Source organism: Massilia brevitalea, assembly GCF_030711405.1.
GTDB classification, from domain to species: Bacteria; Pseudomonadota; Gammaproteobacteria; order Burkholderiales; family Burkholderiaceae_D; genus Telluria; species Telluria brevitalea.
This window is the reverse complement of the sequence record NZ_JAULSI010000009.1, coordinates 1-114,535: the sequence shown is the minus strand read 5'-3', so window position 1 is coordinate 114,535 and position 114,535 is coordinate 1. Positions and strand designations below refer to the sequence as shown.

The window sequence follows — 114,535 nt, the reverse complement described above, 5'->3', positions numbered from 1 at the left end:
TCCGGTGCCCGCCAACGTGCGCCTGGTCGCCGGCCAGACCGCCACCGTGCAGGTGTTGCCGGGCGAAGCCAGGCCTGCTCCCCGTGCACAAGCAATGGCGGCGCCAGGTTCGCTGAAAAACTGATGGCTTGATCATGATGGACTATCGAACTTTTCCCTTGAAAGCGGCGGCGGTCGCGGCATTGTTGGCCGTGAGCGCCTGCACTACCACCGTCGGCCCCAACTACCATGTGCCGGACGAGGCTGCCGTGAAGCGTCCCGATGCGGCGGCGCCGTTTGTCGGCGCTGCCGAACCGGCCTTCCAGTCCGCAGCGCTGCCGGAGCAATGGTGGCGCCTGTACCATGACAGCACGCTGGACGGACTGGTCGATAAGGCGTTTGCCGCCAACACCGATCTGCGCGTGGCCGCCGCCAACCTGGCGCGCGCCCGCGCCGTGCTGTCGGAAGCGGAAGAACTGCGCCGGCCGGAAGCCAGCGTGTCGGCCGCTCCGGCGTACGGCCGCGCATCCGGCGCCGCGAATGGCGTGCCTGGCTCGATGGCGGACCGCGCTACCTACGACACCGGCCTGCACGTGTCTTACCAGCTCGATTTGTTCGGCAAGATCCGCCGCGCTGTGGAAGCGGCCGGCGCCGATACCGAAGTGGCCCAGGCAGCACTCGATCTGACCCGGGTAACGGTAGCCGCCGACACGGCGCGCGCCTACGCCGAGGCTTGCTCGGCCGGGCAGCAGATCGCGATTGCCCAGCAATCGGTCGACCTGCAGCGCAAGTTTGCCGATTCCACTGCGCAGCGCGTGAAACTGGGACGCGGCATGGCGCTCGACAACAGCCGTGCGCTGGGTCAGCTGGAACAATTGCGCGCGGCCCTGCCGCCGCTGGCGGCGCAGCGCCGCACGGCCCTGTACCGGCTGGCGGTGCTCACCGGCGAAACACCGGGCAACTTCCCGAAGTCGGTGGCGCAATGCGTGACAGTGCCGCAACTGGCGGCGACGATTCCTGTGGGCGATGGCGGGGCCCTGCTGCGCCGGCGCCCGGATATCCGCCAGGCCGAGCGCACGCTGGCGGGCGCCACGGCGCGCATCGGCGTAGCGACGGCGGACCTGTATCCGCAGATCAGTCTCGGACTGACGGCGGGCAGCAGCGGCGGTTTGTCGGGACTTGGCGAAGGCAATACCTTCCGCTACAGCCTGGGACCGCTGATTTCCTGGACCATTCCCTCGACCGGCACAGCGCGCGTGCGCATCGAGCAGGCCGAGGCGAGCACGGCGGCATCGCTGGCGCGTTTCGACGGCGTGGTGCTGAACGCCTTGCGCGAGACCGAGACGGCCCTGACGTCGTATGCGCGTGAGCTGGACCGGAATGCGGCCCTGAAGGCGGCGCGCGACCAGAGTGCGCTGGCGTCGAACCAGGCGGCCAGGCTGTACCGGTTTGGGCGCACGGATTTCCTGACCACGCTGGATGCGGAGCGCACGCTGGCGTCGGCACAGGCGTCGGTAGCGGCATCGGATGCGAAGCTGACGAGCGACCAGGTAGCGCTGTTCCTGGCGCTGGGTGGCGGCTGGGAAAAGGCCGGAGAATAAACAAGCGCCAGCGACGCATGCCCGACATGCGCAAAGCGCGGCCTTCGAGAGGATTCGCCTGCGCAGTTGCGGCGTGCGGAGCGGCCGTTCTATACTGGCTGAGGCGCTATGTCGCGCCGGACCATGGAACCTTGCATGCGAAAACTTCTCCTACTGACTCCCCTGCTGCTGGCCGGCTGCGTCGACGACTCGGCCACGTATTACATCGAGGGCAACACGCATGCGCTGACCGTGCGCGCGGTGCAGGAGCAGTTCTGGAAGAAGGAAGTGACGCTGGACCTGATCGCGGCGCGCATGCCCGATTGCCAGCGCCGCTTCGCGCTGGGCAAGATGCCGGTGTCGGATGTGGAACTCGAATTGTTCGGCTCTGGCGACAATGTCTATACGATCCGTTCCGGCGATACGGCCTGGCGCTTCGAAACCGGAGGCTGCAGCCAGATGGAAGAACCGGAACAGGTGACCGGGCAGCCGCTCGGCCTGTTCCACTTCGACGACAACAATAACCTGGTGTTCGAAGAGGCGGAAGCGCCGAAGGAGTAAGCTGGTCTTTCAGAGATCGCTAGGGACGCAGCCAGCCGCGCTTGATTGGCGTGCGCAATACGCGCCGATACACTACCTGCATCTGCGGTACCACCAGCGCCGCCAGCGCCTGCCCGGTGCGGGTATTCACCAGCACGGCCGCCACGCCCGACGTGACCAGGGCCCCGGCCATGTCCAGCGGCCAATGCACACCCAGGAACACGCGCGCCCAGGCCACGACCACGCCCAGCGCCAGCAAGGCAATGCCGAAGCGCCGTGCCGCGATCAGGGGACCGAAGGCCAGCGCCAGCGCCACCGAGAACATGCTGGTGCCGTGGTCGCTCGGGAAGGACGAGTCCGGTGCGTGGAACATGAAGGTCTGCCCGACCTCGGCCATGAAGGGACGCGGATGGAACCAGGCCAGGCCGATCATCTTGTTGAGCGTCAGGGCGATCACGGCGGCCATGAACGCGCGCACGGCCGCTTCGCGCCCGGCGGTATCGCCGTTCATCCACATCAGCACCAGGCCGAGCGGCAGGATCATGATCACCCATTCAGCGGCAAATACGGCCCCATGCAGGCGCCAGCCTTCCAGGCCGGGAGCGGAATTGATCAGTGAAAACAGGTACAGGTTGAGTTGGTCGAACATCGGGGCGCCGGCTTGAATGGAAAACAATCGCTCCAGCGTAGCTCAGCCGTTTGGCGCGCACGGTTTGAAATCGCAACAGAATGTGACAAGGCAGAAATTGACTGCGCAGCACAGGTTGGTGCGACCGCTGTTGTTATCAGTTTATACAATGTCGGCGCAAACACGCCACACCGCTGAGCTGGCCTAACGGGGCCGCATCAGCCGCTGCAACTGGGCCAGCTCGACGTCGCGCCCGAGCGTGTCGAGCGTCTGCTCGAGCAGGGAGCGCTCGCCGTTGCGCAGCATGGTCCATTGCGTGAAGTATTCGTGCACGGTGCGCCAGGGCGGAAAATCGCGCGGCAGGCTGCGCCAGGCGGCGCCCGTGTGCAGGAACCAGAGCACGGCGCAGTACACGTCGTACAGATCGTGCTTGCGCGGACGCGTCTTGCGGCGCGCCGCTTCAAGTGTGTCGCGCACGAGCTCGAACTGCTCGCGCCCAATGTCGCTGGGGAATTCGGGCCGGGCCATCACGTTCGCCCCCTAAATCTGCTAGCGAGAACGTACACAAAAGTGTGCAGCGTTCTCTTCCTGCCCCGAACCGTCCTACCGACCGTGTTCGTACCTGACAGGCGTTACTTTCCCACCTCCCGCCGGTGACTGGCCGGCGGCAGTGTCCAGCGTCGCCGCTGGACTCGCCACGGGTAGCGCCTGTCCTGCCTGGAGGGCAGCGGTGGCGAGCCGCTCAAAATTGACTGCCGCGTTGACGCCGCGGTTGTGGTTCGCACCGCCGGGATCAGCCCCCTCGCGCTCGCAGCGCTGCAGCATCTTGTCCGTAATCCCGAGCAATGTCGCTGCGTGTCCAATTCAAATGGTGCTTTTCATGTTCTTCATTCGACACTTATGAGAACATGAAGTTCGACCAGGGTCTGAGGGCGAAGTTAATGAACAGGTTCCTGGCGAGCCGGGACGGCCCGTGATTTAGTCGCGTGCCAGCGCCAGGAACTCGGTGCGCAGCGCCAGGTTCGGCTGCAGTTCGCCCAGCATGGCCGAGGTAATGGTTTCCTCGCCCTGGGTACGGATGCCGCGGCTTTCCATGCACATGTGACGGCACTTGACGACCACGCCCACGGCTTTCGGTTCCAGCACTTCCATCAGCGCGTTGGCGATTTGCATGGTCATGCGTTCCTGCACCTGCAGGCGCTTCGAGAAGATGTCGACCAGGCGGGTCAGCTTCGACAGCCCGACGATCTTGCCATTTGGTACATAGCCGACCGTGGCCTTGCCGAAGAACGGCGCCAGGTGGTGCTCGCAATGGCTGTAGACCGGGATGCCGCGCACCACGATCAGTTCGTTGTACTGCTCCGCGCCATCCTCGAAGGCCTTCAGGACTTCGACTGGATCCTGGCCGTAGCCGGAGGTCCAGTGTTTCCAGGCCTTGGCAACGCGCGCAGGCGTTTCGTGCAGGCCGGGACGGTCGGGATCTTCACCGAGGCTGGTCAGCAGACGGCGCCAATCCTGTTCGGTAAATGCTTCTTTGTCAGACATGAAATACCCTAAAAATACGATTGCCGCCAGTATATAGAAAATGCGCGGATGCTTCCGGCGCCTGCCGATTTCTTGAGCAAAACGGACTCCTCTGTTGCGCGGATGCGCTAGCGTGAATGGGTTTTCATGCTAAAGGGAGGCGCTATGTTTGGCAGCTCGGTACTCGAATTGGCAATTGGATTGACGTTCTGTTACGGCACCGTGGCGCTGATCGTCGCCACCTTGCAGGAAGCGCTGGCGGCGGCATTCCGGCTGCGCGCCGACACCCTGCTGGCCGGCATCAAGAGCATGCTCAACGACCCGCGTTTCGACGCCCTGGCGCAAATGGTCTACGCGCATCCGCTGGTCAATCCGCACAGCAACGGCACGCCGGTCGACGAGCGCCACCTCGCGGCCCGTCCATCCTACATCGAACCGGCGCAGTTCGCGATTGCGCTGATCGACAGCATCCAGCGCGTCCCCGGCGATTTCGCGCGCCTGGGCGCCGACATCGACGCCATTGCCGACCCGCAGGTGCGGCGCGCCCTGCATGCGCTGTACGCGCGCGCCGGCGGCGACCTGGAGCGCTTCCAGGCGCTGGTGGCGGGCTGGTTCGACAACGCCATGGAACGCGTGTCCGGCGCCTATAAACGGCGCCAGCTGCTGATCTCGCTGCTGCTGTCGCTGCTGCTGGCGATCATGTTCAACATCGACAGCATCTCCCTGTTCCGCACCCTCTGGCAGCAGCCCCAGCTGGCGGCCCACATCGACGCCGTGCCCGGCGCCCTCGACGCCGCCACCCTGGGCAAACTGTGGGCGCTGCCGATCGGCTGGACGAGTTTCCCGCCGGTGTGGGATTCCGCCTTTGCCCTGCAGGCGGCCGGGTGGCTGATCACGACGGCCACCACCCTGTTCGGTGCGCCGTTCTGGTTCGATTTGTTGCAGCGGGCAGTACAATTGCGCGGGACTGGCGCGCGGCCGGAAGAAGCGCCGCGCACGCTGCCTGCTTCCATTCCAGTGAACGCGGCCGTTCCGTTGGTCCAGGTGCGTACGGCGCCGGCTTTACCGGCGGCGACCGAGACCTAGCGACCAACAGGCCGGTGCGCGTCCACCAGCACACTCGACACCGAGATGTGCGGCACGCGCTCCGGCCATTCGTCGCTTGGTCCGAACCAGCGCGCCTCGGCAAGCTCGCTGGCATCCACGCGGATCTCGCCGCCGGCGTAATCGGCGGTAAAGGCGATCATCAGCGAATGCGGGAAAGGCCAGGACTGGCTGGCGAAATACTGCAGATTCGTCACCCGCAAGCCCACCTCTTCCATCACTTCGCGGTGGATCGCTTCCTCGATCGACTCGCCCGCCTCCAGGAAACCGGCCAGCGGCGTGAAGCGCTTCGCCGCCGAGGCGTGGTGCAGCGCCAGCAGCACCTTGTCGTCCTTCTTGATCAGGACCATCATCGCCGGCGAAATGCGCGGGTAGGCCAGGTGGCCGCAATGGGTGCACTTGAAGCTGCGCTCGTGCTTCAGGCGTTCCATGGGATGCGCACAGGCGCCGCAGTAGCGGTGGGTGCGCGCCCATTCGGCGATCTGGGCCGCGCGCCCGGCCACGCCGAGCCATTCCTCATCCATCTCGCCGAACAGCGAACGCAGGCCGCGCCAGGCATGGCCCGGCGGCACGGCATCTCCTTCGCTCCATCCGGCCTGGCAATAGCGCTCACCCAACAAGCCGACCGGCTGCATGTGCGCCGGATCGAGGGCCAGCGTGGCCAGCGCCGCGGCGTCGGGCAGCGCCAGGTCGTGCTCGCGCACCAGCAGGCGGCCCCCATGGAACAGGAAGGTAAGCGGATCGGGATGGGCTTGCGGCGCCATCAGCGCCGTGAAAGTGGAAGGCGTATGCAGCATGGAAGGACTCGGATGAGAAGGTGTTTTCATGATACCGCGAGCCGTGCGCGTCCGCCCGCGCCTGTTTGAAAACCGTGCCGAACTAATCGCAGCGCAGCGTGCTCCAAGTAGACGGGACTGCTCATCCAATCGAGGAGGCACCGTGCAACGCCGTCCGCTTTTCCACCGGCTCGACATCGGTTCCGTGGCCGTGTTCCGCGCCCTGCACCTGGGCGGCATGCTGTGCGCGGTACCCGCCCTGCGCGCGCTGCGCACGGCGCTGCCGCGTGCGCGCATCACCCTGGTCGGCCTGCCCTGGGCGGGCCAGTTCGCCGCGCGCTTTCGCCACTACATCGACGATTTCCTGCCCTTCCCCGGCCACCCGCTGCTGCCCGAGCAGCCGGTGCGGCACGAGGAACTGACGCCCTTCTATGCCGGCATGGGCGCGCGCGGCTTCACGCTGGCGCTGCAACTGCACGGCAATGGCGGCATCAGCAACGAGATCGTGGCCGGCTTCGGCGCCCACGCCATGGCCGGCCACTGCCAGGGTAAACCGGTTCTCACCGAGCGCACTCTCCTGTTTCCCTACCCCGAGGTCGGGGCGGAATCCGACCGGCTGCTGCAACTGGTCGGGCGGCTGGGCGCCAGCGCGGTGGGCGACTACCTGGAATTTCCGCTGGCTCCGGAAGACCGGCAGGAACTGGAAGCGAGCGGCATCGCCGCTGGCCTGAAACCCGGCGGCTATATCTGCGTGCATCCCGGCGCGCGCAAGCGCGACAAGTGCTGGCCAGCGCGCCGCTTCGCCGAAGTGGCAGACCGCCTGGCCGCCGAATTCGGGGTCGACGTGGTGCTGACCGGTTCCGCCGACGAAGCCGACCTGGCCGGCGAAGTGGCGAGCCACATGCAGGCGCGCGCCGTGCATGCGGCCGCGCCGATCTCGATCGGGGCGATGGCGGCGCTGATGAAGCAGGCCCGGCTGCTGGTATGCAACGATACCGGCGTGTCGCACATCGCCGCCGGCCTGCGCCTGAAAAGCGTGGTCATCTTCAGCAAGGCCGACATCGCGCGCCGCGCGCCGCTGGACCGCGACAACCACCGCTGCATCTGGGACCCGGATGCGCAGCGCTCGGCCGCCGTGCTCCAGCATGCACGCGCGCTCCTGGCCGGGACCGACCCCAGCCGGCAGCGCAGGGCGGGAATGTGGCCGTACTGGTAGCGCGGCACTTGTCTTCTTCTCGCCACAGCAGCAGATTAAATTCGTGGTTCGCGGCGATGGCCGGTCAGGCGCCGCGGCCCGTGATCGGCACCGGCCCGTCGCTGGCGGACAACCGCAATACCGCATCGTGATACTGGGTAATCGAGCGTACATCGGGTTCGTGCAGCATCGCGCCTCCTGGTTGCGAGCAGGGTTGCTCGGCTCATCATTGGAGGCAGGTAGGGGCTTGAAAGTTCTGCGCCATTGGAGTGTACTTTACGAGAGCGCAAACACGCAGTGAATACGAATGCGGCTCCTCCCCCCACCCTGTTTTCACGACCATCATGCAAACGCTTGTAGACCCCCGCGCGCACCATCCGCGTCCCCAGATGGTGCGCCAGCAATGGGCCAGCCTCGACGGCTGCTGGGAATTCGCTTTCGACGACCTCGACGCCGGCCTGCACGAGCGCTGGTTCGACGGACGCGCGCTCCCGCAGCACATCCTGGTGCCCTTTCCCTATCAATCCCAGGCATCAGGCATCGGCACCCGCGAGGTCCACGAGATCATGTGGTACAGCCGCAGCTTCGAGGTGCCCGAAGGCTGGGACTACGGCGCCCTGCTGCTGCATTTCGGCGCTGTCGACTACCGCGCCGACGTCTGGATCAACGGCCGCGTTGCCGGTCGCAACCGCGGCGGCCACGTTCCGTTTTCCTTCGACATCGCGCCCTGGCTGAAGCCGGGCACGAACCGCGTCACCCTGCGCGTGGAAGACCGGCAAGACCCGTATCAACCGCGCGGCAAGCAGTCGTCTTCGGGCACGCCGGTGCGCATCTATTACTACTGCACCAGCGGCATCTGGCAAAACGTCTGGCTGGAACCGGTGCCGGCGCTGCGCATCGACCACCTGCGCATCATCGATGCGCACCCGGACGGCACGCTGGCCGTGACCGTCCACCTGCACGGCCCGGGGGGCGACTGGGAAGCCGAGCTCGACGTACTGGAGAGCCTGGACTCGGAACAGGTCTGCGCCACGGCGCGCGCCACCAGCCGCGGCGCCAGCCTGGGCCTGCACACCCAGGTACCCGATCCGCGCCCCTGGTCGCCTGCCGCACCGCACCTGTACAAGCTGCGCGTGCGCCTGCTCCATCGCGGCCAGCCGGTCGACAGCGTCGAGGCCTATGCCGGGCTGCGTTCGATCGAACTGAAGGACGGTTTCTTCCACCTGAACGGCAAGCGCACCTTTTTACTGATGGCGCTCGACCAGGGCTACTGGCCAGACACCCTGCTGGCCGCGCCGTCCGACGACGCCTTGCGCGCGGATGTGGAATGGGCGCGCCGCTTCGGTTTCAACGGCGTGCGCAAGCACCAGAAGATCGAGCACGAACGCTGGCTCTACTGGTGCGACGTGCTGGGCCTGATGGTGTGGGAAGAAATGCCGAACGCGCGCTCCTGGTCCGAGGAGTCGGAAGAGCGGCTCGAGCTGGAATGGCTGCGCGCGGTGCTGCGCGACGCGAATCACCCGTCCATCGTCGGCTGGGTACCGGTGGTGGAAAGCTTCGGCTTCCCGGAACTCACGCGCCACCCGCACCAGCACGACTTTTTGGAACGCATGGTGGCGCGCACGCGCATGGTCGATCCCTCCCGCCCGGTAATCGACAACGACGGCTGGCAGCATACCGACGTGACCGACATCTGCACCATCCACGACTATTCGCATCCGGTGGAAAAGCTGCTGGAGCGTTACGCCGGCACCCTGCTCACCGGCCTGCCGCCGGAAACCGGCTGGCACAAGGCGCGCGAACTCTTCCTGTCCGGCGCCCAGTACCGCGGCCAGCCGATCGTGTTTTCCGAAGTCGGCGGCTACCTGCTCACACCCGACGGCCCCGAGCGCCGCCGCGACCGCCTGTACGACCACTACGGCAACGTCGGCGACGTCGACGAGCTGGCCCAGCGCTACCGCACCCTGATGCAGGGCCTGGCCTCGCTCTCCTTCCTGGCCGGGCTCTGCTATACCCAACTGGTCGACGTCGAGCACGAACAGAACGGCTTGCTGACGGCGCAACGCGAACCGCGCCTGCCGCCGGAACAGGTGGCCGACCTGCATCGCCAGCTTTGGCCAGACGCCTGGTGAATTGTCGAATTTGCGGATAAGAAACAACGCATTGTCAGAATTTTCGTCCTGAACGCACGGAAATCTGCCAATTCGCTTCCCAATACTTAGCCATTCGTCCAGAATGGATATTGAATTCGTCAAATTCTTATTCTTATGGACAAGATCTCGTCGCTGGTGGGCCGTTACTCGTTTCGCGCACGTGTATTTTTCAATGGCGTCTTTTGCGACGCTAACTCTTTCCCGGAAGATCCAGCCGCGGGCCAGTTGCACCTGATCCGCTCCGGCCCGGTCGTCTTCCGCCAGGAGGGCGCCGAGCCCTTGCGCGTGGACGAGCCGGCGATGGTGTTTTATCCGCGCGGCAGTGCGCACACGCTGGAAATCCCGGACGGCGCCAGCGCCACCTTGCTGTGCGCCCACATCAGCTTCGAGGATGGCGGCGCCAATCCGCTGGCGCGCGCCCTGCCCGACCGCCTGTACCAGCCGCTGGGCGAAATGGGCGCCCTGCGCCAGACCCTGGAACTGCTGTTCACCGAGGCGGCCAGCCCCAGCCAGGGCCGCGAGGTGATCCTCGACCGCCTGTGCGACGTGCTGATGGTGCAGGTCTTGCGCAACGAGTTCGACAAGGGAGAAATGTCGATCGGCCTGCTGGCCGGGCTGGCCGACCGCCAGCTGTCGCTCGCGCTGGCGGCGATCCACGAGCGCGCCCACGAACCCTGGCAGCTGACTTCGCTGGCGCGCCTGGCCTGCATGTCGCGCGCGCGTTTTACCGAGCACTTCCGCAACGTGGTGGGCATGCCGCCCGGCGAATACCTGACGCGCTGGCGCATCGGCATGGCGCAGAACCTGCTGCGCAAGGGCTTGCCGGTGAAGGTAGTCAGCGCCCAGGCCGGCTATACGAGCGCGCCCGCATTCACGCGGGCGTTCACGACGATGGTGGGGAGTTCGCCACGGCAGTGGCTGAAAGACACGGCGCCGGCCTGAGATTGCTCTCAGCCGGCGCCGGCGGTACTGCTTCGGTTTAAAGCGGGATTACTTCAGCAATTTCGTACGGCTGGCGACGAGAGCGATCACGATCGACAGCACGCCGACATAGCCGATGGCCATCTGCATGCCGACGTGGCTGGCGATGGCGCCGATTACCGGTGGGCCCATCAGGGTGCCGCTGTAGGCCATGCTGGCCACGCCTGCCAGGGCGATCGGACCCTGGGCGCCGGCGGCGCTGAACACGAACGGGAACAGCAGCGACAGGCCGAGGCCGGCGATAGCGAAGCCACCGAGTGCAGCGTGGGCGCTTGGCGCCAGCACCGCGAAGAACAGGCCCATGGCCGAGACACAAGCGCCGACGGTCACCAGGCGCTGGGCGCCGAAGCGGGTCTTCAACTTGTCGCCCACCAGGCGCGAGACCAGCATCATGACCGAGAAGCACGACAGGGCCAGCGGCGCCAGGCCGTCGGTGGCGTTGAAGTGTTCTTTCAGGAACACGCCGCTCCAGTCGGCGATCGAACCTTCCGACATCGAACCCAGGAAGCCCAGCAGGCCCAGCAGTGCCATCGGACCGCGCGGCAGGGCGAATTTCTTCTTCTCGACCTGCTCGGTTTCGTCCGGGATGTTCAGCACTTGCGAAGCAGCCCACAGGATGGCGGCCATCGGACCAGCAACCATCATGAAGTGAATCGCCGGCGCGATCTTCATGCCGGCCATCACGCTGCCCAGGGTGGCGCCCGCCAGGCCGCCGGCGCAGGCCAGGCCGTGCAGCATCGACATTTCCGATTTACCCGTGGCTTTTTCGCGCTTGCTGGCGGCGGCGTTCATGGCCACGTCATAGGTGCTGGCGGTGACGCCCAGCATCAGGACGGCGCACATCACGCTGGCCACGGTCGGGGCGATGCCGATCGACACCAGCACGGCCAGCAGGGCCAGGCCCGAGTACAGCATGGTCTTGCGGGCGCCGCAGCGGCGCATCAGGAAGGACGAGACCGGGAACGACAGCAAGGCGCCAATACCGCCGCACAGCAGCACCATCGACAGGGCCGAGTGCGAGATGTTCAGGCGTGCAGCCATGGCCGGGATACGGCCGGCCCACGAACCCATGATCACGCCGAAGACGGTGAACATCACCGGCAGCGACAGGTTCTGGATCTGGGCGACGACTTTGCTGCGGCGCGATGCGGCAACGCTGCCAACGGCGCTTGCGGTGTTCAGGGTGTCGATGGCTGGAACAGTAGTTTGCATTTGGTATGAATCTATTTGTAAGAGCCTGTCTGAGCAGGAGTGTTCTAAGAGTCCGATCCAATCGGAAAAGTTTCCGCCTGGAAGAAATTTTGTGCTCGCTCTGCCGTTCGTAGCGCCTTGCTAACTGGAGCAGAAAAACAAACGCCAACCGAAAAAGTTGGCGTCAGGAAGCTGATGGAGAGCAATTTTACGCATCTCACCGCGCTTTTGCATTTTCCACGAAGAAAATTTTTATGCACGTTGCGTCAGGTTCACAGTCGGAATTTCAACTGTTAACAGAGGCATACGAGGTGTGATTTCTCTTGCATGTCGGCAAGCTACTTTTGCTCACCCGAGTGTAAGAGAGTGTGACGAAGGCTTGCAAAAGCCGCGACACATTGTTCTTTTTCGCTGGCATAAAAAAAGCCGGACACCTGTCCGGCCGACGGGATTTTGCTGCAGAGCAGCAGATGAGCTACTCGGGCTGTTTGTTCGCCGTGGCCGCGCGCATCTGTTCTTTGAATTGCGTCATGTAGTCGCGGTAGGCGGCGCCGATCGGCGCGAACAGGGGATCGTCGCGATGCTTGAGCATGACTTCGCTGAACAGCTTCATGCCCAGCGCCAGCGCGGCGGCCTCGTCGTGTTCGAAGCGCCCCGCGCTCCGTACCCGGGCGATGATCTCGAAGATGTCGTCGTGGTTGCCGGCCTCGAACGACAGCGGCGCCGGTGGATCGGCTTCCTTCTTGCCGCCTGTGTATTCGAGAGTGATGCGGAAATTGTGTGTACTCATCACTATTCCTTCCTGGTCCATGTTCAAAGGGGCATGATGCCGCAGCCACGCCGCACGCCGCGCCCGGGTTGGCCGTCTTGCGCCATATCACGACTTCTCTTCTAGCCTCACGGTAGCGTTGAAGCTTCCCACTGGAAATATTGAGGAGAACGCGATGACGACAGTAGCTTTTCCAATGCTGCTGGCATTGGTCCTGGCCACGGGCAGCGCCGCCGCCGCGCCCTACCCGAACGTGTACGGCGCGCCGCCCGAAGTCCTGCGCGGCAGCGACTGGTACCGCCAGTGCCTGCGCGTACGTGCCGACAAGCCGCGCCAGCCGCCACCGGGCAGCACCGAATCCGGCCGCTGCGATGCTTCCGCCCTCTATTACGACACCCTCAACACGCCCGATGCGCGCGAGGCCGCCTGGCGCCGCGTGCACGCCTGCGCGGCGCGTACGAATGCCCACGGCGTGCTGATGATGCTGTACGCGAACGGCCACGGCGTCATGCCGCAACTGGGCCTGGCCACGCGCCATGCCTGCAGCATCCAGAGTCCGGTGGGTGAAATGAAGAGCCGGGTCCAGCACTTGCAGCGCGTGGCCGCGAACCGCGAGCCGGGGCCGGTCGACGTCTGCGACGACGTGGCCGGCGCCGAGATGCGCGGCCAGTGCGGCGCGGTGCGCGAGCGCCAGCGTAAGGATTGGAACAACCGGCAACGCGCCGCCCAGCTGGCCACCCTGGCGCGCAGCTGGAGCGAGAAGGAGCAACTGGGCCTGGAAATGGCGACCAAGGCGGCGCACCATTTCGCCCAGCACCGGGTGGATTACGAAACCGACAAAGCAGGCGGCGCGGCACGTTCGCTCCAGCTGGACACCCAGGCGGCCGAACTCGATACCTTCGCCGCCGACGTGCTGGATTTCGAAGCCGGCCGCGGGCCGCGCTTCTCGGAAGCGGAATTCGCCAGCCTGGAAAAGAAGATGGATGCGCTCTACCGCCAGTTCATGCTGAACCGCTTGGCGAGCGGCGCCTACCTCGGCTCGATCCGCAAGACCGGCGTCGAAAAGACCCAGCGCGCCTGGCTCGCCTACCGCGATGCGATGGAGCTGTTCGGCGCGATCCGCTATCCGGCGCTGCCCGGCTCCGGCCTGCGCGCCCTGCTTACCGCACGCCGCATCAAACAGCTGACGGAGCTCGACAACGCCGCCTCAGGAAAGTGAGCTTCACTCGCCGAGGCGGAACAAGGCTTCGGCGTCTTGCGGCAACGCTCCGCTACTCAGCATCACCAGGCGGTGACTGGCACGCGTCATCGCCATGTACAGCTTGCGCGCATCGGCTTCGCGTCCAGCCGCGCCATCGAACAGCAAGTCTTCCATCCCCAGCAGGAACACCACCGCGCCTTCCAGCCCTGTCGCCGTTTCCAGGTTCGCCAGGCGCAGGTAGTCGGGGCCGTAGCCGGCGGGCGGCTGCTTCTTGTCCTTGTTCAGCCACCATATCTGCTGCGATCCCAGCGCGCGGCACAGGCGTTCGTAGAGCAGCTTCTTGGGCGTACCGGCGCCATAGATCACCAGGAAGCTGGACAGGGGCAGCTTGTGGGCATCGGCCAGCGCCACGATCTCGTTGACGGCGCGGTCGACCGCATCCTGGGGCGAGGCCACGCGCAACAGGATCGGCGGCGCGCCCTGCTCCATGCCGGCGTAGTCGGGCGCCAGGTAGTGCTCGGGGTCGTCCTGCACGGTGCGGTTCAACAGCGTGCCGGCCGTATGCAGGATCGCCTGCGTGGTGCGGTAGGAGCGCAGCAGCTTCTTGGTGCGGCCGGCCACGTCCAGGCCCGCGTTGCGCCAGCTGAGGCGGCTCTTCATGAAGCCCTGGTTCGGGTCGGCGCACAAGAACAGGCGGCCTTGCGGGCGCAGCGCCAGCTTCACGGTATGGAACCAGGACGGCGCAAAGAACTGGGCTTCGTCCACCAGGATGTGTTCGTAGCGTTCGAGGGCGGCATGATCGGTCGCGCGGCACACGTCGGTGGCGACCGCGCTCCACATGCGCAGGCCCTGCTCTTCCAGCGCGGCCGTAGTGGCCGCGAACAGCTGCCAGACTTCGCTGCGCTCTTTCGCCCGCAGCGCGAAGCCGCGGCCGGCGCGGCTGGTGTCCATGTATTCGGCTTCGCTGGCCACCAGCATCTCGTTCAGGAAGTCGAACTCCTCGATCAGCTGGGCTTCATTGAGTTTCAGTTCCGGCCAGCTTGGGCGCAGGCGGCGCAGCAGTTGCGGCAGGTGCGCGGGGTCGGACGGCATCGCCAGCGGCGCGCGGTACAGGCGGCGCCACTGGCGGTGGGCCCAGGCCGAATAGGTCGTGATCTCCAGGTTGCGCGGCAGGCTGCCGTTGGCGCGGTGCAGGCGCTCGCGGATGTCGGCCACGATCGGTGTGTTGTGGATGAGGATGAGCACGCGCTCGCGCGGATGCAGGCGCGCCAGCAACAGCGCGCGGCTCAGCGCAATCAGGGTCTTGCCGCTGCCGGCCACGCCGTTCACCAGGCGCACCGCGAAGTCGGTGGCGGCGGCGGCCTGCTCGTCGGGTAGCACCAGGTCCAGGTCCAGTTTGGAGGCCCATTCCTGCTGGGCGTCGAGGAAGAGGTGTGCCTGGTTGTTGCGCAGGAAGCGCCGCCGCGCCACCGAGGCCAGTGGAATCGCCGACTCGGGGAAGAAACGGGTGCGCAGGGCTTCGTCTTCTTCGGGCGAGATGGGCTGCAGCAGCGCCGCCAACCCTCCCGCGCCGTGTTCCATGAAGCGTTCGCGCGAGAGCAGGTGCAGGACCGGCTGCTCGCCCAGCTGGCGTGCCAGGGTCTGCGCTTCGGCTTCGCTGCAGGCCCAGAGCAGGATCAACAGCGGCAACCCCGGCGGCAGCTGCGCGCGCCAGGCTGCCAGTTGTTCCTCGAAGTCGGCGCGGGTGTCGTTGGCAAACAGTTGGGCGCCGTCGAGGGCGTCGAAAGGCGTGTCGACCACGGCCAGCGCCAGCCAGCCGCGCTCGGGATGCTCGATGAAGAGCTCGGGCGCAGCGGCCTCTTCGCGCAGGGGCTTACGCACCACGCTCAGCTCGTCGAGCGCATTCAGCACGCGCTTGAGCTGCAACTGGCGGCCGCTGGCGCGCGTCCATTCGGGGATGAAGAGGGCCATGCTTAGAGCTCGATGCGCCGTGCCTGCGCCAGCAGGCTGCGGTACAGCGCCAGCCAGCGCGCCATCTCGTCGTCGACGGCCTGGAATTCGGGCGGCAGCTCGGGGCCGATGATGACCAATTTGGTCATCGCGCGCGTGACTGACACGTTCAGGCGCTCGGGCTGGAAGAAGAAGCCGGCCACCGCGGCGAGAAAGCGCAGATTGCCGGCGGCGAGCGACAGGATCACCAGTTCGCGCTCCTGCCCCTGCATGCGCTCGACGGTGTCGGCCACGATCTGTTGCGCCGTGTGCCAGCCGAGGCGCTCGGCCAGCACGCGGCGCACCGTGCGGCCCTGGGCACGGAAGGGCGTGACGATGCCGATGTCGTGCGGCGCCAGGCCGCCGGCAAGCGCCGCTGCGCACAGCCCGGCCACCCGTTCGGCGTCCTGCACATTGCGGCTGCGCGCCGTGGCGTCCGTGGTCGGGATGAAGACGGCGCTGGCCGGGTCACGCAGCACGGCGTCGAACACATCCGGGTCCGCGCGTTCGGCCAGCACCAGCTTGCGTGCGCGGTTCGGCCCTGCCGCGCGCAGGCGGCCGTGGTAGAAGGAGGCACTCGGCCAGGCGGTCAGTTCCGCGTTCAGGCGGTAGGTATCGGTCAGCATCACGCTGTCGACGTTGTGCGCGGTGAGCTTGGCGAAGATCGAGCCGGGGATGTCTTCCAGCACCGAGCGCGCCAGCAGCACCGGCGGCAGCTGCTTCTGGTCGCCGATAAAGACGAAACGGCTGCCGCGCCGCATCGCCATCAAGGCCAGCGGCAACGTCACCTGGCTGGCCTCGTCGAAGATCACGGTGTCGAACTCGCAGTTCTCCAGGCGATAGGTGCAGGTGGCGAACGGCGTGGCGCCAACCACGTAACCGCCTTCGGGCCGGCCATGCCATTCGGCGAAGCTGTCGGCGCCGCTCACGCCCTCCAGGCCGAGCGCTTGCGTGCCGCGCCCGATCTTGGCCACCTTCACGCCCTGTGCCGCGATCTTGTTCAGTGCATTGTTGACCGCCATGTGGGTGTGCGACGTGACCAGCACGCGCTCGCCGCGCTCGACCAGCAGGCGCGCCGCCAGCGCCAGCACGCGCGTCTTGCCGGTGCCGGGCGGGCCCTGGATGCAGGCCACCTGCTCGGCCGCCAGGATCTTGCCGACCGCCTCGGCCTGGGCGGCGTTCAGGCCCGCGGCCAGGGCGGCGGCTTCGGCTTCCTCGAAGTCGCGCGGGTCGAACGCATCGCTGATGCGGCCATCGAGCAGCGGCATCAGCATGTAATGGGCGCGCGAGGGCGGGATCGCCTGGCCGATGTCCTCCAGCACCTGGTCGTAATACTTGGACAGGTCGAAATCGTCGGGGTCGACGTAGCAGGGCGTGTCGCCGAATTCCTTCACGATGGCGGCGGCCTGGCGCACGCGCAGCAGCCAGCGGTCCTCGTCCTCGGCCTCGAAGGCGGCTTCGCGCGCGATCATGGCCGTCAGCGGCGAGCCGCCGTGCAGGCAGACCAGGTCGCCCTCGCGAAAGCGCGAGTCGGTGCCGTCGGTGTAGGCCCAGACGGTGCCGGTTTCAGGGCCGTTTTCGAGTTTCAGGAAGCGCTGGCTCATGCCCTTGGCCAGGCGGTCCGCCAGCGGCTGGCGCCAGATCTCGAACAGCTGCTCCTGGGCCGCCTCGCGCTCGGCCTGCACGAACGTGCGCAGGCCGTCGAGCAGGCGCGCGTACCGGTGCGACTGCTGGCGTGCGCGCTCGGCTCTGGCGCTCTGTTTGTCGGCTGGCTCGGTCATGGAAGGCTTTTTCGTGAAGCATGGCTTATAAGGCGGCGCACGGCTGGCGTCAAGCACAGGCGGCCGCTACGCATGTGCAGCAGCCGTCAGCGTAGTTTTCCGGGGCGAGGTAGGATGATGTTTTTGCCACTACCGGATACACAACCATGAGCGCCAACCTGTACGACATTCCCCTGCACCGCCTCGAAGGCCAAGCCGCCTCGCTCGACGCTTACCGCGGCAAGGTCATGCTGATCGTGAACGTTGCCTCGCAGTGCGGCCTGACCCCGCAGTACTCGGGTTTGGAAAAATTGTTTGAACAATACGAAGAGCGCGGCCTGGTCGTGCTCGGCTTCCCGTGCAACGACTTCGGCGCCCAGGAACCGGGCAGCGAAACCGAGATCGCGGACTTTTGCCAGCGCAACTACGGCGTGCGCTTCCCGATGTTCGAGAAGATCGAAGTCAACCGCGAAGGCCGCCACCCGCTCTACCGCGAACTCATCGCGGAGCAGCCGCAGGCGCAGCAGGCCGAGGGCAGCCAGTTCGGCGACAAGCTGGCCCAGCACGGCCTGAGCCCGAAAAACCCATCAGATGTGATGTGGAATTTCGAGAAGTTTTTGGTCGGCCGCGATGGTAAAGTGATAGGCCGCTTCGCACCGGACATGAAACCGGACGATCCGGCGCTGGTGTCCACAATCGAGGCCGCGCTCGGCTAAATCGCATCGGTTCGACATGCAGGTTTAGACGTACGTCATGCCCCGCGCGGGCCCCAGGATTTTTTGCTTGTCGATGAGGTCTCAATCACCTTTACAGCGAGGAGAACATCATGGCGTATGTCGATGGTTTCGTGATTCCCGTTCCAAAAAACAAGCTCGATGCTTACCTGGAGATGGCGCGCAGTGCGTCCGCCATCTGGCGCGACCACGGCGCCATCGAGTTCCGCGAGTGCGTGGCGGACGACGTCAAGCCCGGCCAGCTGACCTCCTTCCCCCAGAGCGTCAATCTGCAGGACGACGAAGTCGTCATCTTTTCCTGGATCGTCTACCCCTCGCGCGAAGTGCGCGACGCCGCCAACGACAAGGTCATGAACGACCCGCGCATGGCCGAATACATGAAGCCGGAAAACATGCCCTTCGACGGCAAGCGCATGATCTACGGCGGTTTCGAGATGCGGGTCGATTCCTAGCGCCCGCCTGCCCGCATCGGATTTCTATGGATTCGCTCAAACAATTGTTTTCACATAAAAACAATTGTTGAGCTTAACCATGGAAATTCGCTGCGCTCGTTGCCGCCAGCTGTCCTTGCCAAGTCAACAATGGTTTCACAAGGCTAACGCGTTGCCGCAATCCATGTAAAAACAGTACAGTGAGGCTGGTCTTTATCCAGTCCTGTGCGGAGGTTTGCGTGAACGAAGGGTACGATGCGTTACAGCCACGGAAATTGTTGCTCGCCACCGATCTGAGTGCGCGTTGCGACCGTCCGCTCGAGCGCGCCAAGGCGCTGGCGGCGCAATGGCATGCGCAGCTGACGCTGCTCACAGTGCGCGAAGGTCCGCAAGTGCCGGCGGAAGTCGTGCAATGGCTGGCCGGCAGTGAAGCGAGCACCGAAGCGGACTTCGCCGCGCGGCGCGACATCGCCCGCGAATTCGAGGGCGCCGGCTTCCCCGTCAAGCTGCAGTTTGCCGACGGCGACGTGGCCGATGCCATCCTGGCGGCGGCTGCACAGAGTGACAGCGAGCTCGTCATCGTTGGCGATGCGCGCATCAATACCCTGGGCGAAATCTTCCTCGGCTCGACCGTGGAGCAGGTAGCCCGCGAGCTGGCGCAGCCTGTATTGGTGGTGCGCCAGCGCACCCGTGCTCCCTACGCGCGCATCCTGGTGCCGACCGATTTTTCCCCAGTCTCACAGCTGGCACTGGAAACCGCCGCCCGCCTCTTCCCAGATGCGCAATTGATCGTCTTCCACGTGCACGAAGCGGGGTCCGAGGGCCTGGCCGACCATGCACGCAGCGGCGACGCCGCGAGCGGCAGTGCAGGCAGCAGCGCAACTGGCCATGTCAACGGCGGCGCAAACGCCAGCGCCATCAAGCTGCGCTGCGAACAATTTATCGACGGCTGCACGCTGGCGCCCGAGGTGCGCGCCCGCATCGCCATCGACAGCGCCGCCGGCACGCCGGAACTGCTGACCGCCCGCTACGCCCTCGAACACGGGGTCGACCTCGCCGTGCTTGGCCTGCGCAGCCAGTTCGGCATGCTGCGCCTGTTCATGGACAGCAAGGGCGAGCAGGTGCTGCGCGGCCTCGACTGCGACACCCTGCTGGTCAACATGGGAGCACGCGATGGGGGCCGCTGACATGCACACGCCCCGGCGAACGCGTCCGCCGCGCCAGGCAGGATAGTCCATGCTCGAACTCCTGGTCCTCCTCCCCTTCCTCGGCGCTTTTGTTGCCGGCTGCATGCCGGACGGATCGCGCAACCGGCCCTTCGGCGCCGCCGCCCTGGCCACCGGCCTGGCATTGGCGCTGGCCATCTCCCGCTTCGACGACGTCGCCTCGCGCGACATCCTGAAGGCCCACTACGAATGGCTGCCCGCCTTCGGCCTCGACCTGGTGCTGCGCATGGACGGCCTGGCCTGGGTATTCACCGTCATGGTGCTCGGCATCGGCCTGCTGGTGCTGCTGTACGCGCGCTACTACATGTCGCCGCGCGACCCGGTGGCGCGCTTCTTCGCCTACATGATGGCCTTCATGGGCGCGATGCTGGGCGTGGTCCTGTCCGGCAACCTGATTCAACTCGTGGTGTTCTGGGAACTCACCAGCCTCACCTCGTTCCTGCTGATTGGTTATTGGCAAAGCCGCAACGACGCCCGCCGCGGCGCGCGCATGGCGTTCACGGTGACCACCACCGGCGGCCTGTGCCTGCTGGCGGGCGTGCTGGTCATTGGCCACATCGTCGGCAGCTACGACCTCGATGTGGTGCTGGCCGCCGGCGACCGTATCCGCGCCCACGACCTGTATTTGCCGGCCCTGATCCTCGTTGTCCTGGGCGCGCTGACCAAGAGCGCACAATTCCCCTTCCACTTCTGGCTGCCGCACGCAATGGCCGCGCCGACGCCGGTCTCGAGCTACCTGCACTCGGCCACCATGGTGAAGGCCGGGGTGTTCCTGCTGATCCGCTTCTGGCCGGCGCTGTCCGGTACCGAGGCCTGGACCTGGATCCTCGGCAGCGCCGGCGTCTGCACCCTGCTGATCGGCTCCTTCTTCGCCATCTACCAGAACGACATGAAGGGCTTGCTGGCCTATTCCACCATCAGCCACCTGGGCCTGATCGTCGTGCTGCTCAGCATAGGCACGCCGCTGTCCGTGGTGGCGGCCGTGTTCCACGTGATGAACCACGCCGTGTTCAAGGCATCGCTGTTCATGGCGGTAGGCATCGTCGACCACGAGACCGGCACGCGCGACATGCGTGTGCTGCGCGGTCTGCGCCAAGCCATGCCCTACACGGCGGCCCTGGCGATCGTCGCCAGCGCCGCAATGGCCGGCGTGCCGCTGCTGAACGGCTTCCTGTCGAAGGAGATGTTCTTTGCCGAGACCATGATCGTCGGCGGCACCGAGGACTGGTCGATGTCGGTGGCCGCAGTGCTGATGGGCGTGTTCAGCGTGGCCTATTCGCTGCGCTTCATCAGCGTCTTCTTCGGGCCGCTGGCGGAGGACCTGCCGCACCACCCGCACGAGCCGCCGCACTGGATGCGCTTCCCGGTCGAATGCCTGGTGGTGCTGTGCATCGCGGTCGGCGTGATGCCCGAGCGCGTGGTCGGGCGCGTGCTGGAAGTGGCGGCCCACTCCGTGGTCGGCCCCGACATGCCGGAGTACGACCTCGGCATCTGGCACGGTTTCAATCTGCCGCTGGCGATGAGCATCGTCGCCCTGCTCGGCGGCCTGGCCTTCTACATCGTGCTGCGGCGCCGCTTCAACCTGGCCGAGCGCGACCGCGTGCCGGTGCTGCACCGCTTCAAGGGCGCGCAAGCCTACGAGAGCGCCATGCTCGGCCTGTCCACCGCGTCAAACTGGCTGCTGCGCCGCGCCGGCACGCGCAAGCTGCAGCCGCAACTGCTGCTGCTGATGCTGGCGATGGTCGCCGTGCCCCTGCTGCTGGTGCGTCCGCTGCCGCAACTGGCCATGCCGGGCCTGGCCGACATCGACATCCTGTTCGCCCTGTTGTGGCTGATCGGCGCGGCCTGCGCGCTGGGCGCGGCCTGGCAAGCGAAATACCACCGGCTGGTGGCGCTGATCCTGGCCGGCGGTGTCGGCGTCGTGGTCAGCCTGACTTTCCTGTGGCTGTCGGCGCCCGACCTGGCGCTGACCCAATTGATGGTGGAAACCGTGACCACGGTGCTGATCCTGCTCGGCCTGCGCTGGCTGCCGCCACGCCTGCCGCCGCCCGGCCTGGCCCGGCGCGTGCCGCGTTCCACCTGGCTGCGCCGCGCGCGCGACGGCTCGATCGCCGTGGCCGGCGGCCTGGGCCTGGCGGCCGCCACCTGGGCCCTGCTCACCAGCGAACCGACCAAGACCATCAGCGACTTCTACCTGCTGCGCGCCTTGAACGAAGGCGGCGGCGCGAACGTGGTGAATGTGCTGCTGGTCGACTTCCGCGGCTTCGACACCATGGGAGAAATTACCGTGCTGTCGGCGGTGGCGCTGACCGTGTACGCGCTGCTGCGCCGCTTCCGCCCGGCGCCGGAAAGCGTGGCGATTCCGGTGCAGCAGGCCAGCGACGTCGATCCGGCCGTGTCCCAGCCGCCGGCGGTGCAGGCGCGCAGCGGCTACCTGGCCGTGCCGGCCGTCTACCTGCGCTTCCTGCTGCCCTTCATGGGCATGATCGCGGTGTACTTCTTCATGCGCGGCCATAACCTGCCCGGCGGCGGTTTCGTCGCCGGCCTGATCTTCGCCACCGCCCTCATCGTGCAGTACATGGTGGCCGGCACCGACTGGGTCGAATCGCACCTGCGCCTGCGCCCGCACCGCTGGATCGGCTTCGGCCTGCTCACCGCTTGCCTTACCGGCATCGGCGCCTGGGCCTTCGGCTATCCCTTCCTCACCAGCCACACCGCGCACGTGACGCTGCCGCTGCTGGGCGAAATCCACATCCCGAGTGCCTTCGTCTTCGACCTGGGCGTGTTCCTGGTGGTGGTCGGCACCACCATGCTGATCCTGGTCGCGCTGGCGCACCAGTCGCTGCGCAGCCACCGCATGCCGCCCGGCGCCAATCGCCACGCCATGCCACCGACCAAGGAGATCGCCTGATGGAACTCGTCATCGCCCTGGCCATCGGCATCGTCTTCGGCTCCGGCATCTGGCTGCTGCTGCGTCCGCGCAGCTTCCAGGTACTCACTGGCCTGATGCTGATGTCCTACGCCGTCAACCTCTTCATCTTCATCATGGGCCGGGTCTGGCTCGATAAAGCCCCGTTCACCCCGGCCGGCACCAAAGTCGACCCCAGCCAGCTGGCCGACCCGCTGCCGCAGGCGCTGGTGCTGACCGCCATCGTGATCGGCTTCGCCACCACGGCCCTGTACCTGGTGGTGATGATCGGCGCGCGCGGCCTCACCGGCACCGACCACGTGGACGGGGAGGAACCCGAAGTATGAGTTTGACGCAGAGTTTTTCCCAGCACCTGGTGATCCTGCCGATTTTGCTGCCGCTGATCTGCGCCGCAGTGCTGGCGCCGTTCACGCAAGGCGCGCACCGCCTGAAGTTCGGCCTGGCCTATGCCTCGGTGCTGGGCCAGCTGGCGCTTGCCGTGATGCTGATGCTGCAGACCGACCGCGAGATCTGGCAGGGCGGCATCGGCGTCTACCTTGCCGCCAACTGGTCCGCGCCCTTCGGCATCGCCCTGATGGCCGACCGCCTGTCGGCGCTGATGCTGCTGCTCACCAGCGTGCTCGCCCTGGCCGCCCTGCACTACGCCATGCAGCGCTGGAGCCGCATCGGCGTGCACTTCCACCCGCTGTTCCAGATCCTGCTGATGGGGATCAACGGCGCCTTCCTGACGCACGATTTGTTCAATTTGTTCGTGTTCTTCGAGGTGATGCTGGCCGCGTCGTACGGCCTGGTCCTGCACGGCTACAACGCCGAGCGCCTGCGCGCCAGCATGCAGTACATCGCCGTCAACCTGGCCGCCGCCCTGCTGTTCCTGCTCGGGACCGCGCTGATCTACGCCACCACCGGCACCCTGAACATGGCGGATCTCGCCGCGCGCATCGCCGCCATGCCGGCCGAGAGCACGGGCCTGCTCAAACTCGGCGTCACCGTGCTGGTGCTCGCCTTTTTGGTGAAAGCCGCCATGTGGCCGCTGGGCTTCTGGCTGCCCACCACCTATGCCGCCGCGTCGCCGCCGGTGGCCGCCATGCTGGTGTTGATGACCAAGGTCGGCGCCTACGTGATCCTGCGCCTGTGGCTGCTGCTGTTCTCGGAAGGATCGAGCGCCGGCTTCGGCTTCGACGCCCTGCTGTGGGGCGGCATGGCCACCATCGTGTTCGGCGCGGCCGGCATGCTGTCGACCGACACGGCCGGGCGCATGGCCGGCTACAGCGCCGTCATTTCGTCCGGCACGCTGCTGGCGGTGATCGGCTACGGCCAGCCCTCGCTGGTGACGGCGGGCCTGTACTACCTGATCGGCTCGACGCTGGCGGTGGCCGCCTTCCTGCTCCTCATCGAACTGATCGACCGCATCCGCTCCCCTGCCGCGGCCGTGCTGGCGCTGACCATGGAAGCCTGGGCCGTCGACGACGAGGAACCCGACGACAGCCCGAACGAGCCGCGCGGCAAAGGCGTGCCGGCGGCGATGGCCTTCCTGTCGGTGGGCTTCGCCGCCTGCGCCCTTATGATTGCCGGCCTGCCGCCGCTGTCGGGCTTCGTGGCCAAGTTCGGCATGTTCCACGCGCTGCTCAATCCCGAGGGCGACGCCGTGCGCAGCGCCGGCTGGACCCTGATGGCGCTGATCTTCGTGTCGGGCCTGATCTCCATCATCTCGATGCTGCGCTTCGGCGTGCGCACCTTCTGGGCCACGCCCGTGGTCACGCCGCCGCGCCTGCACCTGTCCGAGGTGGCGCCGATCACGGCCCTGCTGCTGCTGTCGGTGGCGATGACGGTGCAGGCACGGCCCCTGTTCGACTACCTCGGCCGCGCCAGCGCCGACATCCACCGCCCGGCCAACTACATCGAGCGGGTACTGCAGGAGCCGGCCGTTCCCGGCCCGGCCGCCAGGGGAGACGCGCCATGACGCGCTGGCTTCCCTACCCGCTGGTGACGCTGGCCCTGTGCATCCTGTGGCTGCTGCTGAACCAGGCCTTCGACCCCGCCAGCATCCTGCTCGGCGCCTTCCTCGGCATCGTCGTGCCGCTGCTGGTGCGTAACCTGCAGCCGCTCGGCTACCCGCGCCTGCGCGCGCCGCTGGTCTTCATTCGCCTGATCGGCATGGCCGGCGTCGAGATCGTGCGCTCCTGCTTCAACGTCAGCCGCATCATCCTGATCGCCGATTACGCCAATGTGAATGCGCAGTTCATCCGTATTCCGCTGACCATCACCGATCCCTACGGCCTGGCCATGCTGTCCTGCCTGATCAACATGACGCCGGGCACGGTCTGGGTCGAGATCCTGGAGGACGGCTACCAGCTCTCGCTGCACGTGTTCGATTTGCACGACGAGCAGTGGTGGATCGACACGATTAAAACCCGGTACGAACAACCCTTGATCGAGATTTTTGAAACGGAGGCAGCCCGTGGCGACCCTGCTTGAGTTATCCGTCGGCTACGCCCTGGTGTGCGTGCTGGTGGCGATGGTGTTCTGCGCCGTGCGGCTCTTGCGCGGCCCCTCGGCCCACGACCGCGTGCTCGCGCTCGACACCCTGTGGATGACCGGCATGCTGTTTGCGCTGGTGCTCGGCATCCGCTTCGGCACGCAAGTGTATTTCGAGGTGGCGGTGCTGATTGCGCTGATCGGCTTCGTGTCGACCATCGCCATGGCCAAGTTCCTGATGCGCGGGGAGATCATCGAATGAGCGGCGTCGAGGATTTGCCAGGCTGGGCGGCGGCGATCGTGTCGCTGCTGTTGATCATGGGCGCGAGCATCGTGCTGATCGGCGCCCTCGGGCTGCTGCGCCTGCGCACCTTTTACCAGCGCATGCACGGGCCGGCGATCACCATCACGCTGGGGGCGGGCTGCCTGCTGATTGCGTCGATGGTGTTCTTCACGGTGGGGCAGTCGCGCCTCGTCGTGCACGAGGTGATCATTTCCGCCTTCCTGCTGATGACGGCGCCGGTGGTGTCGATGATGATCATTCGCGCCGCCGTGTACCGCGATTTGCGGGCGCGTAAAGGGGAATCCGGGGCGACGGCGGGAGGCGTGTACACCATCGTCGAGAACGAAGTGCCGGGCAGCCCGGCGCCGGGGGAGCGCTAGGCGTGTTCGCAGCGCCGGGGCGCCCGGTCTTGCGGTAGAGGGCGGCGAGCCGCTCAGATGTCGGTGTTGCAGTGGATTTCCCACCATTGGCAGGCAATGTCGATGCCCAGCGCGCACTTGCGTGCATAGGTGTCGCACATGGTGCTGTTTGCCGCCGCGCTGACGGACATGGAAACGCCGAGGCCCAGGCTCAGGCTCAGGCTCAGCACGAACGCCATTTTCTTGAGAGTTAATTTCATCGTTCTTCTTTCATCTTGTCATTGAAAAGAATATCTGCCACCGCGAGGTGTGGAACGATTTTAGCAGTGGCAAATTGCCCAGCTACTAGCAGGATGAATAGCCCTGTACATTTGACAAATGGCATCTTTATGAAGGATTCCTTACTGCGACGTTCACTTTTCTGTCGCGTTCACGTTACGTGAAAACATAAATTCATTGAACAATCCAGATAGTTAGTTCATAATTTTTGCGTGTTCACGTTACGTTAAAAACGAAAAATTATGAACAACCTTGCTTCGTTCCCCCCAGCAGCAATGGAACGCGATCTCATTGATCGTGCGTTGTCCGAGCTGGAGCAATCGATCGATGCCCGTGGAAAAATTCTGGCTTCGAAAAATGCACCATGGGATGGGCGTGTCCTCCTCGAAGTGGGTGGACAGAAATTGACATACCACTACGAAGTGAAGGGGCGCATCGATCGTCGTTCGGTTCTGCTGGACATCAAGGCACGCGGCCTGGCCGTGCCTGACGGTCTTCTTGTTACTACGCTGTTAAGCCAGGAGCTGGCAGCAACATGCCGCGAACTCGGGGTGCAATTCATTGACGCTGCCGGCAACGCCTATCTCAACAATGGGGCTGGCTTGTATGTTTTCGTCAGCGGACGCCGGGCCAGCGACCTGAGTCTCAATCCAGCACAGGGCGTAACCATTACTCCCACTGCCCTGCGCGTCATGTTCGCCTTCCTGGCTGACCCATCCATGCTGAATGCGCCCTACCGCGAAATTGCGCCTGCGGTGCGCGTTTCCACCGGTGCGATTGGCAAGGTATTCGACACATTGCAGGCACGCGGATTCATTGCCATTGCACCTACCGGCGACCGGGTCATCGCGGCGCCTGATTTGCTGCTGGGAGAGTGGGCCACAGGCTACTTGAGCCGCCTGAAACCGAAGCTCAAAACCTATCGCTTCAGCGGCCCGAGCGTGCAGGAATTCAGCGAGCGATGGATGCCTGAATACCGTGAGTCGGCCTGGGGCGGTGAAAAGGGTGCAGCGATTCATACCAGGCATCTGAAACCTGGCGCCTGCACCATCTATATTCAGATGGATGCGCCGCAGGCCTTGCGTGACCTGGTCAAGGATTTCAAGCTGAAAGCCGATCCAGCCGGCCCTATCGAAGTGGTCGAGGCATTCTGGAACATGGATTGGTTCGCCGACAAGTTTCCGACTGTACCGCTGCCTCTCATCTATGCCGACCTGCTTGGCACCCACGATTCAAGGAACCTGGGCGTCGCAAAGCAGATTGCATCGGAGGTGATCAACCATGTACGCCATTAGAGCAGACCGTCCGCTCAACCCAGACATCCTTGCCATCCTCGGCGCCTTGTCCACTGTTGCGGCAAAACTCGGTTTCAGCTATTTTTTGGTAGGCGCGACAGCCCGGGATGTCCTGATGACCCACGTGTTCGGACTCGACGTCCAACGTGCGACCCGTGACGTCGACTTTGCAGTCGCACTAGAAGACTGGTCTTCCTTCGACACATTGAAGAGCGAGCTCCTCAGAACCGGCGATTTCGCTGCTGCCGACGGGCGTGAACATCTACTGCGCTACAAACCCCAAGAATTCCTGAACGCCTATCCCCTCGACCTTATCCCTTTTGGAGGCATTGAGCACCGATCGCACGAAATTTCCTGGCCACCAGACATGAATGTGGTCATGAACGTGACGGGCTATAGGGAAGCCCTGCATTCTGCGTTACAAGTCGACGTTGGGAGCGGGATGGTTGTTCCCGTGATTTCGGTACCCGCGCTGGCAGCGATCAAGCTGCTCGCCTGGAATGAACGCGGATTGGAGGACAAAAAAGACGCCCAGGATCTGTTTTTCTTGTTGAGTCGTTATGCGGATGCCGGGAACACTGATCGCCTGTATGGCGATGCATTTCCTGTTCTGGAAGCATGCGGCTTCGATCCGGCCCTGGCCGGGGCAAGGCTGCTCGGCCACGATGCCTGGAAAATAATGGAAGATGTTTCACGCCAAGCCATTATCGACATCCTGGGCGATGCGACAAAGCGCGACCGATTGATCATCCATATGCTTCCGGATCGTCTTACCAGCTCAGGGATGACAGCGGAATTACTCGGTCAATTCGAAGGAGGATTTGCTAGCGCAGCCCTGTAAAAGAACCCAGCAACTGCTTGCCGGGACTTCTCGCCCCCTTACTCGGCCTGCATGTCCCCCGCCTGATGAAACACCAGTTCCTCCACCTTGCGCCCATGGCACAGGTGCTCGTCGATGATGCGGTCCATGTTCTCGGGCGTGACGTTGTAGTACCAGGTACCGTCCGGCTGCACGGCGACGATCGGTCCGCCCTTGCAGGCGGCGAAGCAGCTGACGCGGCTGCGCTTCACGCGCAGCGGGCCGTTGTTCAGGCCCGTGGCCTTGAACTTGTCGCCCAGGCTGTCGAACAGGGCCTGCGAGGCGCCGTCCTCGCTGCAGCGCGGGCCGGTGCAGACCAGCAGGTGGCGGTGGTAGCTGCCGATCTTCGGCTTCACCGGCTGCGGCGTGTCATTGGTATCGATGGTGCTCATGCTTCGCTCTCCTCGGTGGGTGCAGCGACTGCCGCTTCCCAGGGTTCGTCCAGGGTGGCCTGAATGTAGTCGGCCGGCAGGCGGTGACGCGCGGCCAGGGTCTCGATGCTGTCGCCGGCCGCATGTTCGGCGGCCAGGGTCTCGAGCCAGCCGAGCAGGCCGGTCGACAGCGAGCGGCCCGCGCGTTCGCCTTCGCGGGTGCTGCCGCCATCCTGCATGTCGTACTTGTTGGCGTAGCCGCGCGGCGTCACCATCAGGCCGTTACGCACGAAGGTATTGCTGTTGCCGATCAGGACAGTGCTGAGCATGCCGATGTCGGCTTCGGCCATGCTGTCGAGCGTGGTGAAGACGATGTTCTCGCGCCGGCGATAAGCGCTCTTCACGATGGCGACCGGGGTATCCGGACGGCGGTGGCGCAGGAACAGGCGCTGGGCCTCGACGATCTGGCGCGTGCGGCGTCCGCTCTTCGGGTTGTACAGGGCGACGACGAAGTCGGCCATCGCCACCGCATCCAGGCGCCGCGCGATGGTCGGCCAGGGCGTGAGCAGGTCGGACAGCGAGATTGCGCAGAAGTCGTGGGTCAGCGGTGCGCCGACCAGGGCGGCGCAGCTGTTCAGGGCCGAGGCGCCCGGAATGATCTCCACCTGCACCGGGTCGTCCGGCGTCCAGCCCGACTGGAACAGCACCTCGTAGGTGGGCCCGGCCATGCCGTACACGCCGGCGTCACCCGACGAGATCAGCGCCACCTTCTTGCCGGCGCGCGCGGCCTCCAGGGCGCTGACGGCGCGGTCGAGTTCCTCGGTCATCGACTTGCGGATGATCTCCTTGCCCTCGACCAGGTCGGCCACCAGCTTGATGTAGGTGACGTAGCCGATCACCACGTCGGCTTCGGCGATGGCGGCGCGCGCACGCGCGGTCATGTGGTCCACGCTGCCGGGGCCGATCCCCACCAGCATGATCTTGCCGGCGGTTTGTACTGCGGGCGTTTCAGGTTCCATGTTCATCCGTTTTCCTTGCAATCGAGACGGTGGCATTCTTGCCATCCGCGCCCCGGTGTTTGTGTTTTTCGACGACCAGCGCGGTCATCGGCGTATGCGGTCCGGCGGCCAGCAGTGCGGCGGCCTCGCTGACCGAGGGCGTGCCGGTGTACTTGCGCACGGTCTCGGACGGATTCGGTACCGCGACCTGCGCCAGCTGCTCGGGTGGGTAAAAGCGCAGCGGCCAGCCGTGTTCCTGCGCCAGCGCCAGCAGCGCGGCTTCATCCTGCTTGATGGTGATCGAGGCGGCCGCCACCACCTGCTCGCGCCGCGCGCCGGCCAGCGCCAGCGCGGCCTGCACCGCCGCGCGCACGGTGTCGAGCGCCACGCCGCGGTCGCAGCCCAGGCCGACGGTATAAGCGGTCACGCCGCGTCGTCCTGCGGCGGGCGATACACCACCAGGCGCTCGTGCAATCCGTCCCAGCGCTCCTGCGGCACCTCGGCATGCGTTACCCACAGCACGGCGGCGTAACGCGCCAGGTCCACTTGGTCGAAGCGGGTAAAGCGATGAATAGTGTCGGGCAGCGGCGTCGGGCGCGTCCACCAGTCCGGGCTGCCGGCTTCCTGCACGAATGCGATCGGCTCGCCATTCACCACGTGCGCCGACACGCGCGTGATGTTGATCTTCGGCGCTTCCACGCGCCAGCCGAGGTGGCGGCCGAGGATGTCGACCGGGATGGTGCGGCCGACGTCCGACGCCGTGGTCAGCACCGGCGCCGCGCCGATCAAATCGGCGATGCGCTCGCTCCATTCGTTGGCGCCGCCCACGTGACCCGACAGGACAGGGATTACATACTGGCCGGCGTCGTCGACCACGATCACGCCCGGGTCCTCGTCCTTGCTGCGCATGTGCGGCGCGATCAGGCGCACCACGGCGCCGAGCGAGACGAAGAACACGACCTGGTCATAGCCTTCGAACAGCGGGCCGATCTCGTCGCGCAGGGCGCCGTCGTAGGCGCGCACCGGGTTGCCCACATCGGCAAACACGGCGGCGAACTTGCTTGAAGTGCAGATGGCGGCGTCGGGCAAATCGGCGGCCAGGCGCGCGGCCTGGGCGGCGCCGTGCTTGGTGATGGCGACCAGACACACGCGTGGCGTGGCGATGGAAGGATTGCTCATGCAGTCTCCGTAAGAATGGGTAGGGGGCCGCTTTTTTTGAGGCAGCCCTTGATGCGTTCGCCGCGGATGCGGTGGTTGTGCTTGACGATCAGCAGCGACAGGTAGCTGACCTTGGTGCCGCGCAGCGCCAGGATCTCCATGCCGCTGTAACGCCGCTCGTCCGGCGCGCCGACGCGTTCGATGAAGTGGGCGCCCGCCAGCAACTGCCGCTTTTCCATCCAGGCTATCAGTTCATCGAGGATCGGCTTCACCTTCATCAGCACCAGGGTGTCGAAGTCGGGCAGCAGGCGGTCGACCGCGCTCACGCCATACGCGGCCGGCACGATGGCGACCGTGTCGTCCTGTTCGGCGAAGGGCACGTCGGCCATGGCGCAGGCGGCGGTAAACGCGTTCACGCCGGCGACGATGCGGGTCGGGATGGTGTCGTCGAGCGCGCGCACGGTGCGCGCCAGGTGGCCGAAGGTGGCGTAGGTGCTGGCGTCGCCCTCGACCAGGAACAGCACGTCGCGGCCGGCGCGCAGCCAGGGCAGCACGGCCTCGGCGGCGCGCAGCCAGGCGCGGCCCAGCTTTTCGCCGTCGTGGGTCATCGGGAACAGCAGCTGGGTGTGCTCGGCGGGCGGCGTCACGCCGGCGCGCACCACGATGTCGAAGGCGTAGCTCGGCGTCTTGCCGCTGCGCGCGGGGTAGACCCAGACCGTATCGCGGCGCTGCAAGGCCTCCCAGGCGGTGCGCGTGATCAGGCCGGGGTCGCCGGGGCCAAGCGAGATGCCCCACAGGGTGCCGGTCATTGCAAAACTCCAGTCTTGCGAGCGCAGACGATCCACACCGGGTTCTCGGCCGCCATGCGGTGCATGTGCAGGATCGGCTTGCTGCGCGCGGCCTGCAGCTGCAGCACGTCCCAGCTCACACCGTCCGTGGCCTGCAGGGTCGCGGTGGCGGTGGCCAGGTTCTCCAGCGTGACGAAGTTCATCACCAGCGATCCATTCGGACGCAGGCGCGCCAAAATGGTGGCGATCAGGCCGGCCAGTTCGCCGCCCGAACCGCCGATGAAGACGGCGTCCGGATCGGGCCAGGCGTCGAGGCCTTCCGGCGCCTTGCCATGCTGAAGGCTGTAGTTGCTGATGCCGAAGGCGGCGTGGTTCTGGCCGGCGATGGCGTGATCCAGCTCGTTCTTCTCGATTGCCCACACATGGCCGTCCGGGCACAGGCGCGCCGCTTCCAGGCCCACCGAACCGGAACCGGCGCCGATGTCCCACACCAGGCTGTCCTGGCGCAGCTGCAGGCGCGCCAGGCTCACCGCCCGCACTTCCTGCTTGGTGATCAAGCCCTTCTCGGGCTGGCGCTGCGCGAATTCGCTGTCCATCAGGCCGAAGCGCACGGGCTGTGTGCTGGCCGTCACGCGCCACAGCAGCACCACGTTCAGGTCGGCGAAGGACATCTGCGCCGCCTCGATCGGGTTCAGGTCGGCCAGCACGCGCTCTTCCGGCTGCAGCAGGTTTTCCGCCACCGCCATGTGGAAGTCGTTGGCCAGGCCTTCGGCCAGCAGCAGGCGTGCGATGCGGTCGGGAGAATTATCGGGACTGGTCAGCACCAGCAGGCGCGACTCGCGGCGCAGCGCTTGCGCCAGGCCGTACAAGCCATGCGCAGGCGTGCTGCCGCGCACCCACTCGCCGGCGTCGCGCGCATGCACCGAGACGATGCGCGCATCCTGCCAGGCCAGGCCCACGCGCGCGCAGGCCAGCTGCAGCGTCGACAGATTCGGCAGGATGTCGAGCGCATCCACGCACAGGTGCTGGGCCAGATAGGGCGCGATGCCATGGCAGAGCGGGTCGCCGGTGGCCAGCACCACGCAGGCCAGATGATCGTTGCGCGCGGCGCGTACCCATTCCGGCACCTCCTTCAGGCGCTTGGTGAGGTCGTAGCGGACAGCATTCGGCTTGCACTCGCGCTCGAACAGCGCCAGCGTGCGCGCGCCGCCGATGATCACGTCGGCATGGCGGATATAGGCCAGCGCGGTCGGGCTCAGACTGGCGGCGCCGTCATCGAGCACGCCGATCACGCGGCAGGGGTTGGGATCTTTCAGCATGGTGTCCATGAACTCATTGGTGGAAGGTGTCGGCTTCGGGCAGGTGATCGATGCCGATGCGGCCCGCGCTCGGTGGCGGTGCCTGCGCCAGCGCCGGGGCCGACCACACGTCGGCCACCTGCACGCCGCTGAAGTCGCACACCAGCACGCGCAGCTGGAAAGCGTGGCCGTAGCGGTCGGGCGCGGTGAGGGTGTCGATGGCGGCCTGGGCCAGCGCGTGGTGGAAGGCGTCGCCCAGCCCGCGCTCGACCATCAGTTCGGCGCCGAAGCGCGCGGTCTCGGCGGCAGCCATCGCCGCGCAGTCCTCGGGCGCGGCGCCAATCCGGCGCGCGATCTCCGCCACCAGGTCGGTATCGACTTCGCTGCGGTTGGCGTGGGTGATGGTTTCGCCCTGCGCGATCTTGGTCAGCTTGCCGACCATGACCGCCAGCACGACCAGCTTGATGCCCTGGGCAACCGCTTCGTCCAGCGCATAGCGCAGGAAGTCGCCCATCTGCACGAAGCAGGCCGAGGGCAGTTCCGGGCGCTCGGCGCGCAAGGCGGCGATGGCGAAGCTCTCGGTACGCCCGCCCGTGGTCAGCGCCACGACGTCGTGGCCGGTGGTGGCCGCCACCTGCACGCCCTGCACCACGCTGGCGCGCCAGGCCGCCGTCGAATACGGTTTGACGATGCCGGTGGTACCGAGGATGCTGATGCCGCCTAAAATCCCCAGGCGCGCATTGGTCGTCTTCTTCGCCATGGTCTGGCCGTCCGGCACGCTGATCGTGACCTCGATGCCGTGCTCCTGCAGCAGCGTGGGCGCTGCTTCGCGCAGGTTGTCGGCGATGTTCCGGCGCGGGACCGGGTTGATGGCGGGGCCGCCCACTTCCAGGCCCAGGCCGCGCATGGTGACCGTGCCGACGCCGTCGCCGGCCACGTAGCTGACCTCACCGGCCTGGCCCGGCAGCAGGCGCAAGTCGACCGTGATGTGGGCGCCGTCGGTGCAGTCCGGGTCGTCTCCGGCGAACTTCACTACCATCGCGTGTGCGGCCTGTGCGTCGGCACGGCCGTCCTGCACGGCAAAGCGCACCCGGCTGCCATTGGGCAGCAGGCTTTCGATTTCTTCCGGTACCGCGCCACCGGCCATGCCCAGCACCGCGGCACGTGCTGCGGCAGCGGCGCAGGCGCCGGTGGTAAAACCGGTGCGGGTGCCGCGTTCGGCCGCCTTGTCCTTCATGCCCATGTGCTCAGGCGGCTTTCTGGCGCGCCTCGGCCAGCGCCAGCAGCGCATGCAGCGCCGCCACCACCAGCGTCGATCCGCCCTTGCGGCCACGGATCACGATCCAGGGCACCTCGTTCAATTCGGCCATCAGGTCTTTCGACTCGGCCGCCGACACGAAGCCGACCGGCATGCCCACCACCAGCGCCGGGCGCACGCCCTCCTCGCGGATCAGGCGCACCAGCTCGATCAGGGCGGTCGGCGCATTGCCGATGCCGACGATGGCGCCGTCCAGCAACCCCTTCCTGTGCGCCTTGCGCATGGCCTGCACGGCGCGCGTGGTGTCTTCCAGTTTGGCCGTTTCGATCACGTCGGCGTCGCTGATGAACTGGTGGGTGTGCATGCCGAAGTGCGCCAGGCGCGGCTTCGACAGGCCCGAGCAGATCATCTCGACGTCGGCCACCACCGGTGCGGCGCCGCCCAGCATGGCGCGCACGCCCGCGTCCACCGCGTCCGGGTGGAAGGCGGTGAGGCCGTTGAAGTCGAAGTCGGCATTCGCGTGGATCATGCGGCGCACGATCGGCCATTGCTCTTCGGTGTAGTCGTGCATGCCGGTTTCGGCGTCGATGATGGCGAAGCTGTCGTGCTCGATCGCCTGGCCGGCGCGGGTCAGCTGTTCGGTGACGGTGTTAATCGTGCTCATGCCGGCTGCTCCGTGGCGGGATGGGCGTGGCCGTGCTCATGAGCGTGATCGTGGCCGTGGTCGTGATGATGCTCGTGCCCGTGGTCGTGACCGTGCGCATGGGCGTGGTCGTGCTCATGCGCGTGCTCATGCGGATGCGGATGCGGATGCTCGTGTGCATGCGCCGAACCGTGGTCGTGCGTGTGCGCATGCGAGTGCCCATGCCCCATCTCGTGCGCGAGCTCGCGGTAGCTGCAGCCGTCGCAAGGCAGGCGGCTGTCGGCCACGCCGGCGCGCAGGTTATCCACGCGCTCGTCCATCAGCGCAAAGACTTCTTTCTCGAAGCCGAAATGGGTGCCGCAGAAGAAGCGCACCTGCGGATACTGGCTGCGCAGGTGTTCCACCTGGCGACCGATGCGCTGCATCAGCGTGCCGGTGTACAGGTAATAAGGCAGCACCACGACCTGGCGCATCCCGAGCAGTACCTGGCGCTGCACTACTTTTTCCAGGCGCGGCCAGGTAATGCCGGTAAAGGCGAGATCGACCAGTTCGTGGTCGCCCTCTTCCTGCAGCCAGCGCGTCATCTTCGCCATCTCGCCGTTCGCACCGCGATCCGATGAGCCGCGGCCCAGCACCACCACGCCGGTAGTGGTCGGATCGGGCATGTCGAGCGCATTCATCGCCTTGCGCAGGCGGCGCTTCAGGATCGCGAGGATCGGGTCGCAGGCGGTCAGGTGCGGCGCCAGCAGGATCTCGGTGTTCGGGCAGGCGGCGCGTGCGCCCTCCACCGCTTCCGGAATCTCCATCTTCACGTGGCCGGCCGCATTCAGGATCAGCGGCACCACCAGCACCCGGCGCGACGAGCGTGCGGCGGCAAGCAAGGCGGCGTTCATCTCGGGCGGCGCGAACTCGATGAAGCACAGCTCGATGCGCCAGTCCGGGCGCTGGGCGCGCCACTGCTCGGTGAAGTCGCGGATTTCCTGGTTGCCGGAGTCCTCGCGCGAACCGTGGCCGACGATGAGGATGGTGTCGCCGATGGCAGGCATCGGAGTCAGGGGGGAATGCATCATGGTCGCCGCGTTCATGCGCTGGCCTTTCTGAATCGGTGAGTAAAAGTAGGGTCGTACAGCTTGGAGCGCACCAGGGTTTCCCAGTGCAGGGCGCCGAGCGTGGGGCTGGCGACGATCATCGCCTGGCTGGCCACGCCGGCTTCGCGGCAGCGCGCCTTGATGTCGGCCAGCGTGCCGCGCAGGATCTTCTGTTCGCCGGGCCAGCTGGCCTTGTGCACCACCAGCATCGGCGCATCCTCGGGCCAGCCGGCCGCACGCAGGGCCGTCTCGACCTTGTGCAGCAGCGTGATCGACAGGAAGATGCAGATCGTGGTGCGGTGCGCCGCCAGGCTGGCCAGGTCCTCGCCCTCGGGCATCGGCGTCCGGCCCTCGACGCGGGTGAGGATCACGGTCTGCGTCACCTCGGGCAGGGTCATCGACTCGCCGGCGGCGGCCATCGAGGCCATGGCCGAGGACACGCCAGGAACGACCGCCCATTCGATGCCGGCGTCCACAAGCGGACGCGCCATCTCGATCAGTGCGCCGTACAGGCCGGGGTCGCCGGTCTGCAGGCGCACCACGACGGCGTGCTTTGCGGCCTGCTCGATCAGCCAGGCGGTCATCTCTTCCAGCGTCATGTCCTTTGAATCGCGGATCGTGCAGCCGTCCGGCGCCCACATGGTGGCGGCGCGGTCGACCAGCGAACCGGCGAACAGCACCGCGCCGGCCTGCGCCAGCAGCTTCTGCCCCTTGACCGTGATGAGTTCCGGGTCGCCTGGGCCGGCGCCCACGAACCAGACCTTGCCTGTTGTGCCCATCGATGCTGCCGTCATGAATTGACTACTCCTGAATGAGGGATGGGCAGCGTGCGCAGTGCATCGAGCACTGCCTCCACGCTGCGCGGATGATGGTCGCCTGGGAGCACGCCGCGCTCGGCCAGCAGCGTGTGCAGGGCCAGCGCATGTGGCGTGCGCTGGCCGGCGGCGCGCAACATGCCTTCCTGGCGCGCCACCTGCCAGGCCGGGCCTGAGGCGATGCAGCTGCCCGCCGCCATCAGGTGGATGCGGTCGGCCCAGCGATAGGCGAAATCGACGTCGTGGGTGGACAGCAGGACCGTGACGCCGCGCGCGGCCAGGCGGTCGAGCAGCGCTTCCAGCTCCACCTGCATGACGGCGTCGAGGCCGGCCATCGGTTCGTCGAGCAGCAGCACCTCGGGTTCCATCGCCAGCACGCCGGCGATGCAGACGCGCTTCTTCTGGCCAAAGCTCAGGTGGTGCACGGCGCGATTGCCTTGCCCCTGCAAGCCGACCGCTTCCAGTGCGGCCGCCACCCGCGCACGCACGGTGGCGGCATCCAGGCCCAGGTTCAGCGGGCCGAACGACACGTCTTCCTCGACCTGGGCCGAGAACAGCTGGCGGTCGGGATTCTGGAACACCAGGCCGACGCGGCGGCGCAGTTCGGCCATGCCGGCGCGGCTGTAATCGAAAGGTTCACTATTCCAGCGCAGGGTGCCGGCGCTCGGGCGCAGCAGGCCGTTCAGGTGCTGCAGCAGCGTGGTCTTGCCGGCGCCATTCGCGCCCAGCAGCGCGTGGCGCTGGCCGCGTTCCAGCGCCAGGCTGCAGGCGCGCAGGCCGAAGCTGCCGCCGGCGCTGCCGTTTTCAAAAACGTGGTCGACTGCGTCAAGCGCTAGCACAGGCTTCACCACAGGCGGTCTCCCGCGGCCAAGGCCAGCAGCAGCGCACCGGCCAGGGCAGCTTGCAGGTTCTGGCGGCGCGCATCTGGAAAGACGGCCGGCAGGAAGCGCAGCGTGCCCGCGTAGCCGCGCGCGTCGGCCGCCATCTGCAAGGCCGCACTGCGCTGCCACACCTGCACCGCCAGCTGCCCGGCCAGCAGACCCATCGAACGCCAGGCATGGCGCCAGCCCCCGTAGCCGAGGCGCGCGCGCTGGGCGCTGACGCCATCGTCCCAGGCCTGGCGCAGCACGAACAGCATGCGGTAGCACAGCACCATCAGATCGAGCAGGAGTTCCGGCGTACGCAGGCGGCGCAGCAGGCCAATCAAGTCGGGCAGCGGCGTGGTGAGCACAAGACCGAGCAGCGCCGCCAGCACCGCCAGCGAGCGCAAGGCGGTGCGCGCCACCAGCGCAAGCGGCGCACCGTGCCAGCCCCAGTTGCCATGCGCGTCAAGCCCGGCCAGCATCGCCAGGCAAGACAGCAGCAGGAAGCCGAGCGGCGCCGCCACCAGGCCGAGGAAGCTGCGCAGTGCGATGCGCGCGCCGAACAGCGCAGCCAGCGCCAGCATCACCGCCAGCGAAGCGAGGACGGCCGGGCTGTGCGCAAGCCAGGCCGCGCCGACGCCGGCCAGCGCAAACAGCGCCTTGGCCGACGGCGCTACCCCGCGCCAGCGGCTGGCGTAGGCCGCCGTTTCAATCAGCATGCGGTTCCGATGGATTCGACGATGTCGCAGATTCGCGGCGCGCCCGTTCGCGCGCCACCGAGGTGCCGAGCCAGTAGCCGATCACGCCGGCGCCGATGGCCGCCTGCAGCGCAAACAGCAGCGAGGCGATCTCGCCGCTGGCCGGTTCGAACAGGGGCTCGAACCACGGCGCGTAGCCCGGCGCCACCGTGCCGATGGCCTGCTGCGCGCGCTCGTCGGCGCCGCCGAACATGGCAGGTGCCTCGGCGCCGGGTTCGGCCGGCGGCGCGCTGGCAAACCACAGCGGCAGCACGGTGAGCAGCACGATGGCGGCCCAGGTCATCCAGGTACGCATCTTCATGCGCTCTTCCTCCCTGCCATCATCACCGGCAGCGCGCGCAGCTCGTGCGCATTGAAGCGCGCCATCGCGTTCACCACCAGCACCGTCAACAAGCCTTCGCTGATGGCGATCGGCACCTGGGTCAGGCCGAAGATGCCGACGAATTTCACGAACGAGGCGCCAAAGCCACCCACCACGTCAGGGAAGGCCCAGGCCAGCTGGATGGAAGTAACTACGTACGTGGCCAGGTCGCCCAGGCAGGCGGCCAGGAACACGGCCACCGAGCGCGAGGCGCCAACGCCGGCTGCGGCGCGGAACACGCCGTAGGCGACGAAGGGGCCGACGATCGCCATCGAGAACACGTTGGCGCCGAGCGTGGTCAGGCCGCCATGGGCCAGCAACAGCGCCTGGAACAGCAGCACCACGAAGCCGACCGGCACCATCGCGGCAGGACCGAACAGCAAGGCGCCGAAGCCGACACCGGTGGGGTGCGAGCAGCTGCCCGTCACCGACGGCAGTTTTAATGCGGACAAGAGAAAGGCAAAGGCGGCGGCCACACCCAGCAGCATGCGCCGCTCGGGGTGCGCCTGCAGGCTGCGCTTGACGCTGTGCAGGCCAAAGGCCAGGAAAGGCAGGGAAGCGGCTGCCCAGCCGAGCGCATGCGCCGGCGGCAAAAAGCCTTCCATGATATGCATTCGAAACCTCCCGTCGAATGGTCGATAAATGCACCATGCGGAGAGGCAGAAGCGGACGGACGACGGGGATTCGGGAATGGATACGCGAAGCCGGTCGACATCGGCTTCCCGTCACCCCGGGGAATGATGCTGGCGATTCGGGCCGGTATTCTGGCTCGCCTTCATCCTTCCCCGTGCCTTCCCGCGCAAAGCGCAGTGGCGTGTGACGGAGTCGTCAGGCTTACAGCAGCGGGGGCTGCGCCGGAATGGCTGCGTATGTACGACGTCGCAGATTCACCGGCTTCCCGTTTAACGCTCTTTCGGAGAGAAAGAAGCGCACCCAAGCCGGCATGGTACACGGGTGGGAGGTATTGTGCCACCTCAGGCCGTTGGCTCAGCTGTTGTGTTTTTGCTCGCCCGACAAGAAAAAAGCCTGCAGTCGGGTGACTGCAGGCTTTGTTTTCTTCATAAGCGATTCGGCTTAGAACGGAATATCGTCGTCCATATCCGAGAAGTTCGGTGCCGGACGCTGTGGCTGCGGACGCGCTGCCGGTGCCGGAGGCGCCTGGCGTGGCGCCGGACGCTGTTGCTGCTGTGGCGCGTCATAGCCGCCGCCATCATCCATGCCCATGTCGTTGCCGCCCATGCCCTGGCGACCGCCCAGCATCTGCATGTTTTCGGCAACGATATCGGTAGCGTAGCGCTCGATGCCGTCCTTGTCGGTGTACTTGCGGGTTTGCAGGCGGCCTTCGACGTAGACCGACGAACCTTTTTTCAGGTACTGGCCGACGATTTCAGCCAGGCGGCCGAAGAACGAGATGCGGTGCCATTCGGTCAGCTCTTTTTGCTCGCCGGTGTTGCGGTCCTTCGACTTGAACGAGGTGGCGACCGCGATGTTCGCGATGGCGTCGCCGCTCGGCATGTAGCGGATTTCCGGATCGCGGCCGAGGTTGCCGACGATGATGACCTTGTTGACTGATGCCATGGTGTGACTCCTTCAGATTGTGTGAGCCCTGGCTCTGCTTGATGACTAGGCGCCAGGGAACTGGGGTGATGCAGCTCGCTATTATGGGGCTGTTGCCGCCTGAGTTAAAGAGGATTTTTTGCGGTCCGACAAACGCTTGGAGGCGTGCGATCAGGCCCCGGTTTCACCCATGTGGTGGGCCCCAAAACCGGCGTTATCAAAATTTTTTTTCGGATTCTGAAGGGTTTGCCATTGAAGCGGCCTTGAAACGGCACATATGCATCCGAAGCGGTCGCGTGCGTTAAGGAACACTTGCCAGTGCGATATGCCAGCTTGCCATCGCTGGTACACCACCACTGGATAAACGTACAGCCGAAGCAAAAAAGCGCTAAACTAGCAGATTCCCCTCGATTGGCCCGCAAGCGCGACAGTATCGTGCGCGGCCCGCACAAACTTACAGAAAGCCTGCCAAAAAACCAATGGAAGAAATTCGTATTCGTGGTGCCCGCACGCACAATCTGAAGAACATCAATCTCGACCTGCCGCGTAACAAGCTAATCGTCATCACCGGCCTGTCGGGCTCGGGCAAGTCTTCGCTCGCCTTCGACACCTTGTACGCCGAAGGCCAGCGCCGCTACGTCGAGTCGCTGTCGGCCTACGCGCGCCAGTTCCTGCAGTTGATGGAAAAGCCCGACGTCGACCTGATCGAAGGCCTGTCGCCGGCGATTTCCATCGAGCAGAAGGCAACGTCGCACAATCCGCGTTCGACGGTGGGCACCGTGACCGAAATCCATGACTACCTGCGTCTGCTGTACGCACGTGTCGGCACGCCGTATTGCCCGCAGCACCCGCACGAGCCGCTCGCTGCCCAGACCGTGTCGCAGATGGTCGATGCCGTGCTGGCCATGCCGGAAGGCACCAAGCTGATGATCCTGGCGCCGGTCGTGGCCGGCCGCAAGGGCGAGCATGGCGATTTGTTCGCGTCGATGCAGGCGCAAGGTTTCGTGCGCTTCCGCATCCAGAGCGGCGTGAACCCGGCAAAGATCTACGAGATCGACGAGCTGCCGAAGCTGAAAAAAACCGAAAAGCACTCGATCGACGTCGTCATCGACCGCGTGAAGGTGAATGCCGAGATCAAGCAGCGCGTGGCCGAGAGCTTCGAGACGGCATTGCGCTTGGCAGATGGCCGCGCTGTTGCCTACGAAATGGACACCGAGAAGGAAACCGTCTTCTCGAACAAGTTCGCCTGTAACGTCTGCGGCTACTCGCTGCAGGAACTCGAGCCGCGCCTGTTCTCGTTCAACAACCCGATGGGCGCCTGCTCGGAGTGCGACGGCCTGGGCCATATCGAGTTCTTCGATCCAAAGCGCATCGTTGCCTTCCCTAACCTGTCGCTGGCGTCTGGCGCCGTGAAGGGCTGGGACCGCCGCAACCAGTTCTATTTCCAGATGCTGTCGAACCTGGCGGCCTACTACGACTTCGACCTCGACACGCCGTTCGAAAAGCTGCCGAAGAATGCCCAGGAAGCCGTGATGTTCGGTTCCGGCAAGACCTCGATTCCGTTCACCTATGTGAACGAGCGCGGCCGCACGGTAATCCGCGAGCACACCTTCGAAGGCGTGGTGAACAATTTGCAGCGCCGCTACCGCGAGACCGATTCGATGGCGGTCAAGGAAGAGCTGGCCAAGTTCATCAACGAAAAGCGCTGCCCGGCCTGCGAGGGTGCACGCCTGCGTACCGAAGCGCGTTTCGTCAAGATTGGCCAGGGCGTCCAGCAGCGCGCGATCTATGAAGTGTCGGACCGTCCGCTGCGCGAGACGCTCGATTACTTCGAGTCGCTCGAACTGACCGGCGCCAAGCGCGATATCGCCGAGCGCGTCATCAAGGAAATCATTGCGCGCCTGAAGTTCCTGAACAACGTCGGCCTCGATTACCTGTCGCTCGACCGCAGCGCCGATACCTTGTCGGGTGGCGAAGCCCAGCGTATCCGCCTGGCGTCGCAGATCGGTTCCGGCCTGACCGGCGTCATGTACGTGCTCGATGAACCGTCGATCGGCCTGCACCAGCGCGACAACGACCGCCTGATCGCCACGCTGAAGCATCTGCGCGACATCGGCAACAGCGTGCTGGTGGTCGAGCACGACGAAGACGCGATCCGTACCGCCGACTACATCGTCGACATGGGTCCGGGCGCCGGCGTGCATGGCGGCGTGGTCATTGCCGAAGGTACGTTGGAAGAAATCATGGCCAACGAGCATTCGGTGACGGCGCAATACCTGGACGGCCGCCGCAAGATCCACGTGCCGAAGAAGCGTACCCCGGCCAACGAAGAGCGCCAGCTGGTGATCACGAATGCCACCGGCAACAACCTCAAGAAGCAGACCCTGACGCTGCCGGTCGGCTTGATGACCTGCGTGACGGGTGTCTCGGGTTCCGGTAAATCGACGCTGATCAACGACACGCTGTACCCGGCCCTCTCGCGCCACCTGTACGGCTCGCAGACCGAACCGGCGCCGCACGATGCGATCTTCGGCCTGGAGCATTTCGATAAAGTCATTTCCGTCGACCAGGCGCCGATCGGCCGCACCCCGCGTTCGAACCCGGCCACTTACACCGGCGTGTTCACCCCGATCCGCGATCTGTTCGCGACGGTGCCGACGGCCAAGGAACGTGGCTACTCGGCGGGCCGCTTCTCGTTCAACGTGAAGGGCGGCCGCTGCGAAGCCTGCCAGGGCGATGGCGTGATCAAGGTCGAGATGCACTTCCTGCCGGACGTGTATGTGCCGTGCGATGTTTGCCATGGCAAGCGCTACAACCGCGAAACGCTGGAAGTGCAGTACAAGGGCAAGAACATCACCGAAGTGCTCGAGATGACGGTCGAGGACGCGCACGAGTTCTTCAAGCCGGTGCCGGTGATTGCCCGCAAGCTGCAGACCCTGCTGGATGTGGGCCTCGGCTACATCAAGCTGGGCCAGAGCGCGACAACCCTGTCGGGTGGCGAAGCGCAGCGCGTGAAACTGTCGCTGGAATTGTCGAAGCGCGATACCGGGCGGACGCTGTACATCCTGGACGAGCCGACCACTGGTTTGCACTTTGCCGACATCGACTTGCTGCTGAAGGTGATCCACCGTTTGCGCGACCAGGGCAACACGCTCGCGATCATCGAGCACAACCTGGATGTGATCAAGACGGCGGACTGGATTGTCGACCTGGGGCCGGAAGGTGGCGCTGGCGGCGGCACGATTGTCGCGACCGGGACGCCGGAAGACGTGGCCGAGAATCCGGCCAGTGTGACGGGCAAGTACCTGAAGCCGTTGCTGGTGCAGTAATCACCGGCGTCGTTGATGCGTGAAAAGGCAGAGCTGCGGCTCTGCCTTTTTTATTGGCGCCATGGCTGCTGGGCTGATGGTGGGTTCGAGAACCCACCCTACCGTTCGATGCAGTTCGTAGGGTGGGCTCTTGAGCCCACGCGGTACACCGGTTGAGTGGTCCCCAACGCCTCCACAGGGTCACCAAGGTTGAGTCCGCGTGGGCACAAGTGCCCACCCTACAGCTCACCGGTTTGCCTTGACACGCTAACAATACAAGCAGACATTGAACACACTTTCACTGTCGCGCTCCCGCCATGACCGACCTCCTGCTGGCCATCGTCCACCACCTGATCGTCTTCGGTCTCGCCGCCGTGCTGGCCGCCGAGCTGGCGCTGATGCGATCCTCGACCATGTCGCCGCAAACGGTCAAACTGCTCGGCCGCTTCGACTTCTTCTACGGCATGCTGGCGATGGCGATCCTGGTCGTCGGTTTCGTACGCGTCTGGTACGGCGCCAAGGGTCCCGACTTCTACCTGCACAACCATGCCTTCTGGGCCAAGATCGCCGCCTTTGCCGTGGTCGGCCTCATTTCAATCAAGCCAACCATGCGCATCCTGGCCTGGCAAAAATCGCTGAAGGCGAACGCCGCTTTCGTGCCAACGCTGCCGGAAATCGCCAAGCTGCGCCGCTGGCTGCTGATCGAACTCCACGTCTTCGCGCTCATTCCGGTCTTTGCCGCGATGATGGCGCGTGGCGTTGGCTACGGCGCCGGCTGAGCCCGTATGCGCGTACTCATCATGGGCAATTCGGGATCGGGCAAATCGCACCGTGCAGAGGCGCTGGCAGCGCAGCATGGGCTGGTGCATCTCGACCTCGACACCATCGTCTGGGAACCGGGCCAGATTGCCGTGCCGCGTGCCCCGGAACAAGTGCGCGCCGAGCTGCTGGCTTTTGTCGAAGGCAACGAGAGCTGGGTGGCGGAAGGCTGTTATGGCGACCTGGTGGAAGCTGCCCTGCCCTATTGCTCGGAACTGGTGTTCATGAATCCGGGGCTGGAAACCTGCCTGGAGAACAACCGCCGGCGGCCGTGGGAACCGCACAAGTATGCGTCGATGGAGGCGCAGCAGAGCAAGCTGGGCTTCCTGCTGGAGTGGGTGGCAGGCTATTACTCACGGGACGATGCGATGTCGTATGCGCGGCACCGGCAGATCTTCGATGGGTTCGGCGGCAACAAGACCGAAGTCACCACACTGTAGGGTGGGTTCTCGAACCCACCGATTCCGATTGTTTGACTGCTCAACCGACGTACCGCGTGGGTTCAAGAACCCACCCTACAACATCGCGTGCATGCATTCGCCGCCAAAAGAAAAAAAGGGGACAGGCAAGTGCCCGTCCCCTCCTTCGTTTTGTGCGGCCGGCTTACGTGAGCCGGCCGTCTCTCCCCCACTGCTTTTACTTTCTTAACCCAGCTGCTGTTCCAGCTTCTGCTTGGCCGCCACCAGCTCTTGCGGCAGGTGATAGGACAGCTTCTCGAACAGCTCGGTGTGCAGTTTCAGCTCTTCGCGCCAGGCGTCCTGGTCGATCGAGGTGATCTGCGTGAACTGGGCCTCGGTGAAGTCCAGGCCATCCCAGTTCAGGTCGCCGTAGTTCGGCGAGGTGCCGAACAGGTGTTCGCTGCCGCCGGCCTGGCCTTCGGTGCGCTCCAAAATCCACTTCAGCACGCGCATGTTGTCGCCGTAGCCCGGCCACACGAAGTTGCCCGACTCGTCGGTACGGAACCAGTTGACGCAGAAGATCTTCGGCAGCGCGGCGCCGTTCTTCTCGGCCACTTTGCGGCCCAGGTCCAGCCAGTGCTGGAAATAATCGCTCATGTTGTAGCCGATGAAAGGCAGCATCGCCAGCGGATCGCGGCGCACCACGCCCATCTGGCCGGCAGCGGCGGCGGTGGTTTCCGAACCCATGGTCGCGGCCATGTACACGCCTTCGATCCAGTCGCGCGCTTCGGTGACGAGCGGCACGGTGGTCGAGCGGCGGCCGCCGAAGATGAAGGCCGAGATCGGCACGCCTGCCGGATCGTCCCAGGCCGGGTCGATCACCGGGTTCTGGGTGGCGGCGACGGTAAAGCGTGCGTTCGGGTGGGCGGCCTTGGTGCCGGACGCCGGGGTCCAGTCCTTGCCCTGCCAGTCGATCAGGTGCGCAGGCGCTTCTTTCGTCATGCCTTCCCACCATACGTCGCCGTCGTCGGTCAGTGCGACGTTGGTGAAGATCACGTTCTCGCGCAGCGAAGACATGCAGTTCGAGTTGGTCTTGTCGTTGGTGCCCGGGGCCACGCCGAAGTAGCCGGCTTCCGGGTTGATGGCGTACAGCTTGCCGTCCGCGCCCGGCTTGATCCAGGCGATGTCGTCGCCGATGGTGGTGACTTTCCAGCCATTGAACGAGGTAGGCGGAATCAGCATGGCGAAGTTGGTCTTGCCGCAGGCCGAAGGGAACGCGGCGGCGACGTATTTCTTGTCGCCTTGCGGGGATTCGACGCCGAGGATCAGCATGTGTTCGGCCAGCCAGCCGGTGCCGCCTTGCTGCGCTTCCTGGTAGCCCATGTTCGAGGCGATACGCAGCGCGAAGCATTTCTTGCCGAGCAGCGCATTGCCGCCGTAGCCCGAGCCGAAGGACCAGATTTCGCGGGTTTCCGGGTAGTGCACGATGTACTTGGTGCTGTTGCACGGCCAGCGCACGTCTTGCTGGCCCTGGGTCAGCGGCATGCCGACGCTGTGCACGCAAGGCACGAACTCGCCATCGTTGCCCAGTACGTCGTACACGGCGCGGCCCATGCGCGTCATGATGCGCATGTTGACGGCAACATAAGGCGAATCGGACAGCTCGATGCCGATGTGGGCGATCGGCGAACCCAGCGGGCCCATCGAGAACGGCACCACGTACATGGTGCGGCCGGCCATGCAGCCGTCGAACAGGCCGTTCAGCGTGGTGCGCATCTCGGCCGGGTCGGTCCAGTTGTTGGTCGGGCCGGCTTCTTCCTTCGTTTTCGAGCAGATGAAGGTGCGGTCTTCCACGCGCGCCACATCCGACGGGTCGGACTGGGCCAGGTAGGAATTCGGGCGCAGTGCAGGGTTCAGGCGCTTCATCGTGCCGGCTTCGACCATCTGTGCGCACAGGCGGTCGTACTCTTCTTCGGAACCGTCGCACCAGTAGATGGCGTCGGGCTTCGTCAGGGCGGCAATGTCTGCCACCCAGTTGATGAGCTTTTGATGGTTGATGTAAGCTGGAACGTTCAGGGCGGCGACGCCGCTCATCACGGGCTGGTTCATGAGTACCTCCAATAAAGAATTCTGGTCATGTCCCGGCAGATCGCGTCGTGGGCCAGGGACTGCGCTTCGGAATCCCTTTGCTCGCATGGGAGCACGGCGTACGGCGGTCGTGTCGACAGCCTCGTTCGCGAGGCTGGGTGGAACGGTGCTGCTGGGCCTGTGTGATATACACAATCGTGCTGTCAAACCCTCAATATTCGGGCGATTGTACACCCCTGAAAATCATGCACAAGCTCTTCGGAGCCAAAAATGTAGCAAATATAGTTGACTAAAGTAGTGGGCTACTTTCGATTCTCCGGATCGTGTACTTCCTTTACGTGCTCATCAATAACTTCTTCTAACTTCGATGAAAATTGCCATTCTTGACGATTACCAGAACGCCGTGCCTGGTCTCGACTGTTACAAAATTTTGGAGGGGCACGAGGTCAAAGTGTTCAATACCTCGGCACGCGGGGTGGGACAGCTGGCGATCCGGCTGGCGCCCTTCGACGCGCTGGTGCTGATCCGCGAGCGCACGGCATTGCCGGCGGCGCTGCTGAACCGGCTGCCGAATTTGAAGCTGATTTCACAGACGGGCAAGGTCAGCGGACATGTGGATGTGGCGGCGGCCACTGCGCGCGGCATTGCGATTGCCGAGGGTGTCGGCTCGCCAGTGGCGCCGGCCGAGCTGACCTGGGCGCTGATCATGGCGGCCAGCCGCAAGATCGTTCCGTATGCGAATCACCTGAAGGAAGGCGCGTGGCAGACGGCGTCGGTCAATCCGCAGCTGAACGGGCTGGGACGGGTGCTGCATGGCCGCACGCTGGGGATCTGGAGTTACGGCAAGATCGGCAAGCTGGTGGCGGGGTATGGCAAGGTCTTCGGCATGCGAGTGCTGGTGTGGGGGAGCGAAGCGAGCCGGGCCGCAGCAGTGGCCGATGGGTGTACGGCGGCGGCGTCGCGCGAGGCTTTGTTTGCCGAGGCGGATGTGCTGAGCTTGCACTTGCGGCTGGTGGAGGCAACGCGCGGCATCGTGACTGCCGAGGATCTGGCGCGCATGAAGCCGGATGCCTTGTTCGTGAACACGAGCCGGGCGGAACTGGTGGTGGAAGGTGCGCTTGAAGAAGCATTGCGGCGTGGGTATCCCGGGGCTGCAGCGCTGGATGTGTTCACGAGCGAGCCGCTGGCGCCGGATGCGCAGTTGTTGAAGATACCGACCGTGCTGGCAACACCGCACCTGGGGTATGTTGAGCAGGACAGTTACGAGATGTATTTCAGGGCCGCGTTCGAAAACATCGTGAATTTTGCAGCGGGAAAACCAACGAATATCCTGAATCCGGAAGCGCTGACAACGTACGGTGGGCACTCCGTGCCCACGCGGAACGATGCGCAAGCTTAGCGGCATTTCATCCGCACCAATCGGATAATCGAAACGTCTCGAATGATCACTTGGACGCTTTAGCGAATGGCGGGTATTGGCTGCCTAAGCAGCGTTAACACTGCGCATACTTCCGCGTGGGCACAGGGTGCCCACCGTACGGGTTACGCGATCCGGGCCAATGGCCAGCTCAGCCTAATTCCGGCTCACCGGTCAGCTTGATACGCCGCGCCGGCATCACATGCCTGCCGGTCCATAGCCCCGCCCAGCCTGGCGGCCAGCCAATGTCCGGCCCGGCATACGGCTTGATGCCCGCACGCACCGGCACGACCGGCACCGGCGGCGCCTCGACCAGCCCGCCACCGGCGGGACGCTCCATGTTCAGACTGTACATGTACCCTGGCAATAGCAAGTCGCACACGTCGGCAAACCACGCCGTGTGATCCTCGTCGCGCCCCAGTGCCTGGGCCAGGCCCTGCGGGTCGAATTTGGCCAGTGCATGGATCAGCTCCTCGGTCGTGGCCCCGGGCGTATCGCCCCAGCCCATCACCGGATTGTTGTTGTACTCGGCGCCCGAGCCATACCAGCCTTCGCGCCAGGAGCGCTGCATCCAGTTGCGCTGGCCGGTGAACAGATGCCAGCGCCAGTGCAGGCCCGACGGCTTCGGCCACGAGTACAGATACAGCTTCTGGTAGCCGGCCTGGTGCAGGTCGCGCACCACGGCCATCAGGCGCGCGTGCGGCATGCGGTCGGGCGGAGTGCGGCGGAACAGGATCGGTTCGCCATCGGCGTGCTGCACTTCGTCGCTCGACAGGTTCAGGTCGAGGGTGCGCGCTTCGTTGCCGAAACGCGCGGAAATCCACCCGGTCAGCAAATTGACGTGGGTGATCACGCCATACCCGCGATGACGGTGGAAAATAACGGTTCCTGGTGCTACGGCTTTCATTTTTATCTTAGGCAAATGCCTGGCAAAGACAGCAGTCTACTCATCCGATCCGGCTGATTCTAGCGCAGTCACATATGGATACACTACGATTTGCGGCTATCATGAGCCACCTTTTTTCACTGCCTTTACAAACCGATATGACTTTGCGCCTCATCGCCACCGGCGGCACCTTCGACAAACATTACAACGAACTGAAAGGTGTGCTCGGCTTTGCCGACAGCCACCTGCCGGCAGTCATCGCCCGTGCCCGCATGACCATTCCGGTCGAGCTCGAAGTGCTGCCCCTGCTCGATTCGCTCGACATGGGGGACGAAGACCGCGCCCGCGTATTGGCGTCCTGCCAGGCCGCTGCCGAGAAAGCCATCGTCATCGTCCACGGCACCGACACCATGCGCGAGACCGCCGGCGTGCTCGGCGCCACCGACCTCGGCAAGACCATCGTGCTGACCGGCGCCATGATTCCCTACGAAATCGCCAACTCCGACGCCCTCTTCAACCTCGGCTTTGCCTGCGCCGCCGCGCAAACCCTGCCGGCCGGCGTCTACGTGGCGATGAATGGCCAGGTATTTGCCTGGGACAACGTGACGAAAAATCGCGCCGCCGGCGTCTTCCAGCCGCTGTAAGCAGCTGGGTTTCCCAAGGGCAGCCGGGCGCTGCCCTCAAGCGTAAGTTCCTATACTTTTCTCTCCCGTGAACAGAGAGGAGAGTTTCCCATGTCCGACCGTCCTATCCTGACTACGCGCCAGGGCCACCCCGTGCGCGACAACCAGTCGCTGCGTTCCGTCGGCGAACGCGGTCCGGCCACGCTCGAGAACTACCAGTTCATCGAAAAGATCACCCACTTCGACCGCGAACGCATTCCCGAACGCGTGGTGCATGCGCGCGGCACCGGCGCCCATGGCTATTTCGAGGCCTACGGCAAGATCGGCGACGAACCGGCATCCAAGTACACCCGCGCCAAGGTCCTCACCGAGGTCGGCGTGCAAACGCCGACTTTCGTGCGCTTCTCGACCGTGATCGGTGGCAAGGAGTCGCCAGAAACGGCACGCGACCCGCGCGGCTTTGCCGTGAAACTGAAAACCGTCGAAGGCAACTGGGACCTGGTCGGCAACAACCTGAAAGTTTTCTTCATCCGCGATGCGATCAAGTTCCCGGACATGATCCACGCCTTCAAGCCGGATCCGGTGACCAACCAGCAGGAGCCATGGCGCTTCTACGACTTCATTGCGAACCACCCGGAATCGCTGCACATGGTTACCTGGGTCAAGAGCCCATGGGGCATCCCTGCCAACTACCGCGAAATGGAAGGTTCCGGCGTCAACACGTACAAGTTGATCAACGACGAAGGCGTGGCGCATCTGGTGCGCTTCCACTGGCAGCCGCGGCAAGGCGTGCGCAACCTCACGGCGCAGCAGGCGTCCGAGATCCAGGCCACCGACACCAGCCACGCCACGCGCGACCTCTACCAGGCGATCGAGCGCGGCGATTATCCGGAATGGGAATTCTGTATCCAGATCATGGCCGACGGCGAGCACCCCGAGCTCGACTTCGACCCGCTGGACGACACCAAGCGCTGGCCGGAAGACCAGTTCCCGCTGCTGCCGGCGGGCCGCATGGTGCTCGATAAAAACCCGGACAACGTCTTCGCGGAAACCGAGCAATCCGCCTTCGGCACCGGCGTGCTGGTCGACGGCATCGATTTTTCTGACGACAAGATGCTGCAGGGCCGCACCCTGTCCTACTCGGACACCCAGCGCTACCGCATCGGTCCCAACTACCTGCAATTGCCGATCAATGCACCGCAGGAACGCGCGCGTGCCAAGACCAACCAGCGCGACGGCCAGATGGCGTATTACGTGGACGATGGCGGCGAGAGCAAGCACATCAACTACGAGCCGAGCCTGATGGGCGGTTTGCAGGAAGCGCCGCAGCCGCAGCGCGACTACCACCAGTACGTGGAAGGCCACCTCGGCCGCTACCAGACCACCTCGACCGCGGCCGACTACAAGCAGGCCGGCGACCGCTACCGCACTTTCGAGGACTGGGAGCGCGACGACCTGGTCAACAACGTCGGCGGCGACCTGAAGCAGTGCCCGGAAGTGATCCAGCTGCGCATGGTCTGGCACCTGTGGCATTGCGACGAGGATTACGGGCGCCGCGTGGCGGAGATTGCCGGCATCGACCTGGAAAAGGCCAAGGCCCTGCCGCCGCTGCCAGGCAAGCCGGCGCCGCATGCGGATCGCCAGGGGGCAACCTATACCGACAATAAGAGCGAGGAGCCGGCGACCAGCGAGGAAGTGGCGGCAAAGTAAGTCGTAATCGCCGCGCTGAAAAGCAAAACGGACCCTTTTGGGTCCGTTTTTGTAGGGTGGGTACTCGTACCCACCACATCGGCGCATGATCGATCGCCATGGTGACCGTGGCGGTATGCCGCGGCACATTTGGTGGGTACGAGTACCCACCCTACGACCCTTTACGCCTTGGCTTCGCCGCCCAGCGCTTCCACCACGTCCGTCAGCATCTTCGACAACTCACCCGTCATCAGCACGATGTCGTTATCGAAACGCTCGTCGTCGCTGTAGGTGACGGTTTCGCCTTCCTTGATCACGTCCAGCGGCTTGACGCCCTTGATCGCCAGCGATTCGGTCAGCACGAACGACACGCGGCTGTTCCAGGTCATGGCAAGGCGGGTGCACTGCTTGCCCGAGGCGATGTGGCGGCGGATGTCTTCCGGATCGAGCGAGTGCTTCACGTAACGCACGGCGGCGCGGCTTTCGCCGGTGGCGCGCAGTTCGGTGTCCTGGTCGATCGTGAAGTTGTACGGCGCTTCGTCGGATTCAAGCCAGCCGGTCATCACGGCCACCGGCGAGCGCTGCACGCGCAGCGATTCCAGCGGCAGGCGGTCCACGGCTTTCAGCAGCAGCTTGATGACTTCGTCGGCCTTGGCCGGGCTGGCGGCGTCGATCACGAGCCAGCCGTTGACCGGGTCGATCCAGGTCCAGGTGTTGCTGCGGATGGTGAATGCGCGCGGCAGCAGTTCCTCTGCCACGCGCTCCTTCAGTTCCTTCATCGCCTTTTTACCTGGCGGGAAGCCTTGCTGCTCTTCCATCTCGACGGCCTTGGCCTTGGCGACCTGGTTGATCACCGAGCTTGGCAGCAGTTTCTTTTCCGTACCCAGCATCATCAGCATCTGCTTGTTGACCACGTGGACCAGCTTGCCGTTCGGACGTGGCGCATCCCAGCCCTGGCGCAGCAATTCGTTGCTGCTGGCCGGCGTAAAGGCCTGCGACTGCAGCGCCTCTTCCATTTTTTCAGGGGCGAAGTCCCAATTGGCGGGCAGACGGTAGATCTGAAGATTCTTGAACCACATAGTTGCTTTCTGTTGTTTCAGGATTTCACGGGAACGACATTTTACACGCTGAAGCCACCCTATTTTCGGGTAGCAACACACGCTTTTTCAATGCCTTGTGTGTTCGTCAAACAGGCTCAGCTGTTCAACATGTTCGGTGTCGCCCAGGCGCACGCCCACGCCCAGCAGGCGTACCGGGCGGCTGGCGCGCTGCCAGCCGATTTCCATCAGCCGGGCAAAGGTCGGCAGGTGTGGCGTATAGCCGACACACTCCACCGTGGTCTGCTGGAAGTCTGAAAATTTGATCTTCACAAACAGCTTGTTGATGAATTTTTCGGCACCGGCGCGCTTGATACGGCCCAGCAGGTGTTCGTGCAGATCGGGCAGCAGCGCCAGGCAGCCCGGCAAGTCCGGAATGTCCGGGGTGTAGGTTTCCTCGGTGCTGACCGACTTGCGCTCGCGCTCCGGACTCACCTCGCGAAAATCGATGCCGCGCGACAGATCGTGCAGACGCGCGCCGAAGCTGCCGAAGTGTTCCTGCAGCTTTTGCATGCTCCACTCGCGCAAATCGGCGCAGGTCTGCAGGCCCAGGTTGTTCATCTTGGCGGCGGTCACCTTGCCGACGCCGTGCAATTTCTTCACCGGCAGCGCGGCGACAAAGGCCTCCACCTCGTCCGGGCGCACCAGGAACAGGCCGTCGGGCTTGTTCCAGTCGCTGGCGATCTTCGCCACGAACTTGTTCGGCGCCACGCCGGCCGAGGCCGTGATGCCCACGGTCTCGAAGATGCGGCGCCGGATTTCCTGGGCGATCAGGGTCGCGCTGTTCTTGCAGTGCGGCGAGTTGGTCACGTCCAGGTAGGCTTCGTCCAGCGACAGCGGTTCGACGAGGTCCGTGTAGTCGCGGTAGATGTCCATGATCTGCCCCGAGGCGATGCGGTACTTTTCCATTGCCGGCGGAATGATCACCAGCTCCGGGCACAGCTTGACGGCCTGGGCGGTGGCCATGGCCGAGTGGATGCCGTAGCGGCGCGCCTCGTAGTTGCAGGTCGCCACCACGCCGCGCTGGTCCTGGCGGCCGCCCACGGCCAGCGGCCGGCCGCGCAAGGACGGATCGTCGCGCATCTCGACCGACGCGTAGAAGCAGTCGCAGTCGCAATGGATGATTTTACGTGCGGGGGCGTTCACTCGGGCGGCGGCGGGGCCGACTACTGTCATTCCATACAGTATCTCGTCAATTATCGTTTGATGCAAGCGTTAGCGGCGGCCATCGTACGGTGGGCACCCCGTGCCCACGCGGAACGTGGCGCTGTGTTGGCTCTGGTGCTAAACGCGCACGATGGCGATTGTTGACGTCTCCAAAAGAGCAAACGCTAACTCTTTTCTTTTGGATACTCATCAACATGCGACGACTACCACTACACACCAGCCGCCGATGACGCATCGTTCCGCGTGGGCACGGAGTGCCCACCGTACGGGTCAGCGCTAACCGTTCACCAATAAAAAAGACGCGCGGCAAGCCGCGCGTCAATCACCCTTGGTACTCGACTGTTATCGGAACAATTACCAGCCCAACTGCAGCGTGTACTTGCCGTTGGTCGAACCGGTGCCGCCGCTGTAGTACTTGACGCGCACATAACGGGCAGCAGTAGCAGTGGTGGTGTTCGCCACCGAGGCAGTGTCGGCCGCACCGGCGCCGTTTTCGCTCAGCGCCAGCTGGGTGCCGGAGCTGTTGTAGATGTACACGTCGTAGTCGGCAGTCGAGGTGCCCGGCGTCATGGTCGCGGTCAGGGTTTTGCCGGCTGGCAGCTGGACCACGAAGTAGTCGCTGTCGGTGCTGGAACCCATGTTGCCGGTCACGGTCGTGTTGGCGGTGCTGACGACGTCGGCGGTGGCGATCGTGTTGTTCGATTCGCTTTCGGCGATCGTCGGCCCGGTCGGCGTGGTGCCGCCGCCGCCAGTGGCCGAGGCCACGGCCGCTGCCGCGTCGACGATACCCGTGCCGCAACCCGAGCAGGTGGCCGGGAAGGCGCGCGCGGTGCTCTTCAGCTTCGACTCGATCTGGTCCGGCGTCAGCGCGCCGTTTTTCGCCAGCATCAGTGCGGCCACGCCGGCCACGTGCGGGGTGGCCATCGAGGTGCCCTGGTAGGACGCGTAGGTGTCCGAGCCTGGTGCGTTGGTGCCGCTGTTCAGGGTCGACAGCACGCCGCCGCCGGTACCGCCGCCCGGCGCCGCCACGTCGACCACGGTGCCGTAGTTCGAGTAGGAAGCGCGGCCGCCGGCCTTGGTGGTCGCCGCCACGGTCACCACGCCCGAGCAATTCGCCGGGCTGGCGTTCGAGGCGTTCTGGTTCTCGTTGCCGGCTGCGACGATGACAACGGTGCCGCGCGAGCGGGCGCTGTTGATCGCGTTCTGGGTGGTGGTGTCGCAGGCGCCGCCGCCGCCGAGCGACATGTTGATGACGTGGGCGCGGGCCGCGATGGCCGGCACGCCGCTGACGCTGCCGCCCGAGGACCAGACGATGGCGTCGGCAATGTCCGAGGTGTAGCCGCCGCACTTGCCGAGCACGCGCACCGGCACGACTTTCGCGCCAAAGGCGACGCCGGCCACGCCGACGCCGTTGTTGGTGGCGGCGGCAATGGTGCCGGCCACGTGGGTGCCGTGCCAGCTCGAGCTCGATGCCGGCGAACCGGCGTAGCAGGCGCCGGCGGTGACGGCGTCGCCCGGGTCGGAGGCGTCGCTGTCGCGGCCGTTGCCGTCGTTCGAAACGGCGGTGTCGGAGATGAAGTCGTAGCCTGCCAGGAACTGGCCGGAGAGGTCGACGTGCGGACGGAAGCCGGTGTCGATGACGGCCACGCGGATGCCGGCGCCGGTCGAGTTATCCCAGGCGGCCGGCAGGCGCAGGCCGCCGGTCGCGTCGAAGTAGTGCCACTGCTCGCTGTAGCGCGGGTCGTTCGGCGTCATCATCTTGGTCATGATGCGGTCCGGCTCGGCGTACTCGATCTGCGGATCGCGCGCCATCATCTCCTTGGCCAGCGCGCGCGCTTCGGTCAGCGACATCTTGCGGCTCAGCTTCATGACGTTGGCGCCGGTGGCGATGCCGTGCAGGGCCTGCAGCTTGACGCCGTAGTCCTGGCCGGCGCGGTCGGCAACCGACTGGCGCGCCGCCGTCACGGCCGGCACCATGGCGCGGCCGTTCACGACTTTCGCATCCTTGTACTTCACGATCATGCGGTCGGTGTGGAGGATGTATTGCTGCTCCGTGGCGGCGCCGGGAACGGCGTCGGGAACAGCGGCCGTACCGGACGCCGAGGCGTGGAGCGGGCCCACGACAACGGCCAGTGCAGCGGTGACTTTCAACAGGCTCGGATAAAGCGATTGCATCGACTTCATGGTTCGTCCTTTTGTGTAGTTTTCCGTCAAGGCGAGATGCCTTGTTTTATGTGTCTCCAGTTATCTCCTACCGGAGTTGCCCTCTGCTGGCGGCTTGGAAAGACTACTCCCGAGTAAATATGCATGAAGGGAATTTCGAATCGTGTGCAGCACTTTCGCAACGGTTTCTGTGCTTGACTTAACAAAAACATGGAATATTTGCCACATTTGTATGTACGCCAAATAACATATGGTACGTATTCATTATCATCGTCACAACACTCATTACCTTAGGAATAAGACAAGATATAAGCCCCTCCCAACATGCATAAAAAAGGCCGCGATCGCTCGCGGCCTTGTGCTGTGTCAGGTTCCTGTAATCAGAAATTACCCTTGAATTGCACACCCCAGGTACGCGGTTCGTTGGTAAAACCGGTCAGGTTGTTGAAGTCGATGGCGCCGGTAATGCGGCGCTCGTCGAGGATGTTGCGGCCGAACAGGGCGGCCTCGTACTTGCCGTTGGCCCAGGTATAGCCCATGCGCAGGCCGCCTTCGGTCAGCGGCTTGCCGGTGAACTCGGCTGCTTCGTACAGGAAGAAGTTGATCTTGCTGCGGTACGACCAGTCGGTGAAGACGAAGAACTCGCCGTCGGCTACCGGCACGCTGTAGCGCGCGGTCGCGTTCACGATCCAGCGCGGCGCCTGCGGCAGGATGTTGCCGTTCACGTACACGCGGCCGGTGGACGCCAGCGGATCGCGCACCGTGCATGCGGCGCTGCAGTGGGCCACCACCAGGTTGGCGTCACGGATTTCCGTGAAGTTGTAGCTGGTGCTGGCCGTCAGGCGCAGCGACGGGCTGATTGCCGCTTCGACGTCGAGCTCGACGCCGCGGCCCTTGGTTTTATCTGCATTCAGCAACTGGTTGGCGTTCGTCAGGCCACCGACGGCGGTCAGCTGCTGGTCCTTGATGGTGTAGTCGTAGACCGAGAAGGCAACGCGGCCGCGGCGGTCGAACAAATCGGCCTTCACGCCGGCTTCGACCGAGGTGATGGTTTCGGCATCGGCCACGGTAATCGGCACCGACGCCGACGCGGCGGCGATACTCGGCGCGCGGAAGCCGGTGGCCACGCGGCCGTACACGTTGACTTCCTGCGTCAGTTTATAGGTACCGCTCAGGTCCCAGCTGACCTTGTTCTTGTTGGTACTCACCGAGGTGTCGCCGATCTGCACCACGTTCACGGCGCGCACCGTGTTGAAGTCCTTCTCGTCCTTGGTGTAGCGCAGGCCGGCGCGCAGGTCGAAGCTTGGCGAGACCTTGTAGGTGGCCGAGCCGAACACGGCCCAGGCGGTGTTGTCCTGGTGGCTGGCCAGCACCGAGGTGCGCGCGCCGGTGGTGCTGTTGAAGTTGTCGCTGCCGCCGGTGGCGTTTTCCTCGAACCAGTAGACGCCGGCCTGCCAGTTCAGCGGACCGGTGTAGGCCGATTCGACGCGGAATTCCTGGCTGTACTGCTCCAGGCGGTCGATGTAGCCGGCGGTTTCGACCTGGAACGGCACGCGGCCCGGGCCGCCGACGATGCCGCCGTCGATGTCGCCGCGGCTGATGTAGTCGCCCACGGTTTCATAGCCGGTGACCGAATGCAGGCGGTAGTCGCCCAGGTCCCAGCTCATGCGCAGGTTGGCGCCGCGGGTGCCGAGGCGCTGGTAGTTCTGGGCGTTGGTGACGATGCGGTCCAGATCCAGGCCCGGCACGATGTCGTTGCTGCCCGAGCGGATCAGGTTGGCGCGGAACAGGCGGGCGCTGCCGGTGGTGCTGCGCTGGTGCAGGTTGAACAGGGCATTGAAGGCATTGTCCGGCTTGTACAGGAACTGCACGCGCTCGGCGTGTTCGTTGTAGCCGTCCAGGTCGCCGTTGCGCTGGGTCATGGCCAGGTCGGCGTAGTTCTTGACGTAGTCGTCGCGGTGCTGGCGCAGGGTCGAGACGCGCATGGCCACGGTGTCCGACAGCGGCACGTTGACGGCGCCTTCGACGTTCACGGTCTTGTGGGTGGCAACCGAGGCGCTGTAGTAGCCCTCGGTCTTGCCCAGCTGCGGCTTCTCGGATTCGAACTTCACCACGCCGGCCGGGGTGTTGCGGCCGAACAGCGTGCCCTGCGGACCGCGCAGCACTTCGACGTTGGCCACGTCGAAGATCGGGAAGCCTTTCAGGATCGGGTTTTCCTGCACCACGTCGTCATAGATCAGCGAGACCGGCTGCGAGGCGAAGGTGTTGAAGTCGGTGTTGCCGTAGCCGCGGATGTAGAAGCGCGGGAAGGTACGGCCGTTCGACGATTCCACGTTCAGGCTCGGCAGCTTGCCGGCGAGCAGGCGGATGTCCTGGCCGCTCGAGGTCAGGACGTCGAGCTTTTCGCCGCGCAGGGCGCTCACGGCCAGCGGCACGTCGCGAATGTTCTCGCTGCGGCGCTGGGCCGTCACGGTGACGGTCTGCAGTTCGGCAGTCGGCGCAGCCTGCGCTGCCGGGGCCGGGGCCGGCGCGTCGGTCTGGGCCATGGCCACGGCCGGCAGGGCGGCAAGCGCCAGCACGACGCGGCGATGCATCTTGGACATCTTGATCATGATTGTTCTTTCGTGAGTAGTGAAACCGCGATGTCCACTCTTTCCTCCATGTGCCGCTCCTCTTGAAGCAGCAAGGCGGTTTGCCCGCCGCGGCACCTGCATCTTGTTGATGTCTCAAGGTTGCCGTCCAACAAAGGCGTGATTGTTCGCTATACGATTTCGAATATCAAGTGAATATTCAAATGCAGATGTCAAATAACAACAAGTGTGCTAGGACGCCGTAATGACAATGGCGCGGAAGTCGTTGACGTTGGTGCGGGTCGGCCCCGTGACGACCAGGTCGTCCAGCGCGGCGAACAGGCTGTAGCCGTCGTTATCGCGCAGCATGGCGGCGGCATCGAGTCCGCCAGCCGCCGCACGCGCCAGGGAATCCGGACCCAGCAGCGCGCCGGCATTGTCTTCGGTGCCGTCGATGCCGTCGGTATCGCAGGCGATCGCGTGCACGTGCTCCAGGCCGCGCAGGGCGATGGCCAGCGCCAAGAGGAATTCGGCGTTGCGCCCGCCCCTGCCCTGGCCGCGCACCGTGACCGAGGTTTCGCCGCCGGACAGGATCACGCAGGGCGCCGGCAGGGGCTGGCCGTGTTCGATCACCTGGCGGGCAATGGCCGCGTGGACAATCGCCACCTCGCGCGCCTCGCCCTCGATGCTGTTCGACAGCACCAGCGGCGTGAACCCTGCCGCGCGCGCCGCGTCGGCTGCCGCATCCAGTGCAGCCTGGGCGGTGGCGATGACCACCGTCTCGTTGCGCGCCAGGCGCGGGTCATCAGGACGTGGCGCCGTCAGGGCCGGGTTGGCCAGCACGGCGCGCGCCGCCTCCGACACCGCGATGCCGTATTGCTGGAGGATGGCGAGCGCATCGGCGCCGCTGCTGCCGTCGGGCACGGTGGGGCCGGAGGCGACCACGGCCGGATCGTCGCCCGGCACGTCGGACACCACCAGCGTCAGCACCCGCGCCGGGTAGCAGGCCAGCGCCAGGCGCCCGCCCTTCACTGCCGACAGGTGGCGGCGCACGCAGTTCATCTCGCCGATCGGCGCGCCGCTGCGCAATAGCTGGCGGTTGATGTCGCGCTTCTCCTCCGCCGTGATGCCGGGCGCCGGCAAAGACAGCAGAGCCGAGCCGCCACCGGACATCAGGCACAGCACCAGGTCGTCTTCGGTCAGGCCCTGCACCAGTTCCAGCATGCGGGTGGCGGCGCGCACGCCGGCCTCGTCGGGGACGGGGTGGCCGGCCTCGACTACTTCGATGCGGCTGGTCGGCGCGCCGTGGGCGTAGCGCGTGACCACCAGGCCGCTCAGCTCGCCCTGCCAGTGCTGCTCGACCGCTTCCGCCATGCGCGCGGCCGCCTTGCCGGCGCCGATCACGACCGTACGTCCGCGCGGCGGCGGCGGCAGGTGCTGCGCGATGAGCTTGCCGGGATCGACGGCGGCGAGGGCCGAGTGGAACAGATGGGTCAGGAACTGGCGGGGGTCGAACGCGCTCAATCGGCTCTCCTTGGAGTGAATCCAATGATCTTGGCATAAAAACATCGCGCCGGCTCAACTGTTCGGAAAAAACGCATTTTGCATATTTTTCAGAAAAACCCTTGCGCAATCGCTAGGGCTTAGCTATGATTCGGGCCTCTTCAGACGCAATGACAAGCGTTAGACGAAACGAATAAAGTGAGCGGGGCGCTTAGCTCAGTTGGTAGAGCGGATCCCTTACAAGGATTAGGTCGGGAGTTCGAGCCTCTCAGCGCCCACCAAGTTCAGTTTCAGAAAACGAAGCACCGATCAGTTAAAACGGAGCGGTAGTTCAGTTGGTTAGAATACCGGCCTGTCACGCCGGGGGTCGCGGGTTCGAGCCCCGTCCGCTCCGCCAGCATCAAGAAAAAAGGGTCCGATTCGTCGGACCCTTTTTTCGTTTACCTGCGTGTTTCGCTCGCGTATCAATGGCCTGCGGCCGGAACCGTACGGTGGGCACTCCGTGCCCACGCGGAAACATGCACCGCGGCTGCTCTCTTGGATGCGGATCATATGATCATCGGCCAACGTCAACCCAAGCGTTTCGTTAGCGCGTCGTTCCGCGTGGGCACGGAGTGCCCACCGTACGTTCCTGCTTGCGATCGATCCATTTGCACGATTGATTCTGGCGGCACGACCATACGGTCGACATCCCCGCCACATCACGCCACGCAGCGCACCGCTTCCCCCACCTCCACCCGGTTCCGCCCATTGCGCTTGGCCTGGTACAAGGCGCGGTCCGCCCGCGCCAGCGCGGCCGGCAAATCCTCGTTGGCCTCGATCACGACCACGCCGATACTCACCGTCATCTCGTAGCCGTTGCCGCAGCTGGGCAGGCAGATTGCCATGGTGGCCTGGCGCAGGCGTTCGGCAGCCTGCCGCGCGCCGTCGAGGTCGGCGCCGGGCATGGCCAGCGCAAATTCCTCGCCGCCCATGCGGCCCAGGACGTCGTGCTCGCGCAGCGCGCCGCCGGCGGCGCGTGCAAACAGCACCAGCGCCTCGTCGCCGCTGGCGTGGCCAAAGCGGTCGTTGAGGCGCTTGAAGTGGTCGATGTCGATCATCAAGAGCGCGATAGGCTTGCGCAGCCGTATCGCCAGCATGCGCGTCTCATTGGCACGGGTAAAGAAAGCACGCCGGTTCAGCAGGCCGGTCAGGTCGTCGAGGGTTGCCAGGCGCTTCATGACGGCATCGTTGCGCTGCTTCGACATCAACAGGAAGCCGAAGCCGTTCATGATCATCAGCATGTAGCCGGAAATATAGCCTGCCATCTGGGCGCCGTCGGTCTCGGTCATGTTCAGCTCGCCACGCAGGAAGGCGCCGACTGCCCAGCTGGCGATCGCCGTGCCGAACACGCCGTTGTTCACGCCAATGATTCGTTGCAGCAGCGTTGGATCCTTCAGTCGCGGGCTCAGCAGCACGCAAGCGGTCGAAATGGTCGACAGGGCGAATACGCAGGCGACCAGGCCGATGAGCTCACCATAACTGGCCAGTTCCAGCGGCACGACGCAGGCGGCGACCAGCAGCGCCAGGCCGGCGACCGGGAGAGCGTAGCGTTTCCAGTTGCGCACTTCAAAGAAGGTGCAGAACGCGGCCACTTCCAGCGACCAGCCAATGAACCAGCCCATCGGTTCGACCAGGGCCAGTACCGGCAGCCCCAGCTGGGGACGGGCAAAGGCCAGCAACTGGGTGGTACCGAACACCAGGCGCGCCCAGGTCCAGAGAAGCAAGCCAGGACTGGGTTCGGTGTCGCGGATGTAGGCGACCATCAGCACGGCAAACGAAAGGTTGCCGATGCCCAGCGCCAGCATATAGGTATGGATATCGATCACTGCATTCCTTGCGGGAGAGTCAGCACGACGAAACATCAATTCTATCGGCGTAACGCTATAAAAATGCTAACAACTATTTCCCAAAGGAATCATATTACAGGCTTTGATCCTTACTGTTCGCACGATTGATCGATTTAGATGTCTGCCTCGAACCGCGCGGGGCGAGTCCTGCGTGACAGTAAGGGATGCCATGTCGTGCATACACAACAGCAATGAAAAAGGCCAGCCGTGCATCCCTGCGCGGCTGGCCTTGAGCGGATCCGACAAATCGTCAGGCTACTTGCGTGGCGCCTTCGGCTTGGTCTTGATGGTCGACAGGATCGACGGCCGCGTCTTTTCCGGCGCAGCAGCAGCGGCGCGTGCGCCGGCGCCGGCACGCTCGGGCTGGCGCTTCGCCGCGGCCTGGGCATTCACCACATGCGGCGCCGGCACGCCATTGCCGCGCTTGGCCACCGGCGCCACTGCCGGCGGCCGGGCGGCCGGCTGGCGCGCCGTACGCGAACCGGTTTCGCGCACTGCAGGCGCGGCGCCCTCTTCCGACGGATGCCAGGCCGGCACCAGGTGGCGCTCACCATTCCCGATCAAATCGCCGCGGCCCATCTTGACCAGGGTCTCGCGCAGGATCGGCCAGTTTTCCGGGTGGTGCCAGCGCAGGAAGGCTTTATGCGCCTTGCGCATCTTGCCGCTGCGGGCGGTTTCCACCACTTCCGAATCTTCCGTCACTTTTTTCAGCGGATTCTTGCGGCTGTGGTACATGGTCGTCGCCATCGCCATCGGCGTCGGCGTGAAGGTCTGCACCTGGTCCAGCTTGAAGTTGTTCTTCTTCAGCCACAGCGCCAGGTTCAGCATGTCCTCGTCGGTCGAGCCCGGGTGGGCAGCGATGAAGTAGGGAATCAGATACTGCTTCTTGCCGGCCTCGATCGAATACTTCTCGAACATGCGCTTGAACTCGTCGTAGGCGCCAATCCCCGGCTTCATCATCTTCGACAGCGTGGCCTGCTCGGTGTGCTCGGGCGCGATCTTCAGCAGGCCGCCCACGTGGTGGGTCACCAGTTCCTTCACGTATTCCGGCGAGCGCACGGCCAGGTCGTAGCGCAGGCCCGAGCCGATCAGGATCTTCTTCACGCCCGGAATCGCACGCGCCTTGCGATACAGCGAGATCAGCTTGCTGTGGTCGGTGCCCAGGTTGCTGCAGATGGTCGGGTACACGCATGACAGGCGGCGGCAGGATTCCTCGATGCTCTTTTCCTTGCAGGCGAGGCGGTACATGTTCGCCGTCGGGCCGCCAAGGTCGGTAATCGTGCCGGAGAAGTTCTTGGTCGTGTCGCGGATCAGCTCGATCTCGCGCAGGATCGACGGCTCCGAGCGGCTTTGGATGATGCGGCCTTCGTGCTCGGTGATCGAGCAGAAGGTGCAGCCGCCGAAGCAGCCGCGCATGATGTTCACCGAATAACGGATCATTTCCCAGGCCGGGATATGGGCCTTGCCATAGCTCGGGTGCGGCGCGCGGGCGTACGGCAGGTCATACACGTTGTCCATCTCGTCCATGGCCAGCGGCAGCGGCGGCGCGTTCAGCCAGACGTCGCGGTCGCCATGGGCCTGCACCAGCGCGCGCGCATTGCCCGGGTTCGATTCGAGGTGGAACACGCGCGAGGCGTGGGCATACATCACCGGGTCTTCGCTGACGGTTTCAAAGCTCGGCAGGCGCACCACGGTCTTCAGCGCCTTTTCGCGCAGGGCGGCCTGGCGCTGTTCGCGCGTCATGATGATGACGGGTTTGACTTCCGGTTCCGGCGCGGCATTGTCGAGCGCGCAGGCTTTCGGGTCTTCCAGCGCCATCGCATACGGGTTCGGCTGCTTGTCGATACGGCCCGGCACGTCCACGCGGGTGGAATTGTGGGTCGACCATTCTTCGTCCGGCATCCAGCCTTGCGGCACCAGGAAGGCGGTACCGCGCAAATCGCGGATGCTCTTGATGCTCTCGCCCGCGGCCAGGCGGCGCGTGACGTCGACCAGCGCGCGCTCGGCGTTACCGAAGATCAGCAGATCGGCCTTCGATTCGAACAGCACCGAGCGGCGTACCTTGTCCGACCAGTAATCGTAGTGGGCGATACGGCGCAGCGAGGCCTCGATCGAGCCGACGATGACGGGCACGCCGGGATAGGCTTCGCGCACGCGCTGGGCGTAGACGGTGACGGCGCGGTCCGGGCGTTTATTTGGCTCGGCGTTCGGGGTGTACGCGTCGTCGGAACGGATTTTACGATCGGCCGTGTAGCGGTTGACCATCGAGTCCATATTGCCGGCGGTGATGCCCCAGTACAGGTTGGGCTTGCCCAGCGCGCGGAACGGGTCGACCGAGGTCCAGTCCGGCTGGCTGATGATGCCGACCTTGTAGCCCTGCGCTTCCAGCAGACGGCCGACCAGCGCCATGCCGAAGCTGGGGTGGTCGATGTAGGCGTCGCCGGTGACGAGGATGATGTCGCAGGAATCCCAGCCGAGCGCGTCCATTTCGGCGCGGGTCATCGGCAGGAAGGGCGCGGTAGCTGCGCGGCTGGAGCGCTTGGGCACGCTCGCGAAGAGATTGGCTGGGGAGTTCATTGGCCGGCATTGTACCGGAATTCCCCATCCAAGGCTGCTCACCGCCTGGAAAATTGCTTACATTTCAATGACTTGTGGCTGAGCAGCCTCTATTCTCGCCGCTTCAGATGCCCATGTTCGACAGGATGCTGCCGAGTTCGTTCAGCGTGGTGGCCACTTTCGGGTGGCGCGCGGTGAAGCGGGCGCTCAGTTCCTGGGTGCGCGAACCGAGGCCATAGGTGTTGGCGTCGAGGTCCTGGTCGGCGCGGCGCTCGAGCACTTGCTTGATGTCGCCGTCGAGCTGGCGCAGCAGCATCTGCAGTTCCTCGTCGACCTCGTCGGTCTCCGACAGGCTGCGGTGCAGGGTCTTCAGGCGTGTTTTCAGGTCTGGATCGCTCAGGTTCTCGTTCTGGTTCTCGTTCAGCATGGTGTTCTCGCTAGTTGGGGAAGCGGGTTTCGAGATACAGCTTCTCGACCTCTTCGCGCGCCCAGGGCGTGCGGCGCAAAAACTTCAGGCTCGACTTGATGCTCGGATCTTTTTGGAAACAGTTGATGTCGATCCGGCGGCCGAGTCCGTCCCAGCCATAGTGCTCGACCAGGCGGGTTAACAGCGATTCTAAAGTAATACCGTGCAGGGATTGAACACTCATCGCTTGGGGGGATTTTTCGTTGTGGGATCGGGGTGTTTATACACCGGATTCGGAGGGCGGTGGGGTGTGCGTGCGCACGAAAAAAAACGGTGGGCTCGAGAGCCCACCCTACATTGTCGCCGTAGGGTGGGCACTTGTGCCCACGCGGTGATCGCTACGGTGCGGTCAATCGCAACCGCACCGCTATCGATACATTACTCCCCCGTCAACCCACGACGCTCCAGCAACGGCTGCACCTGCGCATCGCGCCCGCTGAAATTGCGGTACATCTGCATCGCGTCCAGCGTGCCGCCGCGCGACAGCAGGGTCTTGCGGAAGTGGTCGCCGTTCTTGCGGGTCAGGCCGCCGTGTTCCTTGAACCAGTTGACGGTATCCGCGTCCAGCTTCTCGGCCCACAGGTAGCCATAATAGCCGGCCGAGTAACCACCCGAGAAGGTGTGCGAGAAGTAGGTCGTGCGGTAGCGCGGCGGCACCGGGGCGAAGTCGACGCCGGCCTTCTTCAGCGCTTCAGCCTCGAAGGCCAGCACGTCGGTCGGGATCTGCGACGGGGTCAGCTGGTGCCAGGCCTGGTCCAGCAGCGACGCGGCCAGGTACTCGGTGGTGCGGTAGCCCTCGTTGAACTGTTGCGAAGCCTGCACCTTGTCGAGCAGTTCCTTCGGCATCGGCGCACCGGTCTGATAGTGCCTGGCGTAATTGGAGAGAACCTCCGGATACGCCATCCACATCTCGTTCACCTGCGACGGGAACTCGACGTAGTCACGCGGCACGCGCGACAGGCGCGGGTATTTCACTTCCGAGAACATGCTGTGCAGCGCATGGCCGAACTCGTGGAAGGTGGTGCGCACTTCGTCGTAAGTCAGCAGGGTCGGTTCGCCGGCGGCCGGCTTGGCGATGTTCAGGTTGTTCGCGATGACCGGCTTCGTGCCCAGCAGCTTGGATTGGCCGACGTGGGCATTCGCCCAGGCGCCGCCGCGCTTGTTGGCGCGCGCGTACGGGTCGAAGGTGAAGATCGCCAGTTGCGAGCCGTCGGCGTCGAACACGTCGAAGGTGCGCACGTCTTCCACGTAGGTCGGCAGGTCCTTGCGTTCCTTGAAGGTCAGGCCGAACTCTTTATTAGCGGCGAAGAACACGCCATCCTGCAGCACGCGGTTCAGCTCGAAGTAAGGACGCAGCTGCGAAGCGTCGAAAGCGTAGCGCTGCTGGCGCACCTTGTCGCTGTAGAAGTTCCAGTCGTGGGCGGCGACCTTGAAGCCACCTTTTTCGGCGTCGATCACCTTCTGGATTTCCGCTGCTTCCTTCTTGGCGTTGTTCACCGCCGGCTTGGCGAATTCGGCCAGCAGGCTGTTGACGGCGCCGGTGGTCTTCGCGGTCTGGTCTTCCAGGTTGTAGGCGGCGAAGTTCGGGTAGCCCAGCAGCACGGCGCGTTCGGCGCGCAGCTTGGCAATCTTCAGCACCACGTCGCGGTTGTCGAACTCGCCGCCGTGCGAACCGCGGGCCAGCGATGCGGCCAGCAGCTTCTCGCGGGTGGCGCGGTTGGTCAGCACCGACAAACCAGCCTGCTGGGTGGTGTTCACGACCGGGATCACGAACTTGCCGTCCAGGCCGCGCTTTTTACCTTCGGCGGCGGCGGCGTCGATCTGCTTGTCGGTCATGCCGGACAGCTCTTCGCGGGTGTTCACGACCAGGGCCGAGGCGTTGGCTTCCTTCAGCACGTTCTGGGCGAACTGGGTCGACAGCGCGGCCAGCTCGGCGTTCATCGCCTTCAGCTTCTGCTTGTTCGCATCCGACAGTTGGGCGCCGGCGCGCACGAAGTCGGTATGGTAGCGCTCGAGCAGGTATTTCGACTCGGCGTCCAGGTTCAGCTTGTCGCGCTTGTCGTACAGTGCCTTGATGCGCGCGTACAGCTTCGGATTCAGGCGGATCGCGTCGCTGTGGGCAGCCTGTTTCGGCGCCAGTTCCTTGGCCAGGGCTTGCAGGGTGTCGTTGGTGTACGAACCTTGCAGGGTGCCGAAGGCCGAACCCACGCGGTCGAGCAGGCGGCCCGAACGCTCCATCGCGACGATGGTGTTGTCAAAGGTTGGCGCCGCCTTGTTGTTGGCGATCGCTTCCATCTCGGCCGCTTCCTGGCGCATGCCTTCGGCGAATGCCGGGGCGAAGTGCTCGTTCTTGATCTTGTCGAAGGGCGGGTACTGGTATTGCAGGGTGCTGAACTTGGCGAACGGGTTCGAGGCTTCCAGCATCGAGGCCGGTTGGGCATAGGCCAGGTTGGCAGCGGCGACGCTGGCGGCGATCAGCAGGAGTTGGGGACGGGTCATGGGGTCTCTGTTTCTATTGTGGTGCGGTGAAAATGGGGGGTGCGTAAAGGCGTCGTTCCGCGTGGGCACGGGGCGCCCACCCTACGTTAGATACGGCAACGATCATTGCTAATGTAGGGTGGGCGCTCCCGCGCCCACGCGTGACGGATGATCATTGTTGGCGGTGTTGACAACCACCGCCACCGATCACTGCGTCAAACCACGACGCTCCAGCAGCGGCTCGATGATCGGATCACGCCCGCGGAAATTGCGGAACAAATCCATCGCATCGGCCGTGCCGCCGCGCGACAGCAGGGTCTTGCGGAAGTGGTCGCCGTTCTTGCGCGACAGGCCGCCGTTCTCGGTGAACCACTGCACCGTGTCCGCGTCGAGCTTTTCGCTCCACAGGTAGGCGTAGTAGCCGGCCGAGTAGCCGCCGTTCATCGAGTGCGAGAAGTAGGTCGTGCGGTAGCGCGGCGGCACCGGGGCGAAGTCGACGCCCGCATCCTTCAATGCCTGGGCTTCGAACGCCAGCACGTCGGTCGGCACCTGGGCCGGGGTCAGCTGGTGCCAGCGCTGGTCGAGCAGCGACGCCGACAGGTACTCGGTGGTCACGAAGCCCATGTTGAACTTCTTCGAGGCGACGACTTTGTCCAGCAGGTCCTTCGGCATCGGCGCGCCGGTCTTGTGGTGCTTCGCGTAGTTGGCCAGCACTTCCGGCCAGGTGGCCCACATCTCGTTCACCTGCGACGGGTACTCGACGAAGTCGCGCGGCACGCTGGTGCCCGAGAAGTGCGGGTACTTCACGTCCGAGAACATGCCGTGCAGCGCGTGGCCGAACTCGTGGAAGGCGGTGCGCACTTCGTCGTAGGTGAGCAGGGTCGGCTCGCCGGCGGCCGGCTTCGGAATGTTCAGGTGGTTGCCGACCACCGGATGGCGGTCCAGCAGGTGCGACTGCGACACGTACTCGTTCATCCATGCGCCGCCCTGCTTGTTGGCGCGCGCGTACGGGTCGAAGATGAAGATCGCCAGCTGCTTGCCGTTGGCGTCGATCACGTCGAAGGTGCGCACGTCCGGGTCGTAGACCGGCAGGTCCTTGCGTTCCTTGAAGGTGATGCCGAATTCCTTGGTGGCGGCGAAGAAGACGCCGTTCACCAGCACGTTGTTCAGTTCAAAGTAAGGGCGCAGCTGGCTTTCGTCGAAGTTGTACTGGGCCGAGCGTACCTTGTCGGTGTAGAAGGCCCAGTCGTGGGCGGCGACCTGGAAGCCGCCCTTTTCGGCATCCACGATCTTCTGCATCGCGGCCGCTTCTTTCTTCGCATTGTTCACGGCCGGCTTGGCCAGTTCGGCCAGCAGTTTGTTCACGGCGGCCGGATTCTTCGCGGTTTCCAGTTCCTGCGAATAGGCGGCGTAGTTCGGGTAGCCGAGCAGCACGGCGCGTTCGGCGCGCAGCCTGGCCAATTTGAGCACCAGGTCGCGGCTGTCGAATTCGCCGCCGCGGCTGCCGCGGTTCATCGACGCCGCCTGCAGGCGCTCGCGCACCGCACGGTTGGTCAGGCTGGAGAGCGGCGGCTGGATCGTGGTGTTGACGATGGCGATGACGTACTTGCCCTCCATGCCGCGCTTCTTGGCTTCAGCGGCGGCGGCGGTGATTTCGGCGTCCGACAGGCCGGCCAGTTCTTCGCGGGTGTTGACCACCAGCGCCGAGGCATTCGCTTCCTTCAGCACGCGCTGCGAGAACTCCGATTGCAGCGAGGCGATCTGGCCGTTGTAGGCTTTCAGCTTTTCCTTGTCGGCGCTGGAGAGCTTGGCGCCGGCGCGCACGAATTCCTTGTAGTAGCGTTCCAGCAGATGCTTGGCTTCGGCGTCCAGGCCGAGCTGGTCGCGCTTGGCGTGCAGGGTCTCGACGCGCTTGAACAGGCTGGCGTTCAGGTAGATGGCGTCGCCATGGGCGGCCAGCTTCGGCGACATCTCGCTGTCGACGGCGTTCAGGCGGTCGTTCGTGTTGGCGGTCTGCAGGTTCGAGAAGGTGGCGGACACGCGCGACAGCATCTGGCCCGAGCGCTCCATCGCGACGATGGTGTTCTCGAACGTGGGCGCCGCCTTGTTGTTGGCGATGCTGGCCACTTCGCGCAGCTGCTCGCGCATGCCGGCTTCAAAGGCGGGCGCGAAGTGCTCGTCCTTGATCTTGTCGAAGGCCGGGTAGTTGAACGGCAGGGTGCTGGGCTTGGCGAAGGGATTCGATGCATCCAGGACTGTGCCGGAACCGGCGGGAGCGGCGAAAGCGGTGCCGGCGAATGCCAGGCTGGCCGCGATGATGAGCATGGTTGGGCGTTTCATTGTCTCTCTCACGAATTCGACTCGGGCTGCCCGCGGGATCGCCGCCGACAGGTGCGCCGGAGATCATAGCAGGCTTTATTGCCGTATCGTCACAGTGAAACAAACTGCTAACAAACCTGTACAGACGGGTGTACAGACGTGTAAGGACAGGCAAAAATGTGGGTGAGGAGCGGCGGCCGGGGGTAGGGTGGGCTCTCGAGCCCACGCGGTACGGCGCTTGCACGCCACGCGCCCGAGAACAAGCCATGTTGCCGAGATGTGCGGTATTAAATGGCCGTGCGGTACATTGCCGTACGACCGCGTGGGCTCGAGAGCCCACCCTACGAACTAGCGCGGCCTGGCCCACCCTGCGGCCGCAGGCAATCAATAATGCGGCGGACGCTCGTTGACCGGGTTCTGGCCGGCTTCCTGCAAATTGCGGATGTGATCGGCCAGCTTGGCGATCATGGCTTCGAGCTGGTCGATCTTGCGCGCCTGTTGATAGACGGTCTGGTTCAGCGTGTCGACCAGGTCTTCCTGCAGCGCCAGCTTGATTTCGATGTCGACAAAACGGTCTTCTTGGTCCACGGCGGGTCCTGTATTCAGCAATTTAAAGAGCGGCATTATGCCGGGTATCGTCTACCGTACGGTGGGCACCCCGTGCCCACCGTACGGGTTACGCCCACGGGCGATTCGAACAGCCGGCACTACGCCGGCGTGCCCGGCGCGTCCGGCTTCGGCGTCGCCAGCAAGGCCTTCAAACTCGCCAGGCGGTCCTTCGGGCTGATGATCTCGCTTTCCTTCGGCGGCGCATCGCCTTCGTCCAGCGCCATCTCCTTGATGAAGCGCGACGGGTCGCAGTGCACCAGCTCGCCCGCGCGCTTGCGCTTCTTGCACCAGGTAACGTGCAGCGTGCGCTGGGCGCGCGTGATCCCCACGTACATCAGGCGCCGCTCTTCCTGGATGCGCGCGGCGATCTTCTCGATCGGGTCGTCCGGGTCGCCCTTGTGCGGCAGGATGCCCTCTTCCACGCCGACCAGGAACACGTGCGGATACTCCAGCCCTTTCGAGGCGTGCAGGGTCGACATGCGCACCGCGTCCGGCGTTTCGTCCTGGCCCTCGAGCATGGACATCAGCGCCACCATCTGCGTCAGCTCGAGCAGGTTCTTTTCCTCGCCATCGCGCTCGCGCCCGCCGCGGCCCCGTTCCTTGAGCCAGTTGGTGAACTCCATCACGTTCTGCCACTTGCTCTGCGCCGCACGGTCGTCGAAGCTTTCGTACAGGTAGTGCTCGTAGTTCATCTCCTTCATCATGTCGTCGAGCACCTCGGCGGCATGGTCGCCGCTGCCCGAGGGGCCAGGGCGGGTGGCGCGGTCTTCCAGGTCGTCGATGAAGCGGCAGAAGTCGCGCAGCGGGTGCAGCTGGCGGTCTTGCAGGCGCGCCTCGATGCCGCCCTTGCTGGCCGCCTCGAACAGCGAGCAGTTCCACTGCTTCGACACTTCGCCCAGCACTTCCAGCGTCGCCATGCCGACCCCGCGCTTGGGCGTGGTCACCGCGCGGATGAAGGCCGGGTCGTCGTCCTGGTTCGCGATCAGGCGCAGGTAGGCGATGATGTCCTTGATCTCGGCCTTATCGAAGAAGCTCTGGCCACCGGACATGGTGTACGGGATGCGCTCCTTGCGCAGCGCCTGCTCCATCACGCGCGCCTGGTGATTCCCGCGGTACAAAATCGCGTAATCCGACCACTTGTTCTTGCGCTGGAAGTGGTCGGACGAAATCATGATCGTCACCTGGTCCGCTTCCTGCTCGTCGTTCTGCATGCCCAGCACCTTGATCGGCTCGCCCAGGCCGTGCTCGGACCAGAGCGACTTCTCGAAGATCTTCGGGTTGTTGCCGATGACGGCGTTCGCCGCCTGCAGGATGCGCGTGGTGGAACGGTAATTCTGTTCGAGTTTAATCACGCGCAGGTCGGGGAAGTCGACCTGCAGCGTCTTCAGGTTTTCCACCGAGGCGCCGCGCCAGGCGTAGATCGCCTGGTCGTCGTCGCCCACGGCGGTGAACATCGGCTTCTTGCCAATGCCCGTCACCAGCAGTTTCACCAGCTCGTACTGGCAGGTATTCGTGTCCTGGTACTCGTCCATCAGCAGGTAGCGCAGGCGGCGCTGCCAGCGGTCGCGGATCGGGTCGTTGTTGCGGAACAGCTCCACCGGCAGGCGGATCAGATCGTCGAAGTCGACCGCCTGGTAGGCCTGCAGCGTGGCCACGTAGCTGCGGTAGACACGCCCGGCCTGGGCTTCGTCCTCGTCTTTCGCCCCCTTGATGGCGTCTTCCGGGTCGACCAGGCCGTTCTTCCACAGCGAAATCGCGTTCTGGATGCGGCGGATTTCCTGCTTGTCGGTGGTGAGCCCGAGGTCGGAGACGATGGTGTAGCAATCGTCGCTGTCCATGATGGAAAACTTGTCCTTCAGGCCGACGCCGGCCGCTTCCTGGCGCAGGATTTTCACGCCCAGCGAGTGGAAGGTGGAGACGGTCAGCTGCTTGGCCTGCTTCGGCTGCTTGAGCAGCTTGGCAATCCGCTCCTGCATTTCGAGCGCGGCCTTGTTGGTGAAGGTCAGCGCCGCGATCGTGCGCGGATCGTAGCCGCAATGCTCGATCATGTAGGCGATCTTCTGGGTGATCACCCGCGTCTTGCCCGAGCCGGCGCCGGCCAGCACCAGGCAGGGGCCGTCGAGATAGAGCACCGCTTCGCTTTGCGGCCCGTTCAGGCCGAACTGTGGTGCATTGGACATGGAAATAATTTGCGGGGGAACAGCCGGGTATTGTAGCGAAGCCGGCGCGGCTGTGCGCGCTGATGCTGCTTTCCGACACCTTCGCCGGTGGTCTCTGGTCGATCCGCCAATCTTGCTGTGTGGATTTGCAACGCCGCTGCTCCGCGCCGGCTGCGCAGGTTGAATTCCGGCGCATCGGCGGCATATGGTCTGCTTCCAGTGCGATCGGTTACCATCGCCCTCTTTGCGCCCCGCGCCTGCCTTCGAGTCCGAGACCCATGAAATTTGAACACCTGATCGAAATTAACGACCTGCTCAATCCGCTGAGCGACACGATCACCCGCGAACAACTGTGGCGTGGCCTGGTGATTCGCGCCGAGTCGCCGAAACTGTTCGTGCCGCACCTGGACGAATGCGAGATCGGCGAGCGCGAGAGCGGCAGCTTCAAGCGCCGCCTGCGCTACGGCGACCTGGTGGTGCACGACACCGTGGTGCTGACCCCATTGCAGGAAGTGCGCTACGAGGTGCCGGCCCAGGGCGAGATCCAGGCCTCGACGCTGACCATGCGCATCGAAACGCCCGCCGAAGCGCGCCTGTACGTGCGCTTCTCCTACGACGACGGCACCGGCGAGCACACCGATCCGGCCAACAAGATGTATGACGATTTCAAGAAATCGGCTTACCAGGAAGCGGACATCGACACGGTACGCATCCTGCGCCAGCTGGCGGCCGAGGGCAAGCTGGATGCGAGTTATTTGAACTGAGATGATGTCGCCGCAAGACGGCGGCACATCCCGTACGGTGGGCACTCCGTGCCCACGCGGAACGTCGCGTTGCGTTAGCATCTGTGGTGGTCGATACCTCTGCATATCGCTGACGCGTCTCAATGATCAATCGAGACGCGTCTCGTGCGATGGTGAGCGTGCCCTACAATCCGCGCCACCATGTCCCGCTACCGCCGCGCCCGTGATGGCCAAACCTACTTCTTCACACTGGTGTCGTATTGGCGCCGGCCGATTCTCTGCACGGTACCCATCCGCAACGCACTACGCTCGGCCCTGATCGAGGTCCGCCAGCGCCGTCCCTTTGATATCGATGCTTGGGTGCTGATGCCGGATCATTTGCACACCATCTGGACCTTGCCGGCGGATGATGCCGATTATTCGACCCGCTGGGCGCTAATCAAGCGGCTCGTTTCGCGCTCCTGCGCAGATCAATTCGGGAATGGACGGCAACCATCGGTGTCACGCATCAAGCATCGCGATGCGAGCATCTGGCATCGGCGTTTTCATGAGCACAAGATTCGCGATGAATCGGATTTTGAAAAGCACATGGATTATTTGCATTTCAATCCGGTAAAGCATGGGCATGCCGGGAACGTGGCGGCGTGGCCGTTTTCGACGTTTCATCGGTATGTGCGGGAAGGCGTGTATCCGGTGGATTGGGGTGGGACCGTGCATGCGTCCCGGGTTGAATGGGATTAGTTCCTGTACGTGGCCGGGGTTGGGGCCGCGGAGCGGAATGTTGCGGCAGCGGGTCAACAGGATGGGCACGTAACCGCGTGGGCACGGAGTGCCCACCGTACGGTTCATGCCGCCGACATTGCTACGTCCCTGGCTCCGAATCCGCCGGGTCGGTGTGATTCACTCCCTTCGCCAGGTTGGCGGCCAGGTCGCGCAGCGCGGTACGCACGCCCTCCTCGATCACCGGATGGTAGAAGGGCATCTCCAGCATCTGCGGCACGGTCAGGCGCGCCTGCACGGCCCAGGCCAGCAGGTGGCTGATGTTCTCGCCGCGCGGCGCGATCATCTCGGCGCCGAGGAAGCGGCAGGTGCCGTATTCGGCATATACGCGCAGCATCCCCTTGTTCTGCAACATGACCCGGCTGCGGCCCTGGTTCTCGAACGACACCTGGCCAATGGCGAACTTCGGCCGGCCGCCTTCGCATAGCGCCTTGTAGCTCTTGCCGCAGGTGGCGATGTTCGGTTCCGTGAAGGCGATCGCCAGTGGCGTGCGGCGCAGGCCGGGGCGGATGTCGGGGAAGCGGCCCGCGTTCTCGCCGGCGATCTTGCCGTGGTCGGCCGCTTCAGCCAGCAGTGGCAGCTCGTTGTTGGCGTCGCCGGCGATGAAGATGTGGCTGTTCCCGCATTGCATGGTGCGGCTGTCGAACACGGGGATGCCGTTCGCCTGCAATTCCAGCCCGGTGGTCTCCAGGCCCATGCCGTGCACGTTCGGCGTGCGACCGGCAGCCATCAGCACATACTGGAAGCGTTCACTGGTTTCCTTGCCGAGCGCGTCGCGCGTGGTGAGCAGGACTTCATCGCCCAGCTGCTCTGCGCGCACGACTTCGGTCTGGAAGCGCAGGTCGAGTTCCTGCGCCAGGGTGCGCGTGGCCGAGCGCAGCACTTCCGGGTCGCTGAGGTGGGCGACGCTGCCGCCACGCGCAAACAGGCTGACCCGCACGCCAAGGCGCGTCAGGGCCTGGCCCAGTTCCAGGCCGATCACGCCGGTGCCGATCACGGCCACCGAGCCTGGCAGATCGTCCCAGTAAAACACATCGTCGCTGGTGACGATGCCGGGGCCGACCTGCTTCAGTTGCGGCAGCACGGTCGGCGTCGAGCCGGTGGCGATCACAAACGTCTTGGCCTCGATCTCGGTATGCTCGTCGACCTGCAAGGTGTGCGGGCCGGTGAAGCGTGCCCGCCCCTGGAGTTTGTCGGCCGCCGGAAAACCCTCGACGCTTTCGAGCACGAAGCCGACGAAGCGGTCGCGCTCGCGGCGCACGCGTTCCATCACGGCGCGCCCGTCGATGCGCTTGCCCTCGGGGTGCACGCCGAAGCCCGGCGCCAGGTCCAGCATGTGCGATGCATCGGCGGCGGCGATCAGGAGTTTGCTCGGCATGCAGCCGACGCGCGCGCAGGTGGTGCCGTAAGGGCCGCTTTCGATGGCGACCACGCGCGCCCCTTCGGCACGGGCGGCGCGGTAGGCCGACATGCCGGCGGTGCCGGTGCCGATGATGGCCACGTCCAAATTCATTTTGTTCATTATTGTCCTCGTCGTTCTGGCCCCGTGAGCTTACGCTTTTTTTGCGGGACGGGCAGCGAGCCTGGCCCTCAGATATCGAGCGGATCGACCTCGAGCGACCAGCGCACGCGCGACTTCAGCGCCCGCAGCAAACCCACCCACTCCTTCAAAAAGGCCTGCAACGCCGGACGCGAACTCGACTCGACCAGCAACTGGGCGCGGTCGACGTTGTACACGCGGGTCATGGTCATCGGGATCGGATCGTTCAGCGTGATCGCGTCGCTCGGCAGGATGTCGCGCGCTTCTTCGAGGAAGGCGATCGCGGTGGCCAGTTCCGGCGCCTCGGCGCGCAGCAGCGCCTGGTACATATAGGGCGGCAGCGCAGCCTGGCGGCGTTCTTCCAGCAGGCTGCCGGCATAGCGGTCGTAGTCGTGCTTCACCACCGCCGCGTACAGCGGATGCTGGGCATAGCGGGTCTGGATCAGCACTTCCGAGGCCAGCCCGGCGCGTCCGGCCCGGCCCGCCACCTGCATCAGCTGGGCGAACAGGCGTTCGCTGGCGCGGTAGTCCTGCGAGAACAGCGCCGTGTCCGGGTTCAGGATGCCGACCAGGGTCAGCTTCTTGAAATCGTGGCCCTTGGCGACCATCTGGGTGCCGATCAGGATGTCCACCTCGCCGCGGTGCACGGTGTCGAAGGCTTCCTGGGCGCTGCCCTTCTTGCGCGTGGAATCGGCATCGATGCGCAGGATGCGCGCTTCCGGGAACATCGCCGCCAGCCCTTCCTCGAAACGTTGGGTGCCGCGTCCCAAAGGCTGCAAATCGACGTTGCCGCAGGTCGGGCAGTGGCGCGGGATGCGCAGCTCCAGGCTGCAGTGGTGGCAGCGCAGGCGGTGCTCGGGCTTGTGCAGCACCATGAACGAGGTGCAGCGCGTGCAGTTGCTGATCCAGCCGCAGGATTCGCAGGTAATCACCGGCGCATAGCCGCGCCGGTTGAGGAACAGCAGCGACTGTTCGCCGCGTTCCAGCCTTTTGCGCAGCGCAGCCAGCAGGCCGGAAGTCAGGCCTTCCTTCGGCTTGTCGCGTTCCATGTCGAGCAGGCGCACGGTGGGCAGCACGGCGTCGCGCACGGCGCGTTCGCGCAGTTCGAGCTTGCGGTAGCGGCCCGTCTGCGCGTGGTGCCAGCTTTCCAGCGAGGGCGTGGCCGAACCCAGCACGATGGGAATGCGCAGCTGGTGCGCGCGCCACACGGCCAGGTCGCGCGCCGAATAGCGCAGGCCTTCCTGCTGCTTGTACGAGGGGTCGTGCTCTTCGTCGATGACGATCAGTTTCAGGTGCGGCAGCGAGGCCAGGATCGCCAGCCGCGTGCCCAGCACGATGCGCGCCTGGCCGCCATGCGCAGCCAGCCAGTGCAGCATGCGCTCGCCTTCCGACAAACTGCTGTGCAGGGTGGCCAGGGCCAGGCCCGGGAAGCGCGCGCGGATGTTCCCTTCGAGTTGCGGCGTCAGGTTGATCTCCGGGACCAGGATCAGGATCTGCGCCTGCGGGTCGCGCGCCAGCACCTGGGCGCAGGCCTGCAAATACACCTCGGTCTTGCCGCTGCCGGTGACGCCGTACAGCAGCAGCGGCTTGAAGCCGATCGCGCCGCCGATGGCATCGGCCGCTTCGCGCTGCTGCGGGTTCAGGGGCGGCATGCCGGATGGCGTGGCATCGGTCGCGGCATCGAGCTTGGCCAGCTTTTTCAATGCGCGCTCGAGCGACACGGTTTTCGGGATGCGCAGGTTCTTCGGCAGGCCCGGCAAGGCCACCTCGCCCAGCGGACGCTGGTAGTAATCGGCCGCGAAACCGGCCAGCGCCAGCCACTCTTTCGACAACGGCGCGAGCTGGCTGCGCACCGCCAGCGCATCCTTCAGCTTCTCGGGCGGGACATCGGTCTCGTGCTTGATTGCGACGATCAATCCCATCACTTCGCGCCGCCCGAAGCTCACCAGCGCCAGCTGGCCGACCAGCGGCAAGGCGCCTTCCTCGTGCGGCCAGCCGTAGTCGAACACGCTGTTCAGCGGCGTGTCGAGTGCGATTTCTAGGATGCAATGCGGCAAATTTATCCTCGGGGGTACAGGCTGTGGAAAACTTTGTGGAGAAAGGAAGGCTTGACCGGTGGAGAAGTTTACGTTAAGTCAAACGATTCGTGGATGCGCGGAAATACAAGAAAAATAAGGCCTGCATATTCAACTACTTACGTTAGCCAAAGTAGTCCACAGAAACTTGATTCCCGCTTTGCAATGATTGTGTATAACCTTGATTTCCGTGCTAAGGCATGCAACAAAGTAATGAAGATTTAAACAATAATCTACGAAGCTTTGTCTAAGTATCGGTAAACACGGGATTTTTTATGGCCGAGCTAAACGCGCTGTTGATAACTTTGTGAACAAGGGAGTGAAAAGCATTGATTTCGCTGGGAAAACTCGCTTTCGCACTAGCAAGCCAATAAATTAAACGCAGAAAAACTCTTTATATTCAATAGCTTGCCGCATACGATCCAGCTAGCCAATTGTCCACAGCCACTAGACTTGCATTTTTGAAACTTGTGAACAAGTGTGATTTTGCTGCGCCGCCGCGTGGAATTCCTGAGCCAAAGGGGCTCAAGGACGGACGAACACACAATCCACCCGGCGCCTGGGTCAGCCCGCGCGCTGGCGGCGGCTGAAGCTGTGCACAGCTTCCACCATGGCGCTCACCGATTCCGGCGGCGTGAACTGCGAAATGCCGTGGCCAAGGTTGAACACGTGGCCCGAGCCGGCCGACGGCGCACCGTAGGCGGTGAGCGAGCGTTCGACTTCGGCGCGGATCTGATCCGGCGCGGCAAACAAAATCGCCGGATCGAGGTTGCCCTGCAGGGCCACGCGGTCGCCGACCAGGGCGCGTGCGCGGCCCAGGTTCACGGTCCAGTCCAGGCCCAGCGCGTCGGCGCCGATGCCGGCCATTTCATCGAGCCAGATGCCGCCGCCCTTGGTGAAGACGATGGCCGGAATGCGCACGCCATCCTTTTCGCGCTGCAGCTGGCCCAGCACCTGGCGCATGTAGTTCAGCGAGAATTCCTGGTAGGCGCCGTCGGCCAGCGCACCGCCCCAGGAATCGAAGATCATCACGGCCTGGGCGCCGGCATCGATCTGGGCGTTCAGGTACTGCGCGACGGCGGTGGCGTTGATTTCCAGGATGCGGTGCATCAGGTCCGGACGCGCGTACAGCATCTTTTTGATGGTATGGAATTCGCGCGAGCCCTGGCCTTCGACCATGTAGCAAGCCAGCGTCCACGGGCTGCCCGAGAAGCCGATCAGCGGCACGCGGCCATCGAGCGCCAGGCGGATCGAGGTGACGGCCTTGAACACGTAGTCGAGCGATTCCATGTCGGGCACGCGCAGGGCCAGCACATCGGCTTCGGTGCGCAGCGGGCGCTCGAACTTCGGGCCTTCGCCATCGGCGAAGTACAGGCCCAGGCCCATGGCGTCGGGCACGGTGAGGATGTCCGAGAACAGGATCGAGGCGTCCAGCGGATAGCGGTCGATCGGCTGCAGCGTGACTTCAGTGGCGTAGTCCGGGTTCTTTGCCAGACCCAGGAACGATCCGGCGCGCGCGCGGGTGGCGCGGTATTCCGGCAAGTAGCGCCCCGCCTGGCGCATCAGCCAGACAGGCGTGTACTCGGTCGGCTGGCGCAGCAGCGCGCGCAGGAAGGTATCGTTCTTGAGCGGGGCAAATTGTGGCATGGCTGACAATAAAAGCGTCGGGAAGAGGGTTATTATCGCATTCTTGCGGGGGTCTTGGCATCCGGCTGGGTGGGGATTGGTAGGGCTTGCCGGGTTGGTAGGGTGGGCCGGGCCGCGCAGGCTCTCGAGCCCACGCGGTACGCCGCTCGGCGAGTCGAAACACCATCGCGAGTTTGCACATGTCGAATCCGCGTGGGCACAAGTGCCCACCCTACTCCTATAATGCTGTTCTCATTCAAACCGAGACCATCGCCATGACCGACTCGACCCGCCCACAGGCCGCGCCCTGCGGCACCTGGACTTCCCCGATCAGCGCCGCCGTGGTGGCCGCCGGCGCCATGCCGCTGTCCCAGCTCGCGCTCGACGGCCAGGACGTGCTGTGGCTGGCCGGCCGTGCCAGCGAAGCCGGCCGCACCACCCTGCTGCGCCAGCGTGCCGGCCAAGCCGCCGAGCTGACCCCGGCCCCGTTCAACGTACGCACCCGCGTGCACGAATACGGCGGCGGCGCCTATGCGGTCGACAAGGGCACGGTCTGGTTCTCGCACCACGCCGACAACAAGCTGTACCGCGTGGAAGATGGTGGCGAACCGGTGCTGATGACGAAGGAAGAAGCCGTGCGCTATGCCGACTTCGTGCCGGACCGCGCGCGCAATCGCCTGGTCGCCGTGCGCGAAGACCACCTGGCCGGCGAAGCCTACCCGGTGAACACGGTCTGCGCGGTCGGCTTCGACGGCAGTGAAACCATCCTCGTCGACGGCAACGATTTCTACGCGGCGCCACGCCTGTCCCCCGATGGCAAGCAGCTGGCCTGGCTGTGCTGGGACCACCCGCGCATGCCCTGGCAGGGCACCGAGCTGTGGGTGGCCGACGTCGGGGACGACGGCAAGCTGGTCGACGGCCGCCTGGTGGCGGGCGGCATGGATGAATCGATCTGCCAGCCCGAATGGTCGCCGGAAGGCCTGCTGCACTTCGTGTCCGACCGCAGCGGCTGGTGGAATCTGTACCGCTTCGAGCATGGCGTGGTGCACGCACTGTGCCCGCGCGAAGCGGAGTTCGGCGGCCCGCACTGGAGCTTCGGCGGTTCGATGTACGGCTTCCGTTCGGAAAACGAGATCGTTTGCACCTATATCGAGGACGGCGTCAGCCGCCTGGCCAGCCTGTCCACGCGCGGCTGCACGCTCACGACTATCGACACGCCCTACCAGGAAATCCGCGAACTGCGCGTGACGCCGCAAGCAGTCGCCGTGCTGGCCGGCTCGCCGACCATCGCCCTGGAACTGGCCCTGATCGACCCGGCCACCGGCGCGCGCGAGGTACTGGCGCGCTCGATCGACGCCCTGCCCGACACCGGCTACCTGTCCGTCCCGCGCAGCATTCGCTATCCGAGCGCGAATGGCCGCAGCGCCTATGCCTTCCACTACGCGCCCACCAACAAGGACTACGCGCCACTGGACGGCGAACAGCCGCCGCTGATCGTGATCGGCCACGGCGGCCCGACCGGCATGGCCACCAGCACCCTCAAGTTGGCCACCCAGTTCTGGACCAGCCGCGGCTTCGCCGTGCTCGACGTGAACTACGGCGGCAGCAGCGGCTTCGGGCGCAGCTACCGCGATCTGCTGAAAGGCCAGTGGGGCGTGATCGACGTCGAGGATTGCGTGGCCGGCGCGCGCTACCTGGCCGAACAAGGCCTGGCTGACCCAGAACGCCTGCTGATCCGCGGCAGCAGCGCCGGCGGCCTGACGACCTTGTCGGCCCTGGCCTTTCACGACGTCTTCAAGGCCGGCGCCAGCTACTACGGCGTGTCCGACCTGGCCGGCCTGGATGCCGACTCGCACAAGTTCGAGTCGCACTACAACGAATACCTGATCGCGCCGAAAGCGCAGGCCGACGCCGTGTATCGCCAGCGCTCGCCGATCCACAACACCGCGTCGCTCAAGCGCCCGATGATCTTCTTCCAGGGCCTGGACGACAAGGTGGTGCCGCCGCAGCAGTCTGAATCGATGGTCGAAGCGCTGCGCGCCAGCCGCGTACCGGTGGCCTACATCACGCTCGAAGGCGAAGGCCACGGCTTCCGCAAGGCCGACAGCGTGGTGAAAACGCTGGAAGCGGAACTGGTGTTCTACCTGCGCGTGTTCGGCATGCCGGTCCCAGGCGGGCTGCCCCAGGTCGAGATCGAGAACCTGGCTGCATGACATCGAACGACCCACGCCAGGCCATCCCCGGAATCGCCGACGAATTCAAACGCCCTCTCGGCCTGCTCGCGCTGGCGGGTGAGCCGATGGGCCGAAAGCGCATCTTCGACTGCCTGAAGCTGCTTTACAAAGGCAACGGCTTTACCGAGAGCGCCTCGAACGCCGACCTGACCGCCCTGCGCGAGCATGGCTTCATCCAGGAAGTCACGGGCCGCGGCTTCATCATCGCGCCCGAGGCCTCCTGGCCGGCCCTGAAGGCGGTGCTCGACAACGGCGAACTCCAGGAACTGGCGGCGTGCTACATGCACGACATGCCGATCCGGATGGACTGGCAGGGCCGGCCGGTGCTGCGCAGTTACCGCCAGGGTGTGGCGCTGCTGCGCCTGGCCCTCATCACCGGCAAGGACCAGGCGTATATCGCGCCGGCGCTGGCGGCCTGCCTGGCCTGCCACGAAGCCGCCTACTCGCCACCCTACGTCGACATTTGCGCACGGCCTTTCGAACCGGAGCTGCTCGACCACATCCACCCGCATGTGCGCGAAGGCGTGCTGGCGGTGCTGATCCACCACGCCCAGCGCGAGCCGGAGGTGGCGGCGGACATCCGCGCCTACACCGAGCGCCAGGTGGCGCGGGGCGGCGCCTCGATGGACCTGCGCGTGGCGCTGGCCGAGCACCTGATCCTGTGCGGCCGCCTGGACGACGCCGGCGCGCTGCTGACGGAGCTGGACGATTCCACCGCCCTGTTCTACCGCAGCGTCATCCTGCTGCTGCGCGACGGGCCCGACGAAGCCCTGACGGGCTTCGACGCCGCCCTGAAGCTGCTGCGCCGCGAAACCGGCAGGCGCAAGGCGGTCTTCCCCGGCATCGGCGGCTATTTGTACGTGACCGCCATGCTGCGCCGCGACGACGCCAAGCTGCATAAAGCCCTCGACAGTTACCTCGACAGCGCCACACGCGCCGTGCAAAGCTTTGATACCGCCGTCTACCAGCAACTGAGCATGCTGCGCCAGATCCGCGGCGGCACGGTCGACGCCAACGTGCTGCCGTCGCGGAACTGGGAAACCGCGCTGCAGCCGGTACTGTTCCGCGCGCTCATGCACTGGTGGCTGGGCATGCCGCAGCTCTCTGGCCGCAGCGAGCTACTGGAAGAAACCCTGGCGCTGTCGGAAGCGGCCGGCTTCGACCTCATCTCCGCCCAGCTGGCCGGCGTGCTCGGGCAGATGGGCAGCATCGCGCACGAGGCGCGCGCCATCGCCCTGCGCCGGCAGCACCGCCTCACCGACATGACGCTCTGGTTCGAGCGCGAGCAGGCCTGGGAGCGCCAGCTGAACGCGCTGATCAATTTGCAGCCGGCCGTGAATGTCGAGGTGGTGAAGGAATCGCGCCTGGTCTGGCTGCTGCGCTACGACGCCCAGTACGGCGTGCAGGAAGTCGAGCCGCGCGAACAGAAGCGCGATGCGCAAGGCGCCTGGAGCCGCGGCCGCCCGATGGGCCTGAAGCGCCTGCTCGAAGAAGCCGCCGCGCTCGACTTCGTCAGTGCTCAAGACCTGCAGGTGGTGGCCAGCATCGGCGCCCAGCGCCAGCAATACGGCAGCAACCTGCGCTACGAATTCGACCTCGACAAGGCGGTGGCCGCACTGATCGGCCACCCGCTGCTGTTCTGGATGGAGACGCCGGGCACGCGCGTGGAGCTGCTGCCGGGCGAACCCGAGCTGCTCGTAAAGGCCGACCGCGACAACGTGACCATTTCCCTGCGCCCGCCGCTGCACCGCGACACCGGCGACGTGGTCGTCACGCGCGAATCGCCGACGCGCCTGCGCGTGGTGCGCGTGCGCGAGGAACACCGCCGCATCGGCGCCATCGTTGGCGAAGCGCTGGTGGTGCCGCTGGAGGCCGAAGTGCGCGTACTGCAGGCGATCGGCGCGATTTCCTCGATCGTCACGGTGCAGTCGGACATCGGCGCCAGCTCGGCGGACATCGAACGCATCGCCGCCGACCCGCGCCTGCATGTGCACCTGCTGCCGTATGGCCAGGGCCTGCGCATCCGCATCCTGGTGCGCCCGCTGGCCGACACTGGCGCCTATTACGCACCGGGCAGCGGCGCCGAGCGCGTGATCGCCGACGTGAATGGCGTGCGCACCGAAGCCAAACGCGACCTGAACGCCGAGCGCGAAAGCCAGCGCCAGCTGCTGGCGGATTGCCGCGCGCTTGAAGGCGCCGAAGAAGAACACGGCGAATGGCTGCTCGGCCAGCCTTTCGCCAGCCTGGAACTGGTGAGCGAGCTGCAGGAGCTCGATGCGGCGCGCGTAGTCATCGCCTGGCCCGAAGGCGAGCCTTTCCGCGTCAGTAAAAAAATATCGTCCAAATCCGTGCGCCTGAACATCAAGCGCGACAAGGACTGGTTTGCGGCGAATGGCGAAGTGGTGGTCGACGAAAACCGGGTAATGGACCTGGTGTCGCTGCTGGAAAAGATGCGCGGCAGCGAAGGCCGTTTCATCGCCCTGGGCGACAACCAGTTCCTGGCGCTGACCAACGAGCTGCACCGCAGGCTGACCGACCTCGCCGCCTATACGGATGCGAACGGCGACGCGCTGCGCGTGCATCCGCTGGCCAGCTTCGCACTGGAAGAACTGGCGATGGATGCAGGCGGTGTCGACGCCGACACCGCCTGGCGCAAGCACCTCAAGAAGATGGCGGACAACGCCGTCTACGAACCGCAGCTGCCGTCCACCCTGCAGGCCGAGCTGCGCGACTACCAGCGCGAAGGTTTCGAGTGGCTGGCGCGCCTCGCGCACTGGGGCGTAGGCGCCTGCCTGGCCGACGACATGGGCCTCGGCAAAACCCTGCAGGCGCTGGCGCTGATCCTGCTGCGCGCGCCGAACGGCCCGACCCTGGTGGTGGCGCCGACCTCGGTCTGCACCAACTGGATCGCCGAAGCGGCGCGCTTTGCGCCGACGCTGAACATCAAGCTCTTTGGTCCTGGCGAGCGCGCCGGGATGATCGAGAACGCCGGCGCCTTTGACGTGATCGTCGCCAGCTACGGCCTGCTGCAGCTGGAAGCGCCGCTGTTCACCAAAAAGCAGTGGCACACCATCGTGCTCGACGAAGCGCAGGCCTTCAAGAACGCGGCCACGCGCCGCTCGCAGGCGGTGATGGCCCTGCGTGGCGACTTCCGCATGATCGCCACCGGCACGCCGCTGGAAAACCACCTGGGCGAACTCTGGAACCTGTTCAGGTTCATCAACCCGGGGCTGCTGGGGACTGCCGACCAGTTCCAGCTGCGCTTTGCCGGCCCCATCGAAAAGGCCCAGGACAAGCGCGCCGAAGCGGGCGCGCGCACGCGCCTGCGGCGCCTGACGCAACCCTTCATCCTGCGCCGCACCAAGAGCCAGGTGCTGACCGAACTGCCGCCGCGCACCGAGATCGTGATCCCGGTCGAATTGACGGCTGAAGAAACCGCGTTCTACGAATCGCTGCGGCGCGAAGCGCTGGACAAGCTGTCTGCACTCGAAGCACCGGAAAGCCAGAAGTCGATTGCGATCCTGGCCGAGATGATGCGGCTGCGCCGTGCGGTCTGCAACCCGGAACTGGTGGCGCCGGGGCTCGGCATCCCGAGCAGCAAGCTGACTACCTTTGCGCACCTGATCGACGACCTGCTGGAAAACCGCCACAAGGTGCTGGTGTTCAGCCAGTTCGTCGACCACCTGACGCTGATCCGCAAGCTGCTCGACGAACGCGGCATCGCCTACCAGTACCTGGACGGCTCGACGCCGATGCAGGAGCGGAAGAAACGCGTCGACGCCTTCCAGGCCGGTGAGGGAGATCTCTTCCTCATCAGCCTGAAGGCGGGCGGCGTCGGCATCAACCTGACGGCGGCCGACTACGTGATCCACATGGACCCGTGGTGGAACCCGGCGGTGGAAGACCAGGCCTCGGACCGCGCGCACCGCATGGGCCAGCTGCGGCCGGTGACCATCTACCGCCTGGTGGCGCGCCACACCATCGAGGAAGGCATCGTCGAACTGCACGGCCACAAGCGCGACCTGGCCGACAGCCTGCTCGAAGGCGGCGACATGGCGGCGCGCATGTCGCCGGGCGACATGCTGGCGATGCTGCAGCAGGGGCTGGCGCGCTGAGCGCATCCATGTGATGATTGCCCCTTTTGCAAGCGCAGCCGCATGCGAAAGATGACCGGCGCAGGCTGGCGCAAAACGTGACGTAATGTTTCAACCGCCCGCAAGCAGCCTGAATGGTGCTACGCTGGCGCGCTGGCCTGCGTTCTCGTTGCGTCCAGCGCCCCGATTCATACTCCACAGGGCCGATTACGATGATGAAAACGAAACTCGCGCTGGCAGTCATGCTTGCCAGCCTCGCGCTGGCGCCCGCCAGCGCCAAGCAGACCAAGAGCGCCAAGCCGAAGGCGACGAAAGTAGTCAAATCCAAAGCGTCTTCCAAGGCCAAGGCGCCCGCCGCCAAGGGCAAGTCGAAGGGCAAGGCTGTCGCAGCCGCAACCGCAGCAGCGGCAACCGCGACCACTGCCGTGGCAGCCAAGTCGGGCGGTTCCGAAAAACGCCTCGACCGCCGCGCCGATTCGTACGGCATGCAGTACCTGACCGCGCTCTGGCGTGTCGATCCCGAAGGCGGCATCTCGGTCGGCAAGTTCGACGCCGCCGCGAATCTCACCATTCCCGACGACGCCACGCGCGCGAAAAAACTCGCGTTCGCCACCGAATGGCTGGAAAAATTCCGCAAGCTGGACCAGCGCCAGATGTCGCCGCGCCAGCGCACCGACGTCGCCCTCCTGGTCAACAAGCTCGAGACCGACCGCTGGCGTTTGACCACGCTGCGCGAGTTCGAATGGAACCCGTCGCTGTACAACGTGGCCCAGCCGCTCGACCTGATCCTGAACACCGACTACGCCGCCAAGCCGCAGCGCCTGCGCACCCTCCTCAAGCGCCTGGCCGACGTGCCCGCCTACTACCAGGCGGCGCAGGCGACGATCAAGAACCCGACGCGCGAACACACGCAGTTGGCGATCGCCCAGGCGCCGGGTACGATGGCGGTGCTGGCCGACCTCGGCCAGGCGGCCCAGGAATCGATCCTGAATGCCCAGGAAAAGGCGATCTTCGCGCAGCGCATCGCAAATGCTGGCAGCGCGGTGCTGGGCTACGTGGATTACCTGGAAAAGATGGACAAGACCCTGGCCCAAAGCGGACAGGCGCGTCCGTTCAGGCTGGGCAAGGCGCTGTACGAACAGAAGTTCGCGCTCGAGATCCAGTCGGCCAGCAGCGCCGAACAGACCTTCCGCAAGGCCCTGCGCACGCGCGAGGAACTGTTGGCGCGCATGGATACGATCTCGGACGAACTCTGGCCGCGCTACATGGCCGGCGTGAGCAAGCCAAACGCCCGCTTCAAGAAGATCGGCCTGCTGATCGACAAGCTGTCTTCCCGCCACGTCGCGCGCGAAAACTTCCTGCCCGAGATCCGGCGCCAGATTCCGGAACTGCAGGACTGGGTGATCAAGCACGATTTGCTCACGCTCGACCCGAACAAGCCGCTGGAAGTGCGCGAAACGCCGATGTACCAGCGCGGCGTGGCCGGCGCCAGCATCGACGCGCCAGGCCCTTACCGTCCGAAGGACCGCACCTACTACAACGTGACCCCGCTCGATGGTCTGTCGGCGGAACAGGCCGAGAGCAGCCTGCGCGAGTACAACGAGTGGATCTTGCAGATCCTGAACATCCACGAAGCCATCCCCGGCCACTATGCCCAGCTGGTGCATGCGAACCGTTCGCCTTCGCTGGTCAAATCCCTGTTCGGGAACGGCGCCATGGTCGAAGGCTGGGCCGTATACGGCGAGCGCATGATGCTCGAATCCGGCTACGGCGGCAACGCGCCCGAGATGTGGCTGATGTACTCGAAGTGGAACCTGCGCAGCGTGACCAACACCATCCTCGACTACTCGGTGCATGTGCTCGGCATGCGCCAGGAAGCGGCGCTGGACCTGCTGGTGAACCAGGCCTTCCAGACGCGCCAGGAAGCGACCGAGAAGTGGCGCCGCGTGCAGCTGTCGTCGGTGCAGCTGACCAGCTACTACAGCGGCTACAGCGAGATCATGGAACTGCGCGAACAGCGCAAGCAGGCCCTTGGCGACCGTTTCAACCAGAAGCAGTTCCACGACCAGTTCCTCAGCTATGGCAATGCGCCAGTGAAGATGATCGGCGAGTTGATGCGTGACTGAGCACTCACCTTCGTGCAGTGAAGACCGGGGCCATGCGCCCCGGTTTTTTATTTTCCTGTGCAAAACCGCACAAACAGGGTGCTTGCGCGCCGCTTGCACCGGCTTCTGCTCGGCCTAGAATGCGTTGGCGACTGCGGGTTTGCAACTTCGCATCGCCACCACAATCAAAACAGCGGAGACAGCCATGCATATCCTTCCCACGCCAACCTCCTAGCGCTGCCCGCGCGGCTGCCTGATTGATCCGTGTTTTCCCGATTCCGGTTGCCGGGTGGCGTCGTCACGCTCCCGCGCCCGGTTCCATCGCAGTGACTCACGCAGGAGGCTCGAATGCTCTTTTCCCCTTCACGTACGACGCGCCAGGCCGCGGCTTTGCTGGCGGTATTGGCCGCGCTCCTACCAGGAGCCGCCCAGGCCCAGGTCCAGGCCGGCCCCGGCGCCTGGAGCAGCAACCAGACCTGGGCAAGCGACACCGTCAACGGCGGCGCCCTCACCGGCTACTACTACTGGCCTGCCAGCGCGCCAAGCCTGGGCGGCAAGCGCGCCCTGGTGCTGGTGCTGCACGGCTGCTCGCAGACGGCCGCCGGCGACGTTATCGACAGCACCGGCGACAAGGGCTACAACTGGAAAGCGGTGGCCGACCAGTACGGCGCCGTGATCCTGGCGCCGAACGCCACCGGCAACGTGTACGGCGTGCACTGCTGGGACTGGGCCCGCACCACGCACAACCGCACGACCGGCCATGCCGGCGTGCTGCTCGACCTGGTCAACCGCTTCGTCAGCAACCCGCAGTACGCCATCGATCCGAAGCAGGTCTACGTCACCGGCCTGTCCTCGGGCGGCGCCCAGACCATGGTGATGGGCTGCCTGGCGCCGGACATCTTTGCCGGCATCGGCATCAACGCCGGTCCGCCGCCGGGTGTCTCGACCACCCAGATCGGCATCGCCCCCTCCGGCTACAGCGCCACCACGGCGGCCAACAACTGCAAGAGCTTCGCCGGCTCCAACGCCGCGCAGTTCGGCACGCAAATCGCCAGCGTCATCTGGGGCACGAACGACTACACGGTGGCCCAGGGCTACGGCCCGCTGGACGCGGCGGCGATGCGCCTTGCCTACGGCGGCAGCTTCACCAAAGGCACGGCAACCACGGTGCCCACCGGCGGCAGCAACATCCCCTATACGGATGCAAACGGCAAGCTGCGTACCTCGGAGATCACGGTGACCGGCATGGGCCACGCCTGGCCCGCGGGCACCGGCGGCCAGAACAGCAACTATGTGGACGCAACCAAGGTCAATTACCCGGCCTTCGTGATGGACTTCTGGTTCAGGAACAACCTGCGCGTGGCACAGGCGGCGGCGCCGAACATGGTCTCGTGCAGCGCACGCGTGTCGGGATCGGCCATCACCGTCAACTGCGCGGCCAGCGGAGGCACCATCGCCAGCTACAAGGTGGTGCTGGACGGCCCGACGCCGGTGAACGACGCCCACGCCGGCAGCGGCGCCAGTTTCAGCAAGGCCTATGCGGGCCGTGCCGACGGCTACTACAGCGGCAGCGTCACCGCCACCAACAGCGCCGGCGCCACCTCGGCTGCCTGCAGCATCGCCCAGGTCCTGGTCGGCAGTGCACCTGCCCTGCCGGCTCCAGGCAACCTGGCGGTGGCCGCCAGCACCGCGACCAGCATCACGCTGGCCTGGAACGCGGTGAACGGCGCCACCGGCTACAACGTCTATCGCAACGGCAGCAAGGTGAACGGCGCGGCGCTGGCCTCGACCGGCTACACCGACAGCGGCCTGGCGTCCGGCGCCAGCTACAGCTACCAGGTGTCGGCGCTTGGCAACGGCAGTGTGGAAAGCGCGCGCTCGGCGCCAGTCATGGGCAGTACGAGCGCGGGCTTTGCCTGCACCACGAGTACGGCCAGCAACTACGCCCACGTGCAGGCGGGACGCGCCCATGCCAGCGGCGGCTATGCGCTGGCGAACGGCTCGAACCAGAACATGGGCCTGTACAACACCTTCTACACCAGCACCCTGGCCCAGACCGCGGCCGGCTACTACATCATCGGCAGCTGTCCATAGCGCGGCCGATACGGCAAGTCAGATGCAGCGTTTGCCGGGACTGCGGTCCCGGCTTTTTTCATTTCAAGAACGGAATCCTCGAAGAGCCATTACCGCACAAGCGCCCCGGTTTCATGCTGGCGTGAAAATTGCATATTTACACGCTCACCTGCCGGGAGGATGCGTATGCTGCTGCGGAACGATTTGCTGGTGTATGCCGGAAGCCGGCCGCATACGGTCCGCATCCTCTGGATCGACAGCGCCGCGGCCCTGGCCTATACCTATGAACTGAAGGCGGCCGACGCCCTGCCGTACGTGGCGCCACTGGCGCAGCTGGAGTCCGACGTGGGCCAGGGGCGGGCGCGGCTGCTGGCAAGCGATCCTTATTGCGTCCGCGCCGATCCCGCCGCCCTGCCGCCGAAATACCTGGCCCTGCGCGACCAGGCCTGGGCGGTCGTCGCCTCTCTGGTGCGCCAGGAACCGGCCCTGTTCGACGCACGCCGCCGCGGCCCGCTGGTGGCGGCCTGCGCGGCCGCGCACGGCATCTCGTCTCCCACTATCTACCGTTACCTGCGGCGCTACTGGGAGCGCGGCCAGCACGCCGATGCGCTGCTGCCGGACTACGCCAACTCGGGTGCCCCCGGCAGGACGCGCGGCGCGAATGCCAACATCAAGCGCGGCCGTCCCAGTAAATCGGGCGCGGTGGGCCTGAATGCGGATGCGGCCGTACGCGGCATCATCCGCGCCGCCGTGCTGCGCTACGCCGCCATGCACCCCGTGTTCTCGCGGCGCGCGGCCTATCGCCAGATGGTCGACGAGTACTTCGGCGCCCATCCGGAAACGGCGCCCACCTACGGCCAGTTCAGCTACTGGATCGAGCGCGACGGCGACCCTGCCCCACCCGCCTGACACCCGTCTGCGGCAAGCCTCGATGCCGTGCCGCCATGCGGCATGCCCGCAAAAATTGCCTATTGCAGTGCGTTCCTGCTCAATTTGGTGCGGCGCATCAAATTTGCCTCGGGCAGCTGTACGCCACCGTTTCTTTGCCTGCTGGCCGCCCACGAAAAACAATGTGTGCACGCCAAAATAAAGTCTGTTTCCGCTCCCGGGCCACCGGGTGACACCCGGCGCAGCGCGACGTACATACATTATTCGAACGTCTTTCGTACCGCCGCGCCAGGCGGCGAAACGACATTGTTTTCGGGTACAAACCGGACCGCTTTCCCGCCACGCCAGGCACAGCGCTTGCTACGTGTTGCTTATCGACAACAAGCAAGGGGTGGCGCATGGCTGGAGCGAACAAGGCATGGACACGGCGCGATTTCCTGTACCGGGCCGCCGCGGTGGGCGGATCGTCGCTGCTGCTGACGACGATGAACGCATGGGGCATGGGCATCGCCTCGCGCGCCAGCGCACCGCCGGCGTTGGCCGGCAGCGGCAAGGGCAAGCGCATCCTCATCCTGGGTGCGGGCCTGGCCGGCATGACGGCCGCCTTCGAGCTGGGCAAGCTGGGCTACGAGGTGCAGGTGGTCGAGGCGCGCGACTTTGCCGGCGGGCGCTGCCAGACGGCGCGCAAGGGCTTCCGCCTGCAGGAACTCGGCGGCGAGGTGCAGGAATGCCGCTTCGACGCCGGCCACTACATCAACCACGGCCCCTGGCGCATTCCGATGCACCACCAGTCGACGCTCTACTACACGCGCCTGTTCGGCGTGCCGCTCGAGGTGATGGTCAACGATAACGACCAGGCCTGGGTCTACCTGGAAGACGGCGGCCCGCTGGCCGGGCAGCGCCTGCGCCCGGCCCAGGTGAAGTCGGATTTGCGCGGCCACGTGGCCGAGCTGCTGGCCAAGTCGGTGAACGACGGCCAGCTCGATCGCCAGCTCGGCGCCGCCGACAAGGCCAGCCTGCTCGACTACCTCGCCAACGAGGGACACCTCGACGCCGGCGACCTGCGCTACAAGGGCCGCAGCGGGCGCGGCTTCAAGGTCAATCCGGGCGCCGGCATGGTGCCCGGCGCCGGCGAAGCCTCGGACCCGCTCGGCTTCGGCGAGCTGCTGGCCTCGAAGATCGGCAAGGTCTACAGCGCGGTGCAGGATTTCCCGATGCAGAACACGATGTTCCAGCCGGTGGGCGGGATGGACCGCATCGCGCGCGCCTTCGAGAGCCGCGTTGGGCGCCGCATCCGCTACGGCGCCGAGGTCCAGCGTATCCGCCAGGACGGCGCCGGGGTCACGGTGACTGTCAAGGACAAGGCCAGCGGCAAGCTCGCCGAACTGGGCGCCGACTACTGCCTGTGCACCCTGCCGCTGTCGGTGCTGCGCCATGTGGACACCGGCTTTTCGCCGCGCCTGCAGGAAGCGGTGAAGGCGGTGGCGTATATGCCGGTCGGGAAGATCGGGCTGCAGATGCGGCGCCGCTTCTGGGAAGAGGACGACGGCATCTACGGCGGCCATGTGCTGACCGACCTGAAAGGCATCAACACGATCTCGGTGCCGTCCTCGCAGTGGCAGTCGAAGAAGGGCGTGCTGCTCGGCTACTACAACTACATGCTCGACGCGATCGAGGTCAGCGCCATGACGCCGCCCGAGCGCGCCGAATTCGCCCTGGCCGCCGGCCAGCGCATCTTTCCCGCCTACCGTTCCTCGTTCGAGAGCGCCTTTTCGGTGGCCTGGCACCGCGTCCAGTACAACCTGGGCGGCTGGGCCGAGTGGACCCCGGAAAGCCGCAAGGCGGCCTACCCGGTCCTGCACGAGGGCGAAGGCCGGATCCTGCTGGCCGGCGAGCACCTGAGCTACCTCACCGGCTGGCAGGCCGGCGCCATCGAATCGGCATGGCAGCAGATCGAACGTCTCCACGCGAGGGCCCAGGCATGAACTTCCGAATCTTCATTTTCGGCGTAGTCGCCGCCGCATCGCTGCAACCCGCCGCCGCCCAGGAGCCAGAGGGCAAGGCCCTGTACCTGAAGAACTGCGCGGCCTGCCACCAGGCCAGCGGCAAGGGCATCCCCGGCGCCTTTCCCGCGCTGGCCGGGAATGCCCTGCTCCAGGGACCGGCGCCCGACGCCGCTACCGTCCTGCTCAAGGGCCGCGGCGGCATGCCGGACTTCAGCGCCAGCCTGACCGACGCCGACATCGCCCGCGTGCTGACCTATGCCCGTTCCAGCTGGGGCAATGCGGCGCCGCCGGTGCCGGACGCCGAGGTTGCGGCCCTGCGCACGGCGCTGCAGGCGGCCAAGGCCGGCAGCGGGCGTCTCGCTAACAAGCACTGAGAAGCACTGAGAAACACTGATCCCCACCCACCAGGAAACTCCATGAAACCAGGTTCGCTCCCCCTTCTCCTCGCCCTGCTCGGCGCCGCGCTGCCGGCCGCCGCCCAGGACATCGTGCGCCACAAGATCCCCGGCTCGGACTTCCCGATCGCCCAGGCGGTGACGCTGCCGCCGAACGCCACCATCCACTTCATCAGCGGCCAGGTGCCGCCGGTGGTCGACAAGAGCGCGCCGGGCGATTCGCTGGCCGCCTTCGGCAACACGAAGCAGCAGACGGTGGGGGTCCTGAACAAGATCAGGGAGATCCTGGCCGGCATGGGCCTGGGCATGGGCGACGTGGTCAAGATGCAGGTCTTCCTGGTGGGCGATCCGGCGCGCGGCGGCAAGGGCGACGTTGCCGGCTTCATGGAGGGCTATACCCAGTTCTTCGGCGGCGCCCAACCGAACCTGCCGGCGCGCGCCGTGGTCCAGGTGGCGGCGCTGAGCAACCCCGGCTGGCTGGTCGAGATCGAAGTCGTCGCCGCAAAAAAATAAGACAGCACGCTCCACAACCCGCATCCACCACAACAGGGATCACCATGCTCAAGGCCAAACTCACCAAAGGCGCCGCCGCCGTCCTCATGCTCTACTCCGGCCTGGCGCCGGCGCAGGAAACGCAACCGACCCAGGTCGCCATGGCCGACGTGCCGGCGCCCCTGCCCGAGCCGGAGGCCGGGCCGGTGACCACGGGCGTGGTGATCGTCACCGGCACCCGCGCCTCGGGCCTGAAGGTCGAGAACAGCGCCTCGCCGATCCAGGTGCTCGACGCCGCCTCGCTGAACCGCACCGGCCAGGCCGACCTGCGCCAGGCCCTGGGCCAGAACCTGCCCTCGTTCACGATCCAGGCCTTCGGTTCCGACATGGCGGCGATGACGCTGTCGGCGCGCCTGCGCGGCCTGAGCCCGAACAACACGCTGGTGCTGGTGAACGGCAAGCGCCGCCACGGCACCGCCAACCTGGCCGTGCTGGCCGGCGACTTCCAGGGCGGCGCCGCGGCCGACCTGAACTACATCCCGCTGGGCGCGATCGACCACGTCGAGGTGCTGCAGGACGGCGCCGCCGCGCAATATGGTACCGATGCCATCGCCGGCGTGATCAACATCATCCTGAAGTCGAATCCCAGCGGCGGCAGCGGCAACATCAACGGCGGCGGCTACTATGACGGCGGCGGCCGTACCGGCAACGCCAGCGCGAATCTCGGCCTGTCGCCCTTCGATACCGCCTACCTGAGCCTGACGGCGGAAACCAAGTACCACGGCTTCAGCAACCGCGGCGGCATCGACCCGCGCGTGATCGACCCGGCCACGCTCGCGGCCCAGCCCCAGCTGCTGCAGCCGGGCTACCCGGACCTGAACCGCATCCAGGGCGACGCCCAGTACCGCCAGCACGTGGGCGCCCTGAACTTCGGCTTCGACCTCGGTGCGAACACCAGCTTCTACAGCTTTGCCACCTATGGCGAGAAGACGGCTCGCGCCTACGAGAATTACCGCATGCCGAACCGCATCCCGGCCGTCTACCCGCTCGGCTTCAGCCCCTTCGAGACCTTCGACGAAACCGACTACGCGCTCACCGCCGGCATCAAGGGCAGCATCGGCGCCTGGCGCTGGGATTTGTCCAGCACCTACGGCAAGGACGTGACCCGGCTCGGCGTGGACAATTCGGTGAATGTCTCGCTGTTCAACGACACCGGTTTTTCGCCGACCCGGTTCGACGCCGGCGAATTCCGCGCCAGCCAGTGGACCAACAACCTCGACATCTCCCGCGAGTTCGCCATCGGCTGGGCCACGCCGCTGAACGTGGCGCTGGGCCTGGAGCAGCGCCGCGACACCTACGAGATCGTGGCCGGCGACCCGGCCTCGCGCTACAAGGAAGGCTCGCAGTCCTACCCGGGCTTCCTGCTCACCGACGCCGGCAAGCATGACCGCGACAACGAAGCCGTGTACATCAACTTCTCCTCGCAGCCGCTGGCGGGATGGACGGTCGACCTAGCCGGCCGCTACGAGCACTTCAGCGACTTCGGCAACGCCAAGGTCGGCAAGCTGACCTCGCGCTACGACTTCTCGCCGGCGTTCGCGCTGCGCGGCACCTTCAGCAACGGCTTCCGCGCGCCGACCCTGGCCGAGTCCTATTATTCGGCCACCAACGTCTCGCCGCGCAGCGCGTTTGTGCAGCTGGCGCCGAATTCCCCGGGGGCGCGCCTGGTCGGCATCGATGGCCTGAAACCCGAAGCCTCGACCAACCTCTCGGCCGGCCTGGTGCTGAACCCGGCGCCGGGCGTCACGCTCACCCTCGACGCCTACCAGATCAAGATCCGCGACCGCATCGTCGGCAGCGGTTCGCTGTACGGCTCGGGCGGCGCGGTGAATTCGCCGGCGGTGACGGCGGCCATCCTCGCCAACGGCAACGTGCTCGATCCGACCGTGGTCGAAACCGGCATCAACATCTTCTCGAACGCCATCGACACGCGCAGCCGCGGCCTGGAATTCGTCGCCACCCAGAGCAGCAACTACGGCAACTACGGGCGCGTCGACTGGTCGGCGGCCGCCAACTACAACAAGGTCGAGGTCACCAAGATCAACCAGGCGCCCACGCAGCTGCGCCCGCAGGTGCTGCTCGACGCCACGGCGATCTCGGACATCGAAACGGCCTCGCCGAAGATGCGCGTGAACCTGGGCGCCCTGTGGAAGATCGGCGCCTGGACCGTGAACCTGCGCGAGGCGATCTACGGCAAGTCGTCGGAGATGCAGTCGCCCGACGGTGGCGCGAACTACTTCAAGACCGAGATCGGCGTCCTGGCCGTGACCGACCTCGAAGTGAGCTACCGCCTGAGCAACGCGTGGACGCTGGCGGTGGGCGCGAACAACCTGTTCAACAAGTACCCCAGCGGCATCAACCCGGAAGTGCTGCGCATCCAGCGCGAAAACCTGGACAACGCGGCGGTGACGATCTACCCCTCGTTCTCGCCGATCGGTATCAACGGCGGCTACTACTACGCGCGCGCCAACTTCCGCTTCTGAACCGATAGCCGGGGTCAAGTCCAACTGACCCCGGCTGCGTTGATTTTCGATTTCGAAATAGCAACAATTGGAGAGTATTGACGACGGTTGCCGCGCTTAAAATAGCAGCACATCAAGCACCTTACTGAGGAACGCATGAACACTGCATGGACCACGCGCGCCGCCGGCGCATTGCTCGTTTCGTCTGCCTTTGCCAGCGCCCATGCGCAGCCCGGCAAGATCGACCCGGAAGCGGAAATGAAAGCGGCCAGCGCGGCCGTGCAGGCGGCCATGCAGTCCGGCCCAGCCGAGATCCCGCTCGGCAAGCAGGCCAGGCTGCAACTCCCCGCAGGCTATTCCTTCATTCCCCAGCCGCAGGCCGACCAGCTGCTGAAAGCCATGGGCAACGGCGAAGACCCGAGCCGCCTCGGCGTGATCCTGCCGCCCGAGGGCGACAGCTTCGTGGTGCCGCGCTACATCGACGCCGGCTACATCAAGGACGACGAGGCGGCCGACTGGAACGCCGACGAACTACTCACCGGCATCAAGGAAGGCACCGAGGAAGGCAACAAGGAACGCCAGGCACGTGGCATGCCCGACATGGAAATCGTCGGCTGGAGCCAGAAGCCCACCTATGACAAGACCACGCACCGCCTGGTCTGGGCCATCGAAAGCAAAGACAAGGGCGCCGCCAACGAAGAGCACGGCGTCAACTACAACACCTATGTGCTGGGCCGCGAAGGCTATTTGTCGATGAACCTGGTCTCCGGGCTGGAGTCACTGCCGCAGAACAAACCCTTCGTGCAGACCCTGCTGACCCAGACCAGCTTCAACACCGGCAAGACCTACGCCGACTTCAACGCCGGCACCGACAAGGTGGCGGAATACGGGATCGCGGCGCTCGTGACCGGTGTCGCGGCCAAGAAGCTCGGGCTGTTCGCGGTGATCGCGGCCTTCCTGGCGAAGTTTGCCAAGATTGCCCTGATCGCGGGCTTCGGGCTGGTGGCGGGGCTGGCCAAGTTCTTCAAGCGCAAGGATGCGTAAGCGCGTGACGCGCAGCCTGATTGCCCTGCTCTGCGCATTCACCCTCCACGATGCATCGGCCTGCTATGGTCCTCTGCCACAGCAGCTGATCAGCGTGGATGAACAGATCGCCCGGGCAAGGGATGTGACGGTGGCGATGGCCGTCAGCGCCACGCCTGCCGGAACATCCGCAGTCGAGTATCGCTTCGTCGTGCAGCAGCGCCTGGCCGGGCCGGAACAGGGAAGCTTCACGCTGATGGGTGGCACGGCGAGCGGCAACCACAAGGATACGAGCTTCGACCACCACACGGCGCCGGTGTTCTGGAAGCACGGCGGTGGCCGCACCATCAACGAAAGCGACTGCATCATCGCGCCCAGCTTCATACTGGGCGAAAGCTACCTCGTGTTCCAGGGCTCACCGGCAACATGGCGCAGCTTCGAGAAGATCGAGACCGTGGACGGAAAGGTCGACGAAAACGACCAATGGCTGGCGTATGTGAGAGCCCGGCTGGCCACGCGGCCGGCTTGGGAATTGGCGGCTGATCCCGGCTGACTGCATCCGCACTTTCCTGGTATACGCCAGTGCCGCTTCAAGCTCGACCCGTCTTGATATCGATGAGCCGACGCCGCATCTATATCAGCCATCCCGGCGGGCCGACGTTCCCGGAACCGGCAGGGCAGGAATAACGAACAATGATTTCACGACGCTATCTCGTGCTTCTGCTCTCGGCATGTGCCACGCACAACGCTTCGGCCTGGTATCGCCCTCCAGCGCAACAGCACATCGGCGTGGATGAACAGATCATGCAACCGGCCCAGGCGCACACTGTCGTCTGGGTGCATGACGGACGCAATCTGCCTGAACATCGATCGCGCGGACAATCAGCCGCGGCATCGGACCTGAAAGCCGGCAGCCTGAAGTTCTATCTGCCGGTCTGCATCTTTCCCGTTCCGGCGGATGGACATATCCGGGCTTACGAAATCCGGAAGGCGCTATACAGGACATCGGGTATTACAGCCATGGCTGACCTGTGCAACGACGTCATCCCGAATGCTTCGCAACAGGAGGCCTACGTTGGCGCTTACAACGCCGTGATGAACGACGCCATCGTGAAGAAGCTGGGGCGGGACTGGAAACAGACCATCGATCAACAGGTGGCGCTACAGTTGAGAGCACACCCGAAAGGCAAGCTGCAGGCCAGGGATATCGGTTCCGATACTCCGTACTAGCCTCCGGCAGATACGCTCCCGGCAGCGCAATCCACGCCACCGGGACTGCGAACCGTCAGGTTTCGCTCAGGTGCCTGATCGGCGTCGCCGCATACCCGAACAGCACCACCACCAGCATCGCCACGCCCGCCCCGGCAAAGATCGCGCCCAGCCCGACCATGCCGACCAGCCAGCCGCTCAGCGCTGCCGACAGCGGCGCCAGGCCCATGAACAGGAACATCAGCAGGGCCATCGCGCGGCCCAGCATGTCGAGGCTGATGCGGCGCTGCAGCCAGGACATCACCGCTACCTGCAAGTAGCCGCCGACGACGCCCAGCGCCACCAGCAAGCCGACGCCCTGCCAGACGCCCGCCACGCCGGCCATGGCGATGAACAGCAATCCCACCACGCCGTCGGCCACCAGCAGCGTGGTGCCGAAGTTGGCGATGCGCAGGCCTGGGCGTACGTTTGAGAGCAGCATCCCGGCCAGCACGCCGGCGCCATGCGCGGCCATCAAACTGCCGTAGGTGCCGGCGCCGCCCAGGCGCTCGGCCAGCAGCGGCATGGCGATCTGCAGCGGACCGGAGACAAACAGCGCCATCGCACTCCAGTAAATGAAGCAGGCGCGCAGCGTGGCATCGTCCCAGCAGTAGCACAGACCGGCTTTCAGGCTGGCCAGCAGCGGCGGCTTGTTGGCGGCCGGGGGCGTCTGCGCCAGCGGCCGCACGCGCGCCAGCGTAGCGGCCGACAGCAGGTAGCTGACTGCATCGAGCAGCAGGGCGATGCCGAGGCCGCGCGCATCGGCGATGCCGCCACCGACGTCGCCGCCAGCTGCGATCACCACGCCGGCCAGCAGCGGGCCGAGCAGCATCGCCACCTGGCGCATGCCCATCAGGATGCCGTTGGCCGGCGCCAGCAGCGCCGGTTCCAGCACGCCGGGCAGCAGCGCGCTGCCGGCCGGGTAGGCAAAGGCGCTGCAGACACCGATCGCGGCCGCCAGCACGTAGACCAGCGCCATATCGACCCGCTGCGCCAGCACCAGCGCGCCGAGCAGGCCGATCAGGGCGGCGTTGGCGTATTTGGTGAGCAGCAGGATGCGGCGCGGCGAGCTGCGGTCGACAATCGCGCCGCCGACCAGCATGAAGATGGCGCGCGGCGCACCGATCGCCGCCAGCACGCCGCCCAGCGCCAGCGGGTCGCCGCTCAGTTTCAGGACCAGCCAGGGCAAGGCGATCAGCGTGAACTGGTCGCCCAGCAGCGAGATGACGCCGCCGCCGAACAGCCAGCGGAAGTTCGTGTTGCGCCACAGGGCGCCCGGGTTCGGATCGCGTTCAGACATGGCTGGCCTCCTGCGCGCTGGTTTCCTGTGCATCGAGATGGGCCAGGCCGGCATCCAGGTAGGCGCGCAGCGGCGTGTCCCAGACGCTGCCCAGCATCAGTTGCGGATCGTTGGCCTGGGCGTGCAGGATGCGTGCCTTGACGTCCGGGTCGCTGCCGTAGCACTCTTCGAACAACTGATGCCAGCACAGGCACAGCGCCTGCACTGCCGGGTCATCCGGCGCCACGCCTGCTTCCATCAGCGCGCCCAGGTCGCGGCAGAATGCCACCCAGACGCCGTTCGGATGGCGCAGGAAGCCCTCGCGCATGGCCGCCAGCTGCTCCGGGGTCAGGTGGCGCGCGTACAGACCGAGGCGGTAGTGGGCGGCGGCCTCGCCGACGTACGCGAACAGCAGGTGGTCCATCCCGGCGGCGGCCTGCAAGTCGGGCTGGTCGCGGTAGAGGGCGTCCATCTTCAGCATCAATTGCGGGCTGCGCTTCAGGTGCGGATCGACCAGCGCCATCCAGCGCCGCGCGCTGTCTTGGGCCTGCGGCGCATCGGGCGGCACCTTTGTGCGGATCAGTTCGTGAATGTGTTCGGCCAGCGCTTTCCAGGCCCGCCCTTCGTCGGCGCGGCTGCTCTGCGCGTGCGTGCGCCAGCGCGCCGTTTCCTCGGGCGTCAGGTGCTCGTCGAAGATCGCCATCAGTTCCAGCGTGGCCAGCCATTCCTCCAGGTCGGGCTCGGCCGCCGCCACGAAATCCTCCTGCAGGCGCTGCAGGCGGTCGCGCAGCAGGGTCGCGTTCTCGATCTGGCTGTTCAGCTGGGCGATCTGCTGGGCGACGATGGCGCCGATGTCGGCCTGTTCGCCGGCCAGCAGCGCGCCCGCTTCCTCCAGGCTGAGCCCCAGGCGGCGCAGGGCCTGGACCTGGTGCAGGCGCGCGATGTCGGCGCGGTTGTACAGGCGGTAGCCGTTGTCCGCCCGCCCGCTCGGGTGCAGCAGCCCGATGGCGTCGTAGTGGTGCAGCGTGCGCACGGTCAGGCCGGTTTGCCTGGCCAGTTGGCCGATCTTCAGCAGCATCGTGCTCTCCGTAATGTTGTCCGATTGCACATAACGATAAAGCCTGACGCTGCGTCAGGGTCAAGCATTTTTACAACGGGGGTCAAGTCTGCCATCGTGACACGAGCTCAGCCATTCATGACGGTCAGCAGTGGAATACAGCAGAGGCCGTGTCTGGATGGCAGACTTGACCTCCGTTGTTTTAGCGAACGGTATGATGACGTTTTATTGGGAGTTAATCGGCATGGGTAACGACGGACAGATCACTCCCGACGCGATGGACGCGCTGCGTGCGCGCTTCGATGCGCAGTCGCGCAAGGCGCAGACCTACTATGCGGTCATGCACGAGATGAAGGGCATACTCGGCAAGGACGAGGCGGCCAGTACCTGGATGGATGCGCCGCTGGAGGCGTTCGATGGGCAGACGCCGGCGCAACTGGTGGCGGCCGGGCGCGAGCAGGAGGTGCTGGCGCACATCCGCGGCGGGAAGGCGAAGCCGGCCAGGTAAGGTGTCAGGCGTAAAAAAAACCGGAGCGCGCTCCGGTTTCTTGTTTTGCTGCTCCCTGGCTTATGCCTCTTCCGGCGCCTGCGTCAGGCGCACGAACATCGGCGCCACCAGCAGGCCCAGCTCGAACAGCAGGCACATCGGAATGGCCAGGGCCAGCTGGCTGACCACGTCCGGCGGCGTGACGATGGCCGCGATCACGAAGGCGCCGACGATCATGTAGGGGCGGATCGACTTCAGCTTCTCGATGCTGACGATGCCCATGCGCACCAGGATCACCACCACCACCGGCACCTCGAAGGTGGCGCCAAAAGCGAGGCACATCGACATCACGAAATCGAGGTAGTTCTCGATGTCCGGCATCACCGCAATCGTCGAGGGCGCGAATTCCGCAATGAAGTGGAACACGCGGCCGAACACGAGGAAGTAGCAGAAGGCCACGCCGCCGATGAACAGCAGCGAGGACGAGATCACCAGCGGCAGCACCAGGCGCTTTTCGTGGGCGTACAGGCCGGGCGCGACAAAGGCCCAGACCTGGTAGAACACCCAGGGCAGCGCGATGATCAGCGCCACCATCAGGGTCACCTTCATCGGCACCAGGAAGGGCGAGACGACGCCGGTGGCGATCATCTTCGCACCCGGCGGCAGCGACTGCAGCATCGGCTCGGCGAGGAAATCGTAGACCTCCTTCGGCCCCGGCCAGATCATCAAGGCGATGCAGACCAGCGCCACGCCGATAATGGCCTTGACCAGGCGGTCGCGCAGCTCGACGAGGTGGGAGATGAAGGTTTCTTCGACTGGCGCTTCTTCGGTCGTCATCTAGAAAAAGGAACGGTTGGAGGATTTCACGCCCGGCCGGAACTTGCGCACGCGCGCGGCGCCCGACAGGACGCGGGTCTTGCCGCCGTGGCGGTGCTTGTACCAGGCGGGGATGGCCGACGAACGCACCAGCTTCTTGCGGCGGAAGTCGCGCGCCTTGCGCTCGAGGTCGTCGAGCGTGGCCGATGGCGCCGCCGGGGTGGCGATGGTCGGCTGGATATCGCCCTGCCAGGCCGACTTGACGTCGTTCATGGCTCCCGACATGTGGTGCTCGACGTCGGACTGGAACTCGGCCGCGCTGTCCGCCACTTCCTTGTGCAGGTTGCGCAATTCGTCGAGCTGGATTTCGCGGCTGACCTCGGATTTGACGTCCTGCAGGTAGCGCTGGGCGCGGCCATACAGGGTGCCGGCCATGCGCGCCACCTTCGGCAGCTTTTCAGGGCCGATCACGATCAGCGCCACCACACCGATGATGGCGATCTTCGACAGTCCCAGGTCGATCATGGAGCGACCGGATTACGAACGGTGCTTTTCGCGGGTTTCGACGTCGATCGTCGACTTGTCCGCTACCTGCTGGGCAGGGTTGACCGCGCTGGCGGGATTGGCCGGGTTCGCGCCCGACTTTTCTTCCTCGCCCTTTACGCCGTCCTTGAAGCCCTTGACGGCCTTGCCGATGTCGGAACCGACATTGCCCAGTTTCTTGGTACCGAACAGCAGCACCACCACGACCAGCACGATTACCCAGTGCCAAATGCTCATCGAACCCATGTTTATCTCCTTCGTGGGCGCATGCGCCCGAAATTAGTGCAGTAAAGCGTACCGTGCCAGTATAAGCCATGCGGCCCGACTTGACCCGGCCAAAAGAAACTTGTCAAGAGTCATTACTACAGCGTGCCTCGTTGCGAACCTTGCCATGGCCCAGGTGGCGACCGTACGGTGGGGTGTTTGAGGCTGGGGGCCTCAAACACCCCACCCTACGGTTTCGGTCGCAGGCCGCCATTGTTTCGGTCGCAGGCCGCCATTGTTTCGGTCGCAGGCCGCAATNCCCTTCGGGTGGGGTGTTTGAGGCTGGGGGCCTCAAACACCCCACCCTACGGTTTCGGTCGCAGGCCGCCATTGTTTCGGTCGCAGGCCGCCATTGTTTCGGTCGCAGGCCGCAATCACGTACCCAAACCCCGCCACGGCCGCTCGCCGCCATACATGTGCAAATGCAGGTGATACACCTCCTGCCCACCGTTCGGACCGCTGTTGATCAGGGTCTTGAAGCCGCCGCTGCGCTGGCCCTGCGCGTCGGTGGTCACGCCCACGCCCTGCTCCGCCGCCAACTTCGGCGCCAGCGCCAGCATCTTGCCCAGCACCGCGGTGTGCTCGTCGGTCACGTCGGACAGGGTCGCCACGTGCACCTTCGGGATCACCAGCAGATGCACCGGCGCGGCCGGGTTGATGTCCTTAAAGGCAAGCACATCGTCGTCTTCGTACACCACGTTCGCCGGAATCTGCTTGGCGACGATCTTGCAGAAAATGCAGTTGTCCATGTTGTCTCCGGTAAGAGGCGAAGTGCCGGCCTTGGCAGGACTTCAGACTCGTCAATCTTCAGGATAGTAAGGGCAAACGATGACGGCGCCATGACGGCGCGCGCGCAAACTGTTTTCTATGCGTCCTTGCGCGCCGCTTTTTCTTCCAGGCCGGACACGCCTTCGCGCCGCGCCAGCTCGTCCAGCACCTGTTGCGGCGACAGATCGAACTTGGCCAGCAGCAGCATCGAATGGAACCACAGGTCGGCCACTTCGTACACCACTTTCGAGGTGTCGCCCGAGACGCGCGCGTCTTTCGCCGCCATCACGGTCTCGGTGGCTTCTTCGCCGATCTTTTTCAGGATGGCGTCGTCGCCCTTGGCGAACAGTTTGGCGGCATACGACGTTGTCGGGTCGCCGCCGTTTTCAGGCTTGCGGCCTTCGATGGTCGCGGCCACGCGGGCCAGGATCTCGCTCATGGGGTCTTCTTCGTATTCGTGTAAATCGTTTCCGGATCCTGCAGCACCGGCTCCACGGCCTGCCAGTCTTCTCCGTCGAACTTCTGGAAGAAGCAGGAATGGCGGCCGGTATGGCAGGCGATGCCGCCGGCCTGCTCGATTCTCAAGAGGATGACGTCTTCGTCGCAGTCGAGGCGCATTTCCAGCACCTTCTGCGTGTGGCCGGACTCTTCGCCCTTGTGCCACAGCTTCTTGCGCGAGCGGCTCCAGTACACGGCTTCGCCCAGCTCCACCGTGCGCGCCAGGGCGTCGCGGTTCATCCAGGCGAACATCAGGATGTCGCCCGTGGCGGCTTCCTGGGCGATTACCGGCACCAGGCCGTTTTCGTCCCAGCGCACTTTTTTCAGCCACTTCGCATTAGAGGCAGCATTGTTAGTCGTCGGCGCCATGTTCACTCCAGCCGCATCGGAATGCCACGTTCGGCCATGTAGCGCTTGGCTTCGCCGACCGTGTGCTGGCCATAGTGGAAGATCGAGGCCGCCAGCACCGCATCGGCATGCCCTTCGAGCACGCCGTCGGCCAGGTCCTTCAGGCCACCGACCCCGCCCGAGGCAATCACCGGAATGCCGACTGCATCCGACACCGCGCGCGTCAGGCCGAGGTCGAAGCCGGACTTGGTGCCGTCGCGGTCCATGCTGGTCAGCAGCAGTTCGCCGGCGCCCAGTTTCTGCAACTCCATCGCCCACGCCACCGCGTCCATGCCGGTGGCATTCCGGCCGCCGTGGGTGAACACTTCCCACTTGCCGGGCGCGGTCTGCTTGGCGTCGATCGCCACCACGATGCACTGCGAACCGTGCTTCTGCGAGGCGTCGAACACCAGCTGCGGGTTCTGCACGGCCGAGGTGTTCATGCTCACCTTGTCGGCGCCGGCATTCAGCAGGCGCCGCACGTCCTCGACCTTGCGCACGCCGCCACCGACGGTGAGCGGAATGAACACCGTCGAGGCCACGGCTTCGATGATCGGCAGGATCAGGTCGCGCCCGTCGCTCGAGGCGGTGATGTCGAGGAAGGTGATTTCGTCGGCGCCCTGGCCGTCATAGCGGCGTGCGATTTCGACCGGGTCGCCGGCGTCGCGCAGCTCGGTGAAGTTGACGCCCTTGACGACGCGACCGCCGGTCACGTCGAGGCAGGGGATGATGCGTTTTGCCAGCATAAGTCTGTGCGAAGCCTCAGGCTTCTTCGCCCTCGGTCAGTTCGTCGGCGCGCGCCTGGGCCGATGCCAGGTCGAGCGTGCCTTCGTAGATCGAACGGCCGCAGATCACGCCTTCGATGCCTTCGTCCTGCACCGCGCACAGCGCTTCGACGTCGGCCAGGTTATGCAGGCCGCCGGAGGCGATGACCGGGATGCGCACCGCTTGCGCCAGGCGCACGGTGGCTTCGATGTTCACGCCGCCCATCATGCCGTCGCGGCCGATGTCGGTGTAGATGATCGATTCGACGCCGTAGCCCTCGAACTTCTGGGCCAGGTCGATGACTTCGTGGCCGGACATCTTGCTCCAGCCGTCGGTGGCCACTTTACCGTCCTTGGCGTCGAGGCCGACGATGATCGAACCCGGGAAGGCGCCGCAGGCATCGTGCAGGAAGCCCGGGTTCTTCACGGCGGCGGTGCCGACGATGATGTAGCTGATGCCGTCGTCCAGGTAGCGCTCGATGGTGTCGAGGTCGCGGATGCCGCCGCCCAGCTGGACCGGAATCTCGTCGATGCCATTCGCTTCGGCGAATTCCTGCACGACTTGCAGGATCGACTTGATGGCCGGCTCGTTCTTCGGTTTGCCCGCAAAGGCGCCGTTCAGATCGACCAGGTGCAGACGGCGCGCGCCCTTTTGCAGCCAATGCAGGGCCATTTCGGCGGGGTCTTCGGAGAAGACGGTGGCGAGGTCCATATCGCCTTGTTTCAGGCGAACGCAGTGACCGTCTTTCAGGTCGATGGCGGGGATCAGCAGCATGGTCGTGGTCAGTAAAGGAACGGAGGAAGTAAGCGGATGGCGTGAACGCGGACGCTCACGGTTTCCAATTGATGAAATTGCGGTACAGGCGCAGGCCGGCGGCTGCGCTCTTCTCGGGGTGGAACTGGGTGGCGACGAGGTTGTCGCGCGCGACGGCGCAGGTGTACAGGCCGCCGTAGTCGGTTTCGCCGATGGTGTCATCGGCTTCGTCGGGCGCCACGTAATAGCTGTGCACGAAGTAGAAATAGCTGCCGTCGGCAACGCCTTCCCACAGCGGGTGGGAACGGGTTTGCTGCACGCGGTTCCAGCCCATTTGCGGGACCTTGAAGCGCGAGCCGTCGGCCTGGGTCTTGCCATCCAATTGGAAGCGCACGACCTTGCCCGGCAACAGACCCAAACCAGGCGTACCACCATTCTCTTCGCTCTCGTCGAACAGCATCTGCTCGCCCACGCACACGCCCATCACCGGGCGCGTCGCCACGGCGCGGCGCAGCGCGTCTTCGGCGCCGGACGCGCGCAGGCTGTCCATGCAGTCGCGCATCGCGCCCTGCCCCGGCAGCACGATGCGGTCGGCCGCGTCGATGTCGGTGGCGCTGTTCGACACCAGGATGTCGGCTTCGGGCGCGGCGGCGCGCAGGGCCTGCGCTACCGAGCGCAAATTGCCGAGGCCATCGACCACTACGATCTTGTTCGTCATGGCGTTACAGCGAGCCTTTGGTCGAAGGGATGATGCCGGCGGCGCGCTCGTCCAGGGTGGTCGCCATGCGCAGCGCGCGGCCGAACGCCTTGAAGACGGTCTCGCACTGGTGGTGGGCGTTCACACCGCGCAGGTTATCGATGTGCAGGGTCACGCCGGCGTGGTTGACGAAGCCGCGGAAGAATTCGCCGGTCAGGTCGACATCAAAAGTGCCGATCATGGCGCGCGTCCAGGGGATGTGCATTTCCAGGCCTGGGCGGCCCGAGAAGTCGATCACCACGCGCGACAGCGCTTCGTCCAGCGGCACGTAGGAATGGCCATAGCGGGTCATGCCCTTCTTGTCGCCGACCGCTTTTGCAATGGCCATGCCGAGCGTGATGCCGGTGTCCTCGACGGTATGGTGGGCGTCGATGTGCAGGTCACCCACGGCCTCGACTTCCAGGTCGATCATGCCGTGGCGTGCGATCTGGTCGAGCATATGGTCCAGAAAAGGCACGCCGGTGTTCAGTTTCTGGCGGCCGGTGCCGTCCAGATTGAGCGAGACGCGGATTTGCGTTTCGTTGGTATTGCGGGTGATGTCTGCGGTGCGGGTCATGAAAAGGTGCTCGTTAGGCTCAGGCGAGGGCCGCCTTCAGGCCGTTCAGGAATGCGGAGTTTTCTTCCGGCGTGCTGACCGTCACACGAATGCAATTGGCCAGCGATGGGTGCATTTTACTCAAATTTTTGATCAGCACCTTCTCGCTCAGAAGTTTAGCGCAGACGGCGGCCGCATCCGCTACCCGCAGCGAAATGAAATTCGCCGCCGATGGAAATACTTCGACTCCCGGCAGGGCCGCCAGTTCGGCGGCCAGGCGCTCGCGCTCGGCGTTGATCGACGCGGCCTGGGCGTCCAGCACCTCCACGTGGTCGAGCACGAACTCGGCCGCCACCTGGGTCAGCACGTTCACGTTGTAGGGCGGGCGCACCTTCTCGAACTCGGCCAGCAGCGCAGGCGCAGCCGTCATGTAGCCGAGGCGGATGCCGGCCAGGCCCAGCTTGGACACGGTGCGCATCACGACCAGGTTGTCGAATTCGCCGAGCCGGTCCATGAAGGTTTTACGCGCGAAGGGCTGGTAGGCTTCGTCGAGCACGGCGATGCCGGTATCGCCCAGGGCGCGCAGGATGGCTTCGATGTCGGCGGTGGCGAACAAATTGCCGGTCGGGTTGTTCGGGTAGGCCAGGAACACGACGGCCGGCTTGTGCTCGTCGATCGCGGCCAGCATGGCAGGCAGGTCGAGCGTGAAGTCGGCCTTCAAAGGCACGCCAACGAAGTCCGCGCCGGCGAACTGGGCCGAGCGCGAGTACATCACGAAGGCCGGCACCGGCGCCAGCACGACGGCGCGCTTGTCGGTGCTGGCCACCGTGGTGGTGACGATCTGGATCAGTTCATCCGATCCGTTACCGAGCAGGACGCCATAGCCGTCCGGGATGCCCAGCTTGGCGCTGACCTTGTTCTTGAGCGTGGCGTACGAGGCCACCGGATAGCGGTTCAGCACCGCGTCGGCCAGGCGCGTGGCCAGTTCCTGGCGCAGGTCTTCGGGCAGCGCGTACGGGTTCTCCATCGCGTCGAGCTTGATGTAGCCGCTGGCGTCGGGCACCACGTAGGCGCTGTTGGCGCGGATGTCGGCGCGGATGACGTTGGCGATCAGGTTCTCGATGGGCATGCTTACTCCTCGGTGGCGGTGGCGACTGCGGCGGCGCGGCTGTTGCTACGTGCGCGGCGCGCGATGCTCTTGCGTTGCTTGATGGTGGGTTCGGGGTCGGGCGAGGCCAGGCGCGATTCGATGATGGCGCAGTAGTCCGGGTTCAGCTCGAAGCCGGCGAACTGGCGCCCCAGGCGCTTGGCGGCGATGGCCGTGGTGCCGCTGCCCATGAAGGGATCCAGCACCACGCCGCCCGGCGGACAGGAGGCCTTGATCATGCGCTCGATGATTTCGAGCGGCTTTTGCGTGGGGTGGTCGGCGCGCTCCGGATGCTCGCGGTGCAGGCGCGACACGCTCCACAGGTCTTTCGGGTTGTAGCCGACTTCCAACCACTTGGCGCCGACAAAAATCGAGCGCGTGCGCGCCTTCTTGGTCGCTTCGTCATACGGCACCCGCACGGCGTCGAGGTCGAAGTAGTAATCCTTGCGGTTGACAAAAAAGCCGATGGTGTCGTGCACCGACGAGAAGCTGCGCACGCTGCCGCCCATCGAGGGCACGCGGCGGTCCCAGATGATCTCGTTCATCATCGTCATGCGCTTTTTCAGCATGACGAATATCTCCGGAGCGAAGCGCCAGGTGAGGAAGATGTACAGGCTGCCGTTGGCCTTCAGCTTGGGCAGCGCCGCGTTCACCCACTCCTCGGTCCAGGCCAGGTAAGCCTCGACGCTCTGCTGGTCCGAGGCGTTGCCGTAGTCCTTGCCAAGGTTGTAGGGCGGGTCGGTCAGGATCAGGTCTACCGAACCATCGGGGATGCGCGCCAGTCCTGCCAGCGCATCCTCGCAGAAGACCTGGTTGACCCAGTCCGTCATGACTCTTGCTTGATGCGGAGCTCTGCGCTGCGCGCGTGCGCCTGCAGTCCTTCGCCATAGGCCAGTTCGGCCGCGACCTTGCCCAGCGTTTGCGCACCGGCTTCGCTCACCTGGATAATCGAGGAACGCTTCTGGAAGTCGTACACGCCCAGGGGAGACGAGAAGCGCGCCGTACGCGAGGTCGGCAGCACGTGGTTCGGGCCGCAGCAGTAGTCGCCCAGCGATTCCGACGAAAAGCGGCCCAGGAACATGGCGCCGGCGTGGCGGATCTGCTCGGCCCACTGCTGCGGATCCTCGGCCGAGATTTCCAGGTGCTCGGCGGCGATGTCGTTGGCGATCGCGCAGGCTTCCGCCATGTCGCGCACCTTCACCAGGGCGCCGCGGTCGGTAAGCGAGGTGGTGATCGTCTCGGCGCGTGGCATGGTCGGCAGCAGCTTGTGGATGCTGGCCTCGACCTGCTTGATGTAATCCGCGTCCGGGCACAGCAGGATCGCCTGCGCCAGTTCATCGTGCTCGGCCTGCGAGAACAGATCCATCGCCACCCAGTCCGGATCGGTGCTGCCGTCGCACAGCACCAGGATCTCGGAAGGACCGGCGATCATGTCGATGCCGACGGTGCCGAACACGCGGCGCTTGGCTGCGGCCACATAGGCGTTGCCCGGGCCGACGATCTTGTCCACCGCCGGAATGGTCTCGGTGCCGTAGGCCAGCGCGCCCACAGCCTGGGCGCCACCGATGGTGATCACGCGCGTCACGCCGGCAATCGCAGCGGCGGCCAGCACCATCTGATTTTTGACGCCGTCAGGGGTCGGCACCACCATGACGATTTCCTTCACGCCCGCCACCTGGGCCGGAATCGCGTTCATCAGCACCGACGACGGATAGGCAGCCTTGCCGCCCGGGACGTAGATGCCGACGCGGTCCAGCGGCGTCACGCGCTGGCCCAGCACGGTGCCGTCAGGCTCGGTGTAGGTGAAGCCGTTCAGCTCCTGCTTCTGCCGTTCGTGGAACACGCGAATCCGCTCGGCGGCAGTCTGCAATGCGGCGCGCTGGGCGTCCGGCAAGGCATCCAGCGCGGCTTGCAGTTCTTCCTGGGTCAGGTCGAAGGCGCCGATGCTCGTTGCGTTCACGCGGTCGAAGCGGTTGGTGTATTCCAGTACGGCGGCGTCGCCGCGCTTTTTCACGTCGGCGAGGATGCCCGCCACCGCGGTCTCGATGGCATCGTCGGTCGCGGCCTCGAAGGCCAGCAGCGTATGCAGCTGCTGCTTGAAGTTCGCGTCGCTGGAATCGAGGGTGCGGATCTGTACTGCCATGGTTCAGCCTTGTAGTCTGGATGCCTTGTCGAAGGCTTCGATAATCGGTTGCAGGCGCTCGCGTTTGAGCTTCAATGCGGCCTGGTTCACCACCAGGCGCGAGGAGATGTCCATGATCTTTTCGACTTCGACCAGGTTGTTGGCACGCAGGGTGCCGCCGGTCGAAACGACGTCGACGATGGCGTCGGACAGGCCGACCAGCGGCGCCAGCTCCATCGAGCCATACAGCTTGATCAGGTCGACGTGCACGCCCTTGCTGGCGAAGTGCTCGCGCGCGGTATGCGTGAACTTGGTCGCCACGCGCAGGCGCGCGCCCTGGCGCACGGCGGTCTCATAGTCGAAGCCGGCGTTCACCGCCACCGACATGCGGCAGCAGGCGATGTTCAAATCGACCGGCTGGTACAGGCCTTCGCCGCCATGCTCGAGCAGCACGTCCTTGCCGGCCACGCCGAAGTCGGCCGCGCCATATTGCACGTAGGTCGGCACGTCCGAGGCGCGCACGATCAGCACGCGCACGCCGGGGTCGTTGGTAGCCAGGATCAGCTTGCGCGAGGTTTCCGGGTTCTCGGTGACGACGATGCCGGCCGCTTCCAGCAGCGGCAGCGTGTCCTCAAAAATGCGGCCCTTGGACAGCGCCAGGATCAGGCCCGGCTCCGTCGATTGTGTTGCGATACTCATGAACTTGTTTACCCGATCGATTACTTGATGCGCACGATGTCGGCGCCGACTGCCGACAGCTTCACTTCCATGCGGTCGTAGCCGCGGTCGAGGTGGTAGATGCGGTCGATCAGGGTCGTGCCTTCGGCGGCCATGCCGGCGATCACCAGCGATGCCGAGGCGCGCAAATCGGTGGCCATGACTTCGGCGCCGAGCAGGCGGTCCACACCCTTGATGAAGGCGGTGTTCCCTTCGGTGGAAATGACCGCGCCGAGGCGGTTCATTTCCTGCACGTGCATGAAGCGGTTCTCGAAGATGGTCTCGGTCACGCGGCTCGGGCCGGCGGCGATGGTGTTCACCGCCATGAACTGGGCCTGCATGTCGGTCGGGAAGCCAGGGTATTCGGTGGTGCGGAAGGACACCGGCTGCGGACGCGCATCCATGCGCGCACGGATGGTATTCGCGCCGATCTCCATCTGCAAACCGACTTCGCGCAGTTTATCGAGCGCGACGTCGAAGATGTCGGTGCGGGTATTCGTCAGCACGATGTCGCCGCCGGTGGCAGCCACTGCACACAGGAAGGTCGCGGCTTCGATGCGGTCCGAGATCACGGCGTGCCTGGCGCCATGCAGTTCGGGCACGCCCTGGATCACCAGGCGGTCGGTGCCGATGCCTTCGATCTTGGCGCCCATGGCCACCAGCAGGTTGGCGAGATCCGTCACTTCCGGCTCGCGCGCGGCGTTTTCCAGCACCGTCTCGCCTTCGGCCAGGGTCGCGGCCATCAGCAGGTTCTCGGTGCCGGTAACCGTGATCATGTCGGTCAGGATGCGCGCGCCCTTGAGCTTCTTGGCTTTCGCGTAGATGTAGCCGCCTTCGATGGTGATCTCGGCGCCCATCGCGCGCAGGCCCTTGATGTGCTGGTCGACCGGACGCGAACCGATGGCGCAGCCGCCCGGCAGCGAGACCTTGGCTTCGCCGAAGCGCGCCAGCAGCGGGCCCAGCACCAGGATCGAGGCGCGCATGGTCTTCACCAGCTCGTACGGCGCTTCCAGGCTGGTGATGTTGGCGCCGTTCAGGGTGACGTTTTCGTCGTCCTGATTCACCTTCAGGCCGGTCTGTTCGAGCAGCTTGAGGATGGTTTTCACATCGTGCAGGCGCGGCACGTTGGTCAGTTCGACGTCGCCTGCCGTGAGCAGGCCGGCGCACAGGATCGGCAGGGCCGCGTTCTTGGCGCCGGATACCGGGATCTCGCCGTTCAGGCGCTTGCCGCCGACAATCTGGAGCTTGTCCATGCTTAGCCTTGGTATTCGTCTGGGGTCAGGGTCTTCATCGACAGCGCGTGGATTTCCTCGCGCATGCGGTCGCCGAGCGCGGCGTACACCAGCTGGTGGCGCTGGATCGGGCGCTTGCCGGCGAATTCAGGCGAAACGATCAGGGCCGAAAAGTGCCGGCCATCGCCCTCGACCTGCAGGTGGGTGCACTGCAGGCCCTTTTCGATGTAGCTGTGGATCAGTTCTGGGGTGGTCGACACGATAATTCCTAAAAAAGTATTCAGTTGCGCAGCTTGTAGCCGTGCCGGAGCAAATTGATCGCCACTGCCGCCAATACCGCGAAGAACACGGACACGATGGCCAGGCTGGTCCAGGGCGAAATATCGGACGTGCCGAAGAAGCCGTGGCGGAACCCGTCAATCATATAAAAGAATGGATTGAAATGCGAGACTGCCTGCCAGAAGCCCGGGAGCGAGTGGATCGAATAAAACACACCGGCGAGGAAAGTGGCGGGCATGATCAGGAAATTCTGGAACGCGGCGAGCTGGTCGAATTTATCGGCCCAGATGCCGGCGATTACGCCCAGCGTGCCGAGAATGGCCGCGCCCAGCACGGCGAACACGATGATCCACAGCGGCGCCGCAAAGCTCAGGTGGGCGAACCAGGCGGTAATCGCAAACACGCCGGCGCCGACCACCAGGCCGCGCACCACCGAAGCGGACACATAGGCCAGCAGGATTTCCCAGTGCGACAGCGGCGGCAGCAGGATGAACACCAGGTTGCCGGTGATCTTGGACTGGATCAGCGAGGACGACGAATTGGCGAACGCATTCTGCAGCACGCTCATCATCACCAGGCCGGGCACCAGGAAGGCGGTATAGCTGACGCCCTTGTACACTTCGACCCGGCCTTCGAGCACGTGGCCGAAGATCAGCAAATACAGCATGGCGGTCAGGATCGGCGCGGCGATGGTTTGCGTCGCCACTTTCCAGAAACGCAGCATTTCTTTGTAGAACAGAGTACGGAAACCCACGGAAACGAAACTCACAGTGCACCCTTTCCGGCTTTGGCATCGCCCATGATTTGCAGGAAGATGTCTTCCAGGTCGGCTTGCTGGAGCTGCATCTCGTCGACCACGGCGCCGCTTTCGCGCAGGCGCGCCAGGATGGCCTCGACTTCGCCCGGCGCATTGATGCGCAGGCTGTAGCGGTTGCCCTTGCCGTTCTCGTTTTCGTCGTGCGACACCAGCGGACGCAGGCCTTCCGGCAGCGTGTCTTCTTTCAAATGCACGATCAGTTGCGAACCCGACACGCGGCGCAGCAGGCCCTGCATGCTGTCGAGGGCCACCACTTCGCCGAGTTTCAGCATGGCCACGCGCTGGCACATGGCTTCGGCTTCCTCCAGGTAATGGGTGGTCAGCACGACGGTGTGGCCTTCGCGGTTCAGGCGCGAAATGAATTTCCACAGGGTCTGGCGCAGTTCGACGTCGACGCCGGCGGTCGGTTCGTCCAGCACGATGACGGGCGGCTTGTGCACCAGGGCTTGCGCCACCAGCACCCGGCGCTTCATGCCGCCGGACAGGGCGCGCATGTTGACGTCGGCTTTATTCGTGAGATCGAGGTTGTGCATGATCTCGTCGATCCAGCCATCGTTGTTCTTGATGCCGTAGTAGCCCGACTGCAGGCGCAAGGTTTCGCGCACGGTGAAGAAGGGATCGAACACCAGTTCCTGCGGCACCACGCCGAGATTCTTGCGCGCGTTGCGGAAGTCGGTGACGACGTCGTGGCCGTGGATTTTCACGCTGCCGACGTCGGGCCGGATCAGGCCGGCGATGGTGGAAATCAGGGTCGTCTTGCCGGCGCCGTTCGGGCCCAGCAGGCCGAAGAACTCGCCTTGCTCGATGTTCAGGGAAACGCCCTTGAGGGCCTTGAAACCCTTGTAGCTTTTCTCGACGCTGTTAATCTGGATCGCTGTCATTGTTCTTGGGAGTGGCCGTGGCGCAGGACGCGCGCGAGCCGAAGGCGGAAACGACCCATTATAGGGGAAATCCGAAACGCAAGAGCTTGGGGGAATGAGAAGCCAAGAATGCCGGCTTTATAGGAAACAATGCCGCAGCCAGTGACCGTATCTATGGACTCCACCCGTTTTGCAAGAAGAAGATTGA

At 65.1% G+C, this 114,535-nt stretch carries 102 protein-coding genes, 2 tRNA genes, 1 pseudogene and 1 riboswitch (1 of these 106 cut by a window edge); of the genes and pseudogenes, 42 read left to right on the top strand and 63 right to left on the bottom strand.

Annotated elements, in window-relative coordinates; translation table 11 throughout:
• The 3 genes from QWL29_RS07740 to QWL29_RS07730 form a co-directional block, all read left to right on the top strand.
• A protein-coding gene (locus tag QWL29_RS07740; RefSeq protein WP_305822309.1) for an efflux RND transporter periplasmic adaptor subunit crosses the window boundary here: on the top strand, nt 1-124 show its end. It extends 806 nt beyond the left edge of the window; only the last 124 of its 930 coding nucleotides appear in the window; the start codon falls outside the window, past its left edge; it ends in the stop codon at nt 122-124.
• Nucleotides 125-137: 13 nt separating this feature from the next.
• Nucleotides 138-1,580 (top strand): efflux transporter outer membrane subunit, encoded by a 1,443-nt coding sequence (locus QWL29_RS07735; protein ID WP_305822356.1) that lies wholly within the window; start codon nt 138-140, stop codon nt 1,578-1,580.
• 135 nt (nt 1,581-1,715) lie between these two features.
• The gene (locus QWL29_RS07730; protein ID WP_305822308.1) at nt 1,716-2,120 is read left to right on the top strand and encodes a hypothetical protein; all 405 of its coding nucleotides are present in this window, start codon (nt 1,716-1,718) and stop codon (nt 2,118-2,120) included.
• A gap of 19 nt (nt 2,121-2,139) precedes the next feature.
• On the opposite strand, the gene QWL29_RS07725 is transcribed toward QWL29_RS07730, so the two are convergent.
• The 3 genes and pseudogenes from QWL29_RS07725 to folE form a co-directional block, all read right to left on the bottom strand.
• Entirely contained in the window at nt 2,140-2,748 is a 609-nt protein-coding gene (locus QWL29_RS07725; RefSeq protein WP_305822307.1) for a phosphatase PAP2 family protein, read from the bottom strand.
• Nucleotides 2,749-2,979: 231 nt separating this feature from the next.
• A pseudogene (locus QWL29_RS07720) lies at nt 2,980-3,255 on the bottom strand (transposase); the annotation flags it as partial.
• 450 nt (nt 3,256-3,705) lie between these two features.
• Nucleotides 3,706-4,272 (bottom strand): GTP cyclohydrolase I FolE, encoded by a 567-nt coding sequence (gene folE / locus QWL29_RS07715; protein WP_305822306.1) that lies wholly within the window; start codon nt 4,270-4,272, stop codon nt 3,706-3,708.
• 180 nt (nt 4,273-4,452) lie between these two features.
• Here folE and QWL29_RS07710 point away from each other — a divergent pair, with 180 nt between their 5' ends.
• Entirely contained in the window at nt 4,453-5,337 is an 885-nt protein-coding gene (locus tag QWL29_RS07710) for a hypothetical protein (protein WP_305822305.1), read from the top strand.
• Here the strand turns inward: QWL29_RS07710 and nudC are convergent.
• Complete coding sequence (gene nudC, locus QWL29_RS07705) at nt 5,334-6,152, bottom strand: NAD(+) diphosphatase (RefSeq protein WP_305822304.1); 819 nt, start codon at nt 6,150-6,152, stop codon at nt 5,334-5,336. The two genes, QWL29_RS07710 and nudC, sit on opposite strands and share 4 nt — an antisense overlap.
• A gap of 142 nt (nt 6,153-6,294) precedes the next feature.
• Here nudC and QWL29_RS07700 point away from each other — a divergent pair, with 142 nt between their 5' ends.
• From QWL29_RS07700 to QWL29_RS07690, 3 genes are all read left to right on the top strand, one after another.
• Nucleotides 6,295-7,347 (top strand): glycosyltransferase family 9 protein, encoded by a 1,053-nt coding sequence (locus tag QWL29_RS07700; RefSeq protein ID WP_305822303.1) that lies wholly within the window; start codon nt 6,295-6,297, stop codon nt 7,345-7,347.
• A 323-nt stretch (nt 7,348-7,670) separates the two neighbouring features.
• Nucleotides 7,671-9,458 (top strand): glycoside hydrolase family 2 protein, encoded by a 1,788-nt coding sequence (locus QWL29_RS07695; RefSeq protein WP_305822302.1) that lies wholly within the window; start codon nt 7,671-7,673, stop codon nt 9,456-9,458.
• 135 nt (nt 9,459-9,593) lie between these two features.
• The gene (locus QWL29_RS07690; protein WP_305822301.1) at nt 9,594-10,421 is read left to right on the top strand and encodes an AraC family transcriptional regulator; all 828 of its coding nucleotides are present in this window, start codon (nt 9,594-9,596) and stop codon (nt 10,419-10,421) included.
• A 48-nt stretch (nt 10,422-10,469) separates the two neighbouring features.
• Here the strand turns inward: QWL29_RS07690 and QWL29_RS07685 are convergent, their stop codons facing one another.
• Both QWL29_RS07685 and QWL29_RS07680 read right to left on the bottom strand, forming a co-directional pair.
• Nucleotides 10,470-11,672, bottom strand: a complete 1,203-nt coding sequence (locus QWL29_RS07685; RefSeq protein ID WP_305822300.1) for an MFS transporter — start codon at nt 11,670-11,672, stop codon at nt 10,470-10,472.
• A gap of 454 nt (nt 11,673-12,126) precedes the next feature.
• On the bottom strand, nt 12,127-12,441 hold the full coding sequence (locus tag QWL29_RS07680; RefSeq protein ID WP_305822299.1) for a DUF3861 domain-containing protein: 315 nt from the start codon (nt 12,439-12,441) through the stop codon (nt 12,127-12,129).
• A 154-nt stretch (nt 12,442-12,595) separates the two neighbouring features.
• Between QWL29_RS07680 and QWL29_RS07675 the strand changes: the two genes are divergently transcribed.
• Nucleotides 12,596-13,639, top strand: a complete 1,044-nt coding sequence (locus tag QWL29_RS07675) for a lysozyme inhibitor LprI family protein (protein ID WP_305822298.1) — start codon at nt 12,596-12,598, stop codon at nt 13,637-13,639.
• A gap of 3 nt (nt 13,640-13,642) precedes the next feature.
• On the opposite strand, the gene QWL29_RS07670 is transcribed toward QWL29_RS07675, so the two are convergent.
• Both QWL29_RS07670 and QWL29_RS07665 read right to left on the bottom strand, forming a co-directional pair.
• Nucleotides 13,643-15,592 carry a UvrD-helicase domain-containing protein gene (locus QWL29_RS07670; protein ID WP_305822297.1) on the bottom strand — a complete coding sequence of 650 codons (1,950 nt, stop codon included), beginning with the start codon at nt 15,590-15,592 and terminating at the stop codon, nt 13,643-13,645.
• 2 nt (nt 15,593-15,594) lie between these two features.
• The gene (locus QWL29_RS07665) at nt 15,595-17,391 is read right to left on the bottom strand and encodes a DEAD/DEAH box helicase (RefSeq protein ID WP_305822296.1); all 1,797 of its coding nucleotides are present in this window, start codon (nt 17,389-17,391) and stop codon (nt 15,595-15,597) included.
• 146 nt (nt 17,392-17,537) lie between these two features.
• Here QWL29_RS07665 and QWL29_RS07660 point away from each other — a divergent pair, with 146 nt between their 5' ends.
• From QWL29_RS07660 to mnhG, 9 genes are all read left to right on the top strand, one after another.
• Nucleotides 17,538-18,086 carry a glutathione peroxidase gene (locus QWL29_RS07660; RefSeq protein WP_305822295.1) on the top strand — a complete coding sequence of 183 codons (549 nt, stop codon included), beginning with the start codon at nt 17,538-17,540 and terminating at the stop codon, nt 18,084-18,086.
• Between the two features lie 110 nt (nt 18,087-18,196).
• The gene (locus QWL29_RS07655; RefSeq protein ID WP_305822294.1) at nt 18,197-18,556 is read left to right on the top strand and encodes a DUF1428 domain-containing protein; all 360 of its coding nucleotides are present in this window, start codon (nt 18,197-18,199) and stop codon (nt 18,554-18,556) included.
• Between the two features lie 257 nt (nt 18,557-18,813).
• The gene (locus tag QWL29_RS07650) at nt 18,814-19,722 is read left to right on the top strand and encodes a universal stress protein (protein WP_305822293.1); all 909 of its coding nucleotides are present in this window, start codon (nt 18,814-18,816) and stop codon (nt 19,720-19,722) included.
• A 49-nt stretch (nt 19,723-19,771) separates the two neighbouring features.
• Nucleotides 19,772-22,672 (top strand): monovalent cation/H+ antiporter subunit A, encoded by a 2,901-nt coding sequence (locus tag QWL29_RS07645; protein ID WP_305822292.1) that lies wholly within the window; start codon nt 19,772-19,774, stop codon nt 22,670-22,672.
• Nucleotides 22,672-23,016 (top strand): Na+/H+ antiporter subunit C, encoded by a 345-nt coding sequence (locus QWL29_RS07640; RefSeq protein WP_305822291.1) that lies wholly within the window; start codon nt 22,672-22,674, stop codon nt 23,014-23,016. The genes QWL29_RS07645 and QWL29_RS07640 overlap by 1 nt, the downstream gene beginning before the upstream one ends.
• Complete coding sequence (locus tag QWL29_RS07635) at nt 23,013-24,650, top strand: monovalent cation/H+ antiporter subunit D (RefSeq protein ID WP_370663676.1); 1,638 nt, start codon at nt 23,013-23,015, stop codon at nt 24,648-24,650. Before QWL29_RS07640 ends, QWL29_RS07635 begins: the two co-directional genes overlap by 4 nt.
• Complete coding sequence (locus tag QWL29_RS07630; protein WP_305822290.1) at nt 24,647-25,165, top strand: Na+/H+ antiporter subunit E; 519 nt, start codon at nt 24,647-24,649, stop codon at nt 25,163-25,165. The genes QWL29_RS07635 and QWL29_RS07630 overlap by 4 nt, the downstream gene beginning before the upstream one ends.
• A gap of 40 nt (nt 25,166-25,205) precedes the next feature.
• A complete protein-coding gene (locus tag QWL29_RS07625) occupies nt 25,206-25,427 on the top strand; it encodes a K+/H+ antiporter subunit F (protein WP_229436587.1) in 222 nt (73 codons plus the stop codon).
• The gene (gene mnhG, locus QWL29_RS07620) at nt 25,424-25,828 is read left to right on the top strand and encodes a monovalent cation/H(+) antiporter subunit G (RefSeq protein WP_305822289.1); all 405 of its coding nucleotides are present in this window, start codon (nt 25,424-25,426) and stop codon (nt 25,826-25,828) included. Before QWL29_RS07625 ends, mnhG begins: the two co-directional genes overlap by 4 nt.
• A gap of 53 nt (nt 25,829-25,881) precedes the next feature.
• Here mnhG and QWL29_RS07615 read toward each other — a convergent pair whose 3' ends face one another.
• Nucleotides 25,882-26,067, bottom strand: a complete 186-nt coding sequence (locus tag QWL29_RS07615; RefSeq protein WP_305822288.1) for a hypothetical protein — start codon at nt 26,065-26,067, stop codon at nt 25,882-25,884.
• A gap of 261 nt (nt 26,068-26,328) precedes the next feature.
• Here QWL29_RS07615 and QWL29_RS07610 point away from each other — a divergent pair, with 261 nt between their 5' ends.
• Both QWL29_RS07610 and QWL29_RS07605 read left to right on the top strand, forming a co-directional pair.
• Nucleotides 26,329-27,381 (top strand): type IV toxin-antitoxin system AbiEi family antitoxin, encoded by a 1,053-nt coding sequence (locus QWL29_RS07610; protein ID WP_305822287.1) that lies wholly within the window; start codon nt 26,329-26,331, stop codon nt 27,379-27,381.
• The gene (locus QWL29_RS07605; protein ID WP_305822286.1) at nt 27,368-28,222 is read left to right on the top strand and encodes a nucleotidyl transferase AbiEii/AbiGii toxin family protein; all 855 of its coding nucleotides are present in this window, start codon (nt 27,368-27,370) and stop codon (nt 28,220-28,222) included. The genes QWL29_RS07610 and QWL29_RS07605 overlap by 14 nt, the downstream gene beginning before the upstream one ends.
• A gap of 38 nt (nt 28,223-28,260) precedes the next feature.
• On the opposite strand, the gene QWL29_RS07600 is transcribed toward QWL29_RS07605, so the two are convergent.
• From QWL29_RS07600 to ssb, 15 genes are all read right to left on the bottom strand, one after another.
• Complete coding sequence (locus QWL29_RS07600; RefSeq protein WP_305822285.1) at nt 28,261-28,632, bottom strand: (2Fe-2S) ferredoxin domain-containing protein; 372 nt, start codon at nt 28,630-28,632, stop codon at nt 28,261-28,263.
• A complete protein-coding gene (gene cobJ, locus QWL29_RS07595) occupies nt 28,629-29,630 on the bottom strand; it encodes a precorrin-3B C(17)-methyltransferase (RefSeq protein ID WP_370663678.1) in 1,002 nt (333 codons plus the stop codon). Before cobJ ends, QWL29_RS07600 begins: the two co-directional genes overlap by 4 nt.
• Complete coding sequence (locus QWL29_RS07590; protein ID WP_305822283.1) at nt 29,620-30,036, bottom strand: cobalamin biosynthesis protein; 417 nt, start codon at nt 30,034-30,036, stop codon at nt 29,620-29,622. The genes cobJ and QWL29_RS07590 overlap by 11 nt, the downstream gene beginning before the upstream one ends.
• The gene (locus QWL29_RS07585; protein WP_305822282.1) at nt 30,033-30,788 is read right to left on the bottom strand and encodes a cobalamin biosynthesis central domain-containing protein; all 756 of its coding nucleotides are present in this window, start codon (nt 30,786-30,788) and stop codon (nt 30,033-30,035) included. The genes QWL29_RS07590 and QWL29_RS07585 overlap by 4 nt, the downstream gene beginning before the upstream one ends.
• A complete protein-coding gene (cobI, locus tag QWL29_RS07580) occupies nt 30,785-31,576 on the bottom strand; it encodes a precorrin-2 C(20)-methyltransferase (RefSeq protein WP_305822281.1) in 792 nt (263 codons plus the stop codon). Before cobI ends, QWL29_RS07585 begins: the two co-directional genes overlap by 4 nt.
• Nucleotides 31,573-32,874: a precorrin-6y C5,15-methyltransferase (decarboxylating) subunit CbiE gene (cbiE, locus tag QWL29_RS07575; RefSeq protein WP_370663675.1), complete on the bottom strand. Its 1,302-nt coding sequence runs from the start codon at nt 32,872-32,874 to the stop codon at nt 31,573-31,575. Before cbiE ends, cobI begins: the two co-directional genes overlap by 4 nt.
• Before the next feature lie 13 nt (nt 32,875-32,887).
• Nucleotides 32,888-34,090 carry a cobalt-precorrin-5B (C(1))-methyltransferase gene (locus QWL29_RS07570; RefSeq protein WP_305822279.1) on the bottom strand — a complete coding sequence of 401 codons (1,203 nt, stop codon included), beginning with the start codon at nt 34,088-34,090 and terminating at the stop codon, nt 32,888-32,890.
• A gap of 10 nt (nt 34,091-34,100) precedes the next feature.
• Entirely contained in the window at nt 34,101-34,775 is a 675-nt protein-coding gene (locus QWL29_RS07565; protein WP_305822278.1) for a precorrin-8X methylmutase, read from the bottom strand.
• Nucleotides 34,772-35,824, bottom strand: a complete 1,053-nt coding sequence (locus tag QWL29_RS07560) for a sirohydrochlorin chelatase (protein ID WP_305822277.1) — start codon at nt 35,822-35,824, stop codon at nt 34,772-34,774. The genes QWL29_RS07565 and QWL29_RS07560 overlap by 4 nt, the downstream gene beginning before the upstream one ends.
• A gap of 11 nt (nt 35,825-35,835) precedes the next feature.
• On the bottom strand, nt 35,836-36,636 hold the full coding sequence (cobM, locus tag QWL29_RS07555; protein ID WP_305822276.1) for a precorrin-4 C(11)-methyltransferase: 801 nt from the start codon (nt 36,634-36,636) through the stop codon (nt 35,836-35,838).
• Complete coding sequence (locus QWL29_RS07550) at nt 36,633-37,496, bottom strand: energy-coupling factor ABC transporter ATP-binding protein (protein ID WP_305822275.1); 864 nt, start codon at nt 37,494-37,496, stop codon at nt 36,633-36,635. Before QWL29_RS07550 ends, cobM begins: the two co-directional genes overlap by 4 nt.
• Nucleotides 37,497-37,501: 5 nt before the next feature.
• A complete protein-coding gene (cbiQ, locus tag QWL29_RS07545) occupies nt 37,502-38,239 on the bottom strand; it encodes a cobalt ECF transporter T component CbiQ (RefSeq protein WP_305822274.1) in 738 nt (245 codons plus the stop codon).
• Complete coding sequence (locus tag QWL29_RS07540; protein ID WP_305822273.1) at nt 38,229-38,579, bottom strand: energy-coupling factor ABC transporter substrate-binding protein; 351 nt, start codon at nt 38,577-38,579, stop codon at nt 38,229-38,231. Before QWL29_RS07540 ends, cbiQ begins: the two co-directional genes overlap by 11 nt.
• Nucleotides 38,576-39,253, bottom strand: a complete 678-nt coding sequence (locus QWL29_RS07535) for an energy-coupling factor ABC transporter permease (protein WP_305822272.1) — start codon at nt 39,251-39,253, stop codon at nt 38,576-38,578. Before QWL29_RS07535 ends, QWL29_RS07540 begins: the two co-directional genes overlap by 4 nt.
• A gap of 123 nt (nt 39,254-39,376) precedes the next feature.
• A riboswitch (cobalamin riboswitch) is annotated at nt 39,377-39,591 on the bottom strand.
• Between the two features lie 122 nt (nt 39,592-39,713).
• Nucleotides 39,714-40,217 (bottom strand): single-stranded DNA-binding protein, encoded by a 504-nt coding sequence (gene ssb / locus QWL29_RS07530; RefSeq protein ID WP_305822271.1) that lies wholly within the window; start codon nt 40,215-40,217, stop codon nt 39,714-39,716.
• A 458-nt stretch (nt 40,218-40,675) separates the two neighbouring features.
• On the opposite strand from ssb, the gene uvrA reads away from it, so the two are divergent.
• The 3 genes from uvrA (at nt 40,676) to QWL29_RS07515 (ending at nt 44,763) form a co-directional block, all read left to right on the top strand.
• Complete coding sequence (uvrA, locus tag QWL29_RS07525; protein ID WP_305822270.1) at nt 40,676-43,525, top strand: excinuclease ABC subunit UvrA; 2,850 nt, start codon at nt 40,676-40,678, stop codon at nt 43,523-43,525.
• Between the two features lie 296 nt (nt 43,526-43,821).
• Nucleotides 43,822-44,283, top strand: a complete 462-nt coding sequence (locus tag QWL29_RS07520; RefSeq protein WP_305822269.1) for a DUF2214 family protein — start codon at nt 43,822-43,824, stop codon at nt 44,281-44,283.
• A gap of 6 nt (nt 44,284-44,289) precedes the next feature.
• Nucleotides 44,290-44,763 carry a P-loop NTPase family protein gene (locus QWL29_RS07515; RefSeq protein WP_305822268.1) on the top strand — a complete coding sequence of 158 codons (474 nt, stop codon included), beginning with the start codon at nt 44,290-44,292 and terminating at the stop codon, nt 44,761-44,763.
• Nucleotides 44,764-44,967: 204 nt separating this feature from the next.
• Here QWL29_RS07515 and QWL29_RS07510 read toward each other — a convergent pair whose 3' ends face one another.
• Entirely contained in the window at nt 44,968-46,830 is a 1,863-nt protein-coding gene (locus QWL29_RS07510) for a phosphoenolpyruvate carboxykinase (GTP) (RefSeq protein WP_305822267.1), read from the bottom strand.
• A gap of 346 nt (nt 46,831-47,176) precedes the next feature.
• On the opposite strand from QWL29_RS07510, the gene QWL29_RS07505 reads away from it, so the two are divergent.
• Nucleotides 47,177-48,208, top strand: a complete 1,032-nt coding sequence (locus tag QWL29_RS07505) for a D-2-hydroxyacid dehydrogenase family protein (RefSeq protein ID WP_305822266.1) — start codon at nt 47,177-47,179, stop codon at nt 48,206-48,208.
• A 169-nt stretch (nt 48,209-48,377) separates the two neighbouring features.
• Here the strand turns inward: QWL29_RS07505 and QWL29_RS07500 are convergent, their stop codons facing one another.
• The gene (locus tag QWL29_RS07500; RefSeq protein ID WP_305822265.1) at nt 48,378-49,133 is read right to left on the bottom strand and encodes an L-asparaginase; all 756 of its coding nucleotides are present in this window, start codon (nt 49,131-49,133) and stop codon (nt 48,378-48,380) included.
• A 137-nt stretch (nt 49,134-49,270) separates the two neighbouring features.
• Between QWL29_RS07500 and QWL29_RS07495 the strand changes: the two genes are divergently transcribed.
• Nucleotides 49,271-49,756, top strand: a complete 486-nt coding sequence (locus QWL29_RS07495; RefSeq protein ID WP_305822264.1) for an asparaginase domain-containing protein — start codon at nt 49,271-49,273, stop codon at nt 49,754-49,756.
• A gap of 90 nt (nt 49,757-49,846) precedes the next feature.
• Nucleotides 49,847-51,445, top strand: a complete 1,599-nt coding sequence (locus QWL29_RS07490) for a catalase (RefSeq protein WP_305822263.1) — start codon at nt 49,847-49,849, stop codon at nt 51,443-51,445.
• 161 nt (nt 51,446-51,606) lie between these two features.
• On the opposite strand, the gene QWL29_RS07485 is transcribed toward QWL29_RS07490, so the two are convergent.
• The 5 genes from QWL29_RS07485 to QWL29_RS07465 form a co-directional block, all read right to left on the bottom strand.
• Nucleotides 51,607-52,503: a recombination-associated protein RdgC gene (locus QWL29_RS07485; RefSeq protein ID WP_305822262.1), complete on the bottom strand. Its 897-nt coding sequence runs from the start codon at nt 52,501-52,503 to the stop codon at nt 51,607-51,609.
• Nucleotides 52,504-52,590: 87 nt separating this feature from the next.
• On the bottom strand, nt 52,591-53,697 hold the full coding sequence (gene dinB / locus QWL29_RS07480; protein WP_305822261.1) for a DNA polymerase IV: 1,107 nt from the start codon (nt 53,695-53,697) through the stop codon (nt 52,591-52,593).
• A gap of 345 nt (nt 53,698-54,042) precedes the next feature.
• Nucleotides 54,043-55,872 (bottom strand): S8 family peptidase, encoded by a 1,830-nt coding sequence (locus QWL29_RS07475; RefSeq protein ID WP_305822260.1) that lies wholly within the window; start codon nt 55,870-55,872, stop codon nt 54,043-54,045.
• 359 nt (nt 55,873-56,231) lie between these two features.
• Nucleotides 56,232-58,463, bottom strand: coding sequence for a TonB-dependent receptor (locus tag QWL29_RS07470; protein ID WP_305822259.1), 2,232 nt, complete (start codon nt 58,461-58,463; stop codon nt 56,232-56,234).
• Nucleotides 58,464-58,673: 210 nt separating this feature from the next.
• A complete protein-coding gene (locus QWL29_RS07465; RefSeq protein ID WP_305822258.1) occupies nt 58,674-59,990 on the bottom strand; it encodes a glycerate kinase type-2 family protein in 1,317 nt (438 codons plus the stop codon).
• A gap of 139 nt (nt 59,991-60,129) precedes the next feature.
• Here QWL29_RS07465 and QWL29_RS07460 point away from each other — a divergent pair.
• Nucleotides 60,130-60,205: transfer RNA gene (locus tag QWL29_RS07460), tRNA-Val, on the top strand.
• Between the two features lie 39 nt (nt 60,206-60,244).
• Nucleotides 60,245-60,321 (top strand) — tRNA-Asp (locus QWL29_RS07455).
• Between the two features lie 304 nt (nt 60,322-60,625).
• Here the strand turns inward: QWL29_RS07455 and QWL29_RS07450 are convergent.
• The 8 genes from QWL29_RS07450 to QWL29_RS07415 form a co-directional block, all read right to left on the bottom strand.
• On the bottom strand, nt 60,626-61,792 hold the full coding sequence (locus QWL29_RS07450) for a GGDEF domain-containing protein (RefSeq protein WP_305822257.1): 1,167 nt from the start codon (nt 61,790-61,792) through the stop codon (nt 60,626-60,628).
• Between the two features lie 276 nt (nt 61,793-62,068).
• Nucleotides 62,069-64,390 carry a YgiQ family radical SAM protein gene (locus QWL29_RS07445; RefSeq protein ID WP_305822256.1) on the bottom strand — a complete coding sequence of 774 codons (2,322 nt, stop codon included), beginning with the start codon at nt 64,388-64,390 and terminating at the stop codon, nt 62,069-62,071.
• A gap of 103 nt (nt 64,391-64,493) precedes the next feature.
• Complete coding sequence (locus QWL29_RS07440) at nt 64,494-64,796, bottom strand: DUF4404 family protein (RefSeq protein ID WP_305822255.1); 303 nt, start codon at nt 64,794-64,796, stop codon at nt 64,494-64,496.
• Nucleotides 64,797-64,806: 10 nt separating this feature from the next.
• The gene (locus QWL29_RS07435; RefSeq protein WP_229436482.1) at nt 64,807-65,019 is read right to left on the bottom strand and encodes a VF530 family protein; all 213 of its coding nucleotides are present in this window, start codon (nt 65,017-65,019) and stop codon (nt 64,807-64,809) included.
• 194 nt (nt 65,020-65,213) lie between these two features.
• Nucleotides 65,214-67,334, bottom strand: coding sequence for a M3 family metallopeptidase (locus QWL29_RS07430; protein WP_305822254.1), 2,121 nt, complete (start codon nt 67,332-67,334; stop codon nt 65,214-65,216).
• 186 nt (nt 67,335-67,520) lie between these two features.
• Nucleotides 67,521-69,653, bottom strand: a complete 2,133-nt coding sequence (locus tag QWL29_RS07425; protein ID WP_305822253.1) for a M3 family metallopeptidase — start codon at nt 69,651-69,653, stop codon at nt 67,521-67,523.
• Nucleotides 69,654-70,016: 363 nt separating this feature from the next.
• Nucleotides 70,017-70,220: a SlyX family protein gene (locus QWL29_RS07420; protein ID WP_305822252.1), complete on the bottom strand. Its 204-nt coding sequence runs from the start codon at nt 70,218-70,220 to the stop codon at nt 70,017-70,019.
• A gap of 119 nt (nt 70,221-70,339) precedes the next feature.
• Entirely contained in the window at nt 70,340-72,421 is a 2,082-nt protein-coding gene (locus QWL29_RS07415) for a UvrD-helicase domain-containing protein (RefSeq protein WP_305822251.1), read from the bottom strand.
• Between the two features lie 257 nt (nt 72,422-72,678).
• Here QWL29_RS07415 and QWL29_RS07410 point away from each other — a divergent pair, with 257 nt between their 5' ends.
• Nucleotides 72,679-73,164: an SRPBCC family protein gene (locus QWL29_RS07410; protein WP_305822250.1), complete on the top strand. Its 486-nt coding sequence runs from the start codon at nt 72,679-72,681 to the stop codon at nt 73,162-73,164.
• A 180-nt stretch (nt 73,165-73,344) separates the two neighbouring features.
• On the top strand, nt 73,345-73,884 hold the full coding sequence (locus QWL29_RS07405) for an REP-associated tyrosine transposase (RefSeq protein ID WP_305822249.1): 540 nt from the start codon (nt 73,345-73,347) through the stop codon (nt 73,882-73,884).
• 121 nt (nt 73,885-74,005) lie between these two features.
• On the opposite strand, the gene QWL29_RS07400 is transcribed toward QWL29_RS07405, so the two are convergent.
• The 3 genes from QWL29_RS07400 to hemE all read right to left on the bottom strand — a co-directional run bounded on the left by QWL29_RS07400 (nt 74,006) and on the right by hemE (nt 79,185).
• Nucleotides 74,006-75,445, bottom strand: coding sequence for a dihydrolipoyl dehydrogenase (locus QWL29_RS07400; protein ID WP_305822248.1), 1,440 nt, complete (start codon nt 75,443-75,445; stop codon nt 74,006-74,008).
• Nucleotides 75,446-75,513: 68 nt separating this feature from the next.
• Nucleotides 75,514-77,520, bottom strand: coding sequence for a primosomal protein N' (locus tag QWL29_RS07395; RefSeq protein WP_305822247.1), 2,007 nt, complete (start codon nt 77,518-77,520; stop codon nt 75,514-75,516).
• A gap of 582 nt (nt 77,521-78,102) precedes the next feature.
• Nucleotides 78,103-79,185 carry a uroporphyrinogen decarboxylase gene (gene hemE / locus QWL29_RS07390; RefSeq protein ID WP_305822246.1) on the bottom strand — a complete coding sequence of 361 codons (1,083 nt, stop codon included), beginning with the start codon at nt 79,183-79,185 and terminating at the stop codon, nt 78,103-78,105.
• A gap of 254 nt (nt 79,186-79,439) precedes the next feature.
• Between hemE and QWL29_RS07385 the strand changes: the two genes are divergently transcribed.
• The 12 genes from QWL29_RS07385 to QWL29_RS07330 all read left to right on the top strand — a co-directional run bounded on the left by QWL29_RS07385 (nt 79,440) and on the right by QWL29_RS07330 (nt 98,226).
• Nucleotides 79,440-81,377 carry a S9 family peptidase gene (locus QWL29_RS07385; RefSeq protein WP_305822245.1) on the top strand — a complete coding sequence of 646 codons (1,938 nt, stop codon included), beginning with the start codon at nt 79,440-79,442 and terminating at the stop codon, nt 81,375-81,377.
• Complete coding sequence (locus QWL29_RS07380; RefSeq protein WP_305822244.1) at nt 81,374-85,513, top strand: DEAD/DEAH box helicase; 4,140 nt, start codon at nt 81,374-81,376, stop codon at nt 85,511-85,513. Before QWL29_RS07385 ends, QWL29_RS07380 begins: the two co-directional genes overlap by 4 nt.
• A 191-nt stretch (nt 85,514-85,704) precedes the next feature.
• Nucleotides 85,705-87,618, top strand: a complete 1,914-nt coding sequence (locus QWL29_RS07375; protein ID WP_305822243.1) for a DUF885 domain-containing protein — start codon at nt 85,705-85,707, stop codon at nt 87,616-87,618.
• Nucleotides 87,619-87,945: 327 nt separating this feature from the next.
• The gene (locus QWL29_RS07370; RefSeq protein ID WP_305822242.1) at nt 87,946-89,691 is read left to right on the top strand and encodes an extracellular catalytic domain type 1 short-chain-length polyhydroxyalkanoate depolymerase; all 1,746 of its coding nucleotides are present in this window, start codon (nt 87,946-87,948) and stop codon (nt 89,689-89,691) included.
• A gap of 165 nt (nt 89,692-89,856) precedes the next feature.
• Nucleotides 89,857-90,579: a hypothetical protein gene (locus QWL29_RS07365; RefSeq protein ID WP_305822241.1), complete on the top strand. Its 723-nt coding sequence runs from the start codon at nt 89,857-89,859 to the stop codon at nt 90,577-90,579.
• A 377-nt stretch (nt 90,580-90,956) separates the two neighbouring features.
• Nucleotides 90,957-92,543 (top strand): flavin monoamine oxidase family protein, encoded by a 1,587-nt coding sequence (locus QWL29_RS07360; protein ID WP_305822240.1) that lies wholly within the window; start codon nt 90,957-90,959, stop codon nt 92,541-92,543.
• Complete coding sequence (locus QWL29_RS07355) at nt 92,540-92,938, top strand: c-type cytochrome (protein WP_305822239.1); 399 nt, start codon at nt 92,540-92,542, stop codon at nt 92,936-92,938. The genes QWL29_RS07360 and QWL29_RS07355 overlap by 4 nt, the downstream gene beginning before the upstream one ends.
• A gap of 42 nt (nt 92,939-92,980) precedes the next feature.
• Nucleotides 92,981-93,472: a RidA family protein gene (locus QWL29_RS07350; RefSeq protein ID WP_305822238.1), complete on the top strand. Its 492-nt coding sequence runs from the start codon at nt 92,981-92,983 to the stop codon at nt 93,470-93,472.
• A gap of 44 nt (nt 93,473-93,516) precedes the next feature.
• Complete coding sequence (locus tag QWL29_RS07345; RefSeq protein WP_305822237.1) at nt 93,517-95,994, top strand: TonB-dependent receptor plug domain-containing protein; 2,478 nt, start codon at nt 93,517-93,519, stop codon at nt 95,992-95,994.
• A 135-nt stretch (nt 95,995-96,129) separates the two neighbouring features.
• Nucleotides 96,130-97,017, top strand: coding sequence for a DUF2167 domain-containing protein (locus QWL29_RS07340; protein ID WP_305822236.1), 888 nt, complete (start codon nt 96,130-96,132; stop codon nt 97,015-97,017).
• 4 nt (nt 97,018-97,021) lie between these two features.
• The gene (locus QWL29_RS07335) at nt 97,022-97,549 is read left to right on the top strand and encodes a hypothetical protein (RefSeq protein ID WP_305822235.1); all 528 of its coding nucleotides are present in this window, start codon (nt 97,022-97,024) and stop codon (nt 97,547-97,549) included.
• Nucleotides 97,550-97,689: 140 nt separating this feature from the next.
• Nucleotides 97,690-98,226, top strand: coding sequence for a hypothetical protein (locus QWL29_RS07330; RefSeq protein WP_305822234.1), 537 nt, complete (start codon nt 97,690-97,692; stop codon nt 98,224-98,226).
• A gap of 55 nt (nt 98,227-98,281) precedes the next feature.
• On the opposite strand, the gene QWL29_RS07325 is transcribed toward QWL29_RS07330, so the two are convergent.
• Together QWL29_RS07325 and QWL29_RS07320 are read right to left on the bottom strand one after the other, a co-directional pair.
• On the bottom strand, nt 98,282-99,544 hold the full coding sequence (locus tag QWL29_RS07325) for an MFS transporter (RefSeq protein WP_305822233.1): 1,263 nt from the start codon (nt 99,542-99,544) through the stop codon (nt 98,282-98,284).
• On the bottom strand, nt 99,537-100,601 hold the full coding sequence (locus tag QWL29_RS07320) for a MerR family transcriptional regulator (RefSeq protein ID WP_305822232.1): 1,065 nt from the start codon (nt 100,599-100,601) through the stop codon (nt 99,537-99,539). Before QWL29_RS07320 ends, QWL29_RS07325 begins: the two co-directional genes overlap by 8 nt.
• A 223-nt stretch (nt 100,602-100,824) precedes the next feature.
• Here QWL29_RS07320 and QWL29_RS07315 point away from each other — a divergent pair, with 223 nt between their 5' ends.
• Nucleotides 100,825-101,088 (top strand): MbcA/ParS/Xre antitoxin family protein, encoded by a 264-nt coding sequence (locus tag QWL29_RS07315; protein WP_305822231.1) that lies wholly within the window; start codon nt 100,825-100,827, stop codon nt 101,086-101,088.
• 60 nt (nt 101,089-101,148) lie between these two features.
• Here QWL29_RS07315 and tatC read toward each other — a convergent pair whose 3' ends face one another.
• The 19 genes from tatC to QWL29_RS07220 all read right to left on the bottom strand — a co-directional run.
• Entirely contained in the window at nt 101,149-101,904 is a 756-nt protein-coding gene (gene tatC / locus QWL29_RS07310) for a twin-arginine translocase subunit TatC (RefSeq protein WP_305822230.1), read from the bottom strand.
• Complete coding sequence (tatB, locus tag QWL29_RS07305; RefSeq protein ID WP_305822229.1) at nt 101,905-102,408, bottom strand: Sec-independent protein translocase protein TatB; 504 nt, start codon at nt 102,406-102,408, stop codon at nt 101,905-101,907.
• A 12-nt stretch (nt 102,409-102,420) separates the two neighbouring features.
• On the bottom strand, nt 102,421-102,672 hold the full coding sequence (tatA, locus tag QWL29_RS07300) for a Sec-independent protein translocase subunit TatA (RefSeq protein ID WP_305822228.1): 252 nt from the start codon (nt 102,670-102,672) through the stop codon (nt 102,421-102,423).
• Nucleotides 102,673-103,064: 392 nt separating this feature from the next.
• Nucleotides 103,065-103,439: a histidine triad nucleotide-binding protein gene (locus QWL29_RS07295; protein ID WP_305822227.1), complete on the bottom strand. Its 375-nt coding sequence runs from the start codon at nt 103,437-103,439 to the stop codon at nt 103,065-103,067.
• A gap of 116 nt (nt 103,440-103,555) precedes the next feature.
• Complete coding sequence (locus tag QWL29_RS07290) at nt 103,556-103,897, bottom strand: phosphoribosyl-ATP diphosphatase (RefSeq protein ID WP_305822226.1); 342 nt, start codon at nt 103,895-103,897, stop codon at nt 103,556-103,558.
• Nucleotides 103,894-104,325 carry a phosphoribosyl-AMP cyclohydrolase gene (hisI, locus tag QWL29_RS07285; RefSeq protein ID WP_305822225.1) on the bottom strand — a complete coding sequence of 144 codons (432 nt, stop codon included), beginning with the start codon at nt 104,323-104,325 and terminating at the stop codon, nt 103,894-103,896. Before hisI ends, QWL29_RS07290 begins: the two co-directional genes overlap by 4 nt.
• Nucleotides 104,326-104,327: 2 nt before the next feature.
• Complete coding sequence (hisF, locus tag QWL29_RS07280; RefSeq protein WP_305822224.1) at nt 104,328-105,089, bottom strand: imidazole glycerol phosphate synthase subunit HisF; 762 nt, start codon at nt 105,087-105,089, stop codon at nt 104,328-104,330.
• Between the two features lie 16 nt (nt 105,090-105,105).
• A complete protein-coding gene (gene hisA, locus QWL29_RS07275; protein ID WP_305822223.1) occupies nt 105,106-105,882 on the bottom strand; it encodes a 1-(5-phosphoribosyl)-5-[(5-phosphoribosylamino)methylideneamino]imidazole-4-carboxamide isomerase in 777 nt (258 codons plus the stop codon).
• A 55-nt stretch (nt 105,883-105,937) separates the two neighbouring features.
• Nucleotides 105,938-106,579, bottom strand: a complete 642-nt coding sequence (gene hisH / locus QWL29_RS07270) for an imidazole glycerol phosphate synthase subunit HisH (protein ID WP_305822222.1) — start codon at nt 106,577-106,579, stop codon at nt 105,938-105,940.
• A 4-nt stretch (nt 106,580-106,583) separates the two neighbouring features.
• The gene (gene hisB / locus QWL29_RS07265; RefSeq protein WP_305822221.1) at nt 106,584-107,174 is read right to left on the bottom strand and encodes an imidazoleglycerol-phosphate dehydratase HisB; all 591 of its coding nucleotides are present in this window, start codon (nt 107,172-107,174) and stop codon (nt 106,584-106,586) included.
• Between the two features lie 19 nt (nt 107,175-107,193).
• Nucleotides 107,194-108,282 carry a histidinol-phosphate transaminase gene (gene hisC / locus QWL29_RS07260; protein ID WP_305822220.1) on the bottom strand — a complete coding sequence of 363 codons (1,089 nt, stop codon included), beginning with the start codon at nt 108,280-108,282 and terminating at the stop codon, nt 107,194-107,196.
• A gap of 2 nt (nt 108,283-108,284) precedes the next feature.
• Nucleotides 108,285-109,130 carry a DNA-methyltransferase gene (locus tag QWL29_RS07255; RefSeq protein WP_305822219.1) on the bottom strand — a complete coding sequence of 282 codons (846 nt, stop codon included), beginning with the start codon at nt 109,128-109,130 and terminating at the stop codon, nt 108,285-108,287.
• Nucleotides 109,127-110,443, bottom strand: a complete 1,317-nt coding sequence (hisD, locus tag QWL29_RS07250) for a histidinol dehydrogenase (protein WP_305822218.1) — start codon at nt 110,441-110,443, stop codon at nt 109,127-109,129. Before hisD ends, QWL29_RS07255 begins: the two co-directional genes overlap by 4 nt.
• A gap of 3 nt (nt 110,444-110,446) precedes the next feature.
• Nucleotides 110,447-111,121: an ATP phosphoribosyltransferase gene (hisG, locus tag QWL29_RS07245; protein WP_305822217.1), complete on the bottom strand. Its 675-nt coding sequence runs from the start codon at nt 111,119-111,121 to the stop codon at nt 110,447-110,449.
• A 20-nt stretch (nt 111,122-111,141) separates the two neighbouring features.
• Nucleotides 111,142-112,392, bottom strand: coding sequence for a UDP-N-acetylglucosamine 1-carboxyvinyltransferase (gene murA / locus QWL29_RS07240; RefSeq protein WP_305822216.1), 1,251 nt, complete (start codon nt 112,390-112,392; stop codon nt 111,142-111,144).
• A 2-nt stretch (nt 112,393-112,394) separates the two neighbouring features.
• Entirely contained in the window at nt 112,395-112,631 is a 237-nt protein-coding gene (locus QWL29_RS07235; RefSeq protein ID WP_229436430.1) for a BolA family protein, read from the bottom strand.
• Nucleotides 112,632-112,651: 20 nt separating this feature from the next.
• The gene (locus QWL29_RS07230; RefSeq protein ID WP_305822215.1) at nt 112,652-113,419 is read right to left on the bottom strand and encodes an ABC transporter permease; all 768 of its coding nucleotides are present in this window, start codon (nt 113,417-113,419) and stop codon (nt 112,652-112,654) included.
• Nucleotides 113,416-114,348 carry an ABC transporter ATP-binding protein gene (locus QWL29_RS07225; protein ID WP_305822214.1) on the bottom strand — a complete coding sequence of 311 codons (933 nt, stop codon included), beginning with the start codon at nt 114,346-114,348 and terminating at the stop codon, nt 113,416-113,418. The genes QWL29_RS07230 and QWL29_RS07225 overlap by 4 nt, the downstream gene beginning before the upstream one ends.
• A partial coding sequence (locus QWL29_RS07220) for a hypothetical protein (protein ID WP_305822213.1) occupies nt 114,345-114,535 on the bottom strand: 191 nt, incomplete at its 5' end. The genes QWL29_RS07225 and QWL29_RS07220, both read right to left, overlap by 4 nt.

Coding starts and splice junctions, on each gene's coding strand:
- QWL29_RS07735 (WP_305822356.1), top strand. CDS start 138: ATGGACTATCGAACTTTTCCCTTGAAAGCGGCGGCGGTCGCGGCATTG.
- QWL29_RS07730 (WP_305822308.1), top strand. CDS start 1,716: ATGCGAAAACTTCTCCTACTGACTCCCCTGCTGCTGGCCGGCTGCGTC.
- QWL29_RS07725 (WP_305822307.1), bottom strand. CDS start 2,748: ATGTTCGACCAACTCAACCTGTACCTGTTTTCACTGATCAATTCCGCT.
- folE (WP_305822306.1), bottom strand. CDS start 4,272: ATGTCTGACAAAGAAGCATTTACCGAACAGGATTGGCGCCGTCTGCTG.
- nudC (WP_305822304.1), bottom strand. CDS start 6,152: ATGCTGCATACGCCTTCCACTTTCACGGCGCTGATGGCGCCGCAAGCC.
- QWL29_RS07695 (WP_305822302.1), top strand. CDS start 7,671: ATGCAAACGCTTGTAGACCCCCGCGCGCACCATCCGCGTCCCCAGATG.
- QWL29_RS07690 (WP_305822301.1), top strand. CDS start 9,594: ATGGACAAGATCTCGTCGCTGGTGGGCCGTTACTCGTTTCGCGCACGT.
- QWL29_RS07685 (WP_305822300.1), bottom strand. CDS start 11,672: ATGCAAACTACTGTTCCAGCCATCGACACCCTGAACACCGCAAGCGCC.
- QWL29_RS07680 (WP_305822299.1), bottom strand. CDS start 12,441: ATGAGTACACACAATTTCCGCATCACTCTCGAATACACAGGCGGCAAG.
- QWL29_RS07675 (WP_305822298.1), top strand. CDS start 12,596: ATGACGACAGTAGCTTTTCCAATGCTGCTGGCATTGGTCCTGGCCACG.
- QWL29_RS07670 (WP_305822297.1), bottom strand. CDS start 15,592: ATGGCCCTCTTCATCCCCGAATGGACGCGCGCCAGCGGCCGCCAGTTG.
- QWL29_RS07665 (WP_305822296.1), bottom strand. CDS start 17,391: ATGACCGAGCCAGCCGACAAACAGAGCGCCAGAGCCGAGCGCGCACGC.
- QWL29_RS07660 (WP_305822295.1), top strand. CDS start 17,538: ATGAGCGCCAACCTGTACGACATTCCCCTGCACCGCCTCGAAGGCCAA.
- QWL29_RS07655 (WP_305822294.1), top strand. CDS start 18,197: ATGGCGTATGTCGATGGTTTCGTGATTCCCGTTCCAAAAAACAAGCTC.
- QWL29_RS07645 (WP_305822292.1), top strand. CDS start 19,772: ATGCTCGAACTCCTGGTCCTCCTCCCCTTCCTCGGCGCTTTTGTTGCC.
- QWL29_RS07640 (WP_305822291.1), top strand. CDS start 22,672: ATGGAACTCGTCATCGCCCTGGCCATCGGCATCGTCTTCGGCTCCGGC.
- QWL29_RS07635 (WP_370663676.1), top strand. CDS start 23,013: ATGAGTTTGACGCAGAGTTTTTCCCAGCACCTGGTGATCCTGCCGATT.
- QWL29_RS07630 (WP_305822290.1), top strand. CDS start 24,647: ATGACGCGCTGGCTTCCCTACCCGCTGGTGACGCTGGCCCTGTGCATC.
- QWL29_RS07625 (WP_229436587.1), top strand. CDS start 25,206: ATGGTGTTCTGCGCCGTGCGGCTCTTGCGCGGCCCCTCGGCCCACGAC.
- mnhG (WP_305822289.1), top strand. CDS start 25,424: ATGAGCGGCGTCGAGGATTTGCCAGGCTGGGCGGCGGCGATCGTGTCG.
- QWL29_RS07615 (WP_305822288.1), bottom strand. CDS start 26,067: ATGAAATTAACTCTCAAGAAAATGGCGTTCGTGCTGAGCCTGAGCCTG.
- QWL29_RS07610 (WP_305822287.1), top strand. CDS start 26,329: ATGAACAACCTTGCTTCGTTCCCCCCAGCAGCAATGGAACGCGATCTC.
- QWL29_RS07605 (WP_305822286.1), top strand. CDS start 27,368: ATGTACGCCATTAGAGCAGACCGTCCGCTCAACCCAGACATCCTTGCC.
- QWL29_RS07600 (WP_305822285.1), bottom strand. CDS start 28,632: ATGAGCACCATCGATACCAATGACACGCCGCAGCCGGTGAAGCCGAAG.
- cobJ (WP_370663678.1), bottom strand. CDS start 29,630: ATGGAACCTGAAACGCCCGCAGTACAAACCGCCGGCAAGATCATGCTG.
- QWL29_RS07585 (WP_305822282.1), bottom strand. CDS start 30,788: ATGAGCAATCCTTCCATCGCCACGCCACGCGTGTGTCTGGTCGCCATC.
- cobI (WP_305822281.1), bottom strand. CDS start 31,576: ATGACCGGCACCCTGTGGGGCATCTCGCTTGGCCCCGGCGACCCCGGC.
- cbiE (WP_370663675.1), bottom strand. CDS start 32,874: ATGCTGAAAGATCCCAACCCCTGCCGCGTGATCGGCGTGCTCGATGAC.
- QWL29_RS07570 (WP_305822279.1), bottom strand. CDS start 34,090: ATGAAGGACAAGGCGGCCGAACGCGGCACCCGCACCGGTTTTACCACC.
- QWL29_RS07565 (WP_305822278.1), bottom strand. CDS start 34,775: ATGAGCACGATTAACACCGTCACCGAACAGCTGACCCGCGCCGGCCAG.
- QWL29_RS07560 (WP_305822277.1), bottom strand. CDS start 35,824: ATGATGCATTCCCCCCTGACTCCGATGCCTGCCATCGGCGACACCATC.
- cobM (WP_305822276.1), bottom strand. CDS start 36,636: ATGACGGCAGCATCGATGGGCACAACAGGCAAGGTCTGGTTCGTGGGC.
- cbiQ (WP_305822274.1), bottom strand. CDS start 38,239: ATGCTGATTGAAACGGCGGCCTACGCCAGCCGCTGGCGCGGGGTAGCG.
- QWL29_RS07540 (WP_305822273.1), bottom strand. CDS start 38,579: ATGAAGATGCGTACCTGGATGACCTGGGCCGCCATCGTGCTGCTCACC.
- QWL29_RS07535 (WP_305822272.1), bottom strand. CDS start 39,253: ATGCATATCATGGAAGGCTTTTTGCCGCCGGCGCATGCGCTCGGCTGG.
- ssb (WP_305822271.1), bottom strand. CDS start 40,217: ATGGCATCAGTCAACAAGGTCATCATCGTCGGCAACCTCGGCCGCGAT.
- uvrA (WP_305822270.1), top strand. CDS start 40,676: ATGGAAGAAATTCGTATTCGTGGTGCCCGCACGCACAATCTGAAGAAC.
- QWL29_RS07520 (WP_305822269.1), top strand. CDS start 43,822: ATGACCGACCTCCTGCTGGCCATCGTCCACCACCTGATCGTCTTCGGT.
- QWL29_RS07515 (WP_305822268.1), top strand. CDS start 44,290: ATGCGCGTACTCATCATGGGCAATTCGGGATCGGGCAAATCGCACCGT.
- QWL29_RS07510 (WP_305822267.1), bottom strand. CDS start 46,830: ATGAACCAGCCCGTGATGAGCGGCGTCGCCGCCCTGAACGTTCCAGCT.
- QWL29_RS07505 (WP_305822266.1), top strand. CDS start 47,177: ATGAAAATTGCCATTCTTGACGATTACCAGAACGCCGTGCCTGGTCTC.
- QWL29_RS07500 (WP_305822265.1), bottom strand. CDS start 49,133: ATGAAAGCCGTAGCACCAGGAACCGTTATTTTCCACCGTCATCGCGGG.
- QWL29_RS07495 (WP_305822264.1), top strand. CDS start 49,271: ATGACTTTGCGCCTCATCGCCACCGGCGGCACCTTCGACAAACATTAC.
- QWL29_RS07490 (WP_305822263.1), top strand. CDS start 49,847: ATGTCCGACCGTCCTATCCTGACTACGCGCCAGGGCCACCCCGTGCGC.
- QWL29_RS07485 (WP_305822262.1), bottom strand. CDS start 52,503: ATGTGGTTCAAGAATCTTCAGATCTACCGTCTGCCCGCCAATTGGGAC.
- dinB (WP_305822261.1), bottom strand. CDS start 53,697: ATGACAGTAGTCGGCCCCGCCGCCGCCCGAGTGAACGCCCCCGCACGT.
- QWL29_RS07475 (WP_305822260.1), bottom strand. CDS start 55,872: ATGAAGTCGATGCAATCGCTTTATCCGAGCCTGTTGAAAGTCACCGCT.
- QWL29_RS07470 (WP_305822259.1), bottom strand. CDS start 58,463: ATGATCAAGATGTCCAAGATGCATCGCCGCGTCGTGCTGGCGCTTGCC.
- QWL29_RS07465 (WP_305822258.1), bottom strand. CDS start 59,990: ATGTTTTTATGCCAAGATCATTGGATTCACTCCAAGGAGAGCCGATTG.
- QWL29_RS07445 (WP_305822256.1), bottom strand. CDS start 64,390: ATGAACTCCCCAGCCAATCTCTTCGCGAGCGTGCCCAAGCGCTCCAGC.
- QWL29_RS07440 (WP_305822255.1), bottom strand. CDS start 64,796: ATGCTGAACGAGAACCAGAACGAGAACCTGAGCGATCCAGACCTGAAA.
- QWL29_RS07435 (WP_229436482.1), bottom strand. CDS start 65,019: ATGAGTGTTCAATCCCTGCACGGTATTACTTTAGAATCGCTGTTAACC.
- QWL29_RS07430 (WP_305822254.1), bottom strand. CDS start 67,334: ATGACCCGTCCCCAACTCCTGCTGATCGCCGCCAGCGTCGCCGCTGCC.
- QWL29_RS07425 (WP_305822253.1), bottom strand. CDS start 69,653: ATGAAACGCCCAACCATGCTCATCATCGCGGCCAGCCTGGCATTCGCC.
- QWL29_RS07415 (WP_305822251.1), bottom strand. CDS start 72,421: ATGTCCAATGCACCACAGTTCGGCCTGAACGGGCCGCAAAGCGAAGCG.
- QWL29_RS07410 (WP_305822250.1), top strand. CDS start 72,679: ATGAAATTTGAACACCTGATCGAAATTAACGACCTGCTCAATCCGCTG.
- QWL29_RS07405 (WP_305822249.1), top strand. CDS start 73,345: ATGTCCCGCTACCGCCGCGCCCGTGATGGCCAAACCTACTTCTTCACA.
- QWL29_RS07400 (WP_305822248.1), bottom strand. CDS start 75,445: ATGAACAAAATGAATTTGGACGTGGCCATCATCGGCACCGGCACCGCC.
- hemE (WP_305822246.1), bottom strand. CDS start 79,185: ATGCCACAATTTGCCCCGCTCAAGAACGATACCTTCCTGCGCGCGCTG.
- QWL29_RS07385 (WP_305822245.1), top strand. CDS start 79,440: ATGACCGACTCGACCCGCCCACAGGCCGCGCCCTGCGGCACCTGGACT.
- QWL29_RS07380 (WP_305822244.1), top strand. CDS start 81,374: ATGACATCGAACGACCCACGCCAGGCCATCCCCGGAATCGCCGACGAA.
- QWL29_RS07375 (WP_305822243.1), top strand. CDS start 85,705: ATGATGAAAACGAAACTCGCGCTGGCAGTCATGCTTGCCAGCCTCGCG.
- QWL29_RS07370 (WP_305822242.1), top strand. CDS start 87,946: ATGCTCTTTTCCCCTTCACGTACGACGCGCCAGGCCGCGGCTTTGCTG.
- QWL29_RS07365 (WP_305822241.1), top strand. CDS start 89,857: ATGCTGCTGCGGAACGATTTGCTGGTGTATGCCGGAAGCCGGCCGCAT.
- QWL29_RS07360 (WP_305822240.1), top strand. CDS start 90,957: ATGGCTGGAGCGAACAAGGCATGGACACGGCGCGATTTCCTGTACCGG.
- QWL29_RS07355 (WP_305822239.1), top strand. CDS start 92,540: ATGAACTTCCGAATCTTCATTTTCGGCGTAGTCGCCGCCGCATCGCTG.
- QWL29_RS07350 (WP_305822238.1), top strand. CDS start 92,981: ATGAAACCAGGTTCGCTCCCCCTTCTCCTCGCCCTGCTCGGCGCCGCG.
- QWL29_RS07345 (WP_305822237.1), top strand. CDS start 93,517: ATGCTCAAGGCCAAACTCACCAAAGGCGCCGCCGCCGTCCTCATGCTC.
- QWL29_RS07340 (WP_305822236.1), top strand. CDS start 96,130: ATGAACACTGCATGGACCACGCGCGCCGCCGGCGCATTGCTCGTTTCG.
- QWL29_RS07330 (WP_305822234.1), top strand. CDS start 97,690: ATGATTTCACGACGCTATCTCGTGCTTCTGCTCTCGGCATGTGCCACG.
- QWL29_RS07325 (WP_305822233.1), bottom strand. CDS start 99,544: ATGTCTGAACGCGATCCGAACCCGGGCGCCCTGTGGCGCAACACGAAC.
- QWL29_RS07320 (WP_305822232.1), bottom strand. CDS start 100,601: ATGCTGCTGAAGATCGGCCAACTGGCCAGGCAAACCGGCCTGACCGTG.
- QWL29_RS07315 (WP_305822231.1), top strand. CDS start 100,825: ATGGGTAACGACGGACAGATCACTCCCGACGCGATGGACGCGCTGCGT.
- tatC (WP_305822230.1), bottom strand. CDS start 101,904: ATGACGACCGAAGAAGCGCCAGTCGAAGAAACCTTCATCTCCCACCTC.
- tatB (WP_305822229.1), bottom strand. CDS start 102,408: ATGATCGACCTGGGACTGTCGAAGATCGCCATCATCGGTGTGGTGGCG.
- tatA (WP_305822228.1), bottom strand. CDS start 102,672: ATGGGTTCGATGAGCATTTGGCACTGGGTAATCGTGCTGGTCGTGGTG.
- QWL29_RS07295 (WP_305822227.1), bottom strand. CDS start 103,439: ATGGACAACTGCATTTTCTGCAAGATCGTCGCCAAGCAGATTCCGGCG.
- QWL29_RS07290 (WP_305822226.1), bottom strand. CDS start 103,897: ATGAGCGAGATCCTGGCCCGCGTGGCCGCGACCATCGAAGGCCGCAAG.
- hisI (WP_305822225.1), bottom strand. CDS start 104,325: ATGGCGCCGACGACTAACAATGCTGCCTCTAATGCGAAGTGGCTGAAA.
- hisF (WP_305822224.1), bottom strand. CDS start 105,089: ATGCTGGCAAAACGCATCATCCCCTGCCTCGACGTGACCGGCGGTCGC.
- hisA (WP_305822223.1), bottom strand. CDS start 105,882: ATGCTGCTGATCCCCGCCATCGACCTGAAAGACGGTCACTGCGTTCGC.
- hisH (WP_305822222.1), bottom strand. CDS start 106,579: ATGACGAACAAGATCGTAGTGGTCGATGGCCTCGGCAATTTGCGCTCG.
- hisB (WP_305822221.1), bottom strand. CDS start 107,174: ATGACCCGCACCGCAGACATCACCCGCAATACCAACGAAACGCAAATC.
- hisC (WP_305822220.1), bottom strand. CDS start 108,282: ATGCCCATCGAGAACCTGATCGCCAACGTCATCCGCGCCGACATCCGC.
- QWL29_RS07255 (WP_305822219.1), bottom strand. CDS start 109,130: ATGACGGACTGGGTCAACCAGGTCTTCTGCGAGGATGCGCTGGCAGGA.
- hisD (WP_305822218.1), bottom strand. CDS start 110,443: ATGGCAGTACAGATCCGCACCCTCGATTCCAGCGACGCGAACTTCAAG.
- hisG (WP_305822217.1), bottom strand. CDS start 111,121: ATGAGTATCGCAACACAATCGACGGAGCCGGGCCTGATCCTGGCGCTG.
- murA (WP_305822216.1), bottom strand. CDS start 112,392: ATGGACAAGCTCCAGATTGTCGGCGGCAAGCGCCTGAACGGCGAGATC.
- QWL29_RS07225 (WP_305822214.1), bottom strand. CDS start 114,348: ATGACAGCGATCCAGATTAACAGCGTCGAGAAAAGCTACAAGGGTTTC.